The 115343-nt window shown below is 66.8% G+C and carries 103 protein-coding genes (2 of these 103 cut by a window edge); 63 read left to right on the top strand and 40 right to left on the bottom strand.

The genetic code is table 11. From position 1 onward, the window contains the following. The 3 genes in view from ACP69Z_RS00725 to pdxH are tightly spaced (each overlapping or abutting the next) and all read right to left on the bottom strand, a layout consistent with a single transcriptional unit that may run on beyond the window. A protein-coding gene (locus ACP69Z_RS00725) for a PhzF family phenazine biosynthesis protein (RefSeq protein WP_426265643.1) crosses the window boundary here: on the bottom strand, nt 1-579 show its 5' portion. 213 nt of this gene lie to the left of the window's left edge; only the first 579 of its 792 coding nucleotides appear in the window; the start codon lies at nt 577-579; the stop codon falls past the left edge of the window. Beyond that, nucleotides 576-1502 carry a cation diffusion facilitator family transporter gene (locus ACP69Z_RS00720; protein ID WP_426265642.1) on the bottom strand — a complete coding sequence of 309 codons (927 nt, stop codon included), beginning with the start codon at nt 1500-1502 and terminating at the stop codon, nt 576-578. The genes ACP69Z_RS00725 and ACP69Z_RS00720 overlap by 4 nt, the downstream gene beginning before the upstream one ends. After that, complete coding sequence (gene pdxH, locus ACP69Z_RS00715) at nt 1499-2083, bottom strand: pyridoxamine 5'-phosphate oxidase (RefSeq protein ID WP_426265641.1); 585 nt, start codon at nt 2081-2083, stop codon at nt 1499-1501. Before pdxH ends, ACP69Z_RS00720 begins: the two co-directional genes overlap by 4 nt. Nucleotides 2084-2147: 64 nt before the next feature. On the opposite strand from pdxH, the gene ACP69Z_RS00710 reads away from it, so the two are divergent. The 3 genes from ACP69Z_RS00710 to fabI are packed head-to-tail and all read left to right on the top strand — an operon-like array spanning nt 2148 to nt 4995. Next, nucleotides 2148-3104: a DnaJ C-terminal domain-containing protein gene (locus ACP69Z_RS00710; protein ID WP_426268014.1), complete on the top strand. Its 957-nt coding sequence runs from the start codon at nt 2148-2150 to the stop codon at nt 3102-3104. 8 nt (nt 3105-3112) lie between these two features. Beyond that, a complete protein-coding gene (locus ACP69Z_RS00705; protein ID WP_426265640.1) occupies nt 3113-4195 on the top strand; it encodes a YihY/virulence factor BrkB family protein in 1083 nt (360 codons plus the stop codon). Further along, the gene (gene fabI, locus ACP69Z_RS00700; protein WP_426265639.1) at nt 4192-4995 is read left to right on the top strand and encodes an enoyl-ACP reductase FabI; all 804 of its coding nucleotides are present in this window, start codon (nt 4192-4194) and stop codon (nt 4993-4995) included. Before ACP69Z_RS00705 ends, fabI begins: the two co-directional genes overlap by 4 nt. 18 nt (nt 4996-5013) lie before the next feature. On the opposite strand, the gene ACP69Z_RS00695 is transcribed toward fabI, so the two are convergent. Beyond that, nucleotides 5014-6414 (bottom strand): M20/M25/M40 family metallo-hydrolase, encoded by a 1401-nt coding sequence (locus tag ACP69Z_RS00695; protein WP_426265638.1) that lies wholly within the window; start codon nt 6412-6414, stop codon nt 5014-5016. A 110-nt stretch (nt 6415-6524) separates the two neighbouring features. On the opposite strand from ACP69Z_RS00695, the gene ACP69Z_RS00690 reads away from it, so the two are divergent. From ACP69Z_RS00690 to ACP69Z_RS00665, 6 genes are all read left to right on the top strand, one after another. Further along, a complete protein-coding gene (locus ACP69Z_RS00690; RefSeq protein ID WP_426265637.1) occupies nt 6525-7811 on the top strand; it encodes an MFS transporter in 1287 nt (428 codons plus the stop codon). Nucleotides 7812-8091: 280 nt separating this feature from the next. Further along, complete coding sequence (locus tag ACP69Z_RS00685; RefSeq protein ID WP_426265636.1) at nt 8092-10287, top strand: TonB-dependent receptor domain-containing protein; 2196 nt, start codon at nt 8092-8094, stop codon at nt 10285-10287. Nucleotides 10288-10376: 89 nt separating this feature from the next. Further along, nucleotides 10377-11624, top strand: a complete 1248-nt coding sequence (locus tag ACP69Z_RS00680; RefSeq protein WP_426265635.1) for an efflux RND transporter periplasmic adaptor subunit — start codon at nt 10377-10379, stop codon at nt 11622-11624. Further along, complete coding sequence (locus tag ACP69Z_RS00675) at nt 11617-12327, top strand: ABC transporter ATP-binding protein (protein ID WP_426265634.1); 711 nt, start codon at nt 11617-11619, stop codon at nt 12325-12327. The genes ACP69Z_RS00680 and ACP69Z_RS00675 overlap by 8 nt, the downstream gene beginning before the upstream one ends. Next, a complete protein-coding gene (locus tag ACP69Z_RS00670; RefSeq protein WP_426265633.1) occupies nt 12324-13565 on the top strand; it encodes an ABC transporter permease in 1242 nt (413 codons plus the stop codon). Before ACP69Z_RS00675 ends, ACP69Z_RS00670 begins: the two co-directional genes overlap by 4 nt. 65 nt (nt 13566-13630) lie before the next feature. After that, entirely contained in the window at nt 13631-14392 is a 762-nt protein-coding gene (locus tag ACP69Z_RS00665; RefSeq protein WP_426265632.1) for a hypothetical protein, read from the top strand. 18 nt (nt 14393-14410) lie between these two features. On the opposite strand, the gene ACP69Z_RS00660 is transcribed toward ACP69Z_RS00665, so the two are convergent. The 3 genes from ACP69Z_RS00660 to ACP69Z_RS00650 all read right to left on the bottom strand — a co-directional run bounded on the left by ACP69Z_RS00660 (nt 14411) and on the right by ACP69Z_RS00650 (nt 18495). Next, nucleotides 14411-15700: an adenylosuccinate synthase gene (locus ACP69Z_RS00660; protein ID WP_426265631.1), complete on the bottom strand. Its 1290-nt coding sequence runs from the start codon at nt 15698-15700 to the stop codon at nt 14411-14413. Between the two features lie 93 nt (nt 15701-15793). Beyond that, nucleotides 15794-17374 (bottom strand): phosphoglycerate dehydrogenase, encoded by a 1581-nt coding sequence (serA, locus tag ACP69Z_RS00655; protein ID WP_426265630.1) that lies wholly within the window; start codon nt 17372-17374, stop codon nt 15794-15796. Further along, on the bottom strand, nt 17371-18495 hold the full coding sequence (locus tag ACP69Z_RS00650; RefSeq protein WP_426265629.1) for a phosphoserine transaminase: 1125 nt from the start codon (nt 18493-18495) through the stop codon (nt 17371-17373). Before ACP69Z_RS00650 ends, serA begins: the two co-directional genes overlap by 4 nt. Nucleotides 18496-18859: 364 nt before the next feature. On the opposite strand from ACP69Z_RS00650, the gene ACP69Z_RS00645 reads away from it, so the two are divergent. The 4 genes from ACP69Z_RS00645 (at nt 18860) to ACP69Z_RS00630 (ending at nt 21482) form a co-directional block, all read left to right on the top strand. Continuing rightward, nucleotides 18860-19930: a M23 family metallopeptidase gene (locus ACP69Z_RS00645; RefSeq protein ID WP_426265628.1), complete on the top strand. Its 1071-nt coding sequence runs from the start codon at nt 18860-18862 to the stop codon at nt 19928-19930. 36 nt (nt 19931-19966) lie between these two features. Beyond that, entirely contained in the window at nt 19967-20299 is a 333-nt protein-coding gene (locus ACP69Z_RS00640) for a HesB/IscA family protein (RefSeq protein ID WP_426265627.1), read from the top strand. A gap of 39 nt (nt 20300-20338) precedes the next feature. Continuing rightward, nucleotides 20339-21112 (top strand): exodeoxyribonuclease III, encoded by a 774-nt coding sequence (locus ACP69Z_RS00635; RefSeq protein ID WP_426265626.1) that lies wholly within the window; start codon nt 20339-20341, stop codon nt 21110-21112. Between the two features lie 94 nt (nt 21113-21206). Next, a complete protein-coding gene (locus ACP69Z_RS00630; protein ID WP_426265625.1) occupies nt 21207-21482 on the top strand; it encodes a PilZ domain-containing protein in 276 nt (91 codons plus the stop codon). On the opposite strand, the gene ACP69Z_RS00625 is transcribed toward ACP69Z_RS00630, so the two are convergent. The 5 genes from ACP69Z_RS00625 to hflK all read right to left on the bottom strand — a co-directional run bounded on the left by ACP69Z_RS00625 (nt 21479) and on the right by hflK (nt 27956). After that, nucleotides 21479-22621, bottom strand: coding sequence for an N-acetyltransferase (locus ACP69Z_RS00625; RefSeq protein ID WP_426265624.1), 1143 nt, complete (start codon nt 22619-22621; stop codon nt 21479-21481). The genes ACP69Z_RS00630 and ACP69Z_RS00625 overlap by 4 nt on opposite strands. An 8-nt stretch (nt 22622-22629) precedes the next feature. Next, on the bottom strand, nt 22630-24261 hold the full coding sequence (locus ACP69Z_RS00620) for a helicase HerA-like domain-containing protein (protein WP_426265623.1): 1632 nt from the start codon (nt 24259-24261) through the stop codon (nt 22630-22632). Between the two features lie 64 nt (nt 24262-24325). Continuing rightward, a complete protein-coding gene (locus ACP69Z_RS00615) occupies nt 24326-25870 on the bottom strand; it encodes a Do family serine endopeptidase (RefSeq protein ID WP_426265622.1) in 1545 nt (514 codons plus the stop codon). Between the two features lie 104 nt (nt 25871-25974). Then, nucleotides 25975-26835, bottom strand: coding sequence for a protease modulator HflC (gene hflC / locus ACP69Z_RS00610; protein WP_426268013.1), 861 nt, complete (start codon nt 26833-26835; stop codon nt 25975-25977). Next, a complete protein-coding gene (hflK, locus tag ACP69Z_RS00605; RefSeq protein WP_426265621.1) occupies nt 26835-27956 on the bottom strand; it encodes an FtsH protease activity modulator HflK in 1122 nt (373 codons plus the stop codon). Before hflK ends, hflC begins: the two co-directional genes overlap by 1 nt. A gap of 99 nt (nt 27957-28055) precedes the next feature. Between hflK and ACP69Z_RS00600 the strand changes: the two genes are divergently transcribed. Further along, nucleotides 28056-28997: an Mrp/NBP35 family ATP-binding protein gene (locus ACP69Z_RS00600; RefSeq protein ID WP_426265620.1), complete on the top strand. Its 942-nt coding sequence runs from the start codon at nt 28056-28058 to the stop codon at nt 28995-28997. On the opposite strand, the gene ACP69Z_RS00595 is transcribed toward ACP69Z_RS00600, so the two are convergent. The 6 genes from ACP69Z_RS00595 to lptF all read right to left on the bottom strand — a co-directional run bounded on the left by ACP69Z_RS00595 (nt 28994) and on the right by lptF (nt 35233). Further along, the gene (locus ACP69Z_RS00595) at nt 28994-30340 is read right to left on the bottom strand and encodes a TldD/PmbA family protein (protein WP_426265619.1); all 1347 of its coding nucleotides are present in this window, start codon (nt 30338-30340) and stop codon (nt 28994-28996) included. The genes ACP69Z_RS00600 and ACP69Z_RS00595 overlap by 4 nt on opposite strands. Before the next feature lie 16 nt (nt 30341-30356). Then, nucleotides 30357-31271, bottom strand: coding sequence for a 4-hydroxybenzoate octaprenyltransferase (ubiA, locus tag ACP69Z_RS00590; RefSeq protein WP_426265618.1), 915 nt, complete (start codon nt 31269-31271; stop codon nt 30357-30359). Between the two features lie 49 nt (nt 31272-31320). After that, nucleotides 31321-32058, bottom strand: coding sequence for a sterol desaturase family protein (locus ACP69Z_RS00585; RefSeq protein WP_426268012.1), 738 nt, complete (start codon nt 32056-32058; stop codon nt 31321-31323). Nucleotides 32059-32215: 157 nt separating this feature from the next. Continuing rightward, the gene (locus ACP69Z_RS00580) at nt 32216-32896 is read right to left on the bottom strand and encodes a DsbA family protein (protein ID WP_426265617.1); all 681 of its coding nucleotides are present in this window, start codon (nt 32894-32896) and stop codon (nt 32216-32218) included. A 37-nt stretch (nt 32897-32933) separates the two neighbouring features. Continuing rightward, nucleotides 32934-34028, bottom strand: a complete 1095-nt coding sequence (gene lptG, locus ACP69Z_RS00575; protein ID WP_426268011.1) for an LPS export ABC transporter permease LptG — start codon at nt 34026-34028, stop codon at nt 32934-32936. Beyond that, a complete protein-coding gene (gene lptF / locus ACP69Z_RS00570; protein WP_426265616.1) occupies nt 34028-35233 on the bottom strand; it encodes an LPS export ABC transporter permease LptF in 1206 nt (401 codons plus the stop codon). Before lptF ends, lptG begins: the two co-directional genes overlap by 1 nt. Nucleotides 35234-35475: 242 nt before the next feature. Between lptF and ACP69Z_RS00565 the strand changes: the two genes are divergently transcribed. Further along, nucleotides 35476-36444, top strand: coding sequence for a diacylglycerol/lipid kinase family protein (locus ACP69Z_RS00565; RefSeq protein WP_426268010.1), 969 nt, complete (start codon nt 35476-35478; stop codon nt 36442-36444). Between the two features lie 4 nt (nt 36445-36448). Continuing rightward, nucleotides 36449-37321: a hypothetical protein gene (locus tag ACP69Z_RS00560; RefSeq protein ID WP_426265615.1), complete on the top strand. Its 873-nt coding sequence runs from the start codon at nt 36449-36451 to the stop codon at nt 37319-37321. Between the two features lie 6 nt (nt 37322-37327). Here ACP69Z_RS00560 and ACP69Z_RS00555 read toward each other — a convergent pair whose 3' ends face one another. Then, nucleotides 37328-37714: a PaaI family thioesterase gene (locus ACP69Z_RS00555; RefSeq protein ID WP_426265614.1), complete on the bottom strand. Its 387-nt coding sequence runs from the start codon at nt 37712-37714 to the stop codon at nt 37328-37330. 81 nt (nt 37715-37795) lie between these two features. Between ACP69Z_RS00555 and ACP69Z_RS00550 the strand changes: the two genes are divergently transcribed. Continuing rightward, a complete protein-coding gene (locus ACP69Z_RS00550; RefSeq protein ID WP_426265613.1) occupies nt 37796-38038 on the top strand; it encodes an acyl carrier protein in 243 nt (80 codons plus the stop codon). A gap of 24 nt (nt 38039-38062) precedes the next feature. Next, nucleotides 38063-39301 carry a serine palmitoyltransferase gene (gene spt, locus ACP69Z_RS00545; RefSeq protein WP_426265612.1) on the top strand — a complete coding sequence of 413 codons (1239 nt, stop codon included), beginning with the start codon at nt 38063-38065 and terminating at the stop codon, nt 39299-39301. On the opposite strand, the gene ACP69Z_RS00540 is transcribed toward spt, so the two are convergent. Next, on the bottom strand, nt 39294-40487 hold the full coding sequence (locus ACP69Z_RS00540) for a hypothetical protein (protein WP_426265611.1): 1194 nt from the start codon (nt 40485-40487) through the stop codon (nt 39294-39296). The genes spt and ACP69Z_RS00540 overlap by 8 nt on opposite strands. Before the next feature lie 73 nt (nt 40488-40560). Between ACP69Z_RS00540 and ACP69Z_RS00535 the strand changes: the two genes are divergently transcribed. Beyond that, on the top strand, nt 40561-42531 hold the full coding sequence (locus ACP69Z_RS00535) for a response regulator (RefSeq protein ID WP_426265610.1): 1971 nt from the start codon (nt 40561-40563) through the stop codon (nt 42529-42531). Nucleotides 42532-42539: 8 nt separating this feature from the next. On the opposite strand, the gene ACP69Z_RS00530 is transcribed toward ACP69Z_RS00535, so the two are convergent. Next, nucleotides 42540-43280 (bottom strand): DUF72 domain-containing protein, encoded by a 741-nt coding sequence (locus ACP69Z_RS00530; protein ID WP_426265609.1) that lies wholly within the window; start codon nt 43278-43280, stop codon nt 42540-42542. Beyond that, nucleotides 43277-45502, bottom strand: coding sequence for a phosphoribosylformylglycinamidine synthase subunit PurL (purL, locus tag ACP69Z_RS00525; protein WP_426265608.1), 2226 nt, complete (start codon nt 45500-45502; stop codon nt 43277-43279). The genes ACP69Z_RS00530 and purL overlap by 4 nt, the downstream gene beginning before the upstream one ends. Nucleotides 45503-45858: 356 nt before the next feature. On the opposite strand from purL, the gene ACP69Z_RS00520 reads away from it, so the two are divergent. Then, nucleotides 45859-46785, top strand: coding sequence for a vanadium-dependent haloperoxidase (locus ACP69Z_RS00520; protein ID WP_426265607.1), 927 nt, complete (start codon nt 45859-45861; stop codon nt 46783-46785). A 54-nt stretch (nt 46786-46839) separates the two neighbouring features. Beyond that, complete coding sequence (locus ACP69Z_RS00515) at nt 46840-47190, top strand: hypothetical protein (protein ID WP_426265606.1); 351 nt, start codon at nt 46840-46842, stop codon at nt 47188-47190. A 26-nt stretch (nt 47191-47216) separates the two neighbouring features. Here the strand turns inward: ACP69Z_RS00515 and ACP69Z_RS00510 are convergent, their stop codons facing one another. From ACP69Z_RS00510 to ACP69Z_RS00500, 3 genes are all read right to left on the bottom strand, one after another. Then, nucleotides 47217-47483 carry a hypothetical protein gene (locus ACP69Z_RS00510; RefSeq protein ID WP_426265605.1) on the bottom strand — a complete coding sequence of 89 codons (267 nt, stop codon included), beginning with the start codon at nt 47481-47483 and terminating at the stop codon, nt 47217-47219. Nucleotides 47484-47587: 104 nt separating this feature from the next. Beyond that, entirely contained in the window at nt 47588-48295 is a 708-nt protein-coding gene (locus tag ACP69Z_RS00505; protein WP_426265604.1) for a hypothetical protein, read from the bottom strand. Between the two features lie 259 nt (nt 48296-48554). Beyond that, nucleotides 48555-48959, bottom strand: a complete 405-nt coding sequence (locus tag ACP69Z_RS00500) for a hypothetical protein (RefSeq protein WP_426265603.1) — start codon at nt 48957-48959, stop codon at nt 48555-48557. Between the two features lie 80 nt (nt 48960-49039). Here ACP69Z_RS00500 and ACP69Z_RS00495 point away from each other — a divergent pair, with 80 nt between their 5' ends. The 22 genes from ACP69Z_RS00495 to ACP69Z_RS00390 all read left to right on the top strand — a co-directional run bounded on the left by ACP69Z_RS00495 (nt 49040) and on the right by ACP69Z_RS00390 (nt 72704). Then, nucleotides 49040-49267, top strand: coding sequence for a hypothetical protein (locus ACP69Z_RS00495; protein WP_426265602.1), 228 nt, complete (start codon nt 49040-49042; stop codon nt 49265-49267). Then, nucleotides 49267-49944, top strand: a complete 678-nt coding sequence (locus ACP69Z_RS00490; protein ID WP_426265601.1) for a DUF4350 domain-containing protein — start codon at nt 49267-49269, stop codon at nt 49942-49944. The genes ACP69Z_RS00495 and ACP69Z_RS00490 overlap by 1 nt, the downstream gene beginning before the upstream one ends. A gap of 329 nt (nt 49945-50273) precedes the next feature. Next, nucleotides 50274-50762 carry a division/cell wall cluster transcriptional repressor MraZ gene (locus ACP69Z_RS00485; RefSeq protein ID WP_426265600.1) on the top strand — a complete coding sequence of 163 codons (489 nt, stop codon included), beginning with the start codon at nt 50274-50276 and terminating at the stop codon, nt 50760-50762. After that, nucleotides 50759-51739, top strand: coding sequence for a 16S rRNA (cytosine(1402)-N(4))-methyltransferase RsmH (rsmH, locus tag ACP69Z_RS00480; protein WP_426265599.1), 981 nt, complete (start codon nt 50759-50761; stop codon nt 51737-51739). The genes ACP69Z_RS00485 and rsmH overlap by 4 nt, the downstream gene beginning before the upstream one ends. Before the next feature lie 3 nt (nt 51740-51742). Continuing rightward, complete coding sequence (locus tag ACP69Z_RS00475; protein ID WP_426265598.1) at nt 51743-52450, top strand: hypothetical protein; 708 nt, start codon at nt 51743-51745, stop codon at nt 52448-52450. Beyond that, entirely contained in the window at nt 52447-54159 is a 1713-nt protein-coding gene (locus ACP69Z_RS00470) for a peptidoglycan D,D-transpeptidase FtsI family protein (protein ID WP_426265597.1), read from the top strand. The genes ACP69Z_RS00475 and ACP69Z_RS00470 overlap by 4 nt, the downstream gene beginning before the upstream one ends. A gap of 10 nt (nt 54160-54169) precedes the next feature. Further along, a complete protein-coding gene (locus tag ACP69Z_RS00465; RefSeq protein ID WP_426265596.1) occupies nt 54170-55597 on the top strand; it encodes a UDP-N-acetylmuramoyl-L-alanyl-D-glutamate--2,6-diaminopimelate ligase in 1428 nt (475 codons plus the stop codon). Further along, complete coding sequence (locus ACP69Z_RS00460; RefSeq protein ID WP_426265595.1) at nt 55594-56973, top strand: UDP-N-acetylmuramoyl-tripeptide--D-alanyl-D-alanine ligase; 1380 nt, start codon at nt 55594-55596, stop codon at nt 56971-56973. The genes ACP69Z_RS00465 and ACP69Z_RS00460 overlap by 4 nt, the downstream gene beginning before the upstream one ends. Further along, nucleotides 56973-58043 (top strand): phospho-N-acetylmuramoyl-pentapeptide-transferase, encoded by a 1071-nt coding sequence (mraY, locus tag ACP69Z_RS00455; protein ID WP_426265594.1) that lies wholly within the window; start codon nt 56973-56975, stop codon nt 58041-58043. The genes ACP69Z_RS00460 and mraY overlap by 1 nt, the downstream gene beginning before the upstream one ends. Then, the gene (murD, locus tag ACP69Z_RS00450) at nt 58040-59395 is read left to right on the top strand and encodes a UDP-N-acetylmuramoyl-L-alanine--D-glutamate ligase (protein ID WP_426265593.1); all 1356 of its coding nucleotides are present in this window, start codon (nt 58040-58042) and stop codon (nt 59393-59395) included. Before mraY ends, murD begins: the two co-directional genes overlap by 4 nt. Further along, nucleotides 59392-60594 (top strand): FtsW/RodA/SpoVE family cell cycle protein, encoded by a 1203-nt coding sequence (locus ACP69Z_RS00445; protein WP_426265592.1) that lies wholly within the window; start codon nt 59392-59394, stop codon nt 60592-60594. Before murD ends, ACP69Z_RS00445 begins: the two co-directional genes overlap by 4 nt. An 8-nt stretch (nt 60595-60602) precedes the next feature. Further along, nucleotides 60603-61769, top strand: coding sequence for an undecaprenyldiphospho-muramoylpentapeptide beta-N-acetylglucosaminyltransferase (murG, locus tag ACP69Z_RS00440; protein ID WP_426265591.1), 1167 nt, complete (start codon nt 60603-60605; stop codon nt 61767-61769). Continuing rightward, nucleotides 61766-63196: a UDP-N-acetylmuramate--L-alanine ligase gene (gene murC, locus ACP69Z_RS00435; protein ID WP_426265590.1), complete on the top strand. Its 1431-nt coding sequence runs from the start codon at nt 61766-61768 to the stop codon at nt 63194-63196. Before murG ends, murC begins: the two co-directional genes overlap by 4 nt. A gap of 2 nt (nt 63197-63198) precedes the next feature. Continuing rightward, the gene (gene murB / locus ACP69Z_RS00430) at nt 63199-64134 is read left to right on the top strand and encodes a UDP-N-acetylmuramate dehydrogenase (protein WP_426265589.1); all 936 of its coding nucleotides are present in this window, start codon (nt 63199-63201) and stop codon (nt 64132-64134) included. Continuing rightward, nucleotides 64131-65066 (top strand): D-alanine--D-alanine ligase, encoded by a 936-nt coding sequence (locus tag ACP69Z_RS00425; RefSeq protein WP_426265588.1) that lies wholly within the window; start codon nt 64131-64133, stop codon nt 65064-65066. The genes murB and ACP69Z_RS00425 overlap by 4 nt, the downstream gene beginning before the upstream one ends. Beyond that, entirely contained in the window at nt 65063-65977 is a 915-nt protein-coding gene (locus ACP69Z_RS00420) for a cell division protein FtsQ/DivIB (protein WP_426265587.1), read from the top strand. Before ACP69Z_RS00425 ends, ACP69Z_RS00420 begins: the two co-directional genes overlap by 4 nt. Continuing rightward, nucleotides 65977-67230 carry a cell division protein FtsA gene (gene ftsA / locus ACP69Z_RS00415; protein ID WP_426265586.1) on the top strand — a complete coding sequence of 418 codons (1254 nt, stop codon included), beginning with the start codon at nt 65977-65979 and terminating at the stop codon, nt 67228-67230. Before ACP69Z_RS00420 ends, ftsA begins: the two co-directional genes overlap by 1 nt. Nucleotides 67231-67382: 152 nt before the next feature. Next, nucleotides 67383-68759, top strand: a complete 1377-nt coding sequence (ftsZ, locus tag ACP69Z_RS00410) for a cell division protein FtsZ (protein ID WP_426265585.1) — start codon at nt 67383-67385, stop codon at nt 68757-68759. Nucleotides 68760-68918: 159 nt separating this feature from the next. Beyond that, nucleotides 68919-70409, top strand: a complete 1491-nt coding sequence (locus tag ACP69Z_RS00405; protein WP_426265584.1) for an SPOR domain-containing protein — start codon at nt 68919-68921, stop codon at nt 70407-70409. Continuing rightward, nucleotides 70406-71572 (top strand): deoxyguanosinetriphosphate triphosphohydrolase, encoded by a 1167-nt coding sequence (locus ACP69Z_RS00400; protein ID WP_426265583.1) that lies wholly within the window; start codon nt 70406-70408, stop codon nt 71570-71572. The genes ACP69Z_RS00405 and ACP69Z_RS00400 overlap by 4 nt, the downstream gene beginning before the upstream one ends. Before the next feature lie 53 nt (nt 71573-71625). Continuing rightward, nucleotides 71626-72075, top strand: a complete 450-nt coding sequence (locus ACP69Z_RS00395; RefSeq protein ID WP_426265582.1) for a hypothetical protein — start codon at nt 71626-71628, stop codon at nt 72073-72075. Continuing rightward, nucleotides 72072-72704, top strand: coding sequence for an NAD-dependent epimerase/dehydratase family protein (locus ACP69Z_RS00390; protein WP_426265581.1), 633 nt, complete (start codon nt 72072-72074; stop codon nt 72702-72704). The genes ACP69Z_RS00395 and ACP69Z_RS00390 overlap by 4 nt, the downstream gene beginning before the upstream one ends. A gap of 48 nt (nt 72705-72752) precedes the next feature. Here the strand turns inward: ACP69Z_RS00390 and ACP69Z_RS00385 are convergent, their stop codons facing one another. After that, nucleotides 72753-75440, bottom strand: coding sequence for an Rne/Rng family ribonuclease (locus tag ACP69Z_RS00385; RefSeq protein ID WP_426265580.1), 2688 nt, complete (start codon nt 75438-75440; stop codon nt 72753-72755). Nucleotides 75441-75789: 349 nt separating this feature from the next. On the opposite strand from ACP69Z_RS00385, the gene ACP69Z_RS00380 reads away from it, so the two are divergent. From ACP69Z_RS00380 to ACP69Z_RS00345, 8 genes are all read left to right on the top strand, one after another. Beyond that, nucleotides 75790-76665: an N-acetylmuramoyl-L-alanine amidase family protein gene (locus ACP69Z_RS00380; RefSeq protein WP_426265579.1), complete on the top strand. Its 876-nt coding sequence runs from the start codon at nt 75790-75792 to the stop codon at nt 76663-76665. Nucleotides 76666-76710: 45 nt separating this feature from the next. Continuing rightward, nucleotides 76711-79296: a penicillin-binding protein 1A gene (locus tag ACP69Z_RS00375; protein WP_426265578.1), complete on the top strand. Its 2586-nt coding sequence runs from the start codon at nt 76711-76713 to the stop codon at nt 79294-79296. Between the two features lie 68 nt (nt 79297-79364). Next, nucleotides 79365-80492, top strand: a complete 1128-nt coding sequence (gene prfB, locus ACP69Z_RS00370; RefSeq protein WP_426265577.1) for a peptide chain release factor 2 — start codon at nt 79365-79367, stop codon at nt 80490-80492. A gap of 1 nt (nt 80493) precedes the next feature. Further along, complete coding sequence (locus tag ACP69Z_RS00365) at nt 80494-81198, top strand: class I SAM-dependent methyltransferase (protein WP_426265576.1); 705 nt, start codon at nt 80494-80496, stop codon at nt 81196-81198. Then, entirely contained in the window at nt 81195-81530 is a 336-nt protein-coding gene (locus ACP69Z_RS00360; RefSeq protein ID WP_426265575.1) for a tRNA-binding protein, read from the top strand. Before ACP69Z_RS00365 ends, ACP69Z_RS00360 begins: the two co-directional genes overlap by 4 nt. Before the next feature lie 90 nt (nt 81531-81620). Next, nucleotides 81621-83486, top strand: coding sequence for a signal peptide peptidase SppA (gene sppA / locus ACP69Z_RS00355; RefSeq protein ID WP_426265574.1), 1866 nt, complete (start codon nt 81621-81623; stop codon nt 83484-83486). 262 nt (nt 83487-83748) lie between these two features. Continuing rightward, a complete protein-coding gene (gene rpsA, locus ACP69Z_RS00350) occupies nt 83749-85461 on the top strand; it encodes a 30S ribosomal protein S1 (protein WP_426265573.1) in 1713 nt (570 codons plus the stop codon). Nucleotides 85462-85556: 95 nt separating this feature from the next. Then, on the top strand, nt 85557-85898 hold the full coding sequence (locus ACP69Z_RS00345) for an integration host factor subunit beta (RefSeq protein ID WP_426268009.1): 342 nt from the start codon (nt 85557-85559) through the stop codon (nt 85896-85898). A 116-nt stretch (nt 85899-86014) separates the two neighbouring features. On the opposite strand, the gene ACP69Z_RS00340 is transcribed toward ACP69Z_RS00345, so the two are convergent. Beyond that, complete coding sequence (locus ACP69Z_RS00340; protein ID WP_426265572.1) at nt 86015-86752, bottom strand: ATP-grasp fold amidoligase family protein; 738 nt, start codon at nt 86750-86752, stop codon at nt 86015-86017. Nucleotides 86753-87064: 312 nt separating this feature from the next. On the opposite strand from ACP69Z_RS00340, the gene ACP69Z_RS00335 reads away from it, so the two are divergent. Next, nucleotides 87065-89479: a S9 family peptidase gene (locus ACP69Z_RS00335; RefSeq protein WP_426265571.1), complete on the top strand. Its 2415-nt coding sequence runs from the start codon at nt 87065-87067 to the stop codon at nt 89477-89479. 45 nt (nt 89480-89524) lie between these two features. Here ACP69Z_RS00335 and ACP69Z_RS00330 read toward each other — a convergent pair whose 3' ends face one another. The 4 genes from ACP69Z_RS00330 to ACP69Z_RS00315 form a co-directional block, all read right to left on the bottom strand. Beyond that, nucleotides 89525-89725 carry a hypothetical protein gene (locus ACP69Z_RS00330; RefSeq protein WP_426265570.1) on the bottom strand — a complete coding sequence of 67 codons (201 nt, stop codon included), beginning with the start codon at nt 89723-89725 and terminating at the stop codon, nt 89525-89527. Further along, nucleotides 89719-89877, bottom strand: coding sequence for a hypothetical protein (locus ACP69Z_RS00325; protein WP_426265569.1), 159 nt, complete (start codon nt 89875-89877; stop codon nt 89719-89721). Before ACP69Z_RS00325 ends, ACP69Z_RS00330 begins: the two co-directional genes overlap by 7 nt. Nucleotides 89878-89893: 16 nt before the next feature. Then, nucleotides 89894-91735, bottom strand: a complete 1842-nt coding sequence (locus ACP69Z_RS00320) for a PAS domain-containing protein (protein WP_426265568.1) — start codon at nt 91733-91735, stop codon at nt 89894-89896. Between the two features lie 89 nt (nt 91736-91824). Beyond that, entirely contained in the window at nt 91825-92619 is a 795-nt protein-coding gene (locus ACP69Z_RS00315) for a thymidylate synthase (RefSeq protein WP_426265567.1), read from the bottom strand. A gap of 159 nt (nt 92620-92778) precedes the next feature. Here ACP69Z_RS00315 and ACP69Z_RS00310 point away from each other — a divergent pair, with 159 nt between their 5' ends. Further along, the gene (locus tag ACP69Z_RS00310; protein ID WP_426265566.1) at nt 92779-93174 is read left to right on the top strand and encodes a JAB domain-containing protein; all 396 of its coding nucleotides are present in this window, start codon (nt 92779-92781) and stop codon (nt 93172-93174) included. Between the two features lie 343 nt (nt 93175-93517). Here ACP69Z_RS00310 and ACP69Z_RS00305 read toward each other — a convergent pair whose 3' ends face one another. From ACP69Z_RS00305 to ACP69Z_RS00295, 3 genes are all read right to left on the bottom strand, one after another. After that, nucleotides 93518-93721 (bottom strand): hypothetical protein, encoded by a 204-nt coding sequence (locus ACP69Z_RS00305; protein WP_426265565.1) that lies wholly within the window; start codon nt 93719-93721, stop codon nt 93518-93520. A 71-nt stretch (nt 93722-93792) separates the two neighbouring features. Next, a complete protein-coding gene (locus ACP69Z_RS00300) occupies nt 93793-93978 on the bottom strand; it encodes a hypothetical protein (protein WP_426265564.1) in 186 nt (61 codons plus the stop codon). A 100-nt stretch (nt 93979-94078) separates the two neighbouring features. Then, nucleotides 94079-94633 (bottom strand): PEPxxWA-CTERM sorting domain-containing protein, encoded by a 555-nt coding sequence (locus tag ACP69Z_RS00295; protein WP_426265563.1) that lies wholly within the window; start codon nt 94631-94633, stop codon nt 94079-94081. Nucleotides 94634-94953: 320 nt separating this feature from the next. Here ACP69Z_RS00295 and ACP69Z_RS00290 point away from each other — a divergent pair, with 320 nt between their 5' ends. From ACP69Z_RS00290 to groL, 3 genes are all read left to right on the top strand, one after another. After that, entirely contained in the window at nt 94954-96345 is a 1392-nt protein-coding gene (locus ACP69Z_RS00290) for an MATE family efflux transporter (RefSeq protein WP_426265562.1), read from the top strand. 99 nt (nt 96346-96444) lie between these two features. Next, entirely contained in the window at nt 96445-96732 is a 288-nt protein-coding gene (groES, locus tag ACP69Z_RS00285) for a co-chaperone GroES (protein ID WP_426265561.1), read from the top strand. A gap of 50 nt (nt 96733-96782) precedes the next feature. Then, nucleotides 96783-98426: a chaperonin GroEL gene (groL, locus tag ACP69Z_RS00280; RefSeq protein WP_426265560.1), complete on the top strand. Its 1644-nt coding sequence runs from the start codon at nt 96783-96785 to the stop codon at nt 98424-98426. 68 nt (nt 98427-98494) lie between these two features. Here the strand turns inward: groL and ACP69Z_RS00275 are convergent, their stop codons facing one another. Then, nucleotides 98495-99121 (bottom strand): hypothetical protein, encoded by a 627-nt coding sequence (locus tag ACP69Z_RS00275; protein ID WP_426265559.1) that lies wholly within the window; start codon nt 99119-99121, stop codon nt 98495-98497. 102 nt (nt 99122-99223) lie between these two features. Continuing rightward, nucleotides 99224-99499, bottom strand: coding sequence for a hypothetical protein (locus ACP69Z_RS00270; protein ID WP_426265558.1), 276 nt, complete (start codon nt 99497-99499; stop codon nt 99224-99226). 200 nt (nt 99500-99699) lie between these two features. On the opposite strand from ACP69Z_RS00270, the gene ACP69Z_RS00265 reads away from it, so the two are divergent. The 5 genes from ACP69Z_RS00265 to ACP69Z_RS00245 all read left to right on the top strand — a co-directional run bounded on the left by ACP69Z_RS00265 (nt 99700) and on the right by ACP69Z_RS00245 (nt 107302). Then, the gene (locus ACP69Z_RS00265) at nt 99700-100668 is read left to right on the top strand and encodes an ArsR/SmtB family transcription factor (RefSeq protein ID WP_426265557.1); all 969 of its coding nucleotides are present in this window, start codon (nt 99700-99702) and stop codon (nt 100666-100668) included. Further along, the gene (gene metF, locus ACP69Z_RS00260) at nt 100665-101609 is read left to right on the top strand and encodes a methylenetetrahydrofolate reductase [NAD(P)H] (protein ID WP_426265556.1); all 945 of its coding nucleotides are present in this window, start codon (nt 100665-100667) and stop codon (nt 101607-101609) included. The genes ACP69Z_RS00265 and metF overlap by 4 nt, the downstream gene beginning before the upstream one ends. Further along, complete coding sequence (locus ACP69Z_RS00255) at nt 101606-102652, top strand: homocysteine S-methyltransferase family protein (protein WP_426265555.1); 1047 nt, start codon at nt 101606-101608, stop codon at nt 102650-102652. The genes metF and ACP69Z_RS00255 overlap by 4 nt, the downstream gene beginning before the upstream one ends. Then, nucleotides 102649-105240: a methionine synthase gene (gene metH / locus ACP69Z_RS00250; protein WP_426265554.1), complete on the top strand. Its 2592-nt coding sequence runs from the start codon at nt 102649-102651 to the stop codon at nt 105238-105240. The genes ACP69Z_RS00255 and metH overlap by 4 nt, the downstream gene beginning before the upstream one ends. A 64-nt stretch (nt 105241-105304) precedes the next feature. Continuing rightward, nucleotides 105305-107302 carry a protein-disulfide reductase DsbD family protein gene (locus ACP69Z_RS00245; RefSeq protein ID WP_426265553.1) on the top strand — a complete coding sequence of 666 codons (1998 nt, stop codon included), beginning with the start codon at nt 105305-105307 and terminating at the stop codon, nt 107300-107302. Nucleotide 107303: 1 nt separating this feature from the next. On the opposite strand, the gene ACP69Z_RS00240 is transcribed toward ACP69Z_RS00245, so the two are convergent. After that, entirely contained in the window at nt 107304-108953 is a 1650-nt protein-coding gene (locus tag ACP69Z_RS00240) for an amidohydrolase (RefSeq protein WP_426265552.1), read from the bottom strand. 53 nt (nt 108954-109006) lie between these two features. Here ACP69Z_RS00240 and ACP69Z_RS00235 point away from each other — a divergent pair, with 53 nt between their 5' ends. Further along, on the top strand, nt 109007-110221 hold the full coding sequence (locus ACP69Z_RS00235) for a threonine ammonia-lyase (RefSeq protein WP_426265551.1): 1215 nt from the start codon (nt 109007-109009) through the stop codon (nt 110219-110221). A gap of 4 nt (nt 110222-110225) precedes the next feature. On the opposite strand, the gene ACP69Z_RS00230 is transcribed toward ACP69Z_RS00235, so the two are convergent. Both ACP69Z_RS00230 and ACP69Z_RS00225 read right to left on the bottom strand, forming a co-directional pair. Then, a complete protein-coding gene (locus tag ACP69Z_RS00230) occupies nt 110226-110792 on the bottom strand; it encodes a hypothetical protein (RefSeq protein WP_426265550.1) in 567 nt (188 codons plus the stop codon). Beyond that, nucleotides 110789-112360: a PAS domain-containing protein gene (locus ACP69Z_RS00225; protein ID WP_426265549.1), complete on the bottom strand. Its 1572-nt coding sequence runs from the start codon at nt 112358-112360 to the stop codon at nt 110789-110791. The genes ACP69Z_RS00230 and ACP69Z_RS00225 overlap by 4 nt, the downstream gene beginning before the upstream one ends. 285 nt (nt 112361-112645) lie before the next feature. Between ACP69Z_RS00225 and katG the strand changes: the two genes are divergently transcribed. Next, nucleotides 112646-114883 (top strand): catalase/peroxidase HPI, encoded by a 2238-nt coding sequence (gene katG, locus ACP69Z_RS00220; RefSeq protein WP_426265548.1) that lies wholly within the window; start codon nt 112646-112648, stop codon nt 114881-114883. A 45-nt stretch (nt 114884-114928) separates the two neighbouring features. Here the strand turns inward: katG and ACP69Z_RS00215 are convergent, their stop codons facing one another. Further along, nucleotides 114929-115343, bottom strand: the 3' end of a protein-coding gene (locus ACP69Z_RS00215; protein ID WP_426265547.1) for a hydrogen peroxide-inducible genes activator. It continues 479 nt past the right edge of the window; 415 of the gene's 894 nt are visible here — the last part of the coding sequence; its start codon lies off the right edge, out of view; its stop codon occupies nt 114929-114931.

The following is a 115343-nucleotide window of genomic DNA, read 5'->3' as shown; positions in this document are numbered from 1 at the left end:
CACGCGGCTGACAATGTCGGTGCGGGTGCCGGGGGCGGTGACCATCACCAGTGCGTCAACGGCGCGGAGACGGGCGAAGTCGGGCGTCACCGCGCGCACGGCGGCTTCGTCGTCGAGCCGGACGAGGATCGCGCCATTGCCGCCTTGGCCGATCCGGACCGGCCCTCGCACGCCGAGCGCGTCCAGCACCGCGTCGGCCTGGCCATCGCTGAGGCGGCTGGCCGGAAGGTCGAGCCACAGACTGCCATCTTTGCGAGTCACGGTGAGCACGCCCGAGCGGGTCTGGAAGCGAACGGCTTCGCCATCCAACAGGATGTGCCCGCTGGCGAAGGTCGCGTGACCGCACAGGTCGACCTCGACTGTCGGAGTGAACCAGCGCAGGTGATAGTCGGCTTCGCCGCCTTCCAGCGGCACGGTGAAGGCGGTCTCGCTAAGGTTGTTCTCGGCGGCGATCGCCTGAAGGATCTCGTCCGGCAGCCAGCCGTCGAGCGGCATCACCGCAGCTGGATTGCCGGTCAGCGGGCGGCCGCTGGTAAAAGCGTCGACCTGATAGAAGGGCAGGGTGATGGGATCGGTCACGTCCGCTCCGTCAGATGGTGGGGCAGCATTCCTTCGCGGTCGGTGTGTCCCTCAGGATCGAGGTGCAGGAAGATCTCGGTGCCGGGAAAGCGGCGCTGGAGGTCTTCTTCGACGATGTCGAGGCGGTCATGCGCCTGACGGACGCTCCAGTCTTCGGGGACCCAGACGTGAAACTGGATGAAGTCGTGCACGCCGCTGGTGCGGGTGCGGACGTCGTGCATGCCCTTGAGCTCGGGATATTCGGCGCAGGCGGCGAGAAAGGCCTCGCGCTTCTCTTCCGGCCATTCGGCGTCCATCAACTGGTTGACGCTGGTCCCCGCGGCCTGCCACGCGCCCCACAGCAGCCACACGGCGAGCGCGATGCCAAACGCCGCATCGGCGCCGCGGATATGAAGAAACTGGTCGAGCACCAGCGCGCCGATCACCGCGCCGTTCAGGAACAGGTCCGACTTGTAGTGGATGTTGTCGGTCTGGATCGCGACCGAGCCGGTCCGCGCGATCACCCTTTTCTGGTAGGCGAGCAGCAGCAGCGTTCCCAGCATCGCCGCGATGCTGACGCCGATGCCGAGCTCCGCATTGGCGGTGGGGGCGCCGTTCAGCAGGCGGTCGATGGCGCGCCAGCCGATGCCGAGCGCGCTGGCGGCGATCAGCACGACCTGGCCGAGCGCGACCAAGGCTTCCGCCTTGCCGTGGCCGAATCGGTGATCGTGGTCGGCCGGAAGCGCAGCGATCCGCACCCCGGCGAGCGTGAACAGGCTGGCGACGAGGTCGAGCGTCGTGTCGGCCAAGCTGCCGAGCATGGCCGTGCTGTCGGTCGCGATCGCCGCCCACGCCTTGGCGACCAGCAGGATCAACGCCATCGCCACGCTGGCCAGCGCCGCGCGCTGGGTCAGGCGGGTGCGTTCAGGGCCGACAACTCTCACGGGTAGAGCAGTCCCTCGGTCCAGCTGCCATCGTCCCGGCGCTCGAACAGGCGCCGGTGGTGGAGGCGGAACTCGACGTCTTCCCAGAATTCGATGCGATCCGGCACCAGCCGGAAACCCGACCAGCGCTCCGGCCGCGGCACGTCGCCGTCGGCAAAGCGAGCCTGTGCCTCCTCGACCCGGCGCACAAAGGTGTCGCGCGAGTCGAGCGGGCGGGACTGATCGCTGGCGTGGCTGCCAATCTGGCTGTTGCGCGAGCGGCTGGCGAAATAATCATCGGCATCGGCATCGCTGACCTGCACCAGGCGGCCCTCGGCGCGGACCTGTTTGCGTAAGGATTTCCAGTGGATGCACAGCGCGCCCCACGGATTGGCGGCGATCTCCTGCCCCTTGCGGCTGTCAAGATTGGTGAAGAAGCCGAAGCCGTTCGGCCCATGCCGGCGCATCAGGACCATGCGGACAGTCGGGCGGCCATCCGGCGTCGCGGTGGCGAGCGCCATGGCATCGGGATCGTTGATCTCGGACGCCTGGGCCAGCGCCATCCACTCGGCAAACAGGGCAAAAGGATCGGTCGGGGGCATGGCGCAATGCCCTTATCCGCTGACCGCCTTGGCAGGCAAGCAATGGCTCCCCTATGTGGTGCGCATGGATCTTTACGCACAGCTGGGGGTGAAGCGCGGCGCGAGCGAGGCCGAGATCAAAAAGGCCTATCGCAGTCTCGCCAAGCAGCTCCACCCCGACCGCAACAAGGACAATCCCCAAGCGGCCGAGCGCTTTTCCAAGATCACGCAGGCCTATGACCTGTTGTCCGATGCCGACAAGCGCGCGCGTTACGACCGGGGCGAGATCGACGAGGAAGGCAATCCCAAGTTCGGTGGCTTTGGCGGCGGTGGCGGTAGCTACGGCGGCGCGCGTCCGGGTCAGGGCGGCGGAGGGTTCGAGGGCTTTCCGGGCGGCGGCGCTGCCGGTGGGCCGGACCTCAGCGACCTGTTCGAAGGCCTGTTCGGCGGCGCCACCGGCCGCCGCGCCGGCGGCTCGCCCTTCGGCAACAGCGCCGGGGCGCGGCCGCGGGCGGCGGTCAAGGGCGCCGATGTCGCCTACCGCCTGACCGTGCCCTTCATCGACGCCGCGACGCTTAGCCCGCAGCGGGTCACACTGGCGGACGGCACGACCATCGAGCTGAAGCTTCCCAAGGGGGTCGAGGACGGTGCCAAGATCCGCCTCGCGGGCAAGGGCGAAGCAGGCCCGGGCGGCAAGGGCGACGCGATCGTCACGGTGAGCATCGAGCCGCACCGCTTCTTCACCCGCGATGGGCAGAACGTGCGGCTCGACCTGCCGGTCAGCCTCAAGGAGGCGGTGCTGGGCGCCAAGGTCAAGGTGCCGACCCCCGATGGCGCGGTGATGCTGAGCGTCCCCAAGGGCGCGAGCTCGGGCAAGGTGCTGCGGATCAAGGGCCGCGGGTTCAGCGACAAGGCGGGAACACGCGGCGACCTGCTGGTGACGCTGATGGTCGACCTGCCCGCCGGCGACGCCGAACTGGAGCGCTTTGTCGAAGGCTGGGCCGGCGCTGCAGGCAACCCGAGGGCGGGTCTCGGCGTCTAACCCGTCGCATGCAGGACATTTCCCCCCATAGTCCCGAAGCCAGGCGCAAGCGGCTTGCGGCGATCCAGGCGCGCTTCGGCTCCCAGGTGGTCGAACGAGTAAGGCCGGGCACCAAGCCGTTTGAAGTGGGCAAGCGCGTGCTGGTCGGCGTCTACAATGACGGCTTCATCCACGCCGGCAACATCGCCTACCTGTCATTGTTGTCGATGTTCCCCTTCTTCATCCTGGCGGCGGCGGTGGCGCAGTTGCTGGGTTCGACCGAAGGCGCGCAGGCGGCGGTGGTGAATGTGCTGGGCTCGCTCCCGCCGTCGATCGCCGCAGTGATCCGTGCTCCCGTCGCCGAGGTGCTGACCGCCCGGCAGGGACCGCTGCTGTGGTTCGGGGCGCTGGTCGGTTTGTGGACCGCGTCGAGCTTCATCGAAACCATCCGCGACATCCTGCGCCGCGCCTATGGTGTCAAATATACCGCACCGTTCTGGGAATATCGGCTGATCTCGGCAACCTTCATGCTGGGCCTCATCCTACTGCTGATGATCGCGCTGGCGACCACCGTGCTCTTGAGCTCGATCGAAGCGTTCATCGTCGCCAAGGTGCCGCAGCTCGCCTCCATCGAGGACACGCTGACGCTGCTCAGGATCGTGCCCGCGCTGGCGCTGTATCTCACGGTGTATCTGACCTTCGTGGTGCTGACCCCATCGCGCTATCGCAAGCGGGGCTGCCGCAAATGGCCGGGCGCAGCGCTGGTCACCTTGTGGTGGATCGGCACCGCCACCCTGCTGCCCAAGGCGATCAGCCTCGCGGGTGGTTACGACCTCACCTACGGCAGCCTTGCGGGCGTGATGATCGCCTTGCTGTTCTTTTTCACGGTTGGCCTCGGCGTGGTGATGGGTGCGGAACTCAACGCCGGACTGGCGGAAACCGATGCGACGGCGCTAGAGGGCGAGCATTATGCCGGACCGCACGCCGCGACCCTCGAGGTCGAGGCGCCCGAGCCCGGCGAGAAGGTCACAATCACGCCAAGCCAGGCCGAGGAAGTGCCGGCAACGGAACGGGCGGTCGTCGAGGCGGCCGAAGAGGGGAAGATCGTATGAGCGGACTGATGAGCGGCAAGCGCGGCCTGATCATGGGCCTGGCGAACGACCGTAGCCTTGCCTGGGGCATCGCCAAGCAGCTTGGTGAGCAGGGTGCCGAGCTGGCGTTCAGCTATCAGGGCGAGGCGCTGGAGCGCCGGGTGCGCCCGCTGGCCGAAAGCCTCGGCTCCGACTTCCTGGTCGATTGCGATGTCGGCGACATGGACGCGCTCGACCGCACCTTTGCCGCGATCGAGGAGCGCTGGGGTGGGCTCGACTTCATCGTTCACGCCATCGGCTTCTCCGACAAGAACGAACTGCGCGGGCGGTTCGTCGACACCAGTATCGACAACTTCCTGCTGACCATGAACATCTCGGTCTACAGCTTCGTCGCCTGCGCCCAGCGCGCCGCCAAGCTCATGAAGCCGGGCGGGTCGATGCTGACCCTGAGCTATTACGGCGCAGAAAAGGTCATCCCGCATTACAATGTCATGGGCGTCGCCAAGGCCGCGCTCGAGACCGCGACCAAATATCTCGCCGCCGACCTCGGCAAGGACGGACTGCGCGTCAATGCGATCAGTGCTGGGCCGATCAAGACCCTGGCGGCGAGCGGGATTGGCGACTTCCGCTACATCCTGAAGTGGAACGAATTGAACTCGCCGCTGCGCCGCAACGTCAGCATCGAGGATGTCGGCGGTGCCGGTCTGTATCTCCTCAGCGATCTCGCCAGCGGAGTCACCGGCGAGATCCACCATGTCGATGCCGGCTACAATGTCGTCGGCATGAAGGCCGAGGATGCGCCGGACATCGCCACGGTGTAAGTCCGCTCTGCGGCGACCTTACTTCTGGTCGCCGTAGATCTTCATCAGCGTGTAGAGATAGTCGCGGCTGTCGAGCAGCGACTTGATGCGGATCCGCTCGTTCAGGCCGTGCGCGCCGTTGCCGTCGGCTTCGGAGAAGGACCCGGAGATGCCGTAGGTGGGGATGCCCGCCGGGGTCAGGAACGCCCCGTCGGTGGCGCCTGCCGACATGGTGCGGACCAGCGGAACGCCCGGAAACATCTTGGCTGCCAGCGTCTCCGCCGGGCCAAGCACCTTGGGGTCGAGCGGCGGCGGGTTGGTGCCGGCATTGCGGATTTCGGGAATGGTCACCGACACCTTGGGATCGTTGATGGTGCGGATCAGCACCTGCTGCACTTCCTGCGCGTTCGAGCCCGGGAAGATGCGGCAATTGATGTTCGCCCGTGCCCGCTGCGGCAGGGCGTTGGTGGCGTGCCCAGCGTCCAGCATGGTCGCAACGCAGTTGGTGTGGAGGATCGCATTGTCGCTGGGATCGCGCTCCAGCAGCGTCCGTGCCTGTTCGTCGCCGGGATTGGCGAGGAGGGCGGCAATGGCGGCCTGCTGGTCGGCCGGGCGGGTCTTCGCCATGCGGGTGAAGTAATCGCGGGTGGTGGCGTTGAAGGTCACCGGGAACCGCAAGGCCTCGATCGCGGTGACGGCGTGCGCCAGGTGATAGATGGCGTTGTCGGGCACCGGGCGCGAGCTGTGGCCACCGGGATTGGTGACCTCCAGCGTGTAATTTTGCGACAGCTTCTCGCCGACCTGGATGCCGAGGAACTGGGGCTTGCCGCTGGCGTCCAGCCGCCCGCCGCCCCCTTCGTTCACCGCAAAGGCGGCATCGATCAGGTCGCGCTTCTGTTCGGCGAGGTACTTCGCGCCGTTGAAGACGCCGTTGGTTTCCTCGCCGCAGGTCAGCGCCAGCTTCAGCGTGTGCCGTGGCTTGTAGCCTTCCTGACGATAGCGGATCAGCGTGTCGACGAAGATCGCGGCCATGGCTTTGTCGTCGGCGGCGCCCCGGGCGTAGTAGAAGCCGTCTTCCTCGATCAGGGTGAAGGGATCGCGGGTCCAGTCCTCGCGCTTGGCTTCGACCACGTCGATGTGGGCGAGCATGAGCACCGGCTTCGCCTTGGCGTCGCGGCCGGGATAGAGGACGACGAGGCCGCCTTCCTTGGGATGCTCGGGCACTGCGAAGGGAATGAGGTCGGTCTCGGGGATGCCCGCCGCCTTGAGCCGCGCCGCCATCCGGCTGGCCGCCAGCGTGCAATCGCCCTGCGAGAGCGTGGTGTTGGTCTCGACCAGTTCCTTGTAGGTCGCGCGGAACGCCGCTTCGCCGGGTCGCTGGGCAAGCGCGGCGGTGGAGGTGAGCAGGGCGGCCAGTCCAAGCGCGAGCGACGAGTTCATTGATGTTTCCCCAACCCCAAAGAGCCGGGGCATGAGCGAGGCTATCGCAGTCGCTGACGCTTCGCCAGATGGTCGCTTGCAAGCCGGCCTTCCCTCCGCGAGGCTGCGGCATGGCTGCTTCCGATCCTGCCACGCCGCATCAGCCGATCTCGCGCAAGTCGCTGGCGGTGGCGGCCTTTTCGACGGTCGTCGAATGGTATGATTTCACGCTCTATCTCTACTTCGCAACGGTGCTCGCGCGGCTGTTCTACGGCGGCAGTGGCGAAGCCTTGTCATTCACGCTGGGGAGCTTTGCGCTCGCCTATCTGATGCGGCCGCTCGGCGCAGTGGTGTTCGGGCATGTCGGCGATCGGCACGGGCGGCGGGCGATGCTGCTGTGGTCGGTGGCGCTAATGACTGCGGCGATGCTGGCGACCGCGCTGCTTCCGACGAGAGCAGAGATCGGTGTGGCGGCGGGCTGGGCGCTGTTCCTGCTCCGCTGCGTGATGGGGTTCTCGGTCGGCGGCGAATATAGCGGGGTGGTGGCCTACCTTCTCGAAGGCGCCAAGGCCGAGCGGCGCGGGCTTGTTGCGAGCCTTGCCTCGGCGGCGAGCGAGATCGGCGCGCTGCTGGCGGTCGGCGTCTCGGCGCTGACTGTGGCGTCGATGAGCGAGGCGGACCTGGCAAGCTGGGGCTGGCGGATCCCGTTCTTCGTCGGGGCGGCACTGGCCGGAAGCGTGTGGATCGCGCGTAGCTCGATGCAGGAATCGCCCGAATATGAGCGGCAGGTGGTGGCCGGGTCAGTGCCGGTTTCGCCGTGGCGGCACGCGTTCGCCAACCACAAACTCGGCATCTTTCGCGCGTTCTGCATCTCGGCGTTGGGCTCGATCACTTATTATGTCGGGATCACCTACGTGCCCGCCTTCCTGACCACGGCAGGGCGATTGAGCGAGGCCGATAGCCTGTGGCTGGGCACGGCTGCGGCGGTTGCGGTGATCCTCGTCACGCCGCTGACCGGCATCCTGTCAGACCGGGTCGGGCGCAAGCCGGTGCTGGTGGCGGTGGCGCTGCTTTCCGCAGTGCTGCCGATCACCTTGTTCTCGCTGATGGGCGAAGGGGATCGCGGGCAGGCGCTGGTCGGGGCCCTGTTGCTGGCCTGCGTGGCCGGCGCGATGAGCGCGGTGGGCGCGGTCGCCACTGCCGAGCAGTTTCCGGGCGAGGGGCGAGTGACGGGACTGGCGTTCGGCGCGACCGGCGCCACCGCCATCTTCGGTGGACTGACGCCGTGGCTGGCCGAGCGGCTGGTCGCAGTGACCGGCAAGGCGAGCATGCCGGGCGTGATGATCGCTGCTGTCGCCGTGGCGGTGCTGCCGGTCTTTCTGACGCTTCGCGAGACGGCGCCGATCAAGCGCGGCTGACCGGAGACCGCCAAGCGACCCGCGTCCGCCATCGGTCGAGTGACTTGGCGTATTATAGATGTGACACGCCCGTTGGTCGAAGCCACGATGATCGCTGTCTGCAGGCGGCGCAAGCGTTGCGTGTCGGATGTCGGCCAATCGGGGGACACGCGTCATCGGGACCAGTCATTGCTCAGCCAATGATCAGCCCCGCCTCATGACGCTCACGGATGGCCGGTGTCAGAGCGTCAGGGGTCGGTCCAGCACCGATCCACCAGTATCACAGGGGCAAGTTCTTCACATGCATGTTCGTTTTTCCGCCGCCGCCAGCCTCCTCAGCCTCGCCGCCGCGACCCTGGCCCCGGCACCCGCCGCCGCACAGTCCGCGCCGACCGCGAGCCAGCCTGCGCCACCGCCATCCCGCGAGCGCGCGCAGACCGTCACCGTCACCGGAAGCCGTCCGCAGGTGATCGACGCGCCCGACCGGCTGAGCTTCAATGTCGCGAACGACCTTGGCGCGCAGACCGGCAGCCTTGCCGACGCGCTGCGCAATGTGCCGGGCGTCGAGGTCGATCTCGAAGGCAAGGTCAGCCTGCGTGGCGACCCTGGGGTCACCATCCTGGTCGACGGCCGCCCCTCGGGGCAGCTTCGCGGCGAAGGCCGCGGCGACGCGCTGCTGGCGATGCCCGCCAACGGGATCGAGCGGGTCGAGGTCATCACCAATCCGTCCGCGGCGATGAGCCCGGAAGGGTCGGGCGGCGTCATCAACCTCATCACCAAGAAACAGCGCGCCGCCGGCACCACCGGCACCGTTCGCGCCAACGCCGGGCTGGAGGGCCGGGGCAGCGTGTCGCTCAACATGGCCCGCAGCCGGCCGGGGCTGACCATTTCGGGCGAGGCGGCCTATCGCCGCTTTACCAACGAGATTATCGTCACCCAGGACCGCGAGCGGTTCGTCCCCGGCGGTGCCAGCCTGCTCAGCCGGCAGGAGCAGTTCCACGACAATGTCGCGCAGGGGTTCAACAGCCGCTTCGGGGTCGAATACGATCTCGACAAGACCAACCGGCTGACCGGTGAGATCAGCTATCGCCGCAACCAGCTCGAGAGTGATCGCGACGAAAGCTTCATCGGCAATGCGCTGGAGCCGAGCTTCACGCGGCTGAACGATCAGGAGATGCGGCAGCGCATCCTTGGGCTGCGCACCTCCTGGCGCAAGACGCTGCCGGGCAAGGACCACAGCTTCTCGGTCGATCTGGCGCACGATACGGGCGGCATGAACCGCCTGCTCGACGGCCGCATTACGCCGGCGGTCGGCGCCGACATCTTCGAGCGGATCGACAATAACATCGACCGCAACGAGACGCGCTTCAAGGCCGATTACAAGAAGCCGCTGGGCGAGAACCGCTCGCTCAACCTTGGCTATGAATATGAAGGCTCGAACGCCGACTTCGACTTCACCGGCGCGCGCGGATCGGCGCCGAATGCGCTGGTGACGCAGGCCAATCTCACCAACCGGTTTGACTTCTCGCAGGACGTCCACGCGCTGTACGGCACCGCGCAGGTCAACAGCGGCAAGTGGGAGTTCCAGCCCGGCCTCCGCCTCGAGCAGGTCGGGCTGAACCTGTTCCAGCGCACCGACGATGCCCGTTACGAGCAGGATTACTTTCGCGTGTATCCGACTCTGCACATCGGCCGGGCGCTGAGCGAGCGGACCAAGCTGCGCGCCAGCTACAGCCGGCGCATCCAGCGGCCGGGGCCGTTCGAGCTCAATCCCTACACCTTCTACGTCGACGCGCGGAACATCCAGCGCGGCAATCCCAACCTCAAGCCCGAGGTGACCGACGCGTTCGAGACATCGCTGCAATATCGCAAGGACGCGACGTTCATCTCGCTGACCGGCTTCTACCGCCGCTCGCGCGACATGTTCACCGAGATCCTGCAGACGCTGCCCGACGGCGTGCTGCTGCAGACCCGCGCCAACCTTGGCCGGGGCAGCCGTCTCGGGCTCGACGCGATCCTCAACGGGCGGCTGAGCAAGACGCTCAACTACCAACTGTCGGGCACGGTGCAGCGGATCGAGCTCGATCCGCGCGGCATTGCCGGCACCTTCGGCAAGGTGTCGGGCATGGTCGGATCGGTGCGCGGCAGCGTCAACTGGCAGCCGAGCCCCAAGGACTTCATTCAGGTCAGCGGCAATTACCAGGGCAAGACGCTGATCCCGCAGGGCTATCGCCTTGGTGGGGGAATCGTGAACGTTGGCTACCGGCGCAAGATCGACGACAAGTTGTCGCTGCTGGTGACCGGGCAGAACATCCTCGACAGCGCGCGACAGGAAGTGGTGATCAACACGCCCGCCTTCCGTGATCGCCTGAAGTTCAGGGTTCGCGGGCGGGCGGTGCTGTTCGGCCTCGCCTACAACTTCGGCCAGGGCAACAGCCGCCGCCCGCAGCCGCAAGGCTTCGATTTTCATCCCAGCGCCGGCAGCGTCGGGCAGTAAAGCCACAGTTGGCGCGAGAGCTGCAAAAGTCTCTCGCGCCCCATTGCCCTTGTTGTTACCACTGGCATCAAGGGGCAGGGGATGTTTTCATGAAGTCTGTTGGTGCGTGGGTGAAACGGCATCCGATCTGGTCGGGGCTGATCATCCTCGTCGTGGCGCTGATCGTCTACCAGATGCTCAAACCCAAGACGTATGACTATGTCTACGTCAGCGAGACGGTCACCCGCGGCGAAGTCGTCCGCAAGGTGACCGCCAGCGGCAAGCTGCGGGCGCTGAACACGATCAAGGTCGGCGCCGAAGTGTCGGGGCAGGTCAGCCGGGTGGCGGTCGACTTCAACACGCCGGTCAAGGCCGGGCAGGTGCTGGCCGAGATCGATCCCACGCGCCTTCGTGCCCGCGTCGAGCAGGCCCGGGCGCAGGTCGCCACCGCCGAGGCTGCGCTGGCGACCGCCAATGCGGCCGCCGGCCGCGCGGCGAGCGATGTCGGCATCCAGAGCCGGGAATATGAGCGGCGCAAGGCGCTTGCCGGGCGCGGGTTCACGTCGCAGGCTGCGCTTGACGCCGCCGGCGGGTCGCTCGCCACCGCCGAAGCGTCACGCCGGAGCAGCGGCGCACAGATCGCCACCGCGCGGGCGCAGATCGTCCAGGCCCGCGCCGAACTGTCCTCGGCGATGCTCGACCTGTCCCGCACCCGCATCATCGCCCCGACATCGGGCGTGGTGATCAACCGGCTGGTCGAGCCCGGCTCCACCGTCGCCGCCAGCTTCCAGACGCCCAACCTGTTCGAGATCGCCGCCGACACCAGCCGGATGCAGGTCGAGACCAGCGTCGATGAAGCCGATATCGGCGAGATCCAGACCGGGCAGGAGGTCAGCTTTACCGTCGACGCTTATCCCCGCGACCGGTTCAAGGCGGTGGTGCGGCAGATCCGCAAGGCGGCGGTCGAGACCAACAATGTGGTGAGCTACCTCGTCATCCTCGACGTCGACAACAAGGACGGCAAACTGCTTCCCGGCATGACCGCCAACGTCGAGATCGTTACTGGCCGGATCGCTTCGGCGCTGCGAGTGCCGACCACTGCGCTGCGGTTCCGGCCGAGGGTCGGCGACCGTCCCAAGAGCGTTCCGCCCAAGGGCAGCGAGACGGTCTATCTCGTCGGGGTCGAGCCCAACAAGCCGACTCGCAAGATCGTGAAGACGGGGCTGGCCGGCGAGGAATTCGTCGAGGTTCGGTCGGGCCTGAAGGCCGGCGACAAGGTGCTGGTGCGGACTCGCTCGACCGCCCCCACCAAGGGGGGCGGTGACGACGAGGACGACGTGGAGGTCAGCGTTGACTGAGCCGCCGCTGGTCGAAACCCGCGATCTCCGCAAGGAATACAAGCTCGGCGGGGAAACGGTGCACGCGGTGGACGGCGTTTGGCTGACCATCCGGCGCGGGGAATTCGTGGCGGTGATGGGCGCCAGCGGATCGGGCAAGTCGACCTTCATGAACCTCGTCGGCGCATTGGACCTGCCCACGGAGGGCGAGATGCTGTTCGACGGGCAGGAGCTGGCGCACCTGTCGTCGGACGAGCTGGCCGCGATCCGCAACCGCAAGATCGGCTTCGTGTTTCAGCAGTTCAATCTGCTCGCCCGCACCAGCGCGCTCGACAATGCGGCGACCCCACTGATCTACGCCGGCGTGCCGCTGGCCAAGCGGCGGGAGCGGGCGGCGGCGAAGCTCGCGGCGATGGGTCTCGGCGACCGGATGGACCATACGCCGGCCAAGCTGTCGGGTGGCCAGCAGCAGCGCGTCGCCATCGCCCGCGCGCTGGTGACGGAGCCGCTGATGCTGCTGGCGGACGAGCCCACCGGCGCGCTCGACACCGCGACCTCGGAAGAGATCATGCGGCTGTTCACCCAATTGAACGAAGGCGGCATCACCGTGGTGCTGGTGACGCACGAGCCCGACATCGCGCAATTCGCCAAGCGCCGCATCCTGTTCCGCGACGGCAAGGTGGTCGAGGACCGCCCGGTCACCGACCGGCGGCTGGCGGCGTGAACATCGGCGGCTTCATCGCCGGGCGCTTGGTCGACGTCGGCATCGCGCTGACCGCGCTGCGCACCAATCTCATGCGCTCGATCCTGACTGCGCTCGGTGTCATGATCGGCGTGTTCGCGGTGATCCTGGCAATGGCGGTCGGCAGCGGGGCCAAGGTGTCGGTCGAGGAAACAGTGGCGCAACTCGGCTCCAACATGGCGCTGATCTTTCCGCAGGAAGAAGGGGGCCGCGGCGGACCCAACACGGCGCCCGGCAAGATTACCGAGCGCGATGCGGTGGCGATCGAACGGTCGATCCCCGGCGTCATCGCCGTCGCTCCGCAGATCCGCGCCAACATCCAGCTCTCGATCCCTGCCAAGCAGGTGACCACCAGCGGCATTGCGGTGACTCCCGGCTATGCGATCGCCTCCAATACGGGAATCGAAAGCGGGCGGCTGATCGAGGAAAGTGATGTCCGCTCGGCTGCCCGCGTGGTGGTGCTGGGGCCGACGGTCGCCACGGCCTTGTTCGCCGACCTTGAGCCGGTCGGCCAGACCGTGCGCCTCAACAAGGTACCGTTCCGCGTGATCGGCGTGCTGGCGGGTAAGGGATCGAGCCTCGGCAATGACCAGGACGATGTGGCGCTGGTGCCGCTCAGTACCGGGCGGCAGCGTTTCACCACCTCGCTTCGCGGGCCGGACGACCTGTCATTGCTGTTCGTCGGCTTCGATCCCGCGATGGACCTTGGCGACGGCAAGCGCGAGCTGGTTCGGCTGCTGCGCACGCGCAACAATGTCGAGAAAGGCCAGCCGCAGCCGTTCGCCGTCCGCACCACCGAGGAATTTCAGGAAGAGACCAGCACGGTCACCGCGGTGTTCCAGGCGGTGCTGGTCGCGATCGCCTCCATCTCGTTACTGGTCGGTGGGATCGGCATCATGAACATCATGCTGGTCAGCGTCACCGAGCGGACCCGCGAGATCGGACTTCGGATGGCGCTGGGCGCGCGGCGGCGGGATATCCGCAACCAGTTTCTGGTCGAAGCGGCGGTGCTGTGCATCATCGGTGGGCTGCTCGGCCTTGGCCTTGCCGCCGTTGCCGCGCGCGCCTTTGAAGCATTTGCGGAGTTCCCGGCGCCGATCGGCATCGGCACCGTGCTCGGCAGCATCGCCTTTAGTGCCTTCATCGGACTGTTGTTCGGCGGTTATCCGGCGATCCGCGCGAGCCGGTTGAGCCCGATTGAAGCGCTGCGCAGCGAATAAGGCGCGTCAATCTTGAATTAGGCGAACCGCGGCATAGGCTTGCCCATCAATCAGGGGGTTTAACCGTGTCGATTCGCTTGCTCTGCGCCTGCGCAGCCTTTGCCGTCCTGCCTGCCGGAAACGCCGTTGCAGCGGCAGTGCCGACCACCAAGGCCACCGCGCCGAAGGAGGAGGCCAGGCCAAAGGCCAAGGACCCGGCTGAGATGATCGCCGGGATGCTGGTCATCATGGACCGCTTCTTCCCGGCCGGGCCGGAGCCGGAGCCGGCGCGCCTCGCACTCGCCCGCAACGCCACCATGACCATGTTCCCGAAGGGCACTTACGCGGAAGGGATCAACAGCTTCATGGAGGGCATGGTCGACCGTGTGCTCGGCATGAGCGAGGCCGATTTCGCTGCGCTCGGCCCGGCGCCCAAGCTCAAGAAGGGCGAGAAGCCCAAGGTGCCGAGCAGCCTTCCTTTGCGCGAGGAGATGGCGAAGAAGGACCCGATGTTCGACGCCAAGGTCGCCGCCGGCAAGGCGTTTGCCCGGACCATGTTCGTGAAGATGGGCGACGTCGCCGAACCCAAGTTCCGCGAGGGCATGGCGCGTTCGCTGGCGCGCAAGTTCGATGCCAAGCAGCTTGGCGAGATCCAGGCGTTTCTCGCGACCCCGACTGGCGCCGCCTACGGCCGCCAGATGGTCGGCATGTGGTTCGACCCTGCCGTGATGCGCGGTTCGATCGAAGCGCTGCCGGAGATGATGGCGCTCCTTCCCGACATGGCGAAGGAAGGCGAAGCGTTTGAAAAGATGATGAAGGACAGCCCCAAGCCTGCCGCCAAGAAGTAAGGGCGGACCGGCGCGCCGTCAGCCTGCAAACGGATCGCGAACGAGGATGGTGTCGTCGCGGTCGGGTGAGGTCGAGACCAGCGCCACCGGACAGCGGATCAGTTCTTCGACGCGGCGAATGTATTTGATCGCCTGCGCCGGAAGATCGGCCCAGCTGCGGGCGCCCGCGGTGCTGTCCGACCAGCCCGGCATCTCTTCGTAGATCGGCTTCACGCGGGCCTGGTCGGCGGCGTGCGGGGGCAGATAGTCGAAGCGCTTGCCGTCGATCTCGTAGCCGACGCAGATCTTCACCGTCTCGAACCCGTCGAGGACGTCGATCTTGGTCAGCGCGATGCCGGTGATGCCGCTGACCGCCGCGCTCTGGCGGACCAGCACCGCGTCGAACCAGCCGCAGCGGCGCTGACGGCCGGTGACGGTGCCGAATTCGTGGCCGCGTTCACCCAGGCGCTGGCCGTCGGCGTCGTCGAGCTCGGTCGGGAAGGGGCCGGAGCCGACGCGGGTAGTGTAAGCCTTGACGATGCCGAGCACGAAGCCCGCCGCGCCCGGGCCCATGCCGCTTCCGCTGCCGGTGGTGCCGGCGACGGTGTTGGACGAGGTGACGAAGGGATAGGTGCCGTGGTCGACGTCGAGCAGCACACCCTGCGCGCCTTCGAACAGGATTCGGCGGCCTTGGCTGCGGGCTTCCTCGAGATCGACCCACACCGGCCGGGCGAACTGCAGTACGAACTCGGCAATCTCCGCGAGATCGTTCTCGAGGCGCGCGCGGTCGACCGGGCCCTTGCCGAAGCCGGCGCGCAGCGCGTCGTGATGGGCGCACAGGCGGTCGAGCAGCGGATCGAGTTCGTCGAGATGCGCGAGGTCGCAGACCCGAATGGCGCGGCGGCCGACCTTGTCCTCATAGGCCGGACCGATGCCGCGGCGGGTAGTGCCGATCTTGCCCGCGCCCGACGCATCCTCGCGCAATGCGTCGAGGTCGCGGTGGATGGGTAGGATCAGCGGGCAGGTCTCGGCAATGCGCAGCACGTCGGGCTCGATCCGAACGCCCTGGCCGCGCAGCTTGTCGACCTCCTCGCGCAGCCACCAGGGGTCGAGCACCACGCCATTGCCGATGATCGACAGGGTGCCGGTGACAATGCCGCTCGGCAGGAGCGAGAGCTTGTAGACATTCTCGCCGACGACCAAAGTGTGGCCGGCATTGTGACCGCCCTGGAACCGCACCACGCAATCGGCGCGGCTGGCGAGCCAGTCGACGATCTTGCCCTTGCCCTCGTCGCCCCACTGGGCGCCGATCACGGTAACATTACCCATGCGTCGTCATTCCTGCTGCTGTTCGGAACAGCGGACCCGAGCCGTGTTCAGCGCGCTCCTATTGGTTCAGCGCCGCAACGTCCAGAACGACGGTCAGAAGCTCAGCGGCACCACTTCGCGCACGCCTTCCAGCGCGCACAGCCGTTCGACGACGGCGGGCGTGACCGGATCGTCGACCGCAACCAGCGCCACCGCTTCGCCGCCCGCCTTGCGCCGGCCAAGGTTGAAGAAGGCGATGTTGATGCCTGCTTCACCAAGCGTCGTGCCGAGCTTGCCGATGAAGCCCGGCGCGTCGTTGTTGACGATGTAGAGCATGTGGCCAGCAAGATCGGCTTCCACCGCGACCCCGAAGATGTCGACGAGGCGCGGGGCCGAGTTGCCGAACAGGGTGCCGGCAACGCAGCGTTCACCGGCGGGGGTGGAGGCGGTGACGCGGACAAGCGTGTGGTAATCGCCTTCGCGCTCGTGGCGCACTTCCTTGACGTCGAGCCCGCGTTCTTTGGCGAGGACGGGCGCGTTCACCATGTTCACGGTCTGGCTGTAGGTACCCATCAGGCCGGCCAGCACCGCACCGGTGATCGGCTTCTGGTTCAAGGCAGCCGCGGCCCCCTCGACCTCGATCGACACGCCGCGGACCTGCTCGCCGAGCACCTGGCCGAGCAGTTTTCCGAGCTTCTCCGCCAGCGCCATGTAGGGCTTCAGGCGCGGCGCTTCCTCGGCGCTGAGGCTGGGCATGTTGATCGCGTTGGTGACGCCGCCCAGCAGGAGGAAATCGCTCATCTGCTCGGCGACCTGGATCGCGACATTGACCTGCGCTTCGGTGGTGGAGGCGCCGAGATGCGGGGTGGAGATGAAGCCGGGCGTGCCGAACAGCGGGCTGTCGGTGGCGGGCTCGGTCTCGAACACGTCGAGCGCCGCCCCGGCGACCTGGCCGCTGTCGAGTGCGTCCTTGAGCGCCGCTTCGTCGATCAGCCCGCCGCGCGCGCAGTTGATGATGCGCACGCCCTTCTTGGTCTTGGCCAGCGCCTCGCGGCTGAGGATGCCGCGGGTCTGGTCGGTCAGCGGCGTGTGCAGCGTGATGAAGTCGGCGCGGGCGAGCAACTGGTCCAGCTCGACCTTTTCGATCCCCAGCTCCAGCGCCCGTTCGGGCGACAGGAAGGGATCAAAGGCAATCACCTTCATCTTGAGCCCGAGCGCGCGGCTGGCGACGATCGAGCCGATGTTGCCGGCGCCGATCAGGCCGAGCGTCTTGGCGGTCAGTTCGACCCCCATGAAGCGGTTCTTTTCCCACTTGCCGGCCTGGGTCGAGGCGTCGGCCTCCGGCAGCTGGCGAGCGAGGGCAAACATCAGGGCGATGGCGTGTTCGGCGGTGGTGATCGAATTGCCGAACGGCGTGTTCATCACCACGATGCCGCGCTGGGTGGCGGCCGGGATGTCGACATTGTCGACCCCGATCCCGGCGCGGCCGATCACCTTGAGGTTGGTGGCATGATCGAGCAGCTTGGCCGTCGCCTTGGTCGAGGAACGGATGGCGAGGCCGTGATAGTCGCCGATGATGGCGGCGAGCTCGTCCGGGGTCTTGCCGGTGATCTCGTCCACCTCGATCCCGCGCTCACGGAAGATGGCGGCGGCGCGGGGGTCCATCTTGTCGGAAATGAGGACGCGGGGGGTCATGCCTTGGTCTCCTGGTAGGCCCAGTCGAGCCACGGCCCGAGGGCCTCGATGTCGGCGGTGTCGACGGTCGCGCCGCACCAGATGCGGAGCCCCGGCGGGGCGTCACGGTAACCTGCGATGTCAAAGGCGGCGCCTTGCTCTTCCAGCAAGGCGGCCATCTTCTTGATGCGCGCTTCGTCGGAACCTTCGACCGTCAGGCAGACGCTGGTCTTGGAGCGCGAGGCCGGATCGGCGGCGAGGTGGCCGAGCCAATCGCGCGCGTCGACGATGCGATCCAATGCGGCGGCGTTGGCGTCGGAGCGGCGAATGGCCCCGTCGAGTCCGCCGATGCTTTCCACCCATTCGAGCGCGCTGATCGCGTCCTCGACTGCCAGCATCGAGGGCGTGTTGATCGTCTCACCGACAAAGATGCCTTCGATCAGCTTACCCTTGCTGGTCAGCCGGAACAGCTTGGGGAGCGGCCAGGCCGGCGTATAGCTTTCCAGCCGCTCGACCGCGCGGGGGCCAAGGATCAGGACGCCGTGCGCGCCTTCGCCGCCGAGCACCTTCTGCCAGGAGAAGGTGGCGACATCGATCTTGTCCCACGGCAGGTCGTAGGCGAACACCGCGCTGGTCGCGTCGGCGAAGCTCAAGCCCTCGCGATCGGCGGCGATCCAGTCGCCGTCCGGCACGCGCACGCCGGAGGTGGTGCCGTTCCAGGTGAACAGGACGTCGTTCGACCAGTCGACGTAGCCGAGGTCGGGAAGCGCGCCATAGTCGGCACGGATCACCGTCGGTTCGATCTTGAGCTGCTTCACCGCATCGGTGACCCAACCTTCGCCGAAGCTTTCCCACGCGAGCGCAGTTACCGGACGAGCGCCCAGCATGGTCCACATCGCCATCTCAAAAGCACCGGTATCGGAGCCTGGGACGATGCCGATGCGGTGGGTGTCCGGAAGCTTCAGATTGGCACGCATCAAGTCGATGCAGCGCTTCAGCCGGGTCTTGCCGATCTTGCTGCGGTGGGAGCGACCGAGGCTGTCGGTCGATAGGTTGGAAGCGGTCCAGCCGGGCGGCTTGGCGCATGGCCCCGACGAGAAATAGGGGCGTTCCGGACGCACGTCCGGCAGTGGATTCGTCATGTCAAACTCTCCTTACAGAGAGCACGCGCCGCGTTGGGACGGCGTGGCCCGCGGCCGCTCTACAGCATGGTTCACGCGGCGCAAGCACGCAGGTGATTCTGTGGATAAGTTCCCCATCCCGGTCTGATATTCGGGCGATTTCGCTCAACTCACCGCTCAACCTCCCCGACTCGTCCCGGAGCGGGAACGAAAAGGTTGTTTTCGTTAACCGTAGCGGGTCTTTGGATGGTGACCGAAGCAGTGGGGGCAACGCTGCGTCGGTCCGGGGCTGGGGAGCTCCTGACAATTTGGAAGCCGATCACGCCGCCTTGCGGTGGCGCGAACGGGCTTCTTGAAACGTGAATGAGCTAGGAGCTTAGGTTCTATGACGCATGCCATCCGAACAACGGGACTGCTCCGCAGCCGCGACCTGTTCGTGCATGACGGCACCAAGCTCCGTCGCATTCGCCTTTCCGCCCCCCTCCAGTTCGCTTTCTTTGTTGCCGCCGCCCTGATGCTGGCCTGGTCGGCTTTTGCCGCCGCTCATTTCATCCGCGGTGACCAGGCCGTGGTCGTTTCCCAAGGCGGCAACGGTGATCTGCAACAGCTCGCCAACGCCGCCGAACAGCGCGCCCGCCTGATCGAACAGCGCCAGAAGGTGCTCGCCACCATGCTTGCCGGCGGTGACGTCGATCCGGCCGCCCTTCCCGAAGTCAGCGATGCCGGCTCGCTGCCGGCCGCGATTGCCGCGCCGCTTGACCGCGCCGAAGACAAGCTTGCCGCCGAAGAAGCCGCTGCCGCCGAGCGACTGGAGCTTCGCTATCGCACCGCCACCCGCGAACTGAAGAAGCTTGGCCTCTCGCCGCAGCGTCTCGCCGTTGGCGGTCCGTTCGAGCCGGCGACCAAGAGCGATCCGACCTTCAAGTCGCTGTTCAACAGCTGGAAGAAGCTCGATTCGCTGCAGGACGGCGTGATCGCGGTTCCGTCCGACAAGCCGGTCAAGACCGCCTCCTTCACCTCGAGCTTCGGTGTTCGCAGCGATCCGTTCGGCCGCGGCGCCGCCATGCATGCCGGCATCGACCTTGCCGGTCCGGTCGGAACGCCGATCTACGCCACTGCCGACGGCACGGTGCAGGAAGCTGGTTACAACAATGGCGGCTATGGCAATCTCGTGAAGGTCGATCACGGCCGCGGCATCGAGACTCGCTACGGCCACTTGTCGGCCTTTTCGGTCCGTCCGGGTGAGCGCGTGAAGCGTGGCCAGGTGATCGGCCGCATGGGGTCGACCGGCCGCTCGACCGGCAGCCACCTTCACTACGAAGTCCGCATCGACGGCCGCGCCGTCAATCCGATCCCCTTCATGCGCTCGACCGACTATCTGGTCGCCATCAAGAGCCGCAACGGCCACAGCATGGATCAGATCGCGCTCGGCGGTCCGACCGGCGGCAAGCGCTAAGCTCGCCAGCTTGAGGGTGCGGGTGACGCACCCTACATGGTTCTTGTGACCCAGCTTACCCTCACCGAATCCGCGGCGCGCCGCGTGGCGTTCATCGCCGACAAGCAGGCCAAGCCCGCCGTGCTGCGCTTGGCCGTGGATGGCGGAGGTTGCGCCGGCTTCACCTATCGCTTTGCACTGGGTGAGCCGGAGGAAGGCGACACGGTGGCCGAGACCGGCGGCGTGCAACTGGTCGTCGATCCGGTCAGCGTCGACCTCCTCGACGGCAGCGAGGTCGATTATGTCGAGGACCTCGGCGGCGCGGCGTTCAAGGTGAAGAACCCCAATGCCGCCAGCGGTTGCGGCTGCGGATCAAGCTTCGGGATCTGACCCTCGCCTTGGGGGTCGAGGCTGGCTAAGCCGGGTCCCATGAAGATCGCGACCTTCAACATCAACGGCATCCGTGCTCGCCTACCACGTCTGCTCGAATGGCTCGAGCGGGAGCAGCCTGACGTTGCCTGCCTGCAGGAACTGAAATGCGCCGACGAGGCGCTGCCCGTGCTCGACATCGAGGGCGCCGGCTATCGCGCCGTGTGGCACGGGCAAAAGGGCTTCAACGGGGTCGCGATCCTTGCTCGCGGCGAAAGCCCGCACCTCCGCCGCGTCGGCTTGCCCGGCGATCCCGACGATACGCACAGCCGCTATATCGAAGCGGAAGTCGGTGGCATCGTTATCGCGTCCATCTACCTTCCGAACGGCAATCCGGTGGGCACCGAGAAATTCCCTTACAAGCTGCGCTGGATGGAACGGCTTCGCGAGCATGCGGCGGGGTTGCTTGCAGAAGAGCGGCCGGTGGTCCTGGCGGGCGACTGGAACGTGGTGACCGAAGATCGCGACGTCTTTTCGGTCGCCGCGATGCAGCATGACGCGCTGATGCAGCCTGAGACACGCGCGGCGTGGCGTCGGATCCTGCACCAGGGCTGGACGGACGCGCTGCGCGCGCTGCACCCCAAGGAAGAGCGGCTCTACACCTTCTGGGATTACACCGCCGGCTGCTGGCAGCGTGACGCGGGGTTCCGGATCGATCACCTGCTGCTCAGCCCGCAGGTCACCGATCGCCTGACGGCCGCCGGGGTCGATCGCTGGGCCCGCGGTCAGGAGAAGGCCAGCGATCATGCACCGACCTGGGTGATGCTGGACTAAAGGCTAGGTTAGCCCAGAGCGAGACTGGATTTGATTAACGGCAGTTAATGCGGGTAGGCCTGTCCAGGCCGATTCTCCCGTAGAGGACTGTTGCGTGAAGATTGACGAGGACTGGCCCGAGCGTCGTCACCGCCACGACGTCGAACTTTTGGCCGAAGTCCATTACCCCGACGGCCACACCAGCAAGGCCGCCGTGTCCAACCTGTCGCTCGACGGCTGCCGCCTGACCGGCTGGTTCCGGATCGGCGACCGTCTCGAACTCACCATTCCCAAGATCGGGCGGGTGCGTGGGCAAGTGCGCTGGGCAGTCGGCGGTCACGCCGGCATCCGGTTCGAACGCGCGGCGGTGGCCGACGGCACGGCTGATTAGAGCGCTTTTTCGTAGATGCGGTAGATCTTGCTCCGCTCCGATCCCCGCAGGTCGGCGATCGCCAGCATGCCGCCATTATCCTCCAGCACCCAGCCGAACTCGCCATGGCTGGCGCCATAATGGTCAACGCTGTTCTTGCGGCAATATTCGATCATCATGAAGGCGAGTTGCCCGGCGAGGCGGCCGCCCTGATGCTTCTTGGCGACGCCCATCAGCGGCACACGCATCCGGTGCACCCGCGGCTTGCGGAGGCGCCACAGGAGCTTGGCCCAGCCGAACGGGAACAGATTGCCATCAAGGTCGCGGGTCAGTTCGTTGATGTCGGGCAGGGTGATCATGAACGAAGCGGGTTCGCCGTCGACCTCGCAGATCACCACCAGATCCTCGAAGATGATCGGCTTCAGCTTCTTGCCGGCATAAGCGATTTCGGACGGGGTCAGGGGGATGAAGCCCCAATTGTCCGACCACGCATCGTTGAGGAGATTGAGGATGATCGCCGCTTCCTCGTCGAACCGGCTCTTTTCGACTTCGCGCAGGCGGATACGGCTGGAGCGCTGGCCGGCCTGGATCAGGCGCTGGGCAAGCGGTTCCAGCGGAACGCGGATGTCGAGCGCGTAGCAGTAGAGGTCCTTGGCCTTGGTGTAGCCTTGGGCTTCGATCTGCGCTTCGTAAGCCGGTCGGTGGTGCCCCATCATCGCGGTGGGCGGATCGTCGAAGCCTTGGATTTCGAGGCCTGGTTCATCCCAGATCGAAATGCTGATGGGCCCGAGCGCACGGGTCATCTTGCGGTCGCGCAGCCACTGTTCGGCGGTGGCGATCAGAGCCGGGCCGGCTTCCTTTTCGCTGTCGAGCACCTCGTACATGCCCCAGTTGCCGATCCCGGGACCCATGTGCTCGAGCACCAGGCGGTCGATCTGCGCCGAGATGCGACCCACCGGACGGCCGTTCCGCTCGGCCAGGAAGAAGGCCGCTTCGCCATGCTCGAACCACGGGTTCTCACCTGGCGTCATCAGGCCGAGCACTTCGGATTTCAGCGGCGGCACCCAGACGGGATCGTCCTTGTAGACGTCCCACGCTAGGTCGACGAAGCGCTTCTTGTCGGTCTTGGTGGTGACCGGCCGGATGACGAGATCGGACATTGGACGCCTTATTTGAGGAGGCCGCCGAGGATGCCGCGGAGCAGGCGGTTGCCGAGCGAGCGACCGACCGACGAGGCGGCGGAGCGGGCCGCGGACTGGACCGCCTTGTCGAACATGGTCGGGCGCGCCGCTTCGCGGGCCTGGCGTGCGGCTTCGCGCTCGGCGGCGACGCGCTCGCGTTCGGCGAGGCGGTCGGCTTCGCGCTGACGACGATCGGCTTCGCGCTGGGCCAGGGCATCCGCGCGGGCCTGCTCCTTGGCGAGGCGGGCGTCTTCCTTGGCCTGCAGCGCGGCGGCCTTGGCTTCTTCCTTTTCGGCGCGGGCTGCATCCGCGGCGGCGGCAGCTTCGCCGGCCTTGGCCTTGAGGATTTCCTCGGCGCTGTCGCGGTCGATGGCGGTGTCGTACTTGGACCCGATCGCGTCGGTGCTGACGAAGATGGCGCGCTCCTGCTCGGACAGCGGGCCGACCCGGGTCGCGGGCGGGCGGATCAGCACCCGCTCGACCGGCGAGGGGCTGCCGTCGGGGAGCAGCAGCGAGACCAACGCTTCGCCGACCTTGAGCTCGGTGATGGCGCTGGTGACGTCGACCTCGGGGTTCGGTCGGAAGGTCTCTGCCGCGCTCTTTACCGCCGCCTGATCGCGCGGCGTGAAGGCGCGCAGCGCATGCTGGATCCGGTTGCCGAGCTGGCCTGCGACCTTGTCGGGAATGTCGATCGGGTTCTGAGTGATGAAATAGACGCCGACGCCCTTGGATCGGATCAGCCGGACGACCTGCTCGACCTTCTCGAGCAAGGCAGGCGGGGCGTCATCGAACAGCAGGTGGGCTTCGTCGAAGAAGAAGCAGAGCTTTGGCTGATCACTGTCCCCGACCTCGGGAAGCAGTTCGAACAGCTCGGACAAGAGCCACAGGAGGAAGGTGGCGTAGAGGCGCGGGCTCGCCATCAATTTGTCGGCGGCGAGGATGTTGACGATCCCGCGGCCGTCTTCGCCGAGTTTCAAAAAGTCCTCGAGGTCGAGGGCCGGCTCGCCGAAGAAATGATCACCGCCCTGGTTGCGGAGCTGCAGCAGGCTGCGCTGGATGGCGCCGATGGTGGGTTTGGCGACATTGCCATATTCGAGCGTGAGCTCATCGGCGCGCTCGCCGCAGGCGACCAGCATCGCCTGAAGGTCGTCGAGGTCGAGGAGCAGCAGCCCTTCCTTGTCGGCGACGTGGAAGGCGATGGTGAGAACGCCTTCCTGCACTTCGTTAAGGTTCATCAGCCGGGCAAGGAGCAGCGGCCCCATCTCGCTGACGGTGGTGCGGATCGGGTGGCCTTGCTTGCCGAACAGGTCCCAGAATTGCACCGGGCAATCGCGATAGTGCCAGTTGGTGATACCAAGCTCGGCAGCTCGGGCGGCGAAGATCTCGTGGGTCTTGGCGGTGGGGGAGCCAGCCATGGCAAGGCCCGCCAAGTCGCCTTTCACGTCGGCGACGAAGGAGGGAACGCCGGCGGCGGAGAAGCCTTCCACCAGACCTTGCAGCGTCACCGTCTTGCCGGTGCCGGTTGCGCCGGCAATCAGGCCGTGGCGGTTAGCGCGTTTCAGTTCCAGTTGCTGCGGTGCTGCCCCGCCGCTGCGTGCGCCGATGAAGATGCTGACCATGATCCGAACCCGTCCCTCGCTTGGGCGGAAAGCCTAGCGAGGGACGGAAGGATAGGCGAGAGGGTCAGCGGCGAACGATGTCGACGCCGATCGGATACTCGGGCAACTGTCCGCGCTTGACGAACAGCAGCACCGCCGTGCGGCCGGCCCGGCGCGCCGCATCGACGGCGGTCGCCACCTGCGCGGTAGTGGTCACCGGCTGCCGGTTGACCGACAGGATGACGTCGCCGCGGCGAATGCCCTTTTCGCCGGCATCGCTGTTGGGATCGACATTGGTGACGACGAGACCGCGGGTGGTTGCCGGCACGTTGACGGCGCGCGCGATGTCGGCCGTCAGTGGCTGCAGCGACAGGCCGAGCGCCTGGCCGGCGGGGACGGCCGGGGCATTCTGATCGTTGGGATCGAACGCCTGGCCCTCCGGCGTGGCGCCGTTGATCTTGGCGAGTTCCTCATCGGTCGGGCGCTGCGCGACCACGGCGTTCAGCGTCTGGCGCCGACCATCGCGGAGCACTTCGATCGGCACGCGCTGACCGGGGGTGACGTTGGAGATGAGATAGGAGGCGGTCTCATCCGGGGTAACGCTGCGGTCGCCGACACGGACGATCACGTCGCCCTGCTGCAACCCGGCGCGCTCGGCCGGCTGGCCTGGCACCACCGAACGAACGAGTTCGCCGCTGTCCTTGGGGATGCCAAGCGCGGCGGCGCTGCTTTCGTCAAGCGGAAGCAGGCCAATGCCGAGGTAGCCGCGCTGCGGACGCTGGCCGCGGCGCAGGCTGTCGATCACCGGGCGAGCAAGTTCGGCAGGGATCGCGAGGCCGATGCCGACGCTTGCGCCCGTCGGGCTGATCAGCGCCGAGTTGATGCCAATGACGTTGCCGTTGAGATCGAACATCGGGCCGCCGCTGTTGCCCATGTTGATGCTGGCATCGGTCTGGATATAGCGGTCGTAGGCGCCGGCGCCGGTAATCCCGCGGTGCAGGGCCGAGATGATGCCGGCAGTAACGGTGCCGCCAAGGCCATAGGGATTGCCGATCGCCATGACCCAGTCGCCGACGCGGGCGCGCTGGCTGTCGCCCCAGCTGACAAAGGGGAAGCCGTTGCCTTCGACCTTGAGCAGGGCAAGGTCGCTGGCGGGATCGCGGCCGATGATGCGGGCGGGAAGCTCCCGCCGGTCGGTCATGATCACCGTCACACTGTCGACCGTTCCGGTCCCGCCGGCACCCTGAATCAGGTGGTTATTGGTGACGACATAGCCGTCGGCGGAAATGAAGAAGCCGGACCCGAGCGACCCGGACTCCCGGGTCTGCGGCGCGGCTTCACCCTGGCCTTGACCGCCCTGGCCCTGACCGGGCTGGCCGAAGCGGCGCAGGAATTCGGCGAGCGGGTCGCTTTGCCCCTGGCGCACAGGCACGCGCTGTTTGGTCTGGATGTTGACCACCGCCGGCTGAAGCCGTGCAGCGAGGTCGGCGAAGGACACGGGGGCACCGCGCGGCGGCATGGCCGCAGGGGCATTCTGTGCGACCTGCGCGCCGACCGGTCCGGGGGCGACGATCGAGAAAGCGCTCCCGCCGATCAGCAGGGCAGCCGCGACACCATAGGCATAGCGCACTCTGGGAGACTCCTTGGCGAACTTCATATGGTCTTCAACTTCCCTTGAGTAGAGGCCTGTCGCATTTCTGCTAGGTCAAACGCCTGAACTGGCGATTGACGGCATCAGCGCCCACCCCCCCGGGTGAACTCTCGCAGGAATTCATTCTGCGGAGAGAGGATTACATTCGTCGGACGGGCTTTGCCGTCTTCGCCGACAAAGGTCCGCTGATAGGCCTGCATGGCGCGGTAGAAGTCGTAAAAGGCCGGGTCCTTGCCGAAGCTGGCGGCATAGGTGCTCGCGGCCTGCGCGTCGGCTTCGGCGCGGATAACCTGCGCCTGCCTTGCACCGGTGGCCCGGATCGAGCGGGCTTCCTGCTCACGCGCGGTGCGCATTCGCTGGTAGGCGCTCTCGAGCGGAGTGCCGCTGGGAAGATCGGCACGCTTGATGCGAACATCAACGATCTGCACGCCATATTGGCGTGCGATGGTGTCGAGGTTGCGGCGGATGTTTTCCATCGCGCCCTGCCGCTCGGGGCTGAGCAGGTCGGCGAAGGGGCGGCGGCCAAGCTCGTTCCGAAGCACAGAGCCGAGGATCGGGCGAAGCGCATCGCTGACCCGCTCTTCCGAGCGCGCGCGGATGTACATGCGAAGCGGATCGACCACGCGGTAGCGGGCGAAGGCGTCGACCTCAAGCCGCAGCTGGTCGGTCGACAACACCTGCTGACGCTCCATGTCGACATCGCGGACGCGCTTGTCGATCCACACGATCTCGTCGACGAACGGGAACTTGAGCGCAATGCCAGCCCCGTTGCCGCCGATCACCTGGCCGGAGATGGTGCGATTGAGGATCCGGTCCGGCTTGCCGAAGCGGACAATCAATGCCTGGCGGGTTTCGGGGACGATCACCACGCTCGATAGGAGGGTGATCAGCAAGGCGAGGATCACGAACCCCGCGACAAGGGGGCGGCGAAGCAGCGTGTCGATCATCGGCCCGCTCCTGCGCTCGGCGCCTGGGCACCCGGCTCGGCAATCGCCGCTGCGGGGGGCCTGGTCTGGTTCAAGGGCAGGTAGGGCGTCACGCCCGGTGCCTCGACGATGGTCTTGTCGACGTTCTGCAGCACACGCTCCATGGTCTCGTAATACATGCGGCGGCGCGTCACCTCGGGGGCGAGGCGATACTGCTCATACACCTTGTCGAAGGCCGTTGCTTCGCCCTGGCTTAATTGAGCGAGCTGAAGCGCATAAGCGCGGGCCTGGTTGATGTCGCTCTGCGCGGCTTGCTGCGAGGCGCTGACCGCCTTGAACGCGTCGTTGACCGCGGCAGGGGGATCGGCCTGCTTCACCGCGACGCCCTGGATCAGGACGCCCGACTTATAGGTGTCGAGAATGCGCTGCATGTTTTCCTGCACGCGGTTCTCGATCTCGCCGCGACCTTCGCCGATCGCTTCGTCGAGGGTCACCCCGGAGAGAGCCGCCCGCATGGCGCTTTCGGCGACCTGCTGGATGGTTTCTTCGGGGTTCTGGATCTCGAACAGGTAAAGCTCGGGATCGCGCACGTTCCAGCGAACGGAATACGCAATGTCGACGATGTTCTGGTCGCCGGTCAGCATCAAGGTTTCCGCCGTGGTCGAGCCAAGGTCGACGGTGCGGATGTTTTCGACGTCGATCTTCTGCACCCGCTCGAAGGGGCTCGGCAGGGTCATGCCGATACCGGGGCCGAGCGTTCGGCTGTAGCGGCCGAGTTGCGTGACCACGCCGCGTTCTTCGGGCGCAATGCGGTGGAAGCTGGTGAAGATCAGCCACAACAGGACAACGGCAAGAAAGCCCCAGGCGATCAGCGACTTGCTGGGCGGGCGGGCACCGCCACGGCCCCGGCCGCCGCCGAAGCGGGCACGGCCGCGGGCGAGGAATTCGTCCAGGCTGGTGACGCTGGCGCCCGGCCCGCGCGGGCGACTCGCCCCAGGCGATCCCCACGGGCTGGATGGCCCCGGGTTCTCCGACCCGCTTCCGCTGCTCGGCGGCGGGGTCGGGCCGCTGCCCGAACCCCAAGGTCCCTTGTTGTCCGCAAAAAGGCCGCGCGCGCGTGCCGCCCACCCCGGTGTCATGTTCATGGGGACAGATATAGAAGCGGGTGCGGCATTTAACAGTGGGGGCGGAACAATGAGACCTTGTGCCGGGTCCGAGGAGGCTTAACTGCGCTCGCCATGACCCTTGATCCCTCCTTGTTCGGCGCCGATGCGCCCCGCCTCCGTTCGACCCGGCTTGCCGAGGGGGTGGCGACGCTGGTGGTGGATGCGACCGGGCTTGGCGACGCCGATCGCGCGGCGTTGGAGGCGCGGCTGAAGGCGCGGGCAGGGGCGGAAGCCGGCGTGTCCGAGGTGCGGGTCGCGATGACCGCAAGCAAGGCCGCCGGCCCCAAGTTGATCGCGGTGGGCGCTGGCAAGGGCGGGGTCGGCAAGTCGACCGTGTCGGTCAATCTGGCGGTCGCGCTGGCACGTCTGGGCCACAAGGTGGGAATCATCGATGCGGACATCTACGGCCCGTCGCAGCCGACCCTCCTCGGCACCAGCGAACGGCCGGAAGCCAAGGACAAGCAGCTGATCCCTGTGGAAGCGCAGGGCGTAAAGCTGCTGTCGGTAGGTCAGCTCGTCAGCCCGGGCCACGCGCTCGCCTGGCGCGGGCCGATGGCCTCGGGCGCCTTGGCACAACTGGTTGAAGGAGACTGGAGCGGCACCGAATTCATCATCGTCGACCTGCCGCCCGGCACTGGCGACGTGCAATTGTCGCTGATCCAGAAGTCGCGGCCGGTGGGCGCGGTGGTGGTCTCGACCCCGCAAGACCTGTCGCTGATCGACGCGCGCCGTGCGATCGACCTGTTCGGCAAGACCAGCGTGCCCGTGCTCGGGATCATCGAGAACATGGCGGGCTATCAATGCCCCCATTGTGGGGAGGCGTCCGACCCGTTCGGAAGCGGCGGTGCGGAAGCGGCGGCGGCGGAGATGGGCGTGCCATTTCTTGGGCGCCTGCCTTTGTCCGCGAGCCTGCGCGCAGAGAGCGACGCCGGGCGACCCCCCGCAGGCGGCGATGGGCCGGCGGCGGCGGCGTTCCGGACGTTGGCCGAAGCGGTGCTGGCGCAGCTCGCCTAGGCGCTCGCCACCGTCATTTCGGGGACCAGCAGGGTCGGAGCGTCGATCCCGCGGCGCAGTTCGAGGTCGCTGGCGGGCTCCAGCGTTGCGAACATCTGCTTCAGATTGCCGGCAATGGTGATCTCCGCCACCGCGGCGCCGATCTCTCCTCCTTCGACCAGGAAGCCTGCCGCGCCGCGGCTGTAGTCGCCGGTCACGGGATTGACGCCCTGGCCGATCAGCTCGGTGACGAGGATCGCGCGGGGGACGGAGGCGAGCAGTTCCTCGCGACTTTTAGCGCCGGGCATCAGCATCAGGTTGGACGGTCCCGCGCCCGGGCTGCCGCCGACGGAGCGGCTGGCGTGGCCGGTGGGCTGGATCCCGAGTTGCCGCGCATCGGCGCTGGTCGCGAGCCAGGTTGTCAGCACGCCGTCGGCGACGAGGTCGAGCGGTCGGCACGGCAGCCCCTCACCGTCGGTCGCGCGGCTGCGCAGGCCACGCTGGCGAAGCGGATCGTCGCGGATGATGATCCCGGGCGCAAACAGCTGGGTGCCGAGTGCGTCCTGAAGAAAGCTGGTCTTGCGCGCAATGGCGCTGCCGGTGATCGAGGCGACGAAGTGGCCGAGCAGCGAGGTGGAAACGCGCGGATCGAAGAAGACCGGGCAAGCACCGGATGGCGGGCGCACCGGGTTGAGGCGGGCGACGGCGCGTGTCCCGGCCTTGCGGCCAATGTCCTCGGCCTCGTCGAGGTCTTCGAGGAAGCGGACGGAGTGCGAGGCATAATCGCGCTGAAGCCCGCCGGCGTCCCCAGCGATGACGCTGGCCGAGCAGCCGAAATGGCTGGAGCGAACCGCGCGGGAGAAGCCGGTGGAGGTCGCCAGGGCGACGAGGCTCTGGCCGCTGCTGGCCGACGCGCCGTTGCTGTTGCTGACGCCCGGCATGGCGCGCGCGGCCTGTTCGGCGATACGGGCGCGCCGTTCGAGATCGGCAAGCGGCGCCACCGTGGGGTCGAACAAGCCGAGATCGACCGCTTCGCCGTTGCTCAGAAGTGCAGGGTCGGCAAGACCGGCGTAAGGGTCTTCGGGTGCCTGACGGGCCATGGCGATCGCGCGCTCGGCCAGTTCGGCGAAACCGGCGCGGTCGAGGCTGGCGGACGAGACGGTTGCGGAGCGATTCCCGTCGAAGGCGCGGAGCGAGACTTCGAACGATTCGCTGTGGTCGATGTCTTCGAGTTCGCCGAGGCGGATCGAAATGCCGCTCGACCGGCTGATCCCGATCATCGCGTCGGCCGAGGAGGCACCGGCCTGGCGGGCAGCTTCGACAAGGGCGGCGGCAAGATCCGCGGCCTGGGGTTCGCTCAACATCGCCGCGATGTAGCGATTAGGCGGCTTGGCTCAACCCTACGGCGGCGAAACCCAGGGCTAGTAGCAGCCCGGTTAAGCGATTGGAGCGGAACAAGGCGAGCGCCTTGTCGCCATTGTCGGGGTCGGCGCGAAACGCTTGCCCGATCAGGTGAAGCGCGGCGGGGAGGAGGGCGAGGAGTGCGAGCGGCTCGGGTCGAACCGACCAGATGGCGAGGCTCCAGCCGATCAGCGCCACGATGTAGAACAGTCCGACGCCGAGCGCGGCCCGGCTGCCGAGGCGGCGGGCGGAGGAGCGGACGCCGACCAGCGCGTCATCTTCCTTGTCCTGGATTGCGTAAAGCGTGTCGTAGCCGACCACCCAGAACACGCTTCCGACCCACAGCCACCAGGCGGCGGGATCGAGGCCGCCGGTGACGCTCGCCCAGCCCACCAGCGCGCCCCAGCTGAAGACGAGGCCGAGCCACGCCTGCGGCCACCAGGTGATCCGCTTCATGAAGGGGTAGGCGGCGACCAGCGCCACGCTGGCGAGCGAGGTGAGCTGGGCAACGAGCGGGAGCTGAAGCAGCACCAGCAGGCCGACGAGGCAGAGAAGGGCGATCAGCACCCAGGCTGCGCGAGGGGAGACCCGGCCGCTGGCGAGGGGGCGGAGGCGGGTGCGGGCCACTTGGGCATCGAGGTCGCGATCGACGAGATCGTTGTAGGCGCAGCCGGCCGAGCGCATCGCAAAGGCGCCGAGCAGGAACCAGAGCGCCAGGTCCCAGCGCCCGTTCACGCCGCCGAGCAGCAGGCCCCACGCGCACGGCCAATAAAGCAGCCAGGTCCCGATCGGCCGGTCGAGCCGCATCAGGCTGGCATAAGGGCGCGCCGACGCCGGAAGCATACCGATCAGGCCGGTGCGCTCGCTATCGGGAACGAGATCGAGGGTGCTCACGAACGCGGCTTAGCCGGTCTCCCGCCAAAGCAGGAGACCCGTTTCAGCGTCAGGCCGCTTCGCGCTCCGGCGAGGCCTGGTTGTCGCCGCGCTTGCGCGGGTGTCCGGTGGCGACGATCCCGCCCGACAGCTTCTTCACCCACGGATAACGTGTCGCGACGTCCTCGGTGTAGCCGAGGTTGAACACGGTGGGGCTCTTCTTGGGCCGCTCCGGGCGGTCGTAGAAGGTGCCAAGCGCACGGTCCCAGAAGTAGCTGGTGATCCCGTAATTGCCGTTCTCGTCGTGGAAATGATGCGCCATGTGGCGCTTCTTCATTTCGGCGATGAGCTTGCTCTTGGGTTTGTAGGCAAGGTGCTGGATGCAGTGGACGAACTCGTACACGCAGGTGGTGAGGAGGCCCGTCGCCAGCGCAATCGCGCCGCCGCCGATGCCGCCGATGAAGTAGCCGACCGGCACCGTCACCAGCGCAATGGTCGGAAGCGTGGTGTGAAGCGCGCCGAACAGCACTTCGAGATGGTTCGGATCTTGGTGGTGATCGTAGTGGATGCGCTTCCAGGTGGAGGCGAGGAAGGGCACCTTGAACATCCAGTTGCTGTGCAGCACCCAGCGATGGAGGCAGTACCAGACCAGCGGATACAGGACGAGCACGACCGCGATCGCCGCCGCGGACTGCGCCGGGGTCGCCGGGTAAAGAGCGAAGACGCCGAGGCTCACCGCGGTGAGCAGGAGATAGCCGATGATCGCTGGATACTGGAAATAAGCGACCCACAAATCCTTGAGGGTCATGCGATCGAGATAATGCGACCGCCTCCAGATTCCGGGCTTAACACTGCTGCTCACGTGCTCTGACCTTGTTGAAATGCAAAGCGGCACTCCTCTTCGAGGATGTGCCGACCAGCCATTATCCTGCCCCGCCAATGCGGCGACAATGGGACAAAGGGTCCTATTGCGGCAGCAGCGCGAGAAGCTCGTCGGGCGTGCCGGTGGGGATACGGGCGCCCTTCCAGAAGAATGTCGGGGTTCCGGTCACGCCATTCAAGCGGGCGGTCATGTCGGCGTTGGTCACCCACGCATGATGCGAGGCATTCGCCAGGCAGGTGCCTGCTTGCATGGTGTTGAGCCCGTGCTTCTGCGCGAGCGCGAGCAGGCCCGAGGCCTTGGCGATCTCGCCGGCATGGCTGACAGGGCCGGCAAGCTCGGCTGCGTAGAGGCGGCTGCGGGTCGCTTCATCGGCGTCGGCCGCCTTGAGCGCGGCCTTGATCGCACCCTGGTCGGCCATCACCGCCTCGATAAAGGCGAGCCGGCGTGAAGGCGCGACGCAGCGGGTGAGGACGGCAGCGGCGCGGTCCTGCGGGAAGATCAGGAAGGGACGCCAGGAAAAGCGCAGGTTGCCGTTCTTGACCAGGCGATCGACCCGGCTGGTGGTCGCGGCGGCGAACTGGCCGCAATGGGGGCAGCCGTAGCTCGCATATTCGGCGAGGAGCGGCGCGCCTGCCTTGCCGAAGGTCCAGCCTTCTGCGCTTTCAACCGCAACGGCGCGGTGATCGGCGGCCGGAGCGGCCTTGGGTGCGGCGGCGGCCGGTGCGGCGAGAAGTAGGGCGAAACCTGCCAGAACTGCTTTCATGGCGTGATTGTTCAACCTTCAGAGAGACTTGGCAAGATCATTCCTCCGACCGGATCAGCACGGTCTCGCCGATCAGGAGGAACAGGAGAAACGGCGCCCAGGCGGCGACCAGCGGCGGGTAGGCGCCGATATTGCCGAGCGCGACGGCGAAATTGTCGACCACGAAATACGCAAAGCCAAGTGCCATCGCGATGGCGGCACGCAGCAGCACCTTGCCCGAACGCGCGAGGCCAAAGGCGGCCATGGCGGCAAGCAGGGGCATGAGGAGCGTCGACAAGGGCTGCGACAATTTGTGGAGGAGACCGGTCTCTGCCTCAGCCGTGCTCACCCCTGCCTGCTTCATCTCGGCAATATTGCCGCTCAGCATGGCGAAGTTCTGGGCGTCGGGATCGACCTTGGCGAGGGTGAAGCGCTGCGGCTCGACCCCTTCCAGGGCGCGCATGGTCGGCTGCTTCAGCACCGCATTCATGGCCGAATCGTAGATGCTGACATCCTCGAGCAGCCAGCCGTTTCCGTCCGGTCGCGCTCGCTCGGCGTTGATCAGGCGCGCGACCGTGATGTCCTGCCGCTCGACCAGCTGGAAGCCCTGGATCCGCACTCCGGTACCGCGGCCGGTCACGAACTTGGCATGGGCATAATCGTTGCCCGCGGTCACCCACACGTCGCTGATGATGCCGCTGTCGGGCGGGACCGGCTGGTAGCTGTTGCTCTCCCAGGCGCTGAGCTGGCGGCTGCCATTCACCACCACCAGTTCGTTGAAGGCGAACGAGGCGCCGGCGAGCAGGATGCTGGCGCCCAGCAGCGGGGCAAGCAACTGGTGGGCCGAAATACCCGCCGCTTTCATCGCCACCACCTCGCTGTTCGAGTTCAGGGTGGTGAAGGTGATCAGCGCGCCGAGCAGAAAGGAGAAGGGGAAGGCGAACGACAGAAGCTGCGGGTAGCGATAGCCAACGTAGCGCCACAGCTCGGCTTCGCCATTGCCGGGCACGGCCAGGATCTTGCCCGATTCCGATAGCAGGTTCAGCATCATCAGCACCATGCTGAGCGACACCAGAACGGCGAGACTGCGCGAAACGTAGAGCCACACGGTGTAACGGGCGAGCCGCCAGGACGGGAAGAAGTTGAGGTTGATCACCGGGCCGCACCCACCCGTCGGCGCGGCTTGGGCAAGAGCCGCTTGATGAAGCTCATCAGCTTGGCCCCGCCGCGTTCCAGCGCTCCGATCGGCTGACCCCCGGGCTTGGTCGCAAGCGTCAGATACATCCACACGATCAGCCCGGCGAACAGGAGAAAGGGCACATACATGACGAGTTCCACCGGAAAATCGCCCCGCGCACCCGCATCCTCGGCCCATTGATTGATCTTGTGATAGGCGACCACCATCACGATCCCGATGAAGATGCCGAGGCTGGAGCTCGATCTTTTGGGCGGCACGGCGAGGGCTACGGCCAGCATCGGCAGCAGCAGCATCAGGATCACCTCAACCAGTCGGAAATGAAGATTGGCCCGGGCCGCGAGGTTTTCCGCGCCGGTGGCACCACCGAAATAGCTGGCGCGGATGATCTCGGGCAGGGTCATCTCCTCCGCGTCATTCTGTGCCCGGGCCCGGAAGCTGTCGATACGCGGCAGCGTGATCGGCAGGTCGTAGCTTTGGAATGCAAGGGTGCGCGGGGTGGTGAAGCTCTGGTTCTGCTGGATCAGCCGACCTTGTTCGAGACGCAGAAGAATGGTGTTCGGATCGTCGGTGGCCAGGAACCGCCCGTGGGCCGCGGTGGCGGTTACCGCGCCGCCTTTCTGGTCGTCGGCCTGCACGAACAGGCCGTGCAGCTGCGTTCCGCCAGCTTCGCTGCGATCGATGCGGATGGTGAAACGCTTGGACAGGTTGTTGAACTCGCCCACCTTTAGGCTGGCGCCGAGCGCACCCGAGCTGAGATCGAAGCGCAGCCGTTCGTAGCCATAATGGGTCCAGGGCTGGAGCCAGCCGACCAGGAACAGGTTCAGCGCGGCGAGCACAACGGCATAGGCCATCGGCACCCGCAGCAGCCGCCCGAAGCCGGCCCCGATCCCGCGCAAGGCGTCGAGCTCGCTCGAGGTGGCCAGCCCGCGAAAGGCGAGCAGGATTCCAAGCAGCAGGCCGATCGGAATGCCGAGCGCGAAATATTCGGGCATCAGATTGGCCAGCATCCGCCACACCACGCTGATCGGTCCGCCGAGATTGATCACGAAATCGACCAGCCGAAGCAACTTGTCGAGCACGAGCAGCATGGCCGCCAGCACCAGGGTGCCGAACAGCGGAATGGCGATCGCTTTGGCTATATATCGGTCGATGAGTGGCATGCGCTTTTTCAGTCCGCCCCTCAACACCATGATTTGGCCGCAAAGCAAGCGCAACGATCACAATTGATCGCTTCCGTGCGTCTGCCGTCCGCTTCCTGAAGCGGAGCTGACGGGCGGTTCGGGTTAGCTTCTGGGTGCCGAGGACTTGTAACCGTGATGCGCAGCCTTTCCCAATTCCTTCTGCCGCAACTGTGGACGGCAGCGGCGTGCATCCAGGCTTCGGCTGGAGGCACCGTCCGCTGATGGGCAAGGCGCGGATCGCACTTCTCAGCAACCCCCGCTCGACCGGCAACATCTCGCAGCTGCCCCGGATCCGGGCGTTCTGTGCCGAGCATCCCGACATCTTCCATTACGAGGTGGAACGGGCCGAGCAGGTCGGCGACGCGCTCAAGACCATCGCGCTGGTCCGGCCCAAGGTGCTGGTCATCAACGGCGGCGACGGCACGGTGCAGGCGGCACTGACCGAACTCGTCAATGGCGGGCATTTCGGTGACGAACTGCCACCGGTGGCAGTGCTTCCGAACGGCAAGACCAACCTCATCGCGCTCGACCTCGGTGCGCAGGGTGATCCGGTGGAAGCGCTGCGTCGGCTGCACCTGATTGCTTCGGGCGAGCTCGAGAATCACCTTGTCGCACGCGAACTGATCGCGCTGACCAATGCGGCGCGGGTCAAGCCCGCGATCGGCATGTTCCTCGGCGGGGCAGGCCTTGCCGACACAATGCTCTACTGCCGCGACAAGATCTATCCGCTGGGCCTGCCGAACGGCGTCAGCCATGTGATCGCCGCGATCGCGGTGCTGTTTCAGCTGCTCGGCCTCACCGGGCGGTTCCTGCCGGCGCGTCCGATCCCGATCGAGGTCAAGGTTCGTCGTCAGGGAACGCTGCGCGGGCGATTCGGCCTGCTGGCGGTGACCACGCTCGAAAAGCTGCTCCTCAACAGCGAGCTGCGGACTGCGCGCAGCGGTTCGTTGAAGCTTCTGGCGGTCGAGCATCGCTCGAGCTCGATGCTGCGCGGGCTGTTCGCCGCGATGGGGGGCCAGCTCGGCCGCAAGAAGCTCGCCGGCGTCCATGTCGAGGAAGCCGACGAGATCTCGATCGAGGGTGCCGGCTCGTCCGTATTCTTGGACGGCGAGATGTTCCAGGCGGGGATCGGCGATCCGATCCGGCTGACCCGCTCGCCGCCCATGTCCTTCGTCCGGCTTGCCGCCTGATCCCATGACCGAGCTGCGGGAGTTGGTCGCCGACGAGCTTCGCATGCCCGTCGATCCACGAGTCGCGGCAATGGCGGCGGCGATCGCAGCGGCACATGGGACGGCGTCGCGAGCGGTGCTGTTCTATGGATCGTGCCTGCGCGATGTCGCGCTCGAAGGGGCGATGCTCGATTTCTACCTGATCGTGTCCGACTACCGCGCGGCCTATGCCAAGCGCTGGCTGGCCGCGGCCAACCGGCTGATCCCGCCGAACGTCTTTCCCTTCGCGCGTGGCGATCTGGCGGCCAAATATGCGGTGCTTAGCGAAGCCGACTTCCACCGCCTGAACGGCCCCGAGACGCGCAGCGTGTCGGTTTGGGCCCGCTTCGCGCAGCCGAGTCGGCTGGTGTGGGTTGCGGATGAAGCGGCGCGGGAGCGGGTCGTGGAGGCGGTTTCACGCGCCGCGCCGACCCTGCTGAGTGCGGCGCTGAGTGCCATTCCCAACGACAAGCCGCCGCTCGAGTTGTGGAAAGCGGCCTTTGCGCTGACCTATTCGGCCGAGCTTCGCGCCGAGAAGAAGGAGCGCGGAGTCAATGTCGTCGACCAGGACCCCGGCCGCTACCTGCGCTTCTTCGGTCCGGCGATGGCTGCGGCGCGGGCGTGCGGGCGGCGCTGCGGCGGATCGTGGGAGCGGCGGCGGATCGAGGGCAAACTCTTGTCCGTCGCTCGGCTCGCCAAGGCGAGCGCGACCTTTGCGGGCGGGGCGGACTATATCGCGTGGAAGATCAATCGCCACGCGGGGACCAAGATCGAACTGTCGCCCTGGCAGAAGAAGCATCCGCTGGTGACCGCCGCGATGCTGCTGCCGAAACTGCTTCGAAGCGGAGCGATCCGCTAGGCGCGACTATTCCGCGGCAAGCAGGAAGTTGATTCGCGCGCTGGCGATCGGCGTGCTGCGGTTCGTCTGCCAAGCAAAGGCTTCGACATTGGCGATCCGGGCGCCGAGCCGCTCGATCGTCGCACCGGCATAGGTGTCGCGGTTCTTGCCGCCGAGCAGGAAATCAACCGTGACCGAGATCGGCTTTGGCCTGAGCCCGCGGCCTTCGAGCGCGCGGGTCAGTTCGCCATAAGCGGCGAATTCGAGCAATCCGGCGATGGCACCGCCATGAAGATAGCCGGGCCGGCCCACCACATCGTCGTGGAACGGCATGACGAACAGGCTGTTGCCGTCCGCGCTCTCCTCGTTGCGCAGCTTCAGCAGTTCGGCATAAGGCGGGAGGCTGTCACTCATGATTGCGGCTCGTAGCGCGTGGTTGCCCGGATTTCGCCCCCTTGTTGCGCTTGGGGGGCGGAAACCGTAGCGAGACAAGCCATGACCGACCGCGAGACACGCAAAGAGCGCATCCTCAAGCTCATCGAGGACTTCAACAAGAAGGGCATCGCTGTGTCGGAAAACACGCGCTTCGCCCAGGACCTCGAATGGGACAGCCTGACGGTGATGGACTTCGTCGCCGCGGTGGAAGACGAGTTCGAGATCATCATTACGATGAACCGCGCGGCCGAGATCGAGACCGTGGGCGCGCTGATCGACGCCGTCGGCGAGCTGGAAGGCTAAGGCGTGACTGATCCTGGCCTCGCCATGACTGCTGACGCAGGCAAACCCGCGCCGCGCGGAACCGCGCCGGACCTGTTCGACAAGTTCCAGCCGCTGATCGACCAGCGCGAGGCGTTGCTGTCGACCGGTGTCACCGACCCGTTCAACCTGGTGATGGAGCGGGTCGAGAGCCCGACCGTCGCCATCTGCAACGGCAAGCGGACGATCCTGCTCGGCACCTACAATTACATGGGCCAGACGTTCGATCCGGACGTGCTCGCCGCCGGTCACGCTGCGCTCGACAACTTCGGGTCGGGCACCACCGGCAGCCGGGTGCTGAACGGCACCTACCAGGGCCACCGCGAGTGCGAGGAAGCGCTGAAGCGCTTCTACGACATGGACCATGCGATGGTCTTCTCGACCGGCTACCAGGCCAATCTCGGGATCATCTCGACGGTGGCGGGTAAGGACGATTACGTCATCCTCGACATCGACAGCCACGCCTCGATTTATGACGGCTGCGCGCTGGGCAACGCCCAGATCGTCGCCTTCCGCCACAATGACGTGGAGGCTTTGGAGAAGCGCCTGAAGCGGCTTCCGGCCGAAGCGGGCAAGCTGGTGGTGCTGGAAGGCGTTTATTCGATGCTCGGCGACACCGCGCCGCTCAAGGAAATGATCGCCGTGTCCAAGGCGGCGGGCGCGATGGTGCTGGTCGACGAAGCGCATTCGATGGGCTTCATCGGTCCCAACGGCCGCGGCGTCGCGGAAGAGCAGGGCGTGCTGGACGATGTCGATTTCGTGATCGGCACTTTCTCGAAGTCGGTTGGCACAGTCGGCGGTTTCTGCGTTTCCAACCATCCCAAGTTCGAGATCCTGCGCCTCGTCTGCCGGCCGTATGTCTTCACCGCGAGCCTTCCGCCGAGCGTGGTCGCCACTGCCGCGACCTCGATCGACCTGCTGCGCGGCGCCAAGGATAAGCGAGACCACTTGTGGGCCAACAGCCGGCGGCTCCACGGCGGGCTGAAGGATCTCGGCTTTACCCTCGGCACCGCGACGCCACAATCGGCGATCATCGCTGTCATCATGCCCGATCTCGAGCGCGGCGCGGCGATGTGGGAAGCCCTGCTGCAGGAAGGGCTTTACGTGAACCTCGCGCGGCCGCCGGCGACCCCGGCCAATATGACCCTGCTGCGTTGCTCGCTTTGCGCCCTCCACAGCGAGGAGCAGGTCGGCGAAATCCTCGGCATGTTCGAAGCCGCGGGCAAGCGCGTCGGAGTTATTTGACGGTCAGCACCCGCCAGTCGCCGGGCAGGTAATCGACGCTCTGGTAATAGGAAAAGGCGCAGCCACCGCTGGCGGTATAAGCGCCGCCCTTGAGCGTGCCGTAGGCGACTGAGCCGAGGAAGATCGGCGCTCCGCTGTCGCCGCGGCGGCATTCGGGGCCGCGCATGGTCACCCAGCTCGAGGTGCAAAGGCCGCCACAGAGGTCGCCCGGAGGGGCGAAGTCGGTCAGCTCGACCTCCGAGCAGGCATAGCCCGAGCTTTCGCCGCGCAAGCACAGCCAGTCGCCTGGCCGGGTCATCGGCCGTGTGGCCCAGCCGGTCACCGGCCGCACTTCGGTCTTGTCGCGATTGCTGAACACCAAGGGCTCGGCCGGGCCGACGCCGCCGTGGATCTGGATATCGTTCTGCGCTGCGCCCCAGGCGCCAAGCATCGGCAGCAGCCGCTCTTCGCCATCAGGCGCGCGCCAGGTCAGGGTGTCAGGGCAGTGAGCGGCGGTGGTGATGCCGACTTGGCCCTCGCCATTTCTGACCACGAAGCCGGTAGTGCAGCGAAAGCGGCGCCCTTCCGCGTTCGGCCCTTCGACCCGCCCACCGCCGATCGCGGCGCTGTCGACCAGTACGGCATCCAGCCGGCGCACTCGCACGGGCAGCCCCAGCCTTGCCGCCAGCAATGTCTCCACCTGGTCAGCGGACCGCGAGTCGCTCCCCGGACGCTGCATCACCACCAGCCCGCCCGTAACCGGGTCGACGCCGGCGCCGCGATAACCGGGGATCAACTGCGGCAAGAGGTAACGAAAACGGTCGAGCAGCCCCAGCGCATTGATGCGGGTGGTCGCCGCCTCGACCGAATAGCGCACCGGGATCGGCAGCCCGTTTGCCTTCTCGATCCGGTCTGACGGCAGCTCGCCGGGAGTAAGCCGTACGAGCAGGTGCCAGTCGGGTCGATGCGCGACGCTGATCGAAGCGAGCCGGTCGCGATAGCGCACACGCAGCGCATCGCTGACGACGATGCTTGCCCGTTGCTGGTCAAGCCGTCGCTGCGCTTCCTCGGCGGTGACACCGAAATTCTTGGCATAGCGCTCGGCGTCCGACGCCAGTGCCTGCTCGGGCGTGAGGCGGACGGGATCAGCCGCCAACACTGGCGTGGCGGCAAAAAGGTAGGCGAGCAGGGCAAGTTGGAAGCGCATCGTTAACCATCTGGCACTAGCCGCATTAACGGGCGGTTGTGCCGTCCTGAGTCGGCAATTAGACTGAGGCGTGATGAGAGCGAGGACCGACGACAGCGGGTTCGACGGACGGCGCTTTGGGGCTGCGGCCGGGGCGACGGTGGCGGCGCTCATCCTGCTTGGCATGGTGCTTCTCGTCGCAATGAGCAACCGCGCGCGTGATTCCGCGCTGGAGCGCGAGCGGCACGCCTATGACGTGACCCTGCTGGTTCGCACCGTTGACGCGACACTGGCCCGGTCCGAAGGCGCTCTCGGCCGCTTCGTACTCGACGAAAATGTCCGCAGCTCGGGCAATATCTACGCCAACGAATGGCGGCTTGCTGGCACCCAGCTGCAGCAGCTGGAGCGGCTGGTCCGGAACGATCCGACACAGAAGCAGCGGGTTGCTGAAGCCCGTTCGCTCTATGTGGAGCACGGCGCCAATCTCGCCCGGGTTGCCCAAGCGGCGGCCGGTGCAAAGGGCGAGGGTGGGGTCGGGCTATTCTACGCCTTCACCCGCGAAGAAGAGGATGGCCCCAAGCCGCTTGGAGCACAGCTTCGCGCCAAATTGTCGGAGATTGCCGCTTCGGAACGCGCCGTGCTTCGTGACAGCATGAGCCAGACGCAATTCTTCTCCGCGCAGGCCGACCGGCTGACCGACTACCTGTCCTGGCTCGGCGTGCTGGTCGGGCTGGCGGCAATCGGGCTGGGCATCCTTGCGTTGCAGGCCGTGCGGCAGAATTACCTCGCCCGCCGCGAGGCCGACACGCTGGAGCAGGCAGTGGCGCTGCGCACGCAGGAACTGTCGGAGGCCAATGAAGCGCTCCGCACGGAAGCCGAAGAGCGCGAGATCGCCGAGGCGCAGCTGCGCCAAATCCAGAAAATGGAAGCGGTCGGCCAGCTGACCGGCGGCATCGCGCATGATTTCAACAACATGCTGGCGGTGGTGGTCGGCGGCATCGACCTTGCCCGCCGCCGGCTCGGAGGGCCCAAGCGGGAGGTCATGCAGCACCTCAACAATGCGATGGACGGGGCGACCCGCGCCGCGGCGCTTACTCGCCGCCTGCTGAGCTTCGCCCGCTCCGAGCCGCTGCTGCCCGAGCGCGTGCTGCCGTCCGACCTGGTGCAGGGGCTGACGGACCTTCTCGACCGCACATTGGGCGAGCGCATCACCGTGCGGGTCGACACGCGCGGGGAATGGCCGATCTTCGTCGATCCCCATCAGCTTGAGAACGCGCTCCTCAACCTCGCGGTGAACGGCCGCGACGCGATGGATGGCGAAGGCACCATCACCATCGCCACCAGCGATCTTGTGCTGACCGAGGGCGAGGTCGGCGATCTGCCGGCGGGCGACTACGTCCGGCTGGCGGTGGCGGACACCGGCAGCGGCATGACCGAGGAAGTGAAGCGCCGCGCCTTCGAGCCGTTCTTCACCACCAAGGAAGTGGGCAAGGGCACCGGCCTCGGCCTCAGCCAGATCTTCGGTTTCGCCCGCCAGTCGGGCGGCGAAGTGGCGATCGACAGCGCGGTCGGCGTCGGCACCGTGGTCAGCCTGTATCTGCCAAGAAGCTTTGTGGAAGCGGCCGAGGTGCGAATGCCCGCAGTATTCGGTGGGGCAAGCCGCGCAAGCGATTTCGTAGGCAGCCTCAGCGGCGCGCGAATCCTGCTGGTCGAGGACGACCCGCGAGTGCGCAGTGCCACGATCGAGGCACTCGAGGACCTCGACTATCAGCCGGTTGCCTGCGCCAATGCCGAGGAAGCGCTGGCCGCATTCGAGAACCAAGCCTTCGATCTCGTCATCAGCGACGTCATCATGCCGGGCATGACCGGTCCCGAACTGGTCCGCACCCTCAAGCGCCGCTTTCCCGAGCTCGGCGTGCTGTTCGTCACCGGTTATGTCGGCGAGGGCGAAGGTGAGGACCTCAAGGGTCACGAACTGCTGCGCAAGCCGTTCACCGTCGGCGCGTTGCAGGATGCGGTGGCGGCGGCGCTGCGGCGGGCGGAGATACCGGCGCGGGTGGCGTGACCTCGTCGCTAGGCGACTAGCCGTGCGATCAGGGCTTGAGCGGCCGCCGGGTTGCGGACCTTCGCGCCCGAGGTGAAGTAGACATAGACGTCGCGCCCGCCGTCGGCCCAGATTCGGACCTGCCTCTCCCATTGGCCGAGCGCGGCAGCGTCATAGCCGGTGTCGACCGTCTCGACGCTGCGCTGGAGACGAGCATAAGTGAAGTCGGCGGTCTGCTCCTCGATACGGACGAATTCGTCATGGTCGGCGATCACCACCGCCATGTTGCGCGCGCGGGCGAGGTCGAGAAAGGCGGGGTCTGCAAAGCTTGGGTGCCGCACTTCCAGCGCATGACGCAACTTCACGCCGTGCTGCACGTCCGGGATCAGGTCGAGGAAACGGGCGAAGTCGTCGCGCTCGAAGCGCTTGCTCTCGGCGAACTGCCAATTGATCGGACCGAGCTTGTCGCCAAGCTCGGTGAAGCCTTGCTCGAGGAACACGGCCATCGAGCCTGCGCTGTCGGCCAGCACCTTGCGTGCGGTGGAGAAACGCGATGCCTTGAGGCTGAACTGGAAGCCGGTGGGCGCCGCATCGCGCCACTTGCGCCAGCTGTCCGGCTTCTGGCGTCTGTAGAAGGTCGCATTGATCTCGATCGTCGTCAGCTGCCGAGACGCAAACTCGAGCTCACGCCGATGCGCGAGCCCCTTGGGGTAGAAGACGCCGCGCCAGGGTTCGTAGGTCCAGCCTCCGATCCCGACGCGAACGGTCATGCTTCCATCAGTGCCGGGAAGAAGCCCTCATGGGCGGAGCGAAGTTCGGCGAGTGACACGCGCTGCTCACCGCCGCGATCGACGAGGTCGAAGGTGATGGCCTCGCCGCCGGTGGTGCCGACGGGAATGCTGAACAGCTGGGCCGCGGCGGCAAGTTCGCGCACGCGATCGGGCTGGCGGGTCGAGACGATCGCGCGGCCCTGGTCCTCGCCGAACAGCATGGCGGCGGGGTTGGGGAGTTCGGCGACGACCGTCATGCTGAAGCCCGTGTCGCCGGCCAGCGCCATCTCGGCCATCGCCACCGCGGCGCCGCCGTCGGCGCAGTCGTGGACTGCGCTGACGAGGCCCTCGGCGATGAGGCTGCGGAGAAGCTCACCGAGCCGGCGCTCGACCGCCAGGTCGACCGGCGGCGGCGCGCCTTCGCGGCGGCCGTGGCAGATGTCGAGCCACAGCGATTGGCCGACATGGCCCTTGGTGTGGCCGAGAAGGAGCAGGGTCTCACCCTCGTTCTTGAGCGCGATGGTTGCGCTCTTTTCCCAGTCCGGCATCAGGCCGACCGCGCCGATCGCGGGGGTGGGGAGGATGGCCGATCCGCCGCCGGTCGCCTTGCTCTCGTTGTAAAGCGACACGTTGCCGCTCACGATCGGGAAGTCGAGCGCGACGCAGGCCTCGCTCATGCCGTGGAGGCAGCCGGTGATCTGGGCCATGATCTCGGGCCGCTGGGGATTGGCGAAGTTGAGGCAGTTGGTCACCGCCAGCGGGGTCGCGCCGACCGCCGAGATGTTGCGATACGCCTCGGCGATGGCCTGCTTGCCGCCTTCGTAGGGGTCGGCATAGCAATAGCGCGGGGTGCAGTCGGTGGTGATGGCGAGCGCCTTGCCGGAGCCGTGAACGCGGACCACCGCCGCATCGCCGCCCGACCGTTGCACCGTGTCGCCGCCGACCTGGCTGTCATATTGCTCCCAGATCCAGCGCCGCGAGGCGAGGGCGGGGGAGGCCATCAGCTTGCGGAGGTCGCCGACGATGTTGGTGCCGGTCGGCACCTCGCCCAGCGGCGCGACCTTGGCCCATGCCTGATAGTCTTCTGGCGACAGCGAGGGCCGGTCGTAGAGCGGGGCCTCGTCGGCCAGCGGTCCCAGCGGGATGTCAGCCACGGTCTCACCCTTCCAGACCAGCTCCATGTGGCCGGTGTCGGTGACTGTCCCGATCACGGCGAAGTCGAGCTCCCACTTGTGGAAGATCGCCTCGGCCTCGGCCTCGCGGCCGGGCTTCAGGACCATCAGCATGCGCTCCTGGCTTTCGGAGAGCATCATCTCGTACGGGGTCATGCCGGTCTCGCGGCAGGGGACGGCGTCCATGTCGAGGCGGATTCCGACGCCGCCCTTGCTCGCCATTTCGACGCTCGACGAGGTGAGGCCCGCGGCGCCCATGTCCTGGATGGCGACGATGGCGTCCGACGCCATCAGCTCAAGGCAGGCTTCGATCAGCAGCTTCTCGGTGAAGGGATCGCCGACCTGGACGGTGGGGCGCTTCTCCTCGCTGTCCTCGCCGAAGTCGGCCGAGGCCATGGTCGCGCCGTGGATGCCGTCGCGGCCGGTCTTGGAGCCCACATAAACCACCGGATTGCCGATGCCGGCGGCGGCCGAATAGAAGATCTTGTCGGTCCGGGCGACGCCGACGGTCATCGCATTGACCAGGATGTTGCCGTTGTAGGCGGGGTCGAAATTGGTCTCCCCGCCGACCGTCGGCACGCCGACGCAATTGCCGTAGCCGCCGATCCCCGCGACCACCCCGGCGATCAAGTGGCGCATCTTGGGGTGGCTGGGATCGCCGAAGCGGAGCGCGTTCAGATTGGCGACCGGCCGCGCGCCCATGGTGAAGACGTCGCGCAGGATGCCCCCGACCCCCGTCGCCGCGCCCTGATAAGGCTCGATGTAGCTCGGGTGGTTGTGGCTCTCCATCTTGAAGATGGCCGCGTCGCCGTCGCCGATGTCGATCACCCCGGCATTTTCGCCCGGGCCGCAGATCACCCACGGGGCTGCGGTCGGCAGCTTCTTCAAGTGGATGCGCGACGATTTGTAGGAGCAATGCTCCGACCACATGACCGAGAAGATGCCGAGTTCGGTGAGGTTCGGCTCCCGCCCGAGCGCATGCAGGATGCGGTCATATTCCTGCGGAGAAAGGCCGTGCTCGGCCACCTGTTCGGGCGTGATCTCGGACATGAGCCGCCCTTAGCCGGGCAGGGCGGACTAGCCAATCCGCCGACCGAAGTTCTCGAAGTTCACATAGGGCGGGGACTTCGCGGCGATGCGTTTCCTGGCCCCTGCGGCAAACCGCTCGAGCCATGGAAGCAGGTGAAATCCTACTTAGCAACGCGATGGCTTTGAGGCGTTCTGGTGTGATCCGGCGACCGGCCGACCGCACCATCGTCGTTTGACGCCATTATCCCTGGTTTGTCAAAAATGTTTCTGCTTGGCGCGATCAAGTCGAACCGCGGACCTGTAGCGTCCCGTTTCGCTCTTCCGGCGCCCTCGCGGCCGCGCATCATGTCCTGATCGGCCTCGTCGACCACGCGCCGTTGACGGCGACCCTGACCGCCAGCGTGAAGGCTGCGATCAAGGACCGGCTCGACGCCGAATATGCCAGCTCCTTGGCCGAAATTGCGGGCGGTGAAGCAAAGAACAAGGGCATAGCGGTCGGGGCGGCGGCCGCGGCAGCGATGCTCGCCAATCGGGCGAATGACGGCGGCCACGGCGCACCGGGCTTTCCCGTCGGATCTGCCCCCGGACAATGGCGTCCAGTCGGCCCGGGCTTTGTCAATGACCCGGGCGGTTGGGTGCGCAACGTGCGGCCGTTCACTTTGCCCACTACGGATTACTTCCAGACACCAGGACCCTGGCCGCTGAACAGTGCCCAATATGCGGCCGATTTCAACGAGGTGAAGGCAGTGGGCCGGGCCACCGGGTCGACCCGGACAGCGGAGCAGACGGCGCTGGCGACGTGGTCGACCAGGCACCCTGTCCTCATGCTGTACGAGGCCTTGCGCCAGGTGTCAGACGCAAGGAAACTCGCGATCAGCGAGGAAGCGCGGCTTTACGCCATGACCAGCATGGCCGGGGCGGACAGCCTCATCAACTGCTTCTCGGAAAAGGCGCGCTGGAGCTTCTGGCGCCCGACGACCGCTATTCAGCTGGCCGACACCGACGGCAATGATGCCACGCAAGCCGATCCTGCATGGACCGCATTCCTGGCTGTACCACCCTACAGTGACGAGCCATCGGGAGCGAACTGCGTCTTCAGCGGCGTGATGAACAGCGCCAAGGCCTTTTTCGGCAGCGACGCAGCAGCGTTCAGCCTCACTGGCGCCGGGTCGACGCGGAACTATACCAAGTTCACCGATGTCGTCCCCAGACGTCATCGAGGCGCGCATCTTTGGCGGCCTTCACTTCCGCAGAGCCGACGTCAATGGCGCCGCCCTCGGGCAAGCGGTAGCCAATTACCTTGATCGCAACTTCTTCAACTGCAGGGCGCCCGGCCAGTGCAAGCAGGAAGAACGCGAGTGACGATCCGTTTTGCCGGAGGTTTGAGCGTGATGCGGACGAAGCATAGGGCGATGGCGTTCGCCGCCGTTACCGGGATTCTCGCCGCTTCTTGTGCTCGGGATCCGGACGTTCCGGATCCCGAGCAGTCCGAAGGGCGCCTGGTTCGAGTCGAAGGGCTGCAGAATGTTTCGGCAGAGGTGACTTCTGCCGGTAACGCGGCTCAATTGCCAAACGTCCTGGCGGAAAGCGCGCGCGTAGAGCGCCCGCTCGTCGATGAAAACCCGATCACCGCCAACGGAGCGCCAGCTAAAGCGGATCAGCCAGCGGGTTGGTGGCCGGCCTTATTCGCGGAAGCGGAAGTAGCTTGACGTCCGCACTGGGTGGAAAGTGGATATTAGAGCTTCAAAGCTTGCAACAAGCTCCCTGGTTCATGATCGTGCAGTGACGGGACTGTGGGGGTCGCCTCGCCAATCCCTTCTACGTCGTCGGTAACGAAGACAAAGCCTCGATCGTTGATGACGCATCTCGCATCGCTGCCGCTCTTAAACGAAACGGCAAAGCTGCCGAAAGCCTGCTCCTCGAAACGGCGGCTCAGTATTCGCTTGCTCGGGTCCGCTTCGATGTCAGCGACGATCGCCTCGTAAGCTTCTTTCGCCTCCATTCGCTCATGGTCTCACGACCAGCGAATGTCCGCAATGCGTCGAAAGCAGACCACAGCCGCCGATGGCCGCACCGGATTGAGCGACCTAGGCCGCTGGCTCTTGCCTACCTGGCCGCAGTCACGCTGCCCGCTGCGCTTGCCAGCATGTGGACCATCGGCTCGGCAAGCGCTCTGCGGAGGTTTGCCGGCGTCAGCTTGAGTTCGATGTCGTTCTGCAGGCACGGCGAGAGTGCCGGCATCAGGGCGCTCACGGCCTCCTTCTGCTCCGCCGATCCTTCCGCTGACAGCACCAGGTTGCGGGCGTTGGGCCAGTCGGTGACGGCGACGCAGTGGCCGAAGTCGTAGAGCCCCAGCATCACGCGATCGACCGGCGCATTCTCGGCCAGCACCGCAAGCTTGGGGGTGAACCACGGAACGTCCTTGGACGCGGCCGGCGCCGCCGGGTTAGGGCGCAGTTCGCGGCGCGCAAAGGCGAGCGCGAGGGGCCCCCGGACCATGCTTGCGGTCACTTCGAGGGTCTTGCCGTCCACCACCAGCAGCCGGTCGTCGAGACAGAGTCCGAGGTCGCCAAGCTCCCTGTCGAAGATCCGGTCTTCTTCGACACTGCCAGGCAAGGTGTTGAACCAGGATCGCACCAGCGGCTCACGCCGTTTGATCGTGCAATCGGCCATGATCTGCATGGCTTTGGGAATGTCGGGTTTTTCGATATTCTTGCCGAGCCGGGTGCCGGTATGCTGCGCCTGGGCGGGAGCCGCGATCGTCAGCATCACGACGGCCGCCGAGGCAGCAGCCTTCCAGAACATGTTACGCACGAATACCCCCACACATACAGTCGTCCGGGCGCGATGCCCCTTCCGCGCCAACCTTTAGAGATCACGCGGTAACGGTTTGCAACGGGCAACTTTTAGCAGGTCAGCAAACCAGCCGATGCCGGCACTGGATCGGGAATGGACATGATCGATCCGGTGCGGATCCGACGCCACTCCCTGCCGGGTCGGACCAGCGCTTCAGCCCAAACAAAAACCCCGGCCTGTGAGGGCCGGGGTTCGGGAGAGGTTAGACAGGCGAAGCTTAGCCGCGGCAGGTGATGGCGCTCTGGCCGGGAACGGTGACCTGGACACTGGCGGCGTCCTTGGTGCCGGTGATGGCGGCGCCGTTCTCGCCCGTGTAGGGCCCGGTGCCTTCCGCCGGGGCGGTGGTGACGGTGGACTTGATGGTGTCCGCGCCGACCCGGAAGTTGGCGCCGGCGGGCTTGCCGTTCCGCTCGGTCCAGTCGATCTCGACGACCTTGTTGCCGTCGCAGCGATAGGTCTTGCTGGCGGCGATGGCGGGGGGAAGCTCCACCGGGGCAGCGTTGGCGATTTCGTTCGCCATCGGGTCGGCGGGGCCTTGCTGGACAATGGTGTGACCGCCGTCGTTGCAGGCGGACAGGGTGAGAACGGCGCCGAGCGCCAGGAGGGGGAGGCGAATGGTCATGAAGGGGCCTTTCGCGTCCGCAGCCTGAACGGTCAATGGCGAAGACTTGCAAAGCGGCTCGATGGGCATAGTTTGAGCGCATGGGGGTAGGAGGAACCGCAATCCAGCGTATCCGCTATGGCCTGACGGGCCTGGCCTTTGTCTTCCTGATGGTCCTGATCGGCACCGCCGTGACCAGCAACGAGGAAAAGCCGCCGGCCAATGAGGTGACCGACATTGCCGAAACGCCGAGCGATCCGCTGGCGGAGCTTGGCGTTGCGCCCGGGTCGGGCGCGGAGAATGAGGCGGGTCCTCCGGCCAAGCGCTGATGCGCTGGGTGCTCCTGCTGGCAGCCGCGGCGCTGGCCGCGTGCGACGGTGGCGCAGCGCCGGCCGGCGCAGCCAAGCCCGATCTCGCGCTCCTGACCAGCCTGCCAATCGCCTTTGGCGAGAGCTTCGGTCTCGAGCGCGCACGCAATCCGCTGCTCGAGGAACTGGAGAGCCGGTTCACCGTGACCCCGGTCGACGGGCCCGAGCAACTGCCGCCCCACGGCCTGCTCCTGGCGGTGCAGCCGCAGGCATTGACGGCCGAGCGGCTGGTCGCGCTCGACAAATGGGTGCGGGACGGGGGACGGCTGGTGCTGATGGCCGACCCGATCCTGCGGTTCGAGAGCGAACGGCCGCTCGGCGATCGCTTCCGGCCGCCGCTGCGCTACGCCGACACCGGGTTGCTGCAGCATTGGGGGCTCCGGCTCGACGATGGGGTCGACGATCGCACCGAGGCGGCCGAGATCGCCTTCGGGCGAGGCATCCGGGTGAGCGCGGCTGGATTGGGCTCGTTCACGCGGGCCGGCGGCGCCTGCACCCTGTCGCCCACGCGGGCCGTGGCGCGGTGCCGGATCGGCAAGGGCTATGCGACGCTGGTGGCCGACGCGGACCTGGCGATGGCGGCGCAGGCGGAGCAGCGCGGCGCCGTGCTGAAGCTCCTTGGCGAACTCGCCCGCTAGGCAAGGCATGGGCGGCGATGGGCCAACATGGCGCGACATGGGATTCGCTGGCTTTTTGGCGTTCACAGACTTATCCACAGCCATCCACAGTAGAACGAGGAGGGAACGTCAGGTCTGAACTGGTGCAGGAAAGCCGCAGAAATCAGCCATAATCCAGTTTTGCCCACGTTTTCCCACGATATCCCATTGAGTCCCATGCCCACCCGCGTTACACACAGTTTGTAGCGCGGGGCTTATCCCATTGATGTTGGGCCGGCGGCGGCACGCAGAATTCCTGCGTTCCGGCGAACGGAAGGGCTTTGTCCACCGCGCGAGGGGAGTTTTTCGCGGTGGCATTGGAGCATCTGTTCCAGGGCAGTGCCTTAAACGGGGTCGATGCGAAGGGTCGCGTCTCCGTTCCCGCCTTCCTGCGCTCCGTGATCGAACGCCGCGGCGACAGCCGCACCATTGTTCTCGCCAAGCACGAGACCTTTCCCTGCCTCAGCGCCTATGATCCCGCCTACGCCGCGCTGAAGCACAGCAAGATCGAGCGCCTGCTGGAAAAGAACGAGCAGGAAGACGGCGCCCAGCTCGCTTATCAGCAGAGCAATCTCCTCGCCTTCGCGGTCAGCGAAGAAGTGCCTTACGACAGCACCGGCCGCATCCTGGTCCCGACCATGATGCGCCGGAAGGGCGGCATTGCCGACCTCGCGCTGTTCCTGGGCGTCGGCGAGACCTTTCAGATCTGGAATCCCACGACGCTCCTCGCGGATGATCGCATCCCCGAGGATTTGAAGGATGTCTGCCGGTATCGGCTCGAGGAACGGGGGCTCGCATGAGCGGGAATCCCCCCTCCGTTGCTCAGGGTGACCCAAGGCCCAAGACGGGTCACTTGCCGGTGCTGGTCGATGAAGTCGTCGAAGCGCTCGCTATTGCCCATGGCGAAACGCACGTCGACGGCACGTTTGGGGCTGGCGGTTATACGGCCGCCATGCTCCGGGCGGGGGCGGGACGAGTGATTGCCTTTGACCAGGATCCGGATGCGATCCGCAACGGGCCCTCACTCGTCCCGGATTCCCGCCTGACGCTAGTTCATGACCGCTTCTCGCGCATGGCAGAGGCGCTGGACGAGCGCGGTCTTCTGCCGGTCGACGGTGTGACGCTGGATATCGGCGTCAGCTCGATGCAGCTCGATCAGGCGGCGCGCGGCTTCTCGTTCCGGGAAGACGGTCCGCTCGACATGCGGATGAGCCAGGACGGGCCGAGCGCGGCCGATTTCCTCAACACCGCCGAGGAAGCCGACATTGCCCGCGTGATCCGCGATTATGGCGACGAGCCCAAGGCGCGCGGCCTCGCCCGCGCCATCGTCGCCGCGCGGCCCTTGTCCCGTACCAGCGAGCTGTCGGCGATCTGCCGCAAGGTGCTCGGCTGGCACGCGGGGATGAAGACCGATCCCGCGACCCGCACCTTTCAGGCGATCCGCATCCACGTGAACGCCGAACTGGCCGAACTCGAAGCCGGGCTGGAAGCGGCCGAGCGGTCGCTGAAGCCCGGCGGGCGGCTCGCGGTGGTGACCTTTCACAGCCTCGAGGACCGGATCGTGAAGCAGTTTCTGCGCACCCGCAGCGGCGCGGCGCCCGCGGGCTCGCGCCATCGTCCGATGCTGGATGCCGGACCGGCCCCGACCTTCCGTGCGGTCGCAAAGCCGGTCGCGCCGAGCGAGGCGGAACTGGCGATCAATCCCCGGGCCCGTTCGGCGCGTCTGCGCAGCGCGGTCCGCACCGATGCACCTTATTCCCCCCGAAAGGCAGCCTGAGCGATGCGTGGTTTTCGTGAAGTCGGCTGGGTCGCGGCGGTCGCCGGTACGGCGCTCGGCTGCTACATGGTCAGTCTCAAGGTCGCCTCCGAGCGTGCGGCGCTGGAGCAGGTCGAGAACAAGATCGTGCTGGCGCAGCGCGACATCCGCGTGCTGCAGACCGAGATCGGCACCCGCGGCCGGCTGGAGCAGCTCGAAAGCTGGAACGTGAAGGTGCTGGCCTTGTCGGCCCCGCAGGCGCAGCAGTTCCTGGAAGGCGAGTTCCAGCTGGCGACGCTTGCCGCGCCGACCAAGAAGGTCGATCCGGCAGCGCCGGTGGTGCTGGCCTCCGCGCCGGCTCCTGCGCCGCAGCGTCCTGCGCTGGGTGACGATGACAACAATGACGGCGAGGCCAAGGCCGGCCCGACTGCGCGCGACCTGATGCAGATCGCGAGCTACCGCCGCGAAGCGCCGCAAGCCGCTGAAAAATCTGTGGATAAGGCGCCTGCGATCAAGCTGCCGCCGGTGAAGACCGCGACCGCAGCTGCTAAGGCTCCGGCCAAGGCGATCCCGGCGACCAAGGCGAAGGCGGAGCCCGCGGCCAAGCTGGTTGCGGCGGTGCCGGTCAAGACCAAGGCGGCGGCGGAGCCCAGGGCCAAGGCCGCGGCCGATACCAAGGCCAAGGCCCCGGCCGCTCCGAGCAAATCCAAGGACGTCAAAGCCCGGCAATGAACGCTCCGACCCCCGTCCTTGTCGCCCGGCCCGAGCGCTTGAAGCTGGTCGGCCAGAGGCGCCAGCTGCTTGGCATCATGCACCAGCGGCTGATGGTCGGGATGCTGATCTTTGGCGCGGTGATCGGTGCCATTGTGCTGCGGCTGACCTGGCTTGGGCTGTTCGGCGATCATGCCGGGCGCCAGTCGATCGCGTCCACCAACTTGCCGTCGCGCGGGGACATCGTCGACCGCGATGGCCAGCCGCTCGCCCGGACCATCGACAGCTGGACCGTGGCGCTTCAGCCATCGAAGGTGATCGGCGACAAGAAGGCGCTCGCCGTCGAGCTGTCGCGCCTGATGCCGGAGAAGGATCCGGCCGGCTGGCTCGCTGAAATCAATTCAGCCAAGAGCTTTATCTATCTCCGCCGCCGCGCCGCGCCGCGGCTGGTGCAGGCGCTGAACGCGCTGGGCGAGCCGGGCATCGCCTTGAGCCGCGAGCCCGACCGCCTGTATCCGCAGACCGACCTTGCCGCCCACGTGCTCGGCTCCACCAATATCGACGGCCATGGCGCGTCGGGGATGGAGCGGGCAATGGACAAGCAATTGTCAGAAGCCGGTACCCGGGGGCAGCCGCTGGTCCTGTCGATCGACGCGGGGGTGCAGCAGGCGCTGGAGCATGAGCTGCTGGCCGCCAAGGCCCAGTTCAATGCGCTGGGCGCCGCGGGCGTGCTGCTCGACATTCACACGGGCGAGGTGCTGGCGATGACCAGCCTGCCGCAGCTTAATCCCAACATCGCCGGAAATTCGGATCCCGAAGCCCAATTCAACCGCGCCACTCTCGGCGTCTTCGAATTGGGCTCGACCTTCAAGCCGTTCACCGTCGCCATGGCGCTGGACACCGGTGCGGTGAAGTCGATGGGGCAGATGTATCCCTGCTACGACCGCTTCCTCCGGCCCAACGGCCGCGCGGTCACCGACACCCATCCGTTCGGCCGGCCGTGCTCGGTCGCCGAGATCATGATGGAAAGCTCCAACATCGGCACCGCGCAGATCGCGGGGCAGGTAGGGACGGAGCCGATGCGCCGGTTCCTCGAAGGCATGGGCTTCCTCGGCAAGGTCGAGGTCGAGCTGCCCGAGCGCGCGCGGTCGCTGACCATTCCCAAGGCGAGTTGGGACACGTCGACCACCATGACGGTCGGCTTTGGCCATGCCATTGCGGTGACCCCGCTGCACCTCGCGATGGGGTACGCGACGCTGTATAACGGCGGCATCTATCGGCCGGCGACGTTGCTCAAGGTCGATCGCGGGCATCCGGTCGCCAAGGGCCGCCGGGTGTTCAGCGAGGAGACCAGCTACAAGATGCGCTCGCTGCTGCGCCTGGTGGTGACCAAGGGCACCGGCAAGAAGGCGGATGCGATCGGCTACCGCGTGGGCGGCAAGACGGGCACTGCCGAAAAGATCATTGGCGGGCGTTATTCCAAGACGGTCAACATCACCTCGTTCGCCGGCGTCTTCCCGATGGACGAGCCGCGTTACGCGATGGTGGTGATGCTGGACGAGCCCAAGGGCACGGCCGATACCTATGGCTTCCGTACCGCCGGTTGGAATGCCGCGCCGACGTTCGGCAAGGTGGTATCGCGGATCGCGCCGATGTTGGGCGTGCGCCCGGACATGAAGCGCGATGCCAACATGAGCGAAGTGCTTCCCTTCGTCCGCGAAGAAAAGTAGCCGCTTCCCCATGCGATTGTCCGACCTTGTCGACGTCCAGCCGGGCGATGCCGCTGCCGTGGAAATCACGGGATTCGCGATCGACCATCGCAAGGTGGCGCCTGGCACGGTGTTCGGCGCGTTTCGCGGCTCGGCGCGCAACGGGGAGGACTTCATTCCTGCGGCCGTCGCGGCGGGCGCGGTGGCGGTGATCGCCCGGCCCGAGGCTGAGGTCGACGGCGCCCTGCATATCGCCGATGCCGAGCCACGCCAGCGCTTCGCCGCGCTCGCTGCCAAGTTTTTCGCGCCTTATCCCGAGACTGTGGTCGCGGTAACCGGGACCAACGGCAAGACTTCTACGGTCGAAATGACGCGTCAGCTATGGCGCATGGCCGGGCACCGCTCGGCGTCGGTCGGGACGTTGGGGGTCACCACCGCCGACGAGCAGGTCAAGACCGGGCTCACCACGCCGGACATCGTCACCTTCCTCAGCAACATCTCGGGGCTGAGGACGATGGGGATCAGCCACGTCGCGTACGAGGCGTCGAGCCACGGGCTCGACCAATATCGCAGCGAGGGGCTCACGGTGTCGGCCGCCGCCTTCACCAATTTCTCGCGCGACCATCTCGATTACCATGCTACGATGGACGCCTATTTCGAAGCCAAGATGCGGCTGTTCGATGAAGTCGTCGACGGCAGCGGGACGGCGGTGGTGTGGACCGGCGATCCCAAGAGCGCCGAGGTGGCCGAGCGCGCGCGTCGCCGCGGGCTGACTGTGCTGACGGTCGGGCCGGGGGGTGAGACGATCGACCTCAAGCATCGCACCGCAAGCCCGCTCGGCCAGACGCTGGTGCTGGGTCACGGCGGCAAGGAGTGGACGCTGAAGCTGCCGCTGATCGGCGCTTATCAGGCTGCGAACGTGCTGGCGGCGGCGGGGCTGGTGCTGGCGACCGGGGGCACCTGGACGGACACGCTGCGCGGGCTGGGGCGACTGGCCCCGGTGCGCGGGCGATTGGAGCGGGCGGTGATCACGCCGGCCGGAGCGCCGGTCTATGTCGATTACGCCCACACCCCCGATGCGCTGGAAGCCGCGATCGCCGCGCTCCGCCCACATGTCGAGGGCCGGCTGATCACCTTGTTCGGCGCGGGCGGTGACCGCGACGTCGGCAAGCGACCCGAGATGGGGCGGGTGGCGGCGACAGGCAGCGACCTCGTCATCGTCACCGACGACAACCCGCGGACCGAAGACCCGGCGGCGATCCGACGCGCGGTGATGGAAGGGGCTCCGGGGGCAAAGGAAATTGGCGGCCGCCGCGAAGCCATTGCCGCCGCCATCGCCGAAGCACGTGATGGCGACATCGTGCTGCTGGCCGGAAAGGGCCACGAAACGGTGCAGGTGATCGGCGATCGGGTCATGCCCTTCGACGATGCCGAAGTGGCGCGGGAGTGTGCGGCATGAGCGGGCCACTGTGGACCTCGGCCGAGATCGAAGCGGCGACCGGCGGCAAGGCGTCCGCGCCGTTCGAGGTGACCGGCGTCACCTTCGACAGCCGCGAGGTGGAACCGGGCTTCCTGTTCGTCGCCATGCCGGGCACGGTCGCCGACGGGCATGATTTTGTCGCCCGTGCGTTCGAGAAAGGCGCCGTCGCCGCGCTGGTCAGCCGGGCGGTCGAGGGCACGCACGTTCTGGTAGACGACGTGCCGAAGGCGCTCGAAGCGCTGGCCCTCGCATCGCGGGCGCGCATGAGTGGCAAGGTGTTCGGGGTCACCGGCTCGGTCGGCAAGACCAGCACCAAGGAAGCACTCGCCGCCGCGCTTGCGCGCCGCCATCCGGGCAAGGTCCACCGCTCGGTCAAGAGCTACAACAACCACACCGGCGTGCCGCTCAGCCTCGCCCGGATGCCGCGCGACAGCGTCTATGGCGTGTTCGAGATGGGGATGAATAACCGGGGCGAGATCGCCGCGCTCACCCGGCTGGTGCGGCCGCATGTCGCTCTGGTCACCGCCATCGCCCCGGCGCACATCGAGAATCTCGGCAGCATGGAAGCGATCGCCGATGCCAAGGGGGAGATCTTCGAGGGCCTCGAGCCCGAAGGCACCGCGATCATACCCAACGACACGCCCTATCGCGACCGCCTGCTCAAGGCAGCGCGGCGCTATGCCGAGACGATGGTGACCTTTGGCGCGGGCGATGCGGACGTCACCGCGCTGCACGCGGTGCGCGGCGACAAGGGCGGAAGCCTCGTTACCGCTCGCCTGCCGAGCGCCGATCTCACCTTCACCATCGCCCAGCCGGGCGAGCACTGGGTCGGCAACAGCCTGGCGGTGCTGGCCGCGGTCGACGCGGCGGGCGCGGACCTTGCTGCCGCCGGCCTCGCGCTGGGTGACATGGGCGGGCTCAAGGGCCGCGGTGAGCGGCACGAGGTTGCCGTCGGGGACGGCACTGCGCTGCTGATCGACGAAAGCTACAATGCCAATCCGGCCAGTATGGCCGCGACGCTCAAGACGCTTGCCGCCGAGCGGGTCGACGGGCGGCGGCTGGCAGTCTTGGGCACGATGCTTGAGCTCGGCAGCCACAGCGACGAAGCCCATGCGGGCCTTGCGCCGGCGGTGCTCGGCGCCGGGCTGGCCGAGCTGATTCTCGTCGGCGACGCAACGCGGCCGCTGGCGCAAGCGCTGGAGGGCAAGCTGCCGGTGACGCTCGTCGCCAATGCTGCCGAGGCTGCCGACGCGCTCCTTGCACGGCTCGCCCCGGGGGATGCCGTGCTGGTCAAGGCATCCAACGGGATCGGCCTTGCGTCCTTGGTCGAACGAGTGGCAGGGGGCCGCGCCTGATGTTCTACCTCGTCGCCGAATATCTGGGTTTTCCAGGGCTCCTCAACCTCATCCGCTACATCAGCTTCCGGGCTGGCGCGGCGACCGCGACCGCGCTCGCGATTGGGCTGATCATCGGGCCGTGGTTCATCAACATGCTGCGCGTGCGGCAGGGCAAGGGCCAGCCGATCCGCGCCGACGGGCCGCAGACCCATCTCGCCAAGCGCGGCACGCCGACCATGGGCGGCCTCTTGATCCTGGTTTCGGTGACGATCTCGTGCCTGCTGTGGATGGACCTTTACAGCCCCTATGTCTGGGCCTGCCTGCTGGTCACCGCCGGGTTCGGCGCGATCGGGTTTCTCGACGATTACGACAAGGTCAAGAAGGCGCATCACGCGGGCATTCCGGGCAAGGTGCGGCTGGCCCTGGAGTTCGTCATCGCGGGCTTTGCGACCTGGCTGATGGTGCGGGTGTCGGGGACCAACCTCTACATCCCCTTCGTGCAAGGGCCGGTGATGGACCTTGGCTGGTTCTACGTCATTTTCGGCGCGTTCGTGATCGTCGCCTTCGGCAATGCGGTGAACCTGACCGATGGGCTCGACGGCCTCGCCACCATGCCGGTGGTGATCGCGGCTTTGGCCTTTACCTTGATCGTCTATCTTTGCGGCGACGCCCGCTTCGCGCCTTATCTCGGCATTCCGCATGTGAAGGGCGTCGGCGACCTCACCGTCCTGCTGCTGGCGACGGTCGGGGCGTGTCTTGCCTTCCTGTGGTTCAATGCGCCGCCAGCGGCGGTGTTCATGGGCGATACCGGCAGCCTGGCGCTGGGCGGAGCGCTGGGCGCGGTTGCGGTCGCGGCGCATCATGAGTTCGTGCTGGCGCTGATCGGCGGGCTATTCGTGGTCGAGGCCCTCTCCGTCATCATCCAGGTCGCCGTCTACAAGCGCACCGGGCGGCGGGTGTTCCTGATGGCGCCGATCCATCATCATTTCGAGCACAAGGGCTGGAGCGAGCCGACGGTGGTGATCCGCTTCTGGATCATCGCCTTCGTGCTGGCGCTGGCCGGCCTCAGCACGCTGAAGCTGCGGTGATCACGGCGGAGGCCTGGAGAGACAAGAAATACGCCGTCTACGGGCTCGCCCGCTCCGGCCTCGCGACCGTGCGCGCATTGGTCGCGAGCGGGGCAGAGGTCACCGCCTGGGACAAGAGCGAGGAAGCGCGAGGAAAGGCTGAAGGTGCGGCGCTGCTCGACCTCGACACTGCCGACCTGTCGCAGTTCGACAGCCTGGTCGTCTCGCCCGGCGTGCCGCTCAACACCCACCCGATCGCCGCCCGGGCGCGTGCGGCAGGGGTCGAAATCATCGGTGACATCGAGCTATTTGCCCGCGCCCGGCCCGAGCTACCGCCGCACAAGGTGGTCGGGATCACCGGCACCAACGGCAAGAGCACCACCACCGCGCTGGTCCACCACATCCTCCAGACCGCCCGGGTGCCGACCACGATGGGTGGCAACATCGGCCTCCCGATCCTCGCGCAGGATCCGCTGCCGGAGGGCGGCGTCTATGTGCTGGAGCTGTCGAGCTACCAGATCGACCTCACCCAGAGCCTCGACTGCGATGTGGCGGTGCTGCTCAACATCACGCCGGATCATCTCGATCGGTACGAGAGCTTCGCGGCCTACAGCCGATCCAAGCGGCGACTGTTGGAGATGCAGTCGGCGAGCAGTTTCGGCATCCTGGACACCAGCAACGAAGAAGTCTGGCAGATCGAAGATGGCCTCGAGATGGGCGGGTGGTCTTACGCAGGGCAGATGGCCGACATCCATTTGACGGAGGTCGAACACTCCGGCGGGAAGTGGCTTGTCTTCGGGCTCGATGGCAACGCTGCCACTTTCGAGTTTGACCAAAGCAGGTGGCCGGCACTCCAAGGGCCTCATAATTGGAGAAATGCCTGCGCTGCCATTGCTGTGGCCGCTTGCCTTAAACTCGCTTCGAGCGACCTATACGAGGCTCTGGAGACCTACCCCGGCCTGCCGCACCGCATGGAGCGCGTGCGTGAACTGAACGGCACGCTCTTCGTCAACGATAGCAAGGCGACCAATGCCGAGGCGGCCGCGCCCGCGCTGGCCGCTTACCCGCGCATCCGCTGGATCGTCGGCGGGCAGGCCAAGACCAAGGAGCTCGGCAACACGGCTCGGCACCTCGACCACGTCGTCCGCGCCTACACCATTGGCGAGGCGGGACCGCTGTTTTCCAGCCTCCTGCGCGAACGAGGCGTCGACGTAATCGAGTCGGAAACACTGGAAAATGCGGTGAAATCTGCTGCGAGGGATTCACAGCCGGGCGAGACCGTTCTACTCTCCCCGGCCTGCGCTTCGTTTGACCAGTTCCGGGACTTCGAGGCGCGCGGGGAGGCCTTTAGGGCCTTGGTGGGGGCATTATGAACGGCGTTCTGGCGAAGGCCTTTCCGATCGACACGAGCAATCGCTACGGCCGCGCCGATCGCTCGGCCGTGGGCCGCTGGTTCTGGGAGATCGACCGCGTCCTTCTCGTGCTGGTCGCGGTGCTGATCGCGATTGGCCTAGTCGCCGTTGCCGCCGCCAGTCCGGCCGGCGCGCAGCGTTATTCGGGCGGCAACGTCACTTTCCCGCCGCTCTATTATTTCTACCGCCAGCTGGTGTGGCTGACCCTGTCGATCCCGGTGATGATCGTCATCTCGATGATGCCGCGCGAACGGCTGCGGCAATGGTGCCTGCTCGGATGCGCGGGATGCATCGGGGCGATGTTCCTGGTCCCGCTGATCGGGCCGGAAGTGAACGGCGCGCGGCGGTGGATCGGCTTCGGCTTCGCGCAGGTGCAGCCGTCGGAGTTCCTGAAGCCCTTCTTCATCGTCACCTTGGCGTTCATTCTCAGCCTCAAGGAAAAGGATCGGGGGTTGCCGGTGATGATCATCTCGGGCGGGCTGACCGCGCTGGTCGCGGTGCTGCTGATGATCCAGCCGGATTTCGGCTCAACCATCATCTTCGGCACGGTGTGGATCGTGATGATCGCGCTGGCCGGTGCCAATGTCCGCGCGCTCGGGCTGATGGGGGTGTGCGGGCTGGTCGGGATCGTCCTCGCTTATTTCTTCTACGACGTGGCGCAGGTTCGGATCGACGGCTTCCTGTTCGGCGAAGGAGATAATTTCCAGGTCGAGAATGCGATGCGCACGCTGACGGCGGGCGGCTTGCTCGGCATGGGACCGGGCGGCGGCACCCGCAAGTTCCACCTGCCCGAGCCGCATACCGACTACATCTTCTCGGTGATCGGCGAGGAGTTCGGGCTGATCGCCTGCATGGCGATTGCGGTGATCTACTGCGCGATCGTGGTGCGGGTGCTGGTCAAGCTGCTCGACGAGGATGAGCCCTTCGCCGTTCTCGCCGCCGCGGGCCTTGCCTGCCAATTCGGGCTGCAGGCGCTGATCAACATGGCGGTGAATGTGCAGCTTGCCCCGTCCAAGGGCATGACCCTGCCGTTCATCTCTTATGGCGGCTCGTCGATGCTGGCGCTGTCGATCGGCATGGGCCTGCTGCTCGCCTTCACCCGCACCAACCCGTATCTCAAGCGATCGCCCTATGTGGTGAAGTGGAGCGAGGGGCGCTAAGCGGACCCATGAACTTCGTCCTCGCGGCCGGCGGAACCGGCGGGCACATGATTCCAGCGCATGCGCTCGCCGCCGAACTCAAGGCACGCGGGCATGGCGTGCTGCTGATCACCGACGCGCGCGGATCAAAGATCCCCGGCCTGTTCGACGGCGTGCCGGTGCATATCCTGCCGGCCGGGCGGCTCGCCAAGACGCCGTGGGGCCTGCTGAAGGCGCTGCGCTCAGTCATGGCCGGGCGGCGCGAGGCCAAGACGCTGTATGCCAAGCACCGGCCCGACGCGGTGATCGGCTTCGGTGGCTATCCGGCGTTTCCGGCACTGCTGGCCGCCTCGTCGCGCGGCATTCCTACTGTGCTGCACGAACAGAATGCTGTGCTCGGCCGGGTTAATCGCCTGCTCGCCGGCGACGCGGCTGCGATCGCCACGGCCTATGAACAGGTCGAGCGGCTGAAGCCAAGCCACGAGATCAAGACCAGCCTGGTCGGCAATCCGGTCCGGGCCAGCATCGTGCGGCTGGGCGAACTGCCGTTCCCGGCGTTCGACGAGTATGCGCCGCTGAAGCTGCTGGTCACCGGCGGCAGCCAGGGGGCGACCGTGCTCGGCGAGGTAGTGCCCGCAGGTCTTGGCGAGCTTGGCGCTTCGCTGCGCCACCGCCTGCAGGTCGTCCAGCAATGCCGTTCCGACGACATCGAACGGGTGCGCGACACCTATCAGAAGCTCGGGATTCCCGCCGAACTGTCGACTTACCTCAACGACATGGATGCCAAGCTTGGCGAGTGTCACCTGATGATCGGGCGCGCTGGGGCCTCCACCATTGCCGAGCTGACCGCGGCCGGGCGCCCGTCGATCCTCGTTCCGCTGCCGATTGCGACCGACGACCACCAGACCGCCAATGCGCGTGAGCTGGCGCGGGCCGGCGGGGCGCGGATGATTCCGCAGCCGCAATTCACTCCGCAGGCGCTCGCCCGGCAGATCGAGGCGCTGGCCGACGATCCCGAGGCGCTGTCGAACGCCGCTGCCCGCGCGCTATCGGTCGGCCGTCCGCATGCGGCGCGCGATCTTGCCGATCTGGTCGAGCGGATCGGGCAGGGCGACCGCCCGGCGCTGATCGGCCGTGCCGTCAAGCCCGCCGCCGCACCGGCCGTCGCGCTGGCTCCGGCAGGAGCGGCGGCATGAAAGCGGTCGGCACCGACATCGGCACCATCCATTTCGTCGGCATCGGCGGCATCGGCATGAGCGGCATCGCCGAGGTGATGCACCACCTCGGTTACACGGTGCAGGGCTCCGATCAGGCGGAGAGCTACGTCACCGAAGGGCTGCGCAAGGCCGGGATTCCGGTGATGATCGGGCAGAGCGCAGATAATCTCGGCGATGCGACGGTGGTGGTCTGCTCGACCGCGATTCGGCCCGACAATCCCGAGGTCGAGGAAGCCGCCCGCCGCCGTATCCCCCGCGTCCGCCGCGCCGAAATGCTGGCCGAGCTGATGCGGATGCAGAACACGGTCGCGGTCGCCGGCACCCACGGCAAGACGACCACCACCTCGATGATCGCCGCCTTGCTCGACGCCGGCGGGCTCGACCCCACGGTCATCAACGGCGGGATCATCAACGCCTATGGCTCCAACGCCCGGCTCGGCAACGGCGAGTGGATGGTGGTCGAGGCGGACGAGAGTGACGGCAGCTTCCTCCGGCTCGACGGGACCATCGCGGTGGTCACCAACATCGATCCCGAACATCTCGATCATTATGGCAGCTTCGACCGGGCCAAGGATGCGTTCGTCGAGTTCGTCGAGAACGTGCCTTTCTATGGCCTAGCGGTCATGTGCATCGACCATCCGGAGGTCGCCAATCTGCTCAGCCGGATCAAGGACCGGCGGGTCGTCACTTATGGTTTCTCCGCTGCCGCCGATCTGCGGGCGGAGAATGTGGTGACGCAAGGCGGCGTGACCCGCTTCGACGCATTGGTGCTGGAACGCTCGGGCGAGCGGCGGCGGATCGAAGGGATCGCGCTGCCGATGCCAGGGCGGCACAATGTCCAGAATGCGCTGGCCGCGGTGGCGGTGGGGCTCGAGCTCGGGCTCAGCGACGAGCGGATTGCCGGCGGGTTCGAGCGGTTCGGCGGGGTCAAACGCCGATTCACCCGCGTCGGCGAAGTCGATGGCACGGTCATCATCGACGATTATGCCCACCATCCGGTCGAGATCCGTGCCGTCCTGTCCGCTGCCCGCGACAGCACGAGCGGGCGGGTCATCGCCGTGGTCCAGCCGCACCGTTTCACGCGCCTGCGCGACCTGATGGAAGACTTCGCCAACGCCTTCATCGAGGCCGACGCGGTGCTGGTGGCGCCGGTTTATGCCGCGGGCGAAGAGCCGATCGAGGGCGTCGATGCCGCCGCGCTGGCGGACGGCATTCGCGCGCACGGGCACCGCATGGTGCAGACGGTGGACGGCGCCGCCGATCTCGCCCGCACGCTCCGCGACCTTGCCGCGGACGGCGATCTCGTCATCTGCATGGGCGCCGGCGACATCACCAAGTGGGCGGCCGGGCTGGCCGCTGCCGTGGAGCACGAACGCAGCCACAAGGCCGAGCCGGCGCACGCATGACCATGGCCGAGACCCTTCATCAGCCCGAGGTGCGCGGCCGGCTGACGCCGCAGGCTCCGTTGGCGCCGTTGGTGTGGTTCAAGTCGGGCGGCGCGGCAGAGACGTTGTTCGAGCCGGCCGATGTCGCCGACCTCCAGGCGTTTCTCCGTGATCTCGACCCCGTGACGCCGGTAATGGCGCTTGGTCTCGGCTCCAATCTTATCGTCCGCGACGGCGGGGTGCCCGGCGTGGTGGTTCGCCTCGGAAAGCCGTTCGCCAAGGTGCGGCGCGTGGATGAGGTGACGCTGGGATGTGGCGGCGGAGCGAGCGGGATCCTTGTGTCGTCTTCGGCGCGCGATGCGGGGATCGGCGGGATCGAGTTCTTGCGTTCGATTCCCGGCACGGTCGGCGGCTTCGTCCGGATGAACGGCGGCGCTTACGGACGCGAGGTGAAGGACATCCTTGTCGAAGCGCAGGTCGTGCTGCGCTCTGGCGAGCTGGTGACGCTCAACAATGCCGACCTCGGCTACACCTATCGGCACTCGGCGCTGCCCGACGGTGCGATCGTCGTCTCCGCCACCTTCCGCGGAGAACCCGCCGAGCCCGCCGCAATCCAGGCCGAGATGGATCGCATCGCCGCCAGCCGCGAAGCCAGCCAGCCGCTGCGCAGCAAGACCGGTGGATCGACCTTCAAGAACCCGCTGCCGAAGAAAGCGTGGGAAGTCATCGATGCCGCCGGTTGCCGCGGCCTCACAATCGGCGACGCGCAGGTCAGCGAGAAGCATTGCAACTTCCTCCTCAACCTCGGTACCGCGACCAGCGCGGATATCGAAGCGCTTGGCGAGGAAGTCCGTGCCCGGGTACGTCAGCACAGCGGCACCGAGCTCGAGTGGGAAATACAGCGTGTCGGCATGCCTGCCGAGCACGCCAAACAGGAACGCGTGGGAGTGAAGGCGTGAGCGCTTTGAACAAGGACCTGAACGTCGTCGTCCTGATGGGCGGCTGGTCCTCCGAGCGCGAGGTGTCGCTGATGAGCGGCAAGGGCGTCGCCAACGCGCTTCGCGAGCGGGGCTGGGCCAACGTCACCGAAGTCGACATGGACCGCAACGTCGCGCAGGTGCTGGCCGGCATCCGCCCCGACGTCGTGTTCAATGCGCTGCACGGTCATCCGGGCGAAGACGGGTCGGTGCAGGGCATGCTCGACCTGATGCAGATTCCTTATACGCACAGCGGGCTCAGCACCTCGGCGATCGCAATCGACAAGGAGCTGACCAAGCTGCTGCTGGTCCCCGCCGGCGTGCGCATGCCACAAGGGACGATGGTTCGCTCCGAGACCCTGTACGAGCGCGACCCGATCCCCCGGCCGTATGTGCTGAAGCCGGTCAACGAGGGCTCCTCGGTAGGGGTCGCCATCATTCACGAAGGCGGGAACCACGGTTCGCCGATCGGACGCGGCACGCCGGGGCCGTGGAACGACTTCGACGAGTTGCTCGCCGAACCCTTTATCAGAGGCCGCGAGCTGACCGTTGCGGTGCTGGGCGACGAGGCTTTGTGCGTCACCGAGCTCAAGCCCAAGGCCGATTTCTACGATTTCGCCGCCAAATATACCGACGGCCTGACCGAGCATGTCTGCCCGGCCGAGGTGCCCGCGGATATCGCGCAGGCGATGCTCGACATGGCGCTGACCGCCCACCGCGCGCTCGGCTGCAAGGGCGCGAGCCGGTCGGACTTCCGCTGGGACGATGAGCAGGGTGAGGAGGGACTTTATCTTCTCGAGGTCAATACCCAGCCCGGCATGACGCCGCTCAGCCTGGTGCCGGAACAGGCCAAGCAGCGCGGTATCTCGTACGGCGAGCTGGTCGAACGGATCATCGCCGAGGCGCTTCAGTGAACGCGCAGACCATTCGCCGCCCTGCTGCGTCAAAGGGGCGTGGAGGCGCCAAGTCGCGCCCGCGCAAGGCGCCGGTCAAGGCCGCGCCGTCCCCTTGGCCCGAGGGGAGCGGTAAGCTTGCGCGCTACGCCTTCATCGCCTTGGTTGCGGTGATGGCGATCGTCGCGCTGATCGCGCTCGACCTGCCGGGCAAGGCGCTCCGCGCCACCGGTGCCGCCACGGGTGAGGCCGGGTTCAAGGTCGCGAGCTATCAGATCGTCGGCATCAAGAACCTTGATCGCCGCAAGGTCGATGCCGTCGTGACCGATGAGCTTCGCCGCGCCGCCGAGGAAGCGCCGATCGGCACGGACGAGCCGGCGCAGGCGCTGGTCGATCTCGACCGCATCCGCGACAGCCTGCTGCAATTCGGCTGGGTCAAGGATGCCCGCGTCTCGCGCCGCTTGCCCGACGGGCTGGTGATCGATCTCATCGAGCGAACCCCGACGGCGGTGTGGCAGCATCAGGGCCGCCTCAACCTTATCGACGGGGAGGGCGTGGTGCTCGACGCAGTGCGGGTCGACAAGATGCCCGACCTGCCGCTGCTGATCGGTCCGGGCGCCAACGCGCAGGCGGTGCCGCTTCGCCGCATGCTCGACAGCGTGCCGACGCTGAAGCCGCAGCTTGCCTCCGCCAGCTGGATCGGGGGGCGCCGCTGGGACTTGAGCTTCGCCACTGGCGAGACCGTTTCGCTTCCCGAGACCGCCGCCGCCGCGACCAAGGCGCTGAAGCGTTTCGCCAAGATGGACCGCTCGGTCGGCCTGCTCGGCCGCGACATGATCCGCTTCGATCTTCGCGTGCCCGGCAAGATGATCGTCCGGGTGCCGCCGGGTGCCACCCCGCCGCCCGCCGGCACCGTGGAGCCCGCGAACTGATGGCCAAGCACGATGCGCCGCTGTTGATCGGCGCCCTTGATATCGGATCGTCCAAGGTCTCGGCGCTCGTCTGCACGCTGGACGAGGAAGGCCGCCCGCGGGTGCTCGGCACCGGCCAGCGCCAGAGCCGGGGGGTGAAGCGCGGCTTCATCACCGACATGGAAGCGACCGAGGTCGCCGTCCGTGAAGCGGTTGAACAGGCCGAGCGGATGAGCCAGCAGAATATCGAGGACGTGTGGGCGAGCTATGGCGCCGGCGGTCTCAGCAGCGGCCTCGCCACCGTCGAGGTCGAGATCGGCGGCCACCAGGTCGAGCCGAGTGACGTCGATGCGCTGCTGGAAAGCGGCCGCGGCGCCGTCGACCGGCCGGGCCAGGTCGTGCTTCACGCGACGCCCGCGCTCTACACCATCGACGATGTGCATGGCGTCCGCTCACCGGTCGGGATGCACGCCAGCCGGCTGGGCGTCGACATCCATGTGATCGCCGCCGACGAAGCGCCGTTGCGCAACGTCGACCTGACCATCCGGCAGGCGCATCTTGGCGTTCGGGCCATCGTCGCTTCGCCGGTCGCGGCGGCACTGGCCTGCCTCAGCAGCGAGGAGCGCGATCTGGGCGTGGCGTTGGTCGAGCTCGGCGCCGAGGTCACCAACGTGTCGCTTCACGCCGGCGGCATGCTGGTTGCGCTGCGCTCGATCCCCCTGGGCGCCAAGGACATCACCGACGACATTGCCGCGGCGTTCGGCGTGCGCCGCCGGGATGCGGAGCGGATCAAGTGCTTCCACGGTTCGGCCATGACGAGCCCGCGCGACAATCATGAAGTGGTGGAAGCGCTTCCGATCGGGTCGGAGGACGGGACCGAGCCGCTTCGAATCAGCCGGGCGCAGCTGATGACCGTGATCCGCCAGCGGGTCGAGCGGATCACCGCCGAGATCGACGAGGCGCTGAAGGACATGGGTTTCGTCAAACCCGTTGGCGGGCAGGTCGTGCTGACCGGCGGCGGGGCGGAGCTCAAGAATATCGCCGACTATATGCAGGGCGTGCTCGGCCGCGCAGTGCGGGTCGGCCGGCCCCGCGCGATCACAGGCTTGCCCGATGCGCACAGCGGGCCGGCGTTCAGCAGCCTGGTCGGTCTGGCGCTGCTGACCACCCAGCAGCGGGTCGACGACCTCGTCTTTCCGCGGCAGGCAAGCGGGCGCACGGGCGGCGGCCTCATCGCCCGGATGGTCTCGATCATGCGCGGAACCAAGGCCTGAACGTCCCAAGCCGGGACGATTGAGTCCATTGCGACACGCTTCGCCCGAAAATCGGCACAAGAGTTAACATTTCCGCTTGTGCCGCACAGAGCGGTGAATCATAGATTCACGCTTATAAGTTCAACGCGTTGATGAGCGGGGGTCCATTCCACATGAGCATCGATTTTGTCAGGCCGGCGGTCGACGAGCTGAAGCCCCGCATCACCGTCATCGGTGTCGGCGGAGCGGGCGGCAACGCCATTGCCAATATGATCAACGCCGACGTCCAGGGCGTCGATTTCGCGGTTGCCAACACCGACGCGCAGGCGCTCAACGCCTCGTCTGCCGATCGCCGCATCCAGCTTGGTCACAAGATCACGCAAGGCCTCGGCGCCGGCGCGCGTCCGGAAATCGGCCGTGCCGCGGCTGAAGAAGCGATGGAAGAGATCGAGCGGGCGCTGGAAGGCGCGCACATGTGCTTCATCGCCGCCGGCATGGGCGGCGGCACCGGCACCGGTGCGGCTCCGGTTATGGCCAAGGCCGCCCGCGACAAGGGCATCCTGACCGTCGGCGTCGTGACCAAGCCGTTCGCGTTCGAGGGCAGCCGCCGCACCCGCGCCGCCGAAGCCGGCATCGCCGAGCTGCAGCAGCACGTCGACACGCTGATCGTTATCCCGAACCAGAACCTGTTCCGCCTCGCCAATTCGGACACGACCTTCAAGGAAGCGTTCCAGATGGCCGACGAGGTCCTCCAGCAGGGCGTTCGCGGGATCACCGATCTGATGGTCATGCCGGGCCTCATCAACCTCGACTTCGCCGACGTCCGTTCGGTGATGGGCGAGATGGGCAAGGCGATGATGGGCACCGGCGAAGCGTCGGGCGACAACCGCGCCATCGAAGCGGCCGAAAAGGCGATCAGCAATCCGCTGCTCGACGGTGTCAGCATGAAGGGCGCCAAGGGCGTCATCATCTCCATCACCGGCGGCGAGGACATGCGCCTGATGGAAGTCGATGAGGCCGCCAGCCACATCAAGGAGCTGGTCGACCCCGACGCCAACATCATCTGGGGTTCGGCGTTCAACAACGACCTCGACGGCAAGATCCGCGTGTCAGTGGTCGCCACCGGCATCGAAGCCGAGGAAGCCACCAAGCCGGTTCCGAGCACCAGCGGCCAGACCGCCAGCACCAAGGTGTTCACCTTCCCGGCCCGTAGCGCCACCGCCACGCCGGCGCCGGCCCCGACCGCGACGGCCGCTGCTCCGGCGCCGACTGCTGCCGCTGCGCCGGCTCCGCTCGATCTTGGTGACGAGGGCAGCGACGAGCTGCTGCTCGACAACGAGGACATCCTGACCAGCCCGGTCGGAACCCCGCCGATCGCACCGCCGGTCGACGAGGAAATCCCGGCGCCGAAGCGCGAGGCTGGCACCCTGTTCGAACGGATGAGCAGCATGGCCCGCGCTGGCGGCAAGGTCGAGGACGAGCCCGCGCCGAGCCTCCGCCGCGAGCCGCTCGACATCCCGCGGTTCCTGAACCGTCAGGGCAATCAGTAAGCGATCTTCTCGCTCAGCGAGCAACAAGGGGGTCGGGCGCCATGCGCTCGGCCCCTTTGTCGTTTCGCGTCTCTCCATTCATCCGCTCAGGCTCACGCCTCATCGTTCAGGCGGCTTCCCGTCAGCGTGCGCTCAGCTAGACTCGGACACGGGATGGGGATGACCAGAACTTCTGTTTGGCTGGCGGCGGCCGCTGTGCTGCTGCCCGGTTCGGCGAGCGCGCAATATATCGGTGGCCGCCCGCCCGAGCCGCCGCCGGCGCCAGTCGCGGGCGCGAACGAGACGCCCGAAGCGGCGCTGGCCCGCAACATCCGCCTGATCGCGATCAATCCGCGCAACTATGACGCGCAGCTCGCCGCCGGACGTGCGGCCCTCCGCCTGGGCGATCCGCAGGCCGCCATCGGTTTCTTCGGCCGCGCCGAGGAGATCAACGCAGCCCATTGGGCGCCCAAGGCCGGGCAGGGATCGGCGCTGGCGCAGATGGGCGAAGCGCAGGCGGCGCTGGGGCTGTTCGAGCAGGCCCAGGCGCTCGGCGCGACGCAGAGCCTGATCGCGCTGGACCGCGGGCTCGCCTTCGACCTGATGGGCATGCAGCCACAGGCGCAGAATGATTATCGCGCGGTGATTGCCGGCCCCGATCAGGCCGAAGCGCGCCGCCGGCTGGCGCTCAGCCTCGCCATTTCGGGCAAGAAGGTGGAAGCGCTGGCGGCGCTCGATCCGTTGCTGGCGCAGCGCGATGCCGGCGCCCGCCGCGCTCGTGCCTTCATCCTGGCGCTCGGAGGCGATGTCGACGGAGCGCGGCAGGCGATTGCCCTGATGTTGCCGGGCTCGAGCAGCGGTTTCGATCCGTTCCTGCGCCGCCTTCCGACGCTTAATCCGGGGCAAAAGGCCGCGGCGGTGCATCTTGGCATCATGCCCGCCGAAGGCGCCGCGCTGGCAGCGCTGCAGGCCGCCGAACCCGCGCCGCTTCCTGCTCCCCCGGTGCGGGTTGCCAAGGCGCCAGCGCGGACGCCCAAGCCTGCACCGGTCAAGGTAGCCGAAGCGACGCCGCTCACCACCGCCAAGGCTGATGGCGATCGTCTGGCGTCGATCGAGACGACGCTGACCAAGCTTCCGGCCCCGCCGCCCGCGCCAAAGCCGATCGTCGAGCGCAAGTCGGCCCGCCGCGCTCCCGCTGCCGAGTTCGAACTGGCCAGCCGTCCGGCCAGCGACGAACCGGCGCGGAAGCCAACCAGGGTGCCTGCCAAGGCTGATACGGCAAAGCCGGTCAAGCTTGCCGCCAAGGACGCCAAGGCAAGCGAGGGCAAGGACAGCAAGACCAAGGGCAAGACGGCCTCCGAGGAAGCCAAGCCGACCAAGGCGACCGCGTCCGCGTCGGCTTCGCGCATTTATGTCCAACTCGCGGGCGGGGCCAATGCCGACCAGATGAACCGCGAGTATGACCGCATCCGCAAGGCGAAGCCCGCTTTGTTCAAGGCGCGCCAGCCGATGGTCTCGGCGGTCAAGGGCTGGTCGCGGCTGGTGGTCGGACCGTTCAAGGCCGCGGATGAGGCGCAGGAGTTCGTCAATAGCCTCCACGCCGCCAAGCTCGAAGGCTTCGTGTGGAACGCGCCGTCCGGCCTCAAGCTCGAGAAGCTTAGCCTCAAGTGACCTTGCCCCCCGGGATTGCCGCGCGGCCGGCGGACAGCCGCGGGCGGCTCCACCTTGAACCCGACAGCGGCCCGCGCGGACCTCGTGACGTCTTCCAGCGCGATCGTGACCGGATTGTCCATTCCATCGCCTTTCGCCGCCTGCGCCACAAGACGCAGGTGTTCGTCGCGCCCGATGGCGACCATTACCGTGTTCGCCTGACCCACAGCCTTGAAGTCGCGCAGATCGGGCGCACGGTTGCGCGGGCGCTTGGCCTCAATGAGGATCTGACCGAAGCGCTGTGCCTGGCGCACGATCTTGGCCATCCGCCGTTCGGCCATGCGGGCGAAGATGCGCTCGACGAAGCGCTGCGGTTCGCGGGTGGGTTCGATCATAACGGCCACACGCTGCGCCTGCTGTGCGAGCTGGAAACGCCGTATCCCGAGTTTGACGGTCTCAACCTGACCTTCGAGACGCTGGAGGGACTGGCCAAGCACAATGGTCCGGTGGCAGCGCCCAAGTGGGCGTTGGCGGAGGTGGCTGCGCGGGTCGGCCTCGATCTTGCCAGCCACGCCACCCTCGAAGCGCAGGTGGCGGCGATCGCGGACGACATCGCGTACGACAATCACGACATCGACGATGGTTTGCGTGCCGGCGTGTTGCCGCTAGAGGCCCTGCTCGAGCTACCGCTGGTGGCGCGGCATTGGGACGCGATCGGCAAGCGCTGGCCGGACCTTCCGCTCGACCGCAAGATCAAGGCGCTGGTGCGCGATCAGATCGGGACCATGGTCGGCGATCTCCTGACCGAGACGCGGCGCCGGGTGGCGGAAGCAGGGGTCGAGACGCTGGACGACGTCCGCGGCGCCGGGCGGCTGCTCGCCGGCTTCTCGGACGAGCTTGCTGCCGAGGAGCGAGCGCTCAAGAAGAGCTTGTACGCCAACCTCTACAACGCGCCCGCGTTACAGCCGGTACGGGTCGAAGCGCAGCGGGTGGTCGGCAATCTCGCCGCCGCTTACCTCGCCGACCCGCGGTTGCTGCCCGACGCCTGGCACCGCGGCGATGACGCCGACGCGGTCACGATCGCGCGCAACGTGGGCGATTATCTCGCGGGGATGACCGATCCCTTCGCGATCAGCCGCCACGAGGCGCTGATCGGTCCGGTCGAGCTGCCGGAGAAGTTCTGATCCGCGCGGCCCTGTGCCTCGCGCTGGCCTTGCTCGGCGGGTGCGGGGAGCAGGTGGCGGCGCCGGGCGGGAACGAGATTATCGTTCCCGATCCCGAGGAAGGGTTGTGGGACTTTCGCTTCGAGCTGCCGGCCGATTTCACCTGGCGCGAGGAGCTGGTGCCGATCGACACCCGCGGCAAGGTGTGGCGGGCGCCAGCCATTCCCGAGTTCGGCATTTCGCTCGACAGCTATGCGTCGGAGCCGGTGCGCTGCCCGGCCGCGCCGTGCCGTTCCTGGCAGGAGCCGCTCGCCGGAGGGGTGGCGACGATCACCCGTGACGCCTGGCTCAACCAGGCGGAGGGCGTCGCCGGAACGCTCAACATCCACCTGCCGCTGATCCGCCGCCGGGATCGTGTCACGCTGGCGCTGGTGGTGATGGCCCGCTGCAGCACCCGCGCCGCCTGCGACCGGGCGCTGGAGGTTGCCCGAACGATTCGGGTTGTGCGACGCTCCCGCTCATGACCATTGCGATGATCGGGGCGACCGGCCTTGTCGGACGCCAGCTGTGGCCTTTGCTGCAGGGGCGGCAGGACGTGCTGGTCCTCGGCCGCCGGCCGAGTGGGGCGCCGCTCGAAAAGCTCGGCACGATGGAGGAGTGGCCGGGGCTGCTGCGAGGAGAGCGGATCGACACGGCCGTGTCGACACTCGGCAGCACCCGCAAGGCGGCGGGTAGCTGGGCGGCGTTCGAAGCGGTGGACCGGCATGCGGTGCTGGCTTTTGCGGAGGCGGCGCGGGCAGCGGGGGCGCGGCACTTCCTGCTGGTGTCGTCGTCCGGGGCCGATGCGCACAGCCGCAACGCCTATCTGCGGCTGAAGGGCGAGGTGGAGGAGGCGGTAGCGGCGCTGGGGTTCGAGCGGGTCGATCTGCTTCGTCCGGGGCTGCTGCTCGGGCAGCGGAGTGATCGGCGGCTGGCCGAAGGAGCGGGGCAAGCGGTTGCGCCGTTGCTCGGCCTGCTGCTGCGCGGACCGCTCGACCGTTATGCGCCGATCGACGCCGGCCAGGTCGCGAAAGGGATGGCCGCGCTGGCCGGGCGGCGGGAGCCCGGCGTCTACCGCCATCACAATCGTGAGATCAGAGCGCTGGCACACTGAAGGAGCGCGGGCCCCGGCTCATGGCCGAGGCCCGTCACCTCACGTCCGTTAGCCGAAAGTGCGCGACCACCAGCCCTTGCGGGCAGGCTGGGCGGACGTGTCCCCGCTCGTCGTATCGACCGCAGCAGGAGCTTCGTCTTCGGCCGGAGCGGCAGGCTGCTCCGCGACCGGCTCAGGCTGCGGTTCGGGCGCAGCCTCGACCGGTGCTTCGGCCTTCTTGGCACGCGAGCGGCGCTTGGGCTTGGGCTTCTCCTCGGCCGCTGCTGCTTCCTGGGAGGCGACGTCAGCCGGCGCTTCGGGCGCGATCACGTCGATCGCCGGAGCGGCTTCCGCCTGCTCGGCAGCGACCGTATCGGCCTTGCGGGCGCGCGGGCGGCGGCGAGCCTTGGGCTTCTCCTCCGCGACGGGCTCAGCCTCGAGCTCGGGCTGCGGCTCGGGAGCGGCTTCGACCGGCACGGGTGCAGGATCGACGCTCGGCACCGGCTCGACCATCGGGGCTTCGCCTGGTTCGGGAGCGAGGTCGTCGCCGCCGTCCTGGCGCTCGCTTTCCTGACGCTCGCCTTCCTCGCGATCACGGCCGCGGCCGCCCCGACGACGGCCACCACGGCGACCACGACGCTTGCGCCGCTCATCCTCGCCGCCGGCCTCGTCCTCGGCGTGGGGAGCCTCTTCGCCCTCGGCCTCGACCGGCTGCTGCTGCTGCTGCTGCTCGGCGCCGGCTTCGTCCTCGTCCTGGCCCTTGGCGCGCTCGAAGTCGCCGCTTTCCTCGTCACCTTCACGGCGGCGGTTGCGGCCGCCCCGGCGACGGCGACGACGGCGGCGGCTGCCTTCGCCTTCCTCGTCACGCGCACCACGCTCGCCGCGGCTCTCGCGCTCTTCGATCTCGTCTTCGGCGAACTCCTCCGCGAGTTCTTCCTCGTCGATCTCGGGCTCGTCGTCGACATAGGTCGGAAGTGGCGCGGCCTGGCGGACCGGCGCGACCGGGCGCGGTCCGCTGCTTTCCACCGCCATGCGGGCGCCTTCGAAGCTGTGGTCGACCAGCACTTCGATCACGACGCCGTAGCGCGCTTCGATATCGGCCAGTTCGGCGCGCTTGCGGTTCAGGACATAGATCGCCGCTTCGGCGCCGGCGCGCAGGCACACTCGCTCACCGCGGCCGCGAGCGGCCTCGTCCTCGATCATGCGCAGCGCCGACAGGCCGGCGGAGGAAGCGGTGCGCATCAGGCCGGTTCCGTCGCAATGCGGGCAGGCCTTGGTCGAGGCTTCGAGCACGCCGGTGCGCAGGCGCTGGCGGCTCATTTCCATCAGGCCGAAGCTGGAGATACGGCCGACCTGGATGCGGGCGCGGTCGTTCTTGAGCGCTTCCTTCATCGCCTTTTCGACCTTCCGGACATGGCTGTTCTGTTCCATGTCGATGAAGTCGATGACGACGAGGCCAGCCATGTCGCGCAGCCGCAGCTGGCGGGCGATTTCCTGGGTCGCTTCCATGTTGGTCGCGAACGCGGTCTGCTCGATATTATGCTCCCGGGTCGAACGGCCCGAGTTGATGTCGATCGAGACCAGCGCCTCGGTCGGATTGATCACGATATAGCCGCCGCTCTTCAGCTGGACGAGCGGCTGGTACATGGCACCAAGCTGATCCTCGACGCCGTAGCGCTGGAACAGAGGCGTCGCCTCGGTGTGCGGCTGCACCTTCTTCACGTGGCTCGGCATCAGCAGCTTCATGTAGCTGCGCGCGGCGCGATAGCCGTCCTCGCCCTCGACCAGCACATCGTCGATGTCGCGGTGATACAGGTCGCGGATCGCCCGCTTCACCAGGTCGCTGTCGCGGTAGATCAGCGCCGGGGCGGAGGAGGAAAGGGTGTTCTCCCGCACCTCGTCCCACAAACGGGCGAGATAATCGAAGTCGCGTTTGATCTCGGTCTTGGTCCGCTCGAGTCCCGCGGTGCGGACGATGAGGCCCATGGTGCCGGGAAGCTTCAGGTCGGCAATGATCGACTTCAGCCGCTTGCGGTCCGAGCCGTTGGAGATCTTCCGGCTGATACCGCCACCGTGCGACGTGTTCGGCATCAGCACGCAGTAACGGCCGGCGAGGCTCAAGTAGGTGGTCAGCGCCGCGCCCTTGTTGCCGCGCTCTTCCTTGACGACCTGGACCAGCAGCACCTGACGGCGCTGGATCACGTCCTGGATCTTGTAGCGGCGGCGCAGGTTCAGGCGCTTGCGGCGCACTTCGTCGGCGGCTTCGTCCTTGCTGCTGCGGCGGCGACCGCGGCGGGGGCGATCGCCTTCGTCGCCGGATTCGGCACCGTCGTCATTGTCGGCGTCGAGATCGCCTTCCGGCTCCTCCGGGCGGTCGTCGTGGCCGTCATCCTCGTGGTGCGGGTCGAGCGGGCCGTCGAACTCGTCATGATCCTCGGCCTCGGCGCGCAGCCGCTCTTCCTCGGCGGCATGTTCGGCTTCTTCGCGCAGCAGGGCTTCGCGATCGGACTTGGGGATCTGATAATAATCGGGGTGGATTTCGCTGAAGGCGAGAAAGCCGTGGCGGTTTCCGCCGTAATCCACGAACGCCGCCTGAAGCGACGGTTCAACGCGGGTTACCTTGGCGAGGTAGATATTGCCTTTGAGCTGCTTGTGCTCGGCGGATTCGAAGTCAAACTCCTCGATCCGGTTCCCCTGGACGACGGCGACCCGGGTCTCTTCCGGGTGGCGCGCGTCGATCAGCATGCGCGTGGTCATTGAATAGTCTCCGGGCGCGCGCCCTGAACAGGGTCAGTCTGCGCGCGCGTGTTGCGGCCATCGCCGGCGCAATTGGGCCGGCGGGAATGGCGATCAAAAGGGGCGGGTCTGCTGAGACAAGCTCTCCGGCGGTCGCCGGCAAACGCGCGTCGCTGCCGGATACGGCACGATCAACAAGCGCGTTCTTGAACTTCATGGATCAGCATCAACCTGTACGACGCCGGGAGAGACCGCCCTGTCTTCGGCCCCCCGGCATGAATCCGGGCCCAGGCCCTTAGCGGACCGGTACGGACATTCATGTCGTAGCAGCCTCCTTGCCGCGCAGCAATGCCACGCTAGGGTCGCACCGATGCGACGTTCGTCCGCCCGTATTTCGTTGATCGCGTTGATCGTTCTTGGCCTCGTGGCGCTTGCCGGCGCGTGGGCCCTGACGCGCAAGGCGCCGGGCGATGAGCTTGGCTTCGCGGTTGCCGGCGAAGCGCGGCAAGGCGGCCTCAGCCTCGCGCTTGCGCCGGCGGTTGCGGATGTCGCCATCACCGAGGCGCGCACGCCGGGCCGGCCGCTGGTGGTGATCGATCCCGGTCACGGCGGCAAGGATGGCGGCGCCCCCGGCGCCAGCGGCACGGCCCGCGAGAAGGATGTCACCTTGCTGATCGCCCGCGAACTGCGCGAGGAACTGGCCAAGCGCGGTCGGGTCCGGATCGCGCTGACCCGCGACGGCGATACCTTCCTGACCCTCGACGAGCGCGCCGCCATCGCCCGCCGCCTCGGCGCCGCCTTGTTTGTCGCGATCCATGCCGACAGCGCGCCCAACGCCCAGGCCCGCGGCGCCACGGCTTATTCCTTGTCCGAGGTGGCGAGCGACGCCGATGCGGAGATGCTGGCCGAGCGGCAGAATGGGGAAGGGGCAGTGGCGAGCGCGACCGATGCTTCGCTGCGCGCCCTGCTGTCCGACCTCGCCACCCGTGACGAGATGGATGCCAGCGCCGATTTTGCGCTGCGCATCATCCGCGAAGGGCGCGGCACCGTGCTGCTGCGTCCCGAACCGCATCGTTTTGCGAGCTTCCGCGTGCTTCGCCGTTCGGGCGCGCCGGCGGTGCTGTTCGAAGCGGGCTACATGAGCAATCCACAGGATGAGGCGACGTTGCTCGACCCGGTGAAGCGGGGGCAGATCGTCAAGGCGCTGGCCCGGGCGATCGAAGCGCAGGCTGCGGTGGGACGCTGATGGAAGCGCTTTCCCCCGCCTTCCCAAGCGAGTAGAGCCGCCCCCATGGACGCCGTCGCGACCTCTCCTTCACCGGCCTGGATGAGCCGTCACCACAGCGCCGCCGACCGCCTCCGCGCGGCCTGGCGCGGCAATCGCCTGCTGCGTTGGCTGGGGCTGGGCGTGCTTGCCGGCTATTTCCTGTTCGTGCTGGTGTGGCTGTTCTTCGCCGCCGGCCTGCCGTCGAGCGAGAAGCTGCTCGCCTATCAGCCGCCGTTGCCGAGCAACATTCGCGGCGTCGACGGCCAGCCGGTCGGCACCTTCGCCCGCGAGCGGCGGGTCGAGCTAAGCTACAACGAATATCCGCCAATGGTCATCCAGGCCTTCATCTCGGCCGAGGACAAGACCTTCTTCAGCCACGGCGGCATTGATTATCCGGGCCTGGTCGGCGCGGTTGGCGACTTTGCGCTGAAGAGCGCGACCGGCGGCGCGCGTGCCCGCGGCGGGTCGACCATCACCCAGCAGGTCGCGAAAGCGCTGCTGCAGGACGACGAATATGCCGTCAGCCGCAAGATCCGCGAGGCAATCCTCGCCTTCCGGCTCGAGAATACGCTGACCAAGGAACAGATCCTCGAGCTTTACCTCAATCAGATCTTTCTGGGCCGGAACGCTTATGGCGTGCAGGCCGCGGCGCGGGCCTATTTTGACAAGGACGTCGCCGACCTGACGCTGCCTGAAGCGGCGTATCTCGCGATCCTGCCCAAGGCGCCGTCCAACTACGACCCCGTCCGCCAGACCCAGCGCGCGCTGGACCGCCGCAATTACGTGCTGCGCGAGATGGTCAACAACGGCTATGTGACGCAGGCCGACGCCAGCGTTGCAGGTTCTTCGCCGCTTGGCACCATTCGCCTCGGTAGCAATGCCAAGTTCCGCGAAGTGGGCGGCTATTTCACTGAGGAAGTGCGCCGCGAACTGCTCCGCCGCTACGGCGAGGACGCGGGCGACAGCGCCAACAGCGTGTATGCGGGCGGCCTGTGGGTCCGCACGTCGATGAATCCGGTCATGCAGGATGCCGCCGCCGAGGCGCTACGCGAAGGGCTGGCGAAGTTCGACGGTGGGCGCGGCTGGCGCGACACCGGGCTCAGCATCGACACGGACGGCGACTGGCGCGGCCAGCTCGACCGGGCGCCGCTCGGGACCGGCTTCCCCGATTGGCGCAAGGCCGTGGTGCTCGACAAGGGCGCCTCGAGCGCCAGCATCGGCTTCACCGACGGCTCGACCGGCACCCTTGCCGCGGGCAACGCCACCATGCCGCGGCGGGGCGGAGGCGGGACCGCCTTCTCCAACCTCAAGGATGGCATGATCATCATCGTCAAGCAGATTGCCGGCGAGGATTACGCCATCCGCTCGATCCCCGAGATCGGCGGCGGTTTCGTTGCGCAGGAAGTCCGCACCGGCCGCGTGCTGGCGATGCAGGGCGGGTTCGACAGCATCGGCGCCAGCTATAATCGCGCCACGCAAGCACAGCGCCAGCCGGGCTCCACCTTCAAGCCGATCGTTTATTACACCGCGCTCGCCAACGGCATGACGCCCGCAACGCTGATCGACGACGCGCCGTTCTGCGTGTGGCAGGGTGCCGGGCTCGGCAACAAATGCTTCCGCAACTTCGATGCCAATTACGCGGGTCCCAAGACGCTGCGCTGGGGCGTCGAGCAATCGCGCAACCTGATGACGGTGCGCGCCGCCTCGCAGACTGGCATGGCCAAGGTGACCGACACCGCGCGTCGGCTCGGCGTCGGCGATTATCCTAACTATCTCTCGATCGCGCTCGGGGCCGGGGACACCACCGTCCTCAAGCTGACCAACGCCTACGCCATCCTTGCCAATCACGGCCGGGCGGTGGCACCGACCCTGATCGACTTCGTCCAGGACCGCGACGGCAAGGTCATCTTCCGCACCGACAATCGCTGCCAGGTGATGGAAGGCCGCTGCAACGCGCCGGATTGGGACGGCGGAGCCATGCCCCGTCCGCCGAGCCGCTCGCGTCAGGTTCTCGATCCGCAAGCGGCCTTCCAGATGGTCCACGTCATGACCGGCGTGATCGAGCGCGGCACCGCGACGACCTTGCGCGACCTCAATCGCCCGCTGTTCGGCAAGACCGGCACCACCACCGGCCCGACCAACGTGTGGTTCGTCGGCGGCACCCCCGACGTCGTCGCCGGCACCTACATCGGCTACGACCAGCCGCGCTCGCTGGGCGGGGCGGCGCAAGGCGGGCGGATCGCCGCGCCGATCTTCAAGCAATGGGCCGAAGTCGCCTTCAAGGACGTGCCGCCGACCCCGTTCGTCGCGCCCAAGGGCATCCGCATGGTCCGAATCGACCGCGTCACCGGCCGCCGGGTGTTCGGCACCTTCCCGGTGCGCGAGGATCCCAAGTCCGCGGTGATCTGGGAAGCCTTCCAGCCCGAAACCGAGCCGCGCCGTACGCTTCGCCGCGCCGGCGAAGAACAGGAACTCGCCGCCGCAGCCGCCAAGGCGGCGCCTGCCCGCCGCCGCGCGCCGCCGCCGCGCCCGCGCGAGACGGCGCCGCGCCCCGCCGAACCCGCGCAGCCGGCGGAGGACTTCTTGGCAAGGCAGGGCGGAATCTACTAGACGCCGCGTAAAGCCGGTCGTTCGAGTGTTCCCGCTCCGACCTGTGTGACTGAAAGGATTTCTCTGACATGCGCGCCGAAGCGCAGGCCCATATCGACCAGGTCAACGCCGCCACTGCCTTGCTTCGCCGGTTCCTTGATTGGGACCGGGCGCTCAGGCGGCTGGAGGAGCTCAACCAGCGGGTCGAGGATCCGACCTTGTGGGACGATCCCAAGGCCGCGCAGGAAGTCATGCGCGAACGCCGCCGGCTGGACGAAGCAATCACCGCCACCCGCAAGATCGAGACCGAGCTGACCGACACGGTTGAACTAATCGAGATGGCCGAGGCCGAAGGCGACGCCGGACTGGTCGACGATGGCGTCACGGCGCTCGCCGATCTCGCTGAACGGGCCGAGAAGGACAAGGTCGCTGCGCTGCTTGCGGGCGAGGCCGATGCCAACAACAGCTATGTCGAGGTCAATTCGGGCGCCGGCGGAACCGAGAGCCAGGATTGGGCCGGCATGCTCCAGCGCATGTATTCGCGCTGGGCCGAGCGGCACGGCATGAAGGTCGAGCTGGTCGATTTCCACTCGGGCGAACAGGCCGGGATCAAGTCGGCGACCCTGCTGGTCAAGGGCGAGAATGCTTACGGCAATCTCAAGGTCGAAAGCGGGGTCCACCGCTTGGTCCGGATCAGTCCCTACGACAGCAGCGCGCGGCGCCACACCAGCTTCGCCTCGGTCTGGGTCTATCCGGAAGTCGACGACGACATCGACATCGAGGTCAACGAAAGCGACCTTCGCATCGACACCTACCGGGCATCGGGCGCGGGCGGGCAGCACATCAACACCACCGACAGCGCGGTCCGGATCACGCACATCCCGACCAACATCGTGGTGCAGTGCCAGAACCAGCGGTCGCAGCACAAGAACCGGGCCGAGGCAATGAAGCAGCTCAAAGCCCGGCTCTACGAGGCCGAGCTCCAGAAGCGAGAAGCGGAGGCCAATGCGACGGCGGCGGCCAAGACCGACATCGGCTGGGGCCACCAGATCCGCTCTTACGTCCTGCAGCCCTATCAGCTGGTCAAGGACCTGCGCACCGGCGTTACCTCGACCGCGCCGGGCGACGTGCTCGACGGCGATCTCGACCGCTTCATGGCCGCCGCTCTGAGCCAGCGCGTGACGGGCGAGAAGGTCGACGTGGAAGACGTCGACTAGAATGCGGGAAGGGGGCACGCTCGTACTCTGCTGCCTGGCGCTGGCTCTCGCTGCCTGCCGTGAAGGAGGCGGCCAGGCCGACAGCTTCCCGCCCTCGGGTCGCGACGTGGCGCCGATCGTATCGGACGCTTTTTCGACCGAGGACGTGCGCGATCGGGTTGGCGAGTTCGAGGCGGTGGTTGCCGCGGCGCAGGTCCAGCCGGGCATGTCGGTTGCCGACATCGGCGCTGGCGAGGGCTATTACACGGTTCGGCTGTCACCCCTGGTCGGGGCAAAGGGCCGCGTGCTGGCGCAGGACATCGTGCCGGAAACCCGCGACCGCCTGGCCGAGCGGGTCCAGCGTGAAGGGCTCGACAACGTCACCGTGCGCCTCGGCCTGCCGGAGGATCCCAAGCTTCCGCCTGGCGGTCTCGACCGGATTTTCATGGTCCACATGTATCATGAGGTGACCGACCCTTACGCCTTCCTGTGGCACCTGGTCGGCGGGCTGAAGCCGGGCGGCGAGGTAATCGTGGTCGACGCCGACCGTCCGGTGAAGCGCCATGGTATTCCGCCGGCTCGCCTGAAATGCGAGCTGGCGGCGCTCGGCTTGCGGCTGGATCGCTTCCAGCGGCTGGGCGGCAGCGACAGCTTCTTTGCCGCCTTCCGCGCTGCCGGCCCGCGACCGGCGCCGGGCGCGATCAAGCCCTGCCAGGAGCCGGCATGACGATCCCGTTTGACGACTTTCAGAAGGTCGAGGTCCACGCCGGCACGATTCTCGCGGCCGAGCCCTTTCCGCAAGCCCGCAAGCCCGCTTTCAAGCTGACCATCGACTTTGGCCCGGCCATCGGCACCCGCCGCAGCTCGGCCCAGATTACCACCCTCTACACGCCCGACGAGCTGGTCGGACGGCAGGTGATCGCCGTCACCAACTTCGCCCCGCGACAGATCGGCCCCTTCATGAGCGAGGTGCTGGTGCTGGGTCTCAGCGATGCCGAAGGGCGGATCAGCCTGCTCGCGCCCGACCACCAGGTGCCCAACGGCGCGCGGATGCACTGAACGTAGCCGACACTTCGACCAACGGTGCTTCCTTCTTAACGCCTGTCAGCCTATCTCAGCCCCGGTATCACCTTGGGGTTGGGAACGAACATGCGCGTGGCAAAGGCGATCTGGGGCCTTCTGGTCGGGATCAAGGACGCTCTCGTCCTGCTCTTCATGTTCATCTTCTTCGCCGGCCTGTACGCGCTGCTGTCCGCCCGTCCGGCGCCAAGCGTGAAGGACGGCGTGCTGGTGCTGAACCTGCGTTCGGGCGTGGTCGAGCAGCCGGCCGAGCAGGACGCCTTTGCGCTTGCGGGCGGCTCCACCGCAGCCGCTCCGCTCGCGCTTCGCGACGTCCGTGAAGCGCTGCGAAAGGCTAAGGACGACACCCGCGTGAAGGCGGTGGCGCTCGACCTCGACGGCTTCTCGGCCGGGCAGACGGTGGTGGCCGAGCTTGGCGAAGGGCTGGACGAGATCCGCCGCAGCGGCAAGCCGGTGCTCGCTTATGCGACCGGCTACGAAGATCGCGGCTACCAGCTCGCGTCCCACGCCAGTGAAATCTGGGTCAATCCCATGGGCGGCGTCCAGCTGCGTGGGCCGGGCGGCAACAATCTGTATTTCGCCGGCCTGCTCGAAAAGCTCGGCGTCACCGCCAATGTCTACAAGGTGGGCAAGTTCAAGAGCGCGGTGGAACCCTATACCCGCTCCGACATGAGCCCCGAAGCACGCGAGAACGCGCAGGCGCTCGCCTCGGCGCTGTTCGAGACGTGGCGCGACGACATCCGCAAGGCGCGACCCAAGGCCAATGTCGAGCTGTCGCTGCGCCAGCCGGTGCAGCTGGTCCAGGCTTCCGGCGGCGATTTCGCTGCCGCCTCGAAGCGCGCCGGGCTCGTCGACCGCATTGCCGACCGCCGCGCCTTTGAAGCGCGCCTGGCGGAGCTTGGCGGGGTCGACGAGAAGCTCGCCGGCGGGTTCAAGCGCATCCGCCTCGACCGCTATATCGCCGCCGAGGTCAGCTCCAAGCGCGGCACCGGACCGATCGGCGTGGTGACGGTTGCCGGCAACATCATCGACGGCAAGGCGCCGCTCGGCACCGCCGGCGGCGACAGCATTGCCGAGGCCATCGAGAAGGGCCTGCGCGACGACAAGATCAAGGCGATCGTGGTGCGCATCGACAGCCCGGGCGGCTCCGCCCTCGCGTCCGAACGTATCCGCCAGGCGCTGCTCGCCGCGCGCGACAAGAAGATCCCGGTGGTCGCCTCGATGGGCAATGTCGCGGCGTCCGGCGGCTATTGGGTCGCCACCGCCGCCCAGCACATCGTCGCCGAACCCTCCACCATCACCGGGTCGATCGGCGTGTTCGGCATCCTGCCGAGCTTTCAGGGCAGCTTGCAGAAGCTCGGCATCGCTGCCGACGGCGTCGCCACCACCCCGCTGTCGGGCCAGCCGGACCTGTTCAAGGGTATTTCGCCCGAAGCCGGCCAGCTGATCCAGCTCGGGGTCGAAAGCACCTACGGCAAGTTCCTGACCATCGTCGGCCAGGCCCGCGGCAAGACCCCGCAGCAGATCGACGCCATCGGCCAGGGCCGGGTGTGGTCGGGCGGCCAGGCACGCCAGATCGGGCTGGTCGACCAGTTCGGCGGCATGGAGGAAGCGATCGCCAAGGCGGGCGAGCTTGCCGGGCTCGACGCCGATAATCGCGGCCTGACCTTCCTCGAGAGGAAGCCGAGCTGGCGCTCCGAGCTTGCCGGGCTTCTGCGCGACGACAATGACGATGCCAGCGAAAGCGACCCCTTCGCTTCGCTCCGCGCCAATCCCGACGCACTCGCCGCCTCGGTGCTTCAGCAGGCGGAAACGCTGCTGAGCGGTCCGACCATCCAGGCCCGCTGCCTCGAATGCGGCGCGGTCGAGGCGCGTCCTGCCGCGGCCGAGCGCTCGACGGGGTGGCTGGCGCGCCTGCTCACCTTGCTCTCGTGAGCCTTTTCCGCTAGGGGCGCGCTCGTCGTTCCGGGTCGGAGAACCCGGACGCCACGCCGTCAGCAGCTGTTTGTCGTCTTTCACGGCCAATCGCTCGGTCCGGGGTCGCGTCCGCCTCTTGCCCGGTCGGCCCGTCTGCCCGGCATGGGGTCGGGGAGACGGCTTTCACCAACGCTTGCCAGGTCCGCCTGATGGAAAGCCTGCCCACCAAGGGAAGGCTGGCGGCATACCGACCGAGCACGAGAAGGACGTACCTGTTTTTATGGCTACTGTTGCCAATCCCACCCGCGACGATTTCGCGGCGCTCCTCAACGAAAGCCTTGGCGGCGAAAACGAGGCCTTTGAAGGCCGCGTCGTCATCGGCACCGTCACCGCGATCGAGAATGATCTCGCGGTGATCGACGTCGGCCTCAAGAGCGAAGGCCGCGTTCCGCTGCGCGAATTCGCCGTGCCGGGCCAGAAGGCCGAGCTCAAGGTCGGTGACCAGGTCGAAGTGTTCGTCGACCGCGTCGAGAACAGCGCCGGCGAGGCGATGCTCAGCCGCGACCGCGCCCGCCGCGAAGCCGCTTGGGACAAGCTCGAAGGCGAGTTCGCCGAAGAGAAGCGCGTCGAGGGTGTCATCTTCGGCCGTGTCAAGGGCGGCTTCACCGTCGATCTCGGCGGCGCCGTGGCCTTTCTTCCGGGCAGCCAGGTCGACATCCGTCCGGTTCGCGACGTCCAGCCGCTGATGGACATCCCGCAGCCGTTCCAGATCCTCAAGATGGATCGCCGCCGCGGCAACATCGTCGTGTCGCGCCGCGCCATCCTGGAAGAGACCCGCGCCGAGCAGCGTTCGGGCCTGATCCAGAGCCTGGCCGAAGGTCAGGTGATCGAGGGGGTGGTCAAGAACATCACCGACTACGGCGCCTTCGTCGACCTCGGCGGTATCGATGGCCTGCTGCACGTCACCGACATCAGCTACAAGCGCGTCAACCACCCGTCAGAAGTGCTGGAAATCGGCGCCACCGTGAAGGTGCAGATCATCCGCATCAATCGCGACACCCAGCGCATCAGCCTCGGCATGAAGCAGCTCGAGAGCGATCCGTGGGAAGGCGCCCAGGCCAAGTATCCGGTCGATGGCGTGTTCCAGGGCCGCGTGACCAACATCACCGAATATGGTGCATTCGTTGAGCTGGAGCCGGGCATCGAAGGCCTCGTCCACGTGTCCGAGATGAGCTGGACCAAGAAGAACGTCCACCCGGGCAAGATCGTCTCGACCTCGCAGGAAGTCGAAGTCAAGATCCTCGAGGTCGACGGCGAGAAGCGCCGCATCAGCCTCGGTCTCAAGCAGGCCCAGACCAACCCGTGGAGCGATTTCGCCGAGAAGCACCCGGTCGGCAGCCAGGTCGAAGGCGAAGTCAAGAACGCCACCGAATTCGGCCTGTTCATCGGCCTCGAAGGCGACGTCGACGGCATGGTCCACATGTCGGACATCGCCTGGGGCGTGTCGGGCGAGGAAGCGTTGGCGCTTCACCGCAAGGGCGAAACGGTGCAGGCCGTCGTTCTCGATGTCGACGTCGAGAAGGAGCGCATCAGCCTCGGCATGAAGCAGCTTGAGCGTGGCGGCGTTGTCGCTGGCGGCGCGACCGGCGGCGAAGGCGGCGCCCGTAAGGGTGAGGTCAAGACCGTGACCGTGCTCGAAGTCATGGACGGTGGTCTCACCGTGCAGGTGGGCGACGATGGCCCGACCGGCTTCATCAAGCGCTCGGATCTCGGCCGCGACCGTGACGAGCAGCGTCCGGAGCGTTTCCAGGTCGGCCAGAAGTTCGACGCCCAGGTCACCGGCACCGACCGCAGCAAGAAGCCGACCTTCTCGATCAAGGCGATGCAGATCGCCGAAGAGAAGCAGGCGGTTGCCCAGTACGGTTCGTCCGACTCGGGCGCGTCGCTTGGCGACATCCTTGGTGCCGCTCTCGAGCGCGCCAACAAGAAGTAAGCTGAAAATGAGACGGTTTGCCGGTTCGCCCGGCAAACCGTTTCTCTTCCGACACTTGCGGCGGCTCGCAACATCTGACAGCTTGTCCGAAGCGGGTGGGGGCCCGGGACTGCAACGCTAGGGCGGGGACAGAAAAAACGATGATCCGGTCAGAACTGGTCAACAAGCTCTGCAACGACTTTCCCGATCTCTCGCAGCGCGAGATCGAGACGGTGGTCACCGGCATCTTCAACGAGATCACAGCCCAGCTCGCCAAGGGCGGCCGGGTCGAGCTGCGCGGCTTTGGCGCGTTCTCCACCCGCCAGCGCGACGCCCGCACCGGCCGCAACCCGCGCACCGGCGAACAGGTCGCGGTGGACGCCAAGAAGGTGCCCTACTTCAAGCCCGGCAAGGAAATGCGCGAGCGCTTGAATCTCGCGGAAGTCACCGCCGAGTGAGGTTGCGGCGGCGGCATTGGTTGCCGCCTGCATTAGCTACGATGATCTGATCGTAGGGCTAAAGGCTGCGAATGTCCGCCTTCGACCCGTTGCCGACAGTAGCTCCTCGGTCAGGGTCACGCCGCGAGTTGGGGAACCGGCTCCAGCCAGCCTGGCAAGGCTGCGCTCCAAAGAAGGCCCATGAGAAGATCAAGCCGAGGGGGATCGACCCGCTCCAGCCCGCTTCCGGGGTAAAAGGTCAGTTCTCCGAAGCGCGCTTGCCCATCCAAGTCATAGAAGTCAGCCCGAACAAAGCAAAAGCCTTCGGCCAAGCGCTCGGCAGCACGCAGCATTGCATTCAACGATTTCGGCATGGGTGGATCGGGGTCATCGGTGGGGGCTGAAACCCGCCGCCAGGCCGTATCGAAGACAGTCCAGCGGTGCTCTTCGCCGCGGCCAAGATGCACCTGCACGAACCGAGCCTTCCCGCCAAACACGAACACCTTGTAATCGATAGGCAGCGACCGATCCTTGCCGATAAAGGGCTCTACCAGCAGCCCGCGCTCGATCTCGCCGTAAAGCCACTCGTCTAACCACGCGCCATAGCTGCGCTGCATCCATCGCCGGGATTGCCGCACCGCCGCTACGTGATCGGCAAGCTCGCGGACCACGAGAGTGTGCCCGCATCCGTGCCGCGACTTGACGACATAGGGAAAGTCCCACGCTGGTTCGTCGGGTAGCGACTGACCGCGCCATAGCGTCGGGGTCGCCCATTTTTCGGAGCCAAGCCGCTCGGCCACGAACTCCTTGACGTGGACCTTGTCGGCCAAGGCTGGCAGCCGCGGATCGCGGTCGTGCAACTTTCGATGCTGCACCCATTCGGTGAACAGCAGCGGCGTTTCAAGCCGCGCTAGCCGCCTGTGCCGCCACCAATAGGTCAATTGGATCCGCAAAGGGCTGCTGCCAACGGGAGTGGGCGGATGAGAGAATGCAAGCACAACGCCGAAGCGAGAGGAGCAGCAACTTCGTTCCCGTGCCGGTCCAAAGCACTACATGGGAAGTCCGCTTTCCATCCATAGCCGACCTTCGAGTGTCTCCCTTCGCTGTTCGTCGAAACCTCGAAGAACCCTCTTCCGCGCGGCGCCGCGCTCGGCCACACTCCTGCCAAACCAAGTGGGGGATTCTTCATGCGTCGTTTGTTGCTGGTCGGTGCGTTGTCGCTGGCGATGAGTACCACTGCCCTTGCCCAAACCGGCTACCAGCAGCCGCCTGCCCCGATTGCCCAAATCCTCGACAGCAAGCCGACACCCGTGCCGCTGATCGACCCGACCCGCAGCCGCATGGCGCTGCTCGAGCGCGCCAATCTGCCGGCCATCGCCGAGCTTGCCGAACCCGACCTCAAACTTGCCGGGTACCGCATCAACCCGCGCAACAACGGCCAGGCCAACAGCCGTGTCCAGTGGCTGACCGGGCTCTCGCTGCAGGACGTGGCGGGCGGCAAGGCGCGCACCGTCCTGCTGGCGGCAGGCACGCGCTTCACTGCGCCGTCGTGGTCGCCCGATGGCCAGCGTCTCGCCTTCCTGGTCGACAGGCCGAGCGGACTTGAGCTGTGGGTTGTGGACGCCGCCACCGGCAAAGCGCGCAAATTGACCCAGCCGATCGTCAATGCCGCGGCAACCGGCGCGGCGTTCGCGTGGATGCCGGACAGCCGCTCGATCCTGGTCCGTGCCGTCCCGGCCGGGCGTGGCCCGGCGCCTTCCGTGCAGGCCACCCCGGTGCCGATCGTGCAGGTCAACGAAGGTCGCACCGCGCCGGTCCGGACCTATCAGGACCTTCTCAAGAACAGCGGCGACGAGCGGCTGTTCGATCACTATTTCACCGCCCAGCCCCTGCTGGTGTCGATCGCCGACGGCTCCAGCCGCAAGGTCGGCACCCCCGGCGTCTACCTCGGCCTCTCGCCCTCGCCGGACGGCAAGTATCTGCTGATGACGCGTGCCAAGCGGCCCTACAGCTACAACGTGCCCGCGGCGCTGTTCCCGACCGAGGTGGTGGTGACCGATCTCACGGGCCGCACCGTCAAGCAACTCGCGGACCTGCCGCTGCGCGACGATGTGCCGCCGCAGTTCGATGCCGTAGCGCCTGGGCCTCGCTCGGCCCAGTGGCGCGCCGACAAGCCCGCGACCGTCGCCTGGGTCGAAGCGCAGGACGGCGGCGATGCGCGCCGCAAGGTTGAGGTCCGCGACCGCCTGCTCGAACTCGCCGCGCCGTTCACCGGCAGCCCGCGGACGCTGGTCGACATGAAGGACCGTTATGCCGGCGTCGTCTGGGGCAAGGACGATGTCGCCTATCTCGAAACGCAATGGTGGAACGACCGGCGCGAGACGCGGATGCTGCTCAACCCCGCGGCGGGCACGGCCAAGGTTCTCCTGACCCGCAATTTCCAGGATCGCTACAACGACCCTGGCGAGCCGGTCACCACGCTCAATGCCGCAGGGCGGCCCGTGCTGCTGTTCGGCGCCGACGGGCGCAGCATCTTCCAGTCGGGTGCCGGTGCCCGCCGCGAAGGCGAGTTCCCGTTTGTCGATCGCGTCGACCTTGCGGGCGGCCAAGCGACCCGCGTGTGGCAAAGCGCCGTGCCTTATTACGAAGACGTGGTCGCGGTGCTCGACAATGAAGGCAAGCGCCTCGTCACCCGCCGCGAAAGCCGGACCGAGCCGCCCAACCTTTACCTTCGCACCGTCGGCGCGGGCGATCCGCGACCGCTCACCCAATTCCCCGATCCCGCGCCGCAGCTAGCGGGCGTGACCCAGCAGCTCATCACCTACAAGCGCAAGGACGGGGTCGACCTGTCGGGCACGCTCTACCTGCCCGCCGGCTACAACAAGGAGCGCGACGGGCCGCTGCCGCTGATCATGTGGGCCTATCCGACAGAATATACCGATCCCAAGGTCGCCGGGCAGGTGGTCGACACCGACAACCGCTTCACCCGGCCCGGCGGCATCAGCCATCTGTTCCTGCTGACCCAGGGCTATGCGGTGCTGGACGATCCCAAGATGCCGATCGTCGGCGCCGACGGGAAAGAAGCCAACGACACCTATATCGAGCAGCTGACCTCGTCCGCCGAAGCGGCAGTCGATGCGGTGGTGAAGCTGGGCGTCGCCTCACGCGACAGGATCGCGGTCGGTGGGCACAGCTACGGCGCGTTCATGACCGCCAATCTCCTTGCGCACAGCGACCTGTTCCGCACCGGCATCGCGCGCTCGGGCGCCTACAACCGCACGCTGACCCCGTTCGGGTTCCAGGCCGAACAGCGCACTTATTGGGAAGCGGTCGACACCTATACCAAGATGAGCCCGTTCACCTACGCGCCCAAGATCAAGGAGCCGATCCTGCTGATCCACGGCGAGGCGGACGACAATAGCGGCACCTTTCCGGTGCAGAGCGAGCGCTTCTATGCGGCGCTCAAGGGCGCTGGAGCCAATGTGCGCTACGTGGTGCTGCCTTACGAGGCTCACGGCTACCGCGCGCGGGAGAGCGTCGGGCACACGCTGTGGGAAATGACCAGCTGGCTCGACCGCTATCTCAAGCCGGCCAAGAAGTAAGCAACAGCGCCTCCCTGCACTAAGCGGCGGGGAGGCAGCCTTGCCTCACGCCTGGCAGATCTGCTGAAGCAACACTTGCGGGTTGAACGGCTTGGCGAAGAAGTGCGCGCCGGTCGGCAGATCGTCGGGCGAGGGCCGTACCACGCCGGAGGCGACCAGCAGCACGGTCGGCGGGTGCCGGTCACGCACGTAATGGGCAAGGCGGATGCCGTCCATCGACCCCGGCATCTCGATATCGGTCAGCACGCAAAGATGCCTTTGTGCCGATCGAGGATGCGGATCGCCTCGTCGGCAGTGCCGGCGGCATGAACGGTGAAGCCGCGGTCCTCGAAGAAATCGACCAGGTCATCGCGCACGAACGGCTCGTCCTCGACGACCAGGATGCTCTTGCCTGACATTTGCGCCGCCATCCCTTCAACCCCGGCGCGCAGGGGCGACGGTCGGCATCGCGGCATCGATCGCGAACTCGACCCCCGACGGATCGAAGCGCAGAAACGTGTTGCCGTCGAAATAGGATTGAAGTGAACGCTCGATCATCCGCGACCCGAAGCCTCTTCTCTGAGGGGCGCTAACCGGCGGGCCATCCACTTCTTTCCATCCGAAACGAAAGCGTTTCGACGAACGGTCATCCGTCTCCTCCCACCGAATCTGGATCTTGCCGCTTTCGTTGCTGAGCGCGCCATATTTGCAGGCGTTGGTGGCCAGCTCGTGAAGCGCAAGCGTGAGGGCAAGGCCCACCGATCCCGGTACCATGACGTCCCCGCCAACGATCTCGATCCGGTCCTTGAAGCCTTCGGCAGCACTCAGGCCCGAGGCCACGATGTCCTTGAGCGAGGCTTCGTCCCACGCGGTGGCGGTGAGGACGTCGGTCGCCTTGCCGAAGGCGGTCAACCGCGCGGCAAAGGCTTCGGCAGCTTCGTCGACGTTCGCTGCGCGGCGGAAGGTCTGGCTGGCGATCGCCTGGACCATGGTCAGCACGTTCTTCAGCCGGTGGCCAAGCTCCCCATTGAGCAACCGCTGCCGTTCCTGCGATTCGACGAGTTCGGTCGTGTCGCGGGAGACCGACAGGATCTTGGCCGGCTTGCCGTCCGGTCCGAAGATCGGGGCGACCGACACGTCCCACCATTTGGAGGTGCCTTTGGCCGTATCGGCCGCGCCGATGAATTTGGCCGGCCGGCCGGCACGCGCCGCTTCGATCGCGTCCTTGGCATGCTGATTGCCTTCGCCTTCCCAGAAGCGCGGCCAGGGGCAGTCGGCGATGGTGGCGAAATCGTCCACCTCCATCACCTTCTGCCCGCCTTCGCTCATGAAGGTCAGGCGACCGTCGAGATCGAGCACCTTGATGCAGTCGGTGGAGCTGCGCAGCACCTCGCTGAGGAAGGATTCACGCTCGGCGAGGTCGGCCACGGCCTTGTGCACGGTGGTCGAATCATACCCGCCGACGAAGATCCCGATGACCGTTCCCGAAATGTCGCGGATCGGCTCGAACAGCAGTTCGATGAAGCTGGTTTCCCGGTTCTGCGACAGCTGCAATTCGACGCGGTGCTCGACGTAGCGTTCGCCCGTCGCGAACACCCGGTCGAGGATGTCGAAGAAGCCCTGGCTTTCGAGCTCCGGAAACACCTCACGGACCGGCCGGCCGAGATAATCGCGTTCGCCGCCGATCATCCGGAAAGCGGCATTCACATAAGCGAACACGTGCTCCGGGCCGGTCAGCACCGCGGCGAAGCCCGGCATCTGGTCGAGCATCGCCAGCTGCCGGCTTTCCTCGGCGCGGCGCATCTGTTCCTGCAGCACTTCCTGGGTGGTCTCATTCACCACCACCATCATGCCGCCGATCTCACCCGCGTCGTCGAGCGCGGGAGAATAAGCGAGGTCGAAATAGATGATGTCCTCGCGGCCGTGGCGGTGAAGCACCATTTGCTGGTTCTGAAAGGTCTCGACATGCCCGGCGCGCACCTTGCGCAGCATGGCGGTGTTCCACTCGGCGATCTCGGGCCAGGCGTCGGCAACCGGAAGCGCCATCTTGTTCACGCCTTGCGTCAGCACCGCATAAGCGTCGTTGTAGATCATCAGCCCCTGTTCGCCCCACAGCAGCACCATGGCGGCGGGCGAGCGGATCATCATGCCGACCATGCCCTTCAGGCCGGCTGCCCATTCGGCGGGCCCGGGCATGCCGACGTCCTCCCAATCCGCCTCAGCGATCTGGCGCGCGGTGTCGCAGGGCCAATCGAGAAAGGCTGGAAGCGGGGCCACAGGATTGGTGGGCCGCGCCGGGTCGAGAGAGTGGGTCGCTATGTCAGGATCCTAGATGATCGAAGGGTGGAACGCGAGCGCGCTACGTCCTAGACCGCAACCGGGGCGGAAATGTGCGGATGCGGATCGTATCCGACGACCTCGAAATCTTCCAGAACATAGCTGAACAGGTCCTGTCCCCGGTCCTTGATCCGGAGCTGGGGCAGGGGCCTGACCTCGCGGCTCAGCTGCAGCCGGGCTTGGTCGAGGTGGTTGGAATAAAGGTGCACGTCGCCGCCGGTCCACACGAACACGCCCGGCTCCAGCCCGCATTCCCGCGCCAGCATGTGGGTCAGGAGCGCATAGGAGGCGATATTGAAGGGCACACCGAGGAACAGATCGGCGCTGCGTTGATAGAGCTGGAGGTTGAGGCGGCCGGCCGCGACCTGCGTCTGGAACAGGCAATGACAGGGCGCCAGCGCCATTCGCCCGATCTCGCCCGGATTCCAGGCGGTGACGATCTGACGGCGGCTGGCGGGGTCTTTGCGGATGAGGTCGACGAGCTCACGAATCTGGTCGATGTGGCGGCCGTCCGCCGTTTCCCAGTCGCGCCACTGCTTGCCGTAAACGGGGCCAAGGTCACCCGCTTCATCCGCCCATTCGTCCCAGATGCTGACCTTGCGCTCCTGCAGCCAGCGGACATTGGTGTCTCCGTTGAGAAACCACAGCAACTCGACGATGATCGAACGAAGATGCAGCTTCTTGGTGGTCACCAGCGGGAAGCCGTCCGCAAGATCGAAGCGCATCTGCGCGCCGAACAGCGACAAGGTGCCGGTGCCGGTGCGATCCTGCTGCGGCACGCCGTCGGCAAGAACCTGGGCCATGAGGTGATGGTAAGCCTGCATGGGCCGACGGTAGCGTGGCCACGCGCGCCTGCGTAGTCCCCTTTGTGCGCTGCTGGCCATGGCGCTTCGATGTCAAAACGGATCGACTTTTTGGCGGTCAGTCCGGAACGGACCCTCTATCGCTTGGGAAGAGGCCGCGGACGCACCTAGCGTGCCCTCATGCTTCAGCGTGCCGAATCTCCTGTTGCACTCACCGGCGTGGAGGCGAGCCGGTCCTTCTTCGCCCCATGTTTTGCCCAGTCCACCAGCGAAAGCCTGTGGGTCGCGCACCTCGACGACGAGGCGCGCTGCATCCACCTGGCCAGCTACGACGGCGACGCCGACTCGGTCGACATTCCGGTCCGCGCCATCATCGGCGATGCGATCCGGTTCGACAGCGCGGGCATTATTCTCGCCCACAATCACCCAAGCGGGCAGGCGGCCCCCTCGCGCTCGGACAAGGTCGCCACCAGGGCCCTGGCGATCGCTGCCGAAGCGATCGATCTGACCCTGCTCGACCATCTCGTCTTTGCGGGCACCGACTGCACCAGCTTCCGCCGCATGGGGCTGCTGTAAACTAAGGCGCTGCTGGCAGGCTGGTGGGAAGAACCACGCGAGCGGCGAGGGGGTGCGGCGCTGCTGCCTTATGGCGAGTGTTCGAGGGTGCTAGGTCTGCCCGGATCGAGTAGCTTGGCAGAGGGCGCCGGGGCCTCGCTGGGGCAGATCATCGCTGTCACTTGCCCGGTGCTTGCTAGCGTCAGCGCCTGCGCATGCTGCTTCGACACGGTGCGATGACGCGGCGATCCCCCCCCCCGAAGACTGACCTGCGCCATCCATGAGGGTGGCCACTACCCGCTAAGCCCTGCGCGACGAACCGGCTCTGCAGACCATCGGACTACTCGCACGACCGGCGACCAGCTTACTTCGACGGCCGCGTCTCTTCGTCCTGCTTGTTGGCGCGCTTCTGCCCGGCGGCTTTTGCTGCCTCGTCCGTCAGTCGCCGGCCCGTCTCCAGCGCAGCGTCAGGGGTGAGCGCAACGTCGACATGATCGGGCCCATCAACAATGACGCGCCCTTCCTCCGCCACTACGTCGCTCGGCTTGTCGTAGGTTTCTTTGCTCATGCGAGGCTCAGCGCCGTTCGCTGGGAGGCGTTCCGCTGATTACGCGACCGAGACGAACGCGGGGTGGCTGCTCAGCCCTGAAGCGGCTCGTTCTCCAGGTCGCTCGGGCGGGCGAGGCGGCCTGCCAATGCTGCCTCATAAGCTTCGGCCATTTCCAGCAGTCGATTGCGCAACTCTCTGTTGGAGCTTTGCGCAACAAGGCCGCGGCACCGTTGCGCCTGCACCATGAGATGGAGGCTCCACTCCCCGTCGCTCACTTGCGTTTCTCCCAAGCTTTCGATGCAGCGCAAAGAGAAATGGCCCGGCCTATGCGGCCGAGCCATTTGCTTCGTGTTCAAGGCAGTTGCCTGGAGTCGATCAGGCGACCTGCATCAGCACGTTGGAGCGACGGCGGCGCATCGATGCGCCGATCCCGCCGAATCCGAGCAACATCAGGGCCCAGGTGCCTGGCTCGGGTACTGCACTCCGCACGCCGAAGAATGCAATGTGCGACAGGCCTTGCCGACCGGCGGTTTGCCAAGTGTTTGAGCCGAGATACTGATACAGAACGAACTCATTACCGGCCTTCACCGCGTAATATTCGATCGTATATCCTGGCAAACTGAACGTGCCGCTGTTTCCGCCGGCGCCCGTGATAGAACCAAACGATCCGAAGTTCGGTGCGTCCGAGGCCGTGATCCAATTCAACGTGATGTCCGGGTTCATGAGTGCATTGTACGCGGCCTCGGCATTCTTGTAGCTATTTACATTGGTCGGATCGGGATTCTCCTGAATGTTACCCGAAAACAGGCAACCCTGTGCGTCGCCGTCCGTGACGGAGTCGCACGAGCCCACCACGATCGTGGACGCGGTAGCCGGCGATGCAACCATGGCGACAGCAAGTGCAGCCACGGCAATGATAGTCTTGCCCATCTGTCGTCCCCTTGACGTATTTTGCCCAATGCCCGCAGCGCGACTCACCCAAGCCCGAGCATTAACCACTTATTAAACAATTATGTTGGTAGAGTCTAACGGGAGTAGGATCGTTTTAGGACGTTCATCGTTTACTTGGGTTAGTTTATCGAGAGCGCGGGGCGCCGCGACCAGCAGAAAACGGCCAAATAGATGATAAGTCTGCAACGCCGCGCGAGCTGTTTCGTCTTAATAGAAAGGGTTAACGGGCGGCAATTCGCTGCCTGTCGAGAGGCCGCTCGGATGTGGCTCTCCGCAGCGCGGCGGGCTAAGCGGCGCCGATGCCGACGCTTCCCACCGCTCCCCGATCAACCCGCGAGGAAGCTGCCGCCACCTTTGCGCTTGCCTGGCCGCTGATTCTTTCCAACCTCGCGGCGAACGCGATCACGACCACCGACGTGCTGCTGCTCGGCCGGCTCGGACCCGAAGCGCTTGCCGCCGCGGCGCTGTCGGTGAACCTCTATAACCTGCTGCTGTTCACCGGTGTGGGGTTGTCGGTCGCCATCTCGCCGATGATCGCCGCCGCGCTTGGCCGGCGGAAAGGCGCGGCGCGCGACAGCCGGCGGAGCTTCCGCATGGGGTTGTGGCTGGTCACCTTGTACGCGCTTGCCGGCACCGCCCTACTGTTCTTTGCCGAGCCATTGTTTCTCCTGATGGGGCAGGATCCCGCGCTCAGCCGCTCGGCAGGCGCTTTCATGGGTGTTCTGCAATGGGCGCTGTGGCCGACCCTGCTCGGCTTCCTGATGCGCAACCTCCTGACCGCCTTCAACCGCGCCTGGGTGCCGCTGGTGGTCGCGCTCGGCGGCGTGGGGCTCAACGCCTTTCTCAATTACGGCCTGATCTTCGGTCACTTCGGCTTTCCCGCACTCGGCATGGAAGGGAGCGCGCTGGCGACAGTGATCACCAATGTCGCGATGCTTGCCTTTCAGATCGTCGCCGCGCTTCGCCTGCCGCGCCTCAAGATGATGCACCTGTTCGGCCATTGGTGGCGCCCCGACTGGAGCCGCTTCCGCGAGCTGGCGAAGCTTGGCATTCCGATCAGCCTGACCTGGAGCTTCGAAGTCGGCGTATTCAGCGCCGCGGTCTATCTCATGGGCCTGATCGACACGACCAGCGTCGCCGCCCACGTCATTGCGCTGCAGCTTGCGGCCTTGATGTTCATGGTTCCGCTCGGCCTTGCGCAGGCGGCGACGGTGCGGGTCGGTTACGGCCACGGCGCGGGTGATCGCCTCTGGGTGACACGCGCGGGGCGGGTCGCCATTGCTTTTGCGCTGGCCTTTGCGCTCGCTTCGGCGCTGATCATGTGGCTGTTCCCCCGGCCGCTCGCCGCGTTGTTCCTCGACATGAGCAAGCCCGAAAGTGCAGCCGTGCTCGCGCTTGCCGTCCAATTCCTGCTCATCGCCGCCGTGTTCCAGCTGGCGGACGGGGCGCAGGTGGTCGGCGCCTCGATCCTGCGTGGGCTTCACGACACCCGGGTGCCGATGTTCTATGCCGCCTTCGGTTATTGGGCGGTCGGGATCGGGGTCGGCGCCTGGCTGGCGTTCGAGACGCCGCTGCGAGGGCGCGGGATCTGGATCGGACTGGCGCTCGGCCTCGCGATCGTGGCGGTGCTGATGCTGTGGCGCTGGTCGCGCCGCGAAAAGCTCGAACTGGTTTCCGCCGTGGCCCATTGACGTTCCGTAAGCCCCAACACATATGCCGGCCGACGCTGGCACTCTCCCCAAGTGAGTGCCAGCGGAACCATTCACAGAGCAACCATAAGAGGGGCTAACATGGCTTTCAGGCCGCTTCACGATCGAGTTCTGGTCCGCCGGACCGAAGCCGAGGAAAAGACCGCCGGCGGGATCATCATTCCCGACACCGCCAAGGAAAAGCCGCAGGAAGGCGAAGTCGTCTCGGTCGGCACCGGCGCGCGCAACGACCAGGGCGTGGTCACCCCGCTCGAGGTCAAGGCCGGCGATCGCATCCTGTTCGGCAAGTGGTCGGGCACCGAGGTCAAGGTCGACGGCGAGGACCTGATCATCATGAAGGAAAGCGACATCCTCGGGATCGTCGGCTGACCTTTCGCCACCACCAGTTTCAAACATTCAAGATCTGAAAGGGTAGCCACATGGCAGCCAAGGACGTGAAATTCAGCCGCGACGCGCGTGAGCGCATTCTGCGCGGCGTCGACATCCTCGCCGACGCGGTCAAGGTCACGCTGGGGCCGAAGGGCCGCAACGTCGTTATCGACAAGAGCTTCGGCGCGCCGCGCATCACCAAGGACGGCGTCACCGTCGCCAAGGAAATCGAGCTCAAGGACAAGTTCGAGAACATGGGCGCGCAGATGCTGCGCGAAGTGGCCTCGAAGACCAACGATCTCGCCGGCGACGGCACCACCACCGCCACCGTGCTTGCCCAGGCGATCGTTCGCGAGGGCATGAAGTCGGTTGCGGCCGGCATGAACCCGATGGACCTGAAGCGCGGCATCGATCTTGCCGTCACCAAGGTCGTCGAGGACATCAAGGCGCGCTCCAAGCCTGTCGCCAACAGCCAGGAAGTCGCCCAGGTCGGCATCATCTCGGCCAACGGCGACCGTGAAGTCGGCGAAAAGATCGCTGAAGCCATGGACAAGGTCGGCAAGGAAGGCGTCATCACCGTCGAAGAGGCCAAGGGTCTCGAGTTCGAGCTGGACGTCGTCGAAGGCATGCAGTTCGATCGCGGCTACCTGTCGCCTTACTTCATCACCAACCCGGAGAAGATGCAGGTCGAGCTTAGCGACCCCTACATCCTCATCCACGAGAAGAAGCTCAGCAACCTGCAGGCGATGCTTCCGATCCTCGAAGCCGTGGTCCAGAGCGGTCGCCCGCTGCTGATCATCGCCGAGGACATCGAAGGCGAAGCGCTGGCGACCCTGGTCGTCAACAAGCTGCGCGGCGGCCTCAAGGTCGCGGCCGTCAAGGCGCCGGGCTTCGGTGATCGCCGCAAGGCGATGCTCGAGGACATCGCGATCCTGACCGGCGGTGAGATGATCTCGGAAGATCTCGGCATCAAGCTCGAGAACGTCACGGTCGGCATGCTCGGCACCGCCAAGCGCGTCACCATCGACAAGGACAACACCACCATCGTCGATGGCGCTGGTGACAAGTCCGGCATCGAAGGCCGCGTCGGTGCGATCCGTCAGCAGATCGAAGTCACCACCAGCGACTACGACCGTGAGAAGCTCCAGGAGCGTCTCGCCAAGCTCGCCGGCGGTGTTGCCGTGATCAAGGTCGGCGGTTCGTCCGAGGTCGAGGTGAAGGAGCGCAAGGACCGCGTCGACGACGCGCTGCACGCGACCCGCGCCGCGGTCGAGGAAGGCATCGTCCCCGGCGGCGGTACGGCCCTGCTGTACGCCACCAAGGCGATCGAAGGCCTCAAGGGCGAGAACGACGACCAGACCCGCGGCGTCGATATCATCCGCAAGGCGCTCTACGCGCCGGTCCGCCAGATCGCGTCCAACGCCGGTCACGACGGTGCGGTGATCTCGGGCAAGCTGCTCGACGGCAATGATTCGAACCTCGGCTTCAACGCCCAGACCGATACCTACGAGAACCTGGTTCAGGCCGGCGTGATCGACCCGACCAAGGTCGTCCGCACTGCGCTTCAGGATGCGGCTTCGGTCGCCGGCCTGCTGATCACCACCGAAGCGGCGGTGAGCGAGCTTCCGGACGACAAGCCCGCAGCCGGCGGCATGCCCGGCGGCATGGGCGGCATGGGCGGCATGGACTTCTAAGTCCGGTTACCTACGCGAAGAAAGGGAAGGGCCTCGGCAGATGCTGCCGGGGCCTTTTTCTTGTGCTGCTACTCCAGCACTCCGTCAGGACGTCGCACGCGACCGCCCTGGAAGCCGGCCGTCTTCCGTATCGCCGGCCAGTCTTCCATCCGGTCGGTCCCGAAGGTGAAGGACAGCAAAGCAGTTGGCTTTTCCGAGCGGCCGGGCTGGGTCGAATGAAGGAACTGATCGCCGAAGATCAGCGCCTCACCTGCGCGGTAATCGTACGTTCGTGTTTCCCCCAACAGGGTCTTGAAGACGAGGCCAAACCCTGGGGTCGGCGGCCCGATCGGGGTCAACAAGGTAAAGGCCTGGTTGTTCGTGCCGACCCAATCGGTGTGAAAGTCCGCTTCGCTGCATTCGCTACGCGTAACTACGAAACCCTGATACAGCCGCACGTCTCGGTCGACCGCGATATAGTCGGCGACATGTCTTGCAACGTCCATGCGGTCGAACGCGGTCTGGAAGCGGTCATAGCTCGTTTCTTCGGCCGCCGAGATCCAGCGAATGTCGCTCGACCAAGGTGGCCGCTCGACATGGTAGGACGCAGGCAAAAGCTCTCCCGCGAGATCGGCGAAACCGGCAGCAATGGACGGATCGACTGCGACCCTCATCACATTGGGCGCCACCCAGTCGGGATCGAGAAAATGCTTCACCGCCCCACCATGTCCGCGTTCGGGGCGAAGCTCAACCAACAAGAAAGGGCCGCCCGGTTTCCCGGACGGCCCTCCCTTTGCCTTGATCAGGCGTCGTAGGTCTTACTGACCCGCGACGTTGTCCTGGCCGTTGGCGACGTCTTCAGCGGCATTCTCGATCGAGTTGCCGGCGTTCGACAGGCTGTTGCCAGCGGCGTCGAGAGCGTTGTCGGCAGCGACGCCGAGGTTCTCGGTGCCGGCAATCGCCGAGTTGGTGTCAGCCGCAGCTTCGGTCTCGATGGTGTTCTCGGTCGAAACGGCGTTGTCGGCCGCATTGTCCTGGCAAGCAGCGACGGTGAGACCCAGAACCGCAACGGCGGCGATAGCGATCTTCTTCATAACGGTTTCCATCCCTATGTTTTCGGGTCCTTTCCTCCCTTGAGACGAGGTCCGGTACCCAAGCGACCCGCCTATATTTAGGTCTGGCCAGCGCGCGGATTTAGGTGAGGCAAGAGCCCAGCGCAATTCTCTTTTGCGACGAACCGTTTTCGGGCACTCCGTGGCTTGCTCATATAAAGATATCTTTATATCGTTATGTCATGACCATCCCGCTTCCCCTGGCCGACTTGTTCCAGGCGCTGGCCGACCCCAGTCGCTTGCGGCTGCTGGCGTTGCTGAAGGAGATGGAGCTGACCGTGGGCGAGCTTGCCCAAGTGCTGGCCCAAAGCCAGCCGCGGGTCAGCCGGCACCTCAAGATCCTGGCCGATGCCCGGCTGGTCGAGCGGCGCAAGGAAGGCAGCTGGGTGTTTCTCCAGCTCGGGGACCCGAAGCTGGTCGATGGACTGGCCGCCTTCTGGGACGCCGCCGCCGATCCTGTCACCACCCGCCAGTTCGCCGCCGACCGCGCGCGCCTCACCGCGGTGCGCGCCGACCGGGCCGAAGCCGCGGCGCGCTATTTCGCTGCCCATGCCGCCGAGTGGGACCAGATCCGCTCGCTCCATGTCGCGGACGCGCAGGTCGAGGACGCGATTCGCGAGGCGCTTGGCGATGGTCCGATCGGGCAACTCGTCGACATCGGCACCGGCACCGGCCGGATGATCGAATTGTTCGGCACCGCCGCGACCCGCAGCATCGGCATCGACCGCTCGACCGAAATGCTCCGCCTTGCGCGGGTCAAGCTCGAGGAAGCCGGCGTGGAGGCCGTCTCGCTTCGCCAGGGTGACATGTATGCCCTGCCGCTGCCGGATGGAGAGGCCGATGTCGTGCTGCTCCACCAGGTGCTGCATTATGCCCAGTCGCCCGCCGCCGCGATCGTCGAGGGGGCGCGGCTGCTGCGGCCGGGCGGGCGGCTGCTGATCATCGATTTCGCGCCGCACGAGCGCGAGGAATTGCGCGACACGGCGCAGCATGCGCGCCTCGGCTTTGCCGATGAGGCGGTGCTCGGCTGGCTCGGCGCGGCCGGGCTGGACGGCAAGGTCGTCCGTCACCTCGAAGGCGGGGAACTTACCGTTACTCTCTGGGCCGGCGTCCGCCCGCCCCGCATCGATCAGGAAAGGAGGGCCGCATGACGAGCGCCCCCGCATTCGCCCCCGTGCCCGTGCCTGCCACCGAGCCGCCGCCCCTGTTCGCCCATGCCCGCGGCGACATCGACGTCAGCTTTGAATTCTTTCCGCCCAAGACCGACCCGATGAACGAGACGCTGTGGCGCTCGATCCAGATGCTGGAGCCGCTGCAGCCGCGGTTCGTCTCGGTTACGTACGGCGCCGGCGGATCGACCCGCGAGCGGACCCACCAGACCGTGTCGCGCATCGTTCGCGAGACCAGCTTGCCGGCCGCCGCGCACCTCACTTGCGTCGACGCAAGCAAAGCCGAGATCGACGAGATCGCGCGCGCGTATTGGGAGGCTGGTGTGCGCCATATAGTCGCCCTGCGCGGCGATCCGCCGGAGGAGGGCCGCGACTATGCCCCGCATCCAGACGGCTATACCAATGCCGCCGATCTGGTCGCCGGGCTCAAGAAAATCGCCCCGTTCGAGATCAGCGTCGCCTGCTATCCCGAGGTTCATCCGCAGGCCGACTGCCCCGACAGCGACCTCGACAATCTGAAGCGCAAGATCGACGCGGGGGCGACCCGCGCGATCAGCCAGTTTTTCTTCTCGGCCGATAATTTCTTCCGCTTCCGCGACCGTGCGGCGGCGGCAGGGATCGACGCCGAGATCGTCCCCGGCATCCTGCCAGTCAGCAATGTCGCGCAGACCCGCAAGTTCGCCGGCCTGTGTGGCGCGGCCATTCCCCCGTGGATGGACCGGATGTTCGAGGGCCTCGACGCGCTGCCCGCCGCCCGCCAGCTGATCGCCGCCACCGTCGCGGCCGAACTCTGCGGTCAGCTCTATGCTGGCGGCATCCGCCACTTCCACTTCTACACGTTGAACAGGGCCGAGCTTGCATATGCCATCTGTCACCTGCTCGGCGTGCGTGCGCCGTGCGAAGCCGCGGAGGCCATCAAATGAGCGCGCGTGAGGCCCTGCGCGATGCGGCCGCCCAGCGCATCCTCATCATCGACGGCGCCTTCGGAACCGAGATCCAGAACCGCGGCCTTGCCGAAGCTGATTACGCTGGCGCGCTCGGCCTCGGCCACGATCAGCGCGGCAACAACGACATTCTGGCGCTGACCCGGCCCGACGTTCCCGAAGCCATCCACCGCGCGTATTTCGACGCTGGCGCCGACATCGCCGAAACCAACACCTTCTCGGCCAATCGTATCAGTCAGGCCGACTATGGCGCCGAGCATCTCGTCCGCGAGATCAATCTCGAAAGTGCCCGCATCGCCCGCCGCGTCGCCGATGAATTCGAGGCGCGGGACGGCCGCCGCCGCTTCGTCGCCGGTGCGATCGGGCCGACCAACAAGACGCTGTCGCTGTCACCCGACGTCAATGACCCCGGCTTTCGCGAGATCGATTTCGACACGCTGAAGGACGTCTACCGCGAGCAGATCGACGCGCTGGTCGAGGGCGGCGTCGACTTCATCCTGATCGAGACGATCTTCGACACGCTGAATGCCAAGGCCGGGATCAAGGCGGCGCTCGAGGCCGGCGAAGCACTCGGCCGCGATCTGCCGATCATGCTGTCGATGACGATCACCGACCTCAGCGGTCGCAACCTGTCGGGCCACACCGTCGAGGCCTTCTGGCACGCCGTCCGCCACGCGCAGCCGGTGACGATCGGGCTCAACTGCTCCTTCGGCGCCGAGCAGCTTCGCCCGCATGTCCGCACGCTCGCCGATAGCTGCGATGCGCTGGTGATGATCTATCCCAACGCCGGCCTGCCGAACGACCTCGGCGCGTATGACGAGAAGCCGGAAACCACCGCCACCCTCGTCGGTGAGTGGGCGAAGAGCGGGCAGGTCAACATCCTTGGCGGCTGCTGCGGCTCCACCCCGGCGCACATCCGCGCCATCGCCGATTTCGTGCGCGATCTTCCTCCACGCGCGCTTCCGCAAGTGCCCGTAAAGACCCGGCTCGCCGGGCTCGAACCCATGGTGATCGCCGCGTGAATTCCGTTTCTTCCGGGTCGTCCTTCGTCAACATCGGCGAGCGGACCAATGTCACCGGCTCGGCCAAGTTCAAGAAACTGATCCTCGCCGGCGATTACGACGCGGCGGTCGAGGTCGCGCGCGACCAGGTCGAGAACGGCGCGCAGGTGATCGACGTCAACATGGACGAGGCGCTGCTCGACGGCGAGCTTGCCATGACGACGTTCCTGAAACGCATCGCCGCCGAGCCCGACATCGCCCGCGTGCCGGTGATGATCGACAGCTCGAAGTGGAGCGTGATCGAGGCGGGCCTGAAGTGCGTGTCGGGCAAGCCGATCGTCAATTCGATCAGCATGAAGGAAGGTGAGGAGCCGTTCCTCGCCCAGGCCCGCGCTTGCATGGCCTATGGCGCTGCGGTCGTGGTCATGGCCTTCGACGAGGTCGGGCAGGCCGACACCGCTGCGCGCAAGATCGAAATCTGCGAGCGCGCCTACAAATTGCTCACCGGCATCGGCTTCCCGCCCGAAGACATCATCTTCGACCCCAACGTCTTCGCCGTCGCGACGGGGATCGAGGAGCATAACCGCTACGCAATCGACTTCATCGAGGCGCTGCGCGAGATCAAGCGCCGCTGCCCGCACGTCCACTTCTCGGGCGGCCTGTCGAACCTGTCGTTCTCCTTCCGCGGCAACGAGCCGGTGCGCCGCGCGATGCACTCGGTATTCCTGTATCACGCCATCCCCGCCGGGCTCGACATGGCGATCGTCAACGCAGGCCAGCTCGACGTCTATGACGCGATCGACCCCGAGCTGCGCGACGCCTGCGAAGACGTCATCTTCGATCGCCGTCCCGATGCAACCGAGCGGCTGATCACGCTGGCCGAACGCTTCCGCGGCACCGACGCGGCGGTCGAGATCCAGGAAGCCGCGTGGCGCAGCTGGCCGGTCCGCGAGCGCCTTGCCCACGCGCTGGTCAAGGGCATCGACGCGCACGTCGTCGACGATACGGAGGAAGCGCGCCACACCGTCAAGCGCCCGATCGAGGTGATCGAAGGGCCACTGATGGACGGCATGAACATCGTCGGTGACCTGTTCGGGTCGGGCAAGATGTTCCTGCCGCAGGTGGTGAAGTCCGCGCGCGTCATGAAGAAAGCCGTCGCCCACCTGCTCCCCTTCATCGAGGCCGAAAAGGTCGCGGGCGAAAGCGCCGGCAAGGGCAAGGTCGTGATGGCCACCGTCAAGGGCGACGTTCACGACATCGGCAAGAACATCGTCGGCGTGGTCCTCGCCTGCAATGGCTTCGAGGTGATCGACCTTGGCGTGATGACTCCGTGGCCCAAGATCCTCGAAGCGGCGAACGAGAATGGCGCCGATATCATCGGCCTCTCGGGTCTCATCACTCCCTCGCTCGACGAAATGGTCACCGTCGCCGAAGAGATGGAGCGCGCGGGCATGACCCGGCCGCTGCTGATCGGCGGCGCCACCACCAGCCGGGCGCACACCGCCTTGCGCATCGCGCCGCGCTATTCCGGTCCGGTTATCCACGTCCTCGACGCCAGCCGCGCGGTAGGCGTTGCGGGGGCGCTGGTCAGCGACGGCCCGCAGCGGCAGGACCTCATCGGCCGCACCGCCAGCGATTATCAGCAACTGCGCGAGCAGCGCGAAGGGCGTGGGCAAAGCGACCTCGCCGACCTTGCGGATGCCCGCGCCAATCGCTTCGACGGTGACGCTGCGGGACCCTCGCCGAAGCCGCTGCGTCCCGGCCTCCACCGCTTCGACCGCTGGAGCCTGGCCGACCTCCGCCGCGTCATCGACTGGACACCTTTCTTCCGCGCCTGGGAGCTGCATGGCGTCTACCCCGCGATCCTCGATGACCCGGTGGTCGGCAAGGAAGCCCGCACTCTCTTCCACGATGCCGAGGCGATGCTCGACCGGATTATCGAGGAAGGCTGGCTTCAGGCTCGCGGCGCGGTCGGCCTGTGGCCCGCGCACCGCGAGGGCGACGACATCGTCTCCGGGGCCACGCGCCTGCCAATGCTCCGCCAGCAGATCCGCAAGCGCGAAGGCCGGCCCAACATGTGTCTCGCCGACTTCATCGCCGAAGAGGACGACTGGCTGGGCGGCTTCGCGGTCGCGATCCACGGCATCGAACCGCACCTCGAACGCTTCCAGGCGGACAAGGACGACTACAGCGACATCATGCTGAAATCGCTTGCCGACCGTCTCGCCGAAGCCTTCGCCGAACGGCTGCACCAGCATGTCCGCACCGAGCTATGGGGTTACGCCCCCGACGAGAACCTCTCGAACGAGGAGCTGATCAAGGAGCGCTACCGCGGCATCCGCCCGGCGCCCGGCTATCCGGCGTGCCCCGAACACAGCCTCAAGCCTCTGCTGATGGAGTTGCTCGGCGGCGACGCGGCGGGCATCCGGCTGACCGAAAGCTTCGCCATGCTGCCGGCCTCGGCGGTTTCCGGCTTTTACTTCGCCCATCCGGACAGCGCCTATTTCGGTGTGGCGCGGATCGGGCAGGACCAGCTTGAGGATTATGCCGAGCGGCGTGGGGTCGACATCGACACTGCTGCCCGCTGGCTGCGGCCGAACCTGGACTGAGCCGCCGCTACGGCCAAGTGGGTCACTTCGCTTGGCGCGCACGATGCCGTAGAGAGCGACGCGAATGCTCCGCTTCTTCGCTTTTCTCCTCGCCCTGATCCTCGCCATGCCCGCCGCCGCCCAGCTCGGCAGCGGGCAGCGGCATATGGGCCTTGCACTGGTCGCCGAAGGTCCTGCGGTGCCGGGGCAGGAGGTCGAACTCGCGCTGGTCATGACTCCGGAGAAGGGCTGGCACGGCTATTGGGAGAACCCGGGCGACGCCGGCAAGCCGATGACGGTGGAATGGCAGCTTCCGCAAGGCACGACCGTCGGGCCCTTGCGCTACCCGGTCCCGACGCGGCTGGTCGTCGCGGAGCTCATGAACCACGTGTTCAAGGGGCCCTATGCCGTCCTGACGCGTCTCAAGGTTCCGGCGAATGCCACTGGCACGCTGCCGATCCGCGCCAGCCTCGATTACCTCGTCTGTACAGATGAAGTGTGCGTGCCCGAACGCGGGGAGGTCTCGCTCGACCTGCCTGTCGGTACCGGCCAGACTGATCCCCGCTTCGATGACTGGCGGGCCAAGCTCCCGCAGCCCCTTGGATCTCCCGCCAGCTACGCCGTCGCCGGCAACCGGCTCGAGGTCGCCATTCCGCTGCCGCAGTCGGTCGCGGTCACCACGCCCTATCTTTATGCGATCACCGGCGACGCAGTGCGCTATGCCGATGCGCAGCGCTTCCGCCGCACCGCCGACCGCCTGATCGCCGAGCTTCCGCTGGACGCGGCGCCAGCCGGCCGATTCGAAGGTGTCATCGACCTCGGCACCGGCCGTGCCCTGCGCTTCGCCGCCGCGCCGGGCCCGGTACCCGAGGGCGGAAGCGCGGTTGGCGGAGGAGAGACATGGCGCCTGCTGCTGTTCGCCTTCATCGGCGCAGTGGTCGGCGGCCTGATCCTCAACCTCATGCCGTGCGTTTTCCCGATCCTGGCCCTGAAAGCGCTGGCGCTGGCGCGGGCCGGCGGCGAGGAGCAGGAAGCACGAGCCGATGCGCTCGGCTATACGGCCGGCGCGATCGTCGGGACCGGCGCGCTGGGCGCCGTTCTGCTGGCGCTGCGTGCGGGCGGAAGTGCGGCCGGCTGGGCGTTCCAGTTGCAGGACCCGCGAACGATCCTGCTGCTGTTCCTGCTTGCGGTCGCGATCACCTTCAACCTCCTCGGCCTGTTCAAGCTTCCGGTGCTCGGCGGCGAGAGCAATCCGCGCGGCGGGTTCGCGACGGGCGCGCTCGCCGCGTTCGTCGCCACGCCTTGCGCGGGGCCGTTCATGGGCGCGGCACTGGGCACCGCTTTGCTGCTGCCGGCGGCGGGTGCGTTGCTGGTCTTTGCGGGCCTCGGGCTCGGCCTCGCGCTGCCGTTCCTGCTGCTCGCATTCGTGCCCTCGCTGCGCAAGCGGTTGCCCAAGCCCGGGCCGTGGATGGCGCGGCTTCAGCGCATCCTTGCCGTGCCGATGGCGCTGTCGGCGCTCGCCGCGCTGTGGCTGCTGTGGCGGCAAGGAGGGACGAGCGGGTTGCTGCTTGGGCTGGTTTCGGCCGTTCTGCTCGGCGTGGCGCTGGTGCTGGCGGGGCGTCGGCAGGGCAGGGGGGAGGCCGCCTTGGCCGCTCCGGTCGTCGCCTTGCTGTTGCTGGTCGCCGTGCCTCTCTTTGGCATCGGCCGGGGTGAAATGGCAGTCACGCAGCGCGGCAATGCCGGCGAAGCGTGGAGCGAGGCAAAGGTCGCCGCCGCGCGGGCCGCAGGCCGCCCGGTGTTCGTCTACTTCACCGCCGACTGGTGCCTCAGCTGCAAGGTCAACGAAGCCAGCACCATCGACCGCGAGCCCGTCCGCGACGCGCTCAAGGCGGCGGGAGCCGAGGTGCTGGTCGCCGATTGGACCAACGCCGATCCGGCCATCACCCGCTTTCTCGACAGTCGCGGTCGCGGGGCGATCCCGCTCTACCTCTGGTATGCGCCGGGCGCGGCCGAGCCTGAGGAGCTTCCGCAGGTGCTGACCCCCGCAATGCTGATCGAGCGGGCTGGAGCCGTGAAGCGTTAGGTCACCCGCGCTCGGGTGTGACAGCGCTCTTTTTTTCCCACACCTTCTGACCTGCGATCCAAGTCTCTAGCACCTGCGTCCGCGCCAGATCATGCGCCGACACCGCCGCCGGATCGCGGTCGACGAGGATGAAGTCCGCCTGCTGCCCGACGTCGAGCCCGCCCATCTGCGCTTCGGCAAAGCTTGCCCACGCCGCGTCTCGGGTGAAGCCGGCGAGTGCCTGGCCGAGGCTCAGCCGCTCCTGCGGCCGCCATCCGCCGGCCGGCTGATCGTCGAGGCCTTGGCGGCTGATCGCTGCGGCAAGGCCAGGGAAGGGGTTCGGATCCTCAACCGGGAAGTCGGAACCGAGCGGCACGCGCACGCCGCTCCTGGCCAGCGTCTGCCAGGCATAAGCGCCGCCAAGCCGGCCTTGCCCGAGCCGGGCTTCGGCCATCAGCCGGTCGCTGGTCTGATGCACCGGTTGCATCGAAGGCACGACCTTGCCCGCGGCGAAGCGCTTCAAGTCAGGCACGTCGATGATCTGCGCATGTTCGACGCGGCAGCGCTTATCGCCGGTGCCGCAGCCGACCGCGGCAAAGGCCGACAAGACCATTTCGTTCGCCGCATCGCCGATCGCGTGCACCGCTACTTGCCGGTTCAGCGCCAGCGCGGCGGCGGCCTGCACCCGCAACTGTTCGGGCGTCAGCAGCGGCAGGCCGCGGGTGCCGGGTGCGTCGGCATACGGTTGCTTCAGCCACGCGCCGCGCGAGCCGAGCGCGCCGTCAGCATAGAGCTTCACGCCGGTCACCTTGAGCAGCATCGCGCGCTCTTCCAGCCCGGCGGCGCCGGGTTTCTGCGAATCCAGCAGCACGCCCTGGCTGGCATAGGAGAAGATCCTCAGCTTGAGCGTGCGGTCACGCTCGGCCCGGTTCATCGCCTGAAAGTCGGCAAGGCTGGTCCCCATGTCGGCCGCGGCGGTCAGCCCGCGCGACAGCAAGGCTTCCTGCGCGCGGAGCAGCGCCGCGTCCTGCATCGCCGGCGTCGGTGCAGGCACATGCCGATCCACCAGCGCGGTCGCAGCGTCCACGAACAGGCCGTTCTCGATCTTGCCTCCGCTCGGCGCAGGGGTGCTGCCCGTCACTCCTGCCGCCGCCAGCGCCGCGCTGTTCCCGACCGAGGCATGGCCATCGACCCGCTCCAGCCACACCGGGCGGTCCTTCACCACCGCGTCGAGGTCGGCGCTGGTCGGGAAGCGCTTGTCGGCCCACAATTCCTGGTTCCAGCCGCGCCCGGTGATCCACGGGAGGGTAGGGTTGGCTGCGGCATAATTGCGCAGCCGCTGCTGCAACTCCGCCAGGCTGCGCGTGCCGGTGAGGTCGAGCTGCCCAAGCGCCAGGCCGTACCCCATGACATGCCCGTGGGCGTCGATCAGCCCCGGCATCAGCACCTTGCCGCTGCCGTTCAGCACCCGCGTGCCTGCCGGCAGCTTGAACATCTCGCCATGCAGCACGCGCTTCACCTTGCCGTCGTCGCCGATCAGCAGGCCGGTGAAGCGTTCGATCTTGCGATCCGCTGTTGCGCGCACGCCTTTGACGTTGGTGACGAGGAGATCGGCCGAGGCTGGCGCGGCGGCGAGGAGGGCGAGTGCGGCGCCAAGGAGAAGCGTCTTCATGGCGCTGGACTAGCATTGTGGGGGCGCGAGGGAAGGGGTAGCGCGGCAGGAACATGACACCGCCCCAGATCGCCGACATCCGCACCGCTGCCGAGCGCATCGCCGGCGCCGTGGTCCGCACACCGTTCCTGAAAAGCCGGACCTTGTCCGAGATCATCGGCGCCGAAGTCTGGCTGAAGTTCGAGAACCTGCAGTTCACCGCCGCCTACAAGGAACGCGGGGCACTCAATAAATTGCTGCAGCTGACCGACGACGAGCGCGCCCGCGGAGTCATCGCGGCAAGCGCCGGCAATCATGCGCAGGCGGTCGCCTACCACGGCCGCCGGCTCGGCATCCCGGTGACCATCGTCATGCCGACCTCGACCCCGCTGATGAAGGTCGCGCAGACCGAGGAGCATGGTGCGCGGGTGGTGCTTCACGGCGACCGTTTCGATGATGCTTATGCCCGTGCCCGCGAGATCGAAGCGGCCGAGGGCCTCGTGTTCGTTCATCCGTTCGACGATCCCGCCATCGTTGCCGGCACCGGCACCATCGCGATTGAGATGCTCGAGGTCGAACCGGAGCTCGACACCCTGGTGGTCCCGATCGGCGGTGGCGGCCTGATCAGCGGGATGGCGATCGCCGCCCGCTCGCTGAAGTCGGGGATCGAGATCGTCGGGGTCGAGGCCGAACTCTACCCGTCAATGAAGAATGTCGTCGAAGGCGGTGCGGGCGCGATCGGCGGCGACACGCTGGCCGAAGGTATTGCGGTCAAGGAACCGGGCACGCTCACCCGCGCGATCATCAAGGATCATGTCGACCGGATCGAGCTCGTCTCCGAACGCGACCTCGAACATGCCGTGGCGCTGCTTGCCTCGATCGAGAAGTCGGTTGTCGAGGGCGCAGGCGCCGCCGGGCTTGCCCACCTGCTTGCCGCCCCCGAAGCTTACAAGGGCCGCAAAGTCGGCACCGTGCTGTGCGGCGGCAATATCGACACCCACCTCCTCGCCAACGTGCTGATCCGCGAGCTGGTCCGCTGCGGCCGGATCGCGCGGCTGCGCATCGGGGCGCAAGACCGGCCGGGTGCGCTCGCCGCCATCACCGCCTGCTTCCACGAGGCAGGCGTCAACATCATCGAAACCAACCACCAGCGTATCTTTTCCAAGCTGCCGGCCAAGGACACGGTGATCGAGGTCGAGTGCGAGGCCCGCGACGCCGAGGCGATTGAGGCGCTTGTCCAGCGGCTCGAGGGCAAAGGCTTCAGCGTCACCCGCGCTGCGCTGGACTAAGCGCTTAGGCGGCGCCTTCGCGTTCGCAGATCGCAATCTGCAGCAGCATCGTGCCCGTTGCGAGAAAGCTCAGCGCCAGGATCCACGAAAAGCTGGCGACAAGGTCGCTGGTCGTCCCGAACAGCGCAACGATGATGCTGGCGAGCGGCAGGCCGAGGATCAGGATCGCTCCCAGTGCAAGATCGGTCGCGGCGGCGATTCCCGTCCAGCGCCGCACTTGTGAGCCGTGAGCTTGCACCGTCGCCGCGACCAGCAGGCAGACGCGCAGCAGCAGCCAGAAGGTGATCACCGTGATGTTAGGCAGGAAGCGGGTTTCTTCTCGCGCCAGGAACATCGCGCCCGCCGCCATGGTCACGAGCCCGGCAAGGGTTGAGGGCAGCCGCGCCGCCCGCCGCCCGGTCGCGGCAATCAATTCCAGCAGCCCGGCAATCAGCAGCAATTCGCCGACCACCAGCGCGCCGCTCGACGCCGCCACTTCGGGCAGGAGCAGGGCGCCCAGCGCCAATAGCAGGATCAGGCCTCCGCAAAGCGCCGTCATGCGGGCGCGCCGCTGGTCGGGTGTGGCGGTCATCTCGGCAGAGTAACAAGATCGGACGAGCCCGGTTCCGCGCCCCCGTGTCCGCCGCTGCCCGCTTCTCCCGCGGGCTGCGTAGGTACAGCCACCGAACGGTCGAGCGGGATCTGCATGATCGCCTTGAGGCCGCTTGCTGCCCAGTCGAGCCGCAGCGTTCCGCCAAGCTGGCGCTCGATGCTGCTGTGGATGAGACGGCTGCCAAAGCCTCGGCGGCTGCCCTGCGTCCGCGGCTTCACCGGTGGGCCGCCGCGCTCCTCCCAGCGGAGGTCCAGCAACGCGCCGTCCGTCACCTCCCACCGCACCTCGAGTTCGCCCGCCGTGACCGACAGCGCGCCGTATTTTGCGGCGTTGGTAGCAAGCTCGTGAATGACCAGCGCCAGGCTTTGTGCCGCTGCGGGCTTCAGCAGGAGTGGCGGGCCGGTCAGGGTGACGGCGCTCTGCACATTTCCGCAGTAAGGAGCCAGCTCCTCGACCAGCACCCGCTCGAGGTCCGCGCCTTCCCACCGCGATGCGGCGAGCATGCTGTGGGCGCGGCCGAGCGCCTGGATCCGACCTTCGATCGCTGCCTTGAAGTCGGGCAGGGTCTCGGCGCGGGTGAGCGAGACCACCGACTGCACCACCGCAAGCAAATTCTTGGCCCGGTGGTCGAGTTCGCGGCTGAGCAGCTTTTCGCGCTGCTCCGCCTCGCGCGCGGCGGAAATGTCGGTCGATACACCGACCACCCCGATCACGTCGCCCGAGCGATCCCGAAGCGGGCTTTTCAGCGTCTGATAGATGCGCGCCTTGCCGTCGCCCCCGGTGAACACCTCTTCAAGGTCCTGGGTTGCCCCGGACGCCAGCACCAGCCGGTCGGTCGCCTGAAGCACCTCGGCTTCGGCAAGGTTCGGGTTCCACTCGGCATCGGTCTTGCCCAGCATGTCGGCGCTGCCAAGGCCAGTCAGCTCTTCGAGCGCGCGGTTACAATAGAGCATGCGCCCGTCGCGATCCTTGGCGTAGATGATGCTCGGCGTGGAGCTTCCGATCATCTCCAGCAGGTTCGCGGTCTGCCGCAACCGATCCTCGGCAACCCGCTTGTCGTGGATCTTCTCCACCGCGCCCACCCAGCGCGAGATCAAGCCATCGGCGTCCGGTTGCGGAAAGGCGCGTGCGCGGAACCAGCGAAATTCGCCATCGGCCATGCGCAAGCGGAACGACTGATCGTAAGGCTGGCCGCTTGCCACGGCCTCCCGCCAGCCCCTGACCACTACCTCGCGATCTTCGGAATGGATGATCTCGATCCAGTCGGGCTCCGCGCTTCGGGCGAAGTCCAACCCGGTCCAATCCTCCCATCGGCGGCTGATCTGCACCAGATGGCCCCCAGCGTCCGTGATGAAGGTTGCCTGCACCGGCAGGTCGACGAGCTGGCGGAAGCCTTCTTCGCTGCGGGCAAGCGCCTGCTTGACCCGGCTGGTCCGCAGCATGGCGAGGTAGAACAACGCGCCGAGGCAGGGTAGGCCGAGCCAGCGCTCAGGGCCTTCTGCGGCGATTGCAAGAAGGCAGCCGACCAGCCCCACGCCAGCCAGCACGCTTTCCCATCTTGCGAGGGCATGACCCTCCGCTGCGCCTTTCCGATCCACCGGAGCGAGCCCCCACTCACGCCACCCCTGCCGAGTCGCAGGACCTTAAGCCCCGAAGGTCTCATGCCTTTTCCGGCAGGGCAACGTCTGGGAGCCGACACGGACCGATCCTTGCCGGCTCGCGCAATCGGAATTTCCGCTCAGTCCGGCGAGAATGATTTGTTTGGGCGCCCTTCCGCGCAGAGCTAGGAGAGCATCACGAATCCCAATCACACTCGCGAGGAGCCAGTACACATGGACGCAAAAACCGGCGAACTTTCCGGCGGCTGCCCTTACCAGTCAAGCAAGGCGCGCTCGCTGCTGGGGCGGCAGAACAAGGATTGGTGGCCCGAAGCGCTGCCGGTCGACATGCTGCACCAGAACGGCGTATCGCCCGACCCGCTCGGCTCCGACTTCGACTATGCCGAGGCGTTCAATGCGCTCGACTACAATGCGCTGAAGGCCGACCTCACCGCGCTGATGACCGACAGCAAGCCGTGGTGGCCGGCGGATTATGGCCATTACGGACCCTTTATGATTCGCATGGCCTGGCATGCCGCCGGCACCTACCGGGTCACCGACGGCCGCGGCGGCGCCAACAGCGGTCAGCAGCGGTTCGAGCCGCTCAACAGCTGGCCCGATAACGGTAACCTCGACAAGGCCCGCCGCCTGCTTTGGCCGATCAAGCAGAAGTACGGCAAGAACATCAGCTGGGCCGACCTGTTCATTCTCGCCGGCAACGTCGCCATTGAAAGCATGGGCGGGCCGGTGTTCGGCTTCGCCGGCGGGCGCCGCGACGTGTTCCAGAGCGAGGGCGACACCTTCTGGGGCACCGAGGAGCTGTGGGTCGATCAGGGCGCCGAGACCCGCATCACCGAGGAACTGCCGGAGCTGGAAGGCCCGCTTGCGGCGATCCAGATGGGTCTCATCTACGTCAACCCGGAAGGCCCAGGCGGCAATCCCGACCCGCTGCAATCGGCCCGCGACATGCGCGCGACCTTCAGCCGCATGGCGATGAACAGCGAGGAAACCGTCGCGCTGACCGCCGGCGGCCATGCCTTCGGCAAGGCGCACGGTGCCAAGCCGTCCGAGCGCTTCGGCAAGAGTCCGGCGTCGGAGTCGGTGCACCTGCAGGGTCTCGGCTGGCTGACCGACGAGGAAGACATCGGCAAGGGCCACATCACCACCAGCGGGATCGAAGGCGCCTGGTCCAACAACCCGACCAAGTGGGGCGGCGACTATTTCCGCCTGCTGTTCAAGTATGACTACGAGCTGGTCGAGAGCCCGGCCGGTGCCAAGCAGTGGCAGCCGGTCAATCCCGATCCCGAGGACATGGCTCCCGACGCGCGCGACCCCAACAAGCGCGTGCCGACCATGATGACTACCGCCGACATGGCGCTGAAGATGGATCCGGAATTCCGCGCCATCTCCGAGCGCTTCCGCGACGATCAGGCCGCGCTCGACGACGCCTTTGCCCGCGCCTGGTTCAAGCTGACCCACCGCGACATGGGGCCGAAGATCCGTTACCTCGGGCCGGAAGTGCCGGAAGAGACGCTGATCTGGCAGGATCCGGTGCCGGAAGGCCGCGACCCCAGCAAGGCTGAGGTCGAGCGGTTCAAGGAAGCGATCCTCAACGCGGGCATGACCATCGGCCAGTTGGTCAAGACCGCCTGGGCGTCGGCTTCGACCTATCGCCGGTCGGATCATCGCGGCGGCGCCAACGGCGCGCGCATCCGCCTCGATCCGCAGGTCAATTGGGAGGTCAACGAGCCGGGCGAGCTCAAGACCGTCCTCGCCAAGATCGACGAGCTGCGCGGTGAGCTCAGCATGGCGGATGCCATCGTGCTCGCCGGCTCGGCCGCGGTCGGCAAGGCGGCGCGCGACGCCGGCTTCAACGTCACCGTGCCCTTCACCGGTGGTCGGGGCGACGCGACGCAGGAGTGGACGGATGTCGACAGCTTCAAGTGGATGGAGCCGCAGTCGGACGGCTTCCGCAACTATCTGAAGACGCGCCAGCCGGTGCGGACGGAAGAGTTGCTGCTCGACCGCGCTGCCCTGCTCGGCCTGTCGGCGCCCGAGATGACGGCGCTGGTCGGCGGCCTGCGCGTACTCGGTGCCAATCACGGCGACCGGGCCGAAGGCGTGTTCACCGACCGCAAGGGTCAGCTGACCAACGACTTCTTCGTCAACCTGCTCGACAACGACACCTTCTGGGAACTGGTCGACACGTCGAGCGACGAGGAGTTCATCGGCTTCACCCGCGCCGGCAAGACGCCGAAGTGGAAGGCCACCCGTACCGACCTTATCTTCGGCTCCAACTCGCAGCTTCGCGCCACTGCCGAAGTCTATGCCGAGAAGGGCAATGAAGAGCTGTTCGTGCAGCACTTCATCAAGGCCTGGGTCAAGGTCATGAACGCCGACCGCTTCGACCTGCTGCCGGCCAAGAAGGTCTCCGCCGATCAGGCGGGCGACGCTTCCTACGTCGGCGCGTAAGCACTGATAACTCCGGCGCAGGTCCGCCTGCGCCGGAGCTTTCTCCTATCGAAGTCTACGAAGCTCTGCGGCCAGGAGCCGGAACTCCGGCTCACGCGCGCTGCCTTTGCGCCAGATCAGCGCAATCTCGCGCCGCGCTTCGTTCGATACCAGCGGTCGAGCTTCGACCGTGGTGCCTTCCAAGAGCCCGGCCTCCACCGCCATCTCCGGCACCAGCGTCACGCCCAGCTTGTTGTCGACCATCTGCACCAACGTGTGCAGGCTCGTTCCCAGCATCATTGCCGAGGCGCGCAGCTCGGGCCGGCTGCACGCCGCCAGCGCATGATCCTTCAGACAATGCCCGTCTTCGAGCAGCAGCATCCGGCTGGCGCTGATCTCCTCGGGCCGCACGTCGTCGCCGACCACTTCGCCTTCGGCCGAGGCGACCAGCAGCCGATCCTCGAACAGCACCTCCGAAGCG

The organism is Sphingomonas sp. LHG3443-2 (assembly GCF_049896405.1).
Classification (GTDB): domain Bacteria; phylum Pseudomonadota; class Alphaproteobacteria; order Sphingomonadales; family Sphingomonadaceae; genus Sphingomicrobium.
This window is presented reverse-complemented; position numbering and strand designations above follow the sequence as displayed.

Coding starts and splice junctions, on each gene's coding strand:
- ACP69Z_RS00360 (WP_426265575.1), top strand. CDS start 81,195: ATGACGATCCCGTTTGACGACTTTCAGAAGGTCGAGGTCCACGCCGGC.
- rpsA (WP_426265573.1), top strand. CDS start 83,749: ATGGCTACTGTTGCCAATCCCACCCGCGACGATTTCGCGGCGCTCCTC.
- serA (WP_426265630.1), bottom strand. CDS start 17,374: ATGACCCCCCGCGTCCTCATTTCCGACAAGATGGACCCCCGCGCCGCC.
- ACP69Z_RS00540 (WP_426265611.1), bottom strand. CDS start 40,487: ATGCGCTTCCAACTTGCCCTGCTCGCCTACCTTTTTGCCGCCACGCCA.
- ACP69Z_RS00705 (WP_426265640.1), top strand. CDS start 3,113: ATGCAGGACATTTCCCCCCATAGTCCCGAAGCCAGGCGCAAGCGGCTT.
- ACP69Z_RS00310 (WP_426265566.1), top strand. CDS start 92,779: ATGCTTCAGCGTGCCGAATCTCCTGTTGCACTCACCGGCGTGGAGGCG.
- ACP69Z_RS00685 (WP_426265636.1), top strand. CDS start 8,092: ATGCATGTTCGTTTTTCCGCCGCCGCCAGCCTCCTCAGCCTCGCCGCC.
- ACP69Z_RS00475 (WP_426265598.1), top strand. CDS start 51,743: ATGCGTGGTTTTCGTGAAGTCGGCTGGGTCGCGGCGGTCGCCGGTACG.
- ACP69Z_RS00460 (WP_426265595.1), top strand. CDS start 55,594: ATGAGCGGGCCACTGTGGACCTCGGCCGAGATCGAAGCGGCGACCGGC.
- mraY (WP_426265594.1), top strand. CDS start 56,973: ATGTTCTACCTCGTCGCCGAATATCTGGGTTTTCCAGGGCTCCTCAAC.
- murC (WP_426265590.1), top strand. CDS start 61,766: ATGAAAGCGGTCGGCACCGACATCGGCACCATCCATTTCGTCGGCATC.
- ACP69Z_RS00585 (WP_426268012.1), bottom strand. CDS start 32,058: ATGACCCTCAAGGATTTGTGGGTCGCTTATTTCCAGTATCCAGCGATC.
- ACP69Z_RS00660 (WP_426265631.1), bottom strand. CDS start 15,700: ATGGGTAATGTTACCGTGATCGGCGCCCAGTGGGGCGACGAGGGCAAG.
- ACP69Z_RS00385 (WP_426265580.1), bottom strand. CDS start 75,440: ATGACCACGCGCATGCTGATCGACGCGCGCCACCCGGAAGAGACCCGG.
- ftsA (WP_426265586.1), top strand. CDS start 65,977: ATGGCCAAGCACGATGCGCCGCTGTTGATCGGCGCCCTTGATATCGGA.
- ACP69Z_RS00335 (WP_426265571.1), top strand. CDS start 87,065: ATGCGTCGTTTGTTGCTGGTCGGTGCGTTGTCGCTGGCGATGAGTACC.
- ACP69Z_RS00230 (WP_426265550.1), bottom strand. CDS start 110,792: ATGACCGCCACACCCGACCAGCGGCGCGCCCGCATGACGGCGCTTTGC.
- ACP69Z_RS00555 (WP_426265614.1), bottom strand. CDS start 37,714: ATGAGTGACAGCCTCCCGCCTTATGCCGAACTGCTGAAGCTGCGCAAC.
- ACP69Z_RS00530 (WP_426265609.1), bottom strand. CDS start 43,280: ATGACCGTTCGCGTCGGGATCGGAGGCTGGACCTACGAACCCTGGCGC.
- ACP69Z_RS00365 (WP_426265576.1), top strand. CDS start 80,494: ATGCGGGAAGGGGGCACGCTCGTACTCTGCTGCCTGGCGCTGGCTCTC.
- ACP69Z_RS00390 (WP_426265581.1), top strand. CDS start 72,072: ATGACCATTGCGATGATCGGGGCGACCGGCCTTGTCGGACGCCAGCTG.
- ACP69Z_RS00625 (WP_426265624.1), bottom strand. CDS start 22,621: ATGTCCGATCTCGTCATCCGGCCGGTCACCACCAAGACCGACAAGAAG.
- lptF (WP_426265616.1), bottom strand. CDS start 35,233: ATGCCACTCATCGACCGATATATAGCCAAAGCGATCGCCATTCCGCTG.
- ACP69Z_RS00495 (WP_426265602.1), top strand. CDS start 49,040: ATGGGGGTAGGAGGAACCGCAATCCAGCGTATCCGCTATGGCCTGACG.
- ACP69Z_RS00255 (WP_426265555.1), top strand. CDS start 101,606: ATGAGCGCGCGTGAGGCCCTGCGCGATGCGGCCGCCCAGCGCATCCTC.
- ACP69Z_RS00265 (WP_426265557.1), top strand. CDS start 99,700: ATGACCATCCCGCTTCCCCTGGCCGACTTGTTCCAGGCGCTGGCCGAC.
- ACP69Z_RS00620 (WP_426265623.1), bottom strand. CDS start 24,261: ATGGTCAGCATCTTCATCGGCGCACGCAGCGGCGGGGCAGCACCGCAG.
- ACP69Z_RS00405 (WP_426265584.1), top strand. CDS start 68,919: ATGACCAGAACTTCTGTTTGGCTGGCGGCGGCCGCTGTGCTGCTGCCC.
- ACP69Z_RS00240 (WP_426265552.1), bottom strand. CDS start 108,953: ATGAAGACGCTTCTCCTTGGCGCCGCACTCGCCCTCCTCGCCGCCGCG.
- hflK (WP_426265621.1), bottom strand. CDS start 27,956: ATGACACCGGGGTGGGCGGCACGCGCGCGCGGCCTTTTTGCGGACAAC.
- ACP69Z_RS00305 (WP_426265565.1), bottom strand. CDS start 93,721: ATGAGCAAAGAAACCTACGACAAGCCGAGCGACGTAGTGGCGGAGGAA.
- ACP69Z_RS00695 (WP_426265638.1), bottom strand. CDS start 6,414: ATGAACTCGTCGCTCGCGCTTGGACTGGCCGCCCTGCTCACCTCCACC.
- purL (WP_426265608.1), bottom strand. CDS start 45,502: ATGTCCGAGATCACGCCCGAACAGGTGGCCGAGCACGGCCTTTCTCCG.
- ACP69Z_RS00710 (WP_426268014.1), top strand. CDS start 2,148: ATGGATCTTTACGCACAGCTGGGGGTGAAGCGCGGCGCGAGCGAGGCC.
- ACP69Z_RS00380 (WP_426265579.1), top strand. CDS start 75,790: ATGCGACGTTCGTCCGCCCGTATTTCGTTGATCGCGTTGATCGTTCTT.
- fabI (WP_426265639.1), top strand. CDS start 4,192: ATGAGCGGACTGATGAGCGGCAAGCGCGGCCTGATCATGGGCCTGGCG.
- katG (WP_426265548.1), top strand. CDS start 112,646: ATGGACGCAAAAACCGGCGAACTTTCCGGCGGCTGCCCTTACCAGTCA.
- ACP69Z_RS00550 (WP_426265613.1), top strand. CDS start 37,796: ATGACCGACCGCGAGACACGCAAAGAGCGCATCCTCAAGCTCATCGAG.
- ACP69Z_RS00445 (WP_426265592.1), top strand. CDS start 59,392: ATGAACGGCGTTCTGGCGAAGGCCTTTCCGATCGACACGAGCAATCGC.
- ftsZ (WP_426265585.1), top strand. CDS start 67,383: ATGAGCATCGATTTTGTCAGGCCGGCGGTCGACGAGCTGAAGCCCCGC.
- ACP69Z_RS00635 (WP_426265626.1), top strand. CDS start 20,339: ATGAAGATCGCGACCTTCAACATCAACGGCATCCGTGCTCGCCTACCA.
- spt (WP_426265612.1), top strand. CDS start 38,063: ATGACTGCTGACGCAGGCAAACCCGCGCCGCGCGGAACCGCGCCGGAC.
- ACP69Z_RS00565 (WP_426268010.1), top strand. CDS start 35,476: ATGGGCAAGGCGCGGATCGCACTTCTCAGCAACCCCCGCTCGACCGGC.
- murG (WP_426265591.1), top strand. CDS start 60,603: ATGAACTTCGTCCTCGCGGCCGGCGGAACCGGCGGGCACATGATTCCA.
- ACP69Z_RS00600 (WP_426265620.1), top strand. CDS start 28,056: ATGACCCTTGATCCCTCCTTGTTCGGCGCCGATGCGCCCCGCCTCCGT.
- ACP69Z_RS00470 (WP_426265597.1), top strand. CDS start 52,447: ATGAACGCTCCGACCCCCGTCCTTGTCGCCCGGCCCGAGCGCTTGAAG.
- ACP69Z_RS00270 (WP_426265558.1), bottom strand. CDS start 99,499: ATGAAGAAGATCGCTATCGCCGCCGTTGCGGTTCTGGGTCTCACCGTC.
- ACP69Z_RS00290 (WP_426265562.1), top strand. CDS start 94,954: ATGCCGACGCTTCCCACCGCTCCCCGATCAACCCGCGAGGAAGCTGCC.
- metF (WP_426265556.1), top strand. CDS start 100,665: ATGACGAGCGCCCCCGCATTCGCCCCCGTGCCCGTGCCTGCCACCGAG.
- ACP69Z_RS00295 (WP_426265563.1), bottom strand. CDS start 94,633: ATGGGCAAGACTATCATTGCCGTGGCTGCACTTGCTGTCGCCATGGTT.
- ACP69Z_RS00510 (WP_426265605.1), bottom strand. CDS start 47,483: ATGGAGGCGAAAGAAGCTTACGAGGCGATCGTCGCTGACATCGAAGCG.
- ACP69Z_RS00245 (WP_426265553.1), top strand. CDS start 105,305: ATGCTCCGCTTCTTCGCTTTTCTCCTCGCCCTGATCCTCGCCATGCCC.
- pdxH (WP_426265641.1), bottom strand. CDS start 2,083: ATGCCCCCGACCGATCCTTTTGCCCTGTTTGCCGAGTGGATGGCGCTG.
- ACP69Z_RS00235 (WP_426265551.1), top strand. CDS start 109,007: ATGACACCGCCCCAGATCGCCGACATCCGCACCGCTGCCGAGCGCATC.
- ACP69Z_RS00640 (WP_426265627.1), top strand. CDS start 19,967: ATGGTTCTTGTGACCCAGCTTACCCTCACCGAATCCGCGGCGCGCCGC.
- ACP69Z_RS00465 (WP_426265596.1), top strand. CDS start 54,170: ATGCGATTGTCCGACCTTGTCGACGTCCAGCCGGGCGATGCCGCTGCC.
- ACP69Z_RS00595 (WP_426265619.1), bottom strand. CDS start 30,340: ATGTTGAGCGAACCCCAGGCCGCGGATCTTGCCGCCGCCCTTGTCGAA.
- ACP69Z_RS00535 (WP_426265610.1), top strand. CDS start 40,561: ATGAGAGCGAGGACCGACGACAGCGGGTTCGACGGACGGCGCTTTGGG.
- ACP69Z_RS00500 (WP_426265603.1), bottom strand. CDS start 48,959: ATGACCATTCGCCTCCCCCTCCTGGCGCTCGGCGCCGTTCTCACCCTG.
- prfB (WP_426265577.1), top strand. CDS start 79,365: ATGCGCGCCGAAGCGCAGGCCCATATCGACCAGGTCAACGCCGCCACT.
- ACP69Z_RS00375 (WP_426265578.1), top strand. CDS start 76,711: ATGGACGCCGTCGCGACCTCTCCTTCACCGGCCTGGATGAGCCGTCAC.
- rsmH (WP_426265599.1), top strand. CDS start 50,759: ATGAGCGGGAATCCCCCCTCCGTTGCTCAGGGTGACCCAAGGCCCAAG.
- groES (WP_426265561.1), top strand. CDS start 96,445: ATGGCTTTCAGGCCGCTTCACGATCGAGTTCTGGTCCGCCGGACCGAA.
- murB (WP_426265589.1), top strand. CDS start 63,199: ATGGCCGAGACCCTTCATCAGCCCGAGGTGCGCGGCCGGCTGACGCCG.
- ACP69Z_RS00490 (WP_426265601.1), top strand. CDS start 49,267: ATGCGCTGGGTGCTCCTGCTGGCAGCCGCGGCGCTGGCCGCGTGCGAC.
- ACP69Z_RS00645 (WP_426265628.1), top strand. CDS start 18,860: ATGACGCATGCCATCCGAACAACGGGACTGCTCCGCAGCCGCGACCTG.
- ACP69Z_RS00580 (WP_426265617.1), bottom strand. CDS start 32,896: ATGAAAGCAGTTCTGGCAGGTTTCGCCCTACTTCTCGCCGCACCGGCC.
- ACP69Z_RS00325 (WP_426265569.1), bottom strand. CDS start 89,877: ATGTCAGGCAAGAGCATCCTGGTCGTCGAGGACGAGCCGTTCGTGCGC.
- ACP69Z_RS00560 (WP_426265615.1), top strand. CDS start 36,449: ATGACCGAGCTGCGGGAGTTGGTCGCCGACGAGCTTCGCATGCCCGTC.
- sppA (WP_426265574.1), top strand. CDS start 81,621: ATGCGCGTGGCAAAGGCGATCTGGGGCCTTCTGGTCGGGATCAAGGAC.
- ACP69Z_RS00680 (WP_426265635.1), top strand. CDS start 10,377: ATGAAGTCTGTTGGTGCGTGGGTGAAACGGCATCCGATCTGGTCGGGG.
- ACP69Z_RS00315 (WP_426265567.1), bottom strand. CDS start 92,619: ATGCAGGCTTACCATCACCTCATGGCCCAGGTTCTTGCCGACGGCGTG.
- ACP69Z_RS00690 (WP_426265637.1), top strand. CDS start 6,525: ATGGCTGCTTCCGATCCTGCCACGCCGCATCAGCCGATCTCGCGCAAG.
- groL (WP_426265560.1), top strand. CDS start 96,783: ATGGCAGCCAAGGACGTGAAATTCAGCCGCGACGCGCGTGAGCGCATT.
- ACP69Z_RS00650 (WP_426265629.1), bottom strand. CDS start 18,495: ATGACGAATCCACTGCCGGACGTGCGTCCGGAACGCCCCTATTTCTCG.